Origin of the sequence: Mycolicibacterium brisbanense (assembly GCF_001570425.1) — a bacterium.
GTDB classification, from domain to species: Bacteria; Actinomycetota; Actinomycetes; order Mycobacteriales; family Mycobacteriaceae; genus Mycobacterium; species Mycobacterium brisbanense.
In genome coordinates this window covers 56,498-140,005 of record NZ_BCSX01000003.1, presented here as the reverse complement: position 1 = coordinate 140,005, position 83,508 = coordinate 56,498, and the positions used below count along the sequence as shown (strand labels likewise).

Annotated in this window: 70 protein-coding genes and 1 pseudogene (1 of these 71 running past the window's edge); 26 read left to right on the top strand and 45 right to left on the bottom strand. The window is 67.8% G+C overall.

Annotated features, from left to right (window positions below; genetic code table 11):
• Positions 1–120: 120 nt before the first annotated feature.
• Positions 121–1,506, bottom strand: coding sequence for a glycine--tRNA ligase (locus RMCB_RS01285; protein WP_029373130.1), 1,386 nt, complete (start codon positions 1,504–1,506; stop codon positions 121–123).
• Positions 1,507–1,593: 87 nt separating this feature from the next.
• Here RMCB_RS01285 and RMCB_RS01280 point away from each other — a divergent pair, with 87 nt between their 5' ends.
• Complete coding sequence (locus RMCB_RS01280) at positions 1,594–1,983, top strand: ArsR/SmtB family transcription factor (protein WP_029373131.1); 390 nt, start codon at positions 1,594–1,596, stop codon at positions 1,981–1,983.
• Positions 1,980–2,378, top strand: coding sequence for a Fur family transcriptional regulator (locus tag RMCB_RS01275; RefSeq protein WP_062827306.1), 399 nt, complete (start codon positions 1,980–1,982; stop codon positions 2,376–2,378). Before RMCB_RS01280 ends, RMCB_RS01275 begins: the two co-directional genes overlap by 4 nt.
• Here the strand turns inward: RMCB_RS01275 and RMCB_RS01270 are convergent.
• The 6 genes from RMCB_RS01270 to recO all read right to left on the bottom strand — a co-directional run bounded on the left by RMCB_RS01270 (position 2,375) and on the right by recO (position 6,935).
• Positions 2,375–3,019: a response regulator transcription factor gene (locus tag RMCB_RS01270; protein ID WP_062827313.1), complete on the bottom strand. Its 645-nt coding sequence runs from the start codon at positions 3,017–3,019 to the stop codon at positions 2,375–2,377. The genes RMCB_RS01275 and RMCB_RS01270 overlap by 4 nt on opposite strands.
• Complete coding sequence (locus tag RMCB_RS01265; RefSeq protein ID WP_062827305.1) at positions 3,016–4,317, bottom strand: sensor histidine kinase; 1,302 nt, start codon at positions 4,315–4,317, stop codon at positions 3,016–3,018. The genes RMCB_RS01270 and RMCB_RS01265 overlap by 4 nt, the downstream gene beginning before the upstream one ends.
• Positions 4,318–4,422: 105 nt before the next feature.
• Entirely contained in the window at positions 4,423–4,821 is a 399-nt protein-coding gene (locus tag RMCB_RS01260; protein WP_062827304.1) for an NUDIX hydrolase, read from the bottom strand.
• A complete protein-coding gene (locus RMCB_RS01255; protein ID WP_062827303.1) occupies positions 4,818–5,264 on the bottom strand; it encodes a hypothetical protein in 447 nt (148 codons plus the stop codon). The genes RMCB_RS01260 and RMCB_RS01255 overlap by 4 nt, the downstream gene beginning before the upstream one ends.
• Entirely contained in the window at positions 5,261–6,145 is an 885-nt protein-coding gene (locus tag RMCB_RS01250) for a decaprenyl diphosphate synthase (protein ID WP_062827302.1), read from the bottom strand. The genes RMCB_RS01255 and RMCB_RS01250 overlap by 4 nt, the downstream gene beginning before the upstream one ends.
• A complete protein-coding gene (gene recO / locus RMCB_RS01245) occupies positions 6,093–6,935 on the bottom strand; it encodes a DNA repair protein RecO (RefSeq protein WP_029373138.1) in 843 nt (280 codons plus the stop codon). Before recO ends, RMCB_RS01250 begins: the two co-directional genes overlap by 53 nt.
• A 63-nt stretch (positions 6,936–6,998) precedes the next feature.
• Here recO and RMCB_RS01240 point away from each other — a divergent pair, with 63 nt between their 5' ends.
• Both RMCB_RS01240 and RMCB_RS01235 read left to right on the top strand, forming a co-directional pair.
• A complete protein-coding gene (locus RMCB_RS01240) occupies positions 6,999–8,531 on the top strand; it encodes an amidase (RefSeq protein WP_062827301.1) in 1,533 nt (510 codons plus the stop codon).
• Positions 8,532–8,669: 138 nt separating this feature from the next.
• Entirely contained in the window at positions 8,670–9,332 is a 663-nt protein-coding gene (locus RMCB_RS01235; RefSeq protein WP_029373140.1) for a hypothetical protein, read from the top strand.
• 3 nt (positions 9,333–9,335) lie between these two features.
• On the opposite strand, the gene era is transcribed toward RMCB_RS01235, so the two are convergent.
• The 9 genes from era to hrcA all read right to left on the bottom strand — a co-directional run bounded on the left by era (position 9,336) and on the right by hrcA (position 18,021).
• The gene (gene era, locus RMCB_RS01230) at positions 9,336–10,244 is read right to left on the bottom strand and encodes a GTPase Era (protein WP_062827300.1); all 909 of its coding nucleotides are present in this window, start codon (positions 10,242–10,244) and stop codon (positions 9,336–9,338) included.
• Positions 10,241–10,558 carry a cytidine deaminase-like protein gene (locus RMCB_RS01225; RefSeq protein ID WP_029373142.1) on the bottom strand — a complete coding sequence of 106 codons (318 nt, stop codon included), beginning with the start codon at positions 10,556–10,558 and terminating at the stop codon, positions 10,241–10,243. Before RMCB_RS01225 ends, era begins: the two co-directional genes overlap by 4 nt.
• The gene (locus tag RMCB_RS01220; protein ID WP_062827299.1) at positions 10,545–11,849 is read right to left on the bottom strand and encodes a hemolysin family protein; all 1,305 of its coding nucleotides are present in this window, start codon (positions 11,847–11,849) and stop codon (positions 10,545–10,547) included. Before RMCB_RS01220 ends, RMCB_RS01225 begins: the two co-directional genes overlap by 14 nt.
• Positions 11,846–12,400: an rRNA maturation RNase YbeY gene (gene ybeY / locus RMCB_RS01215; RefSeq protein ID WP_062827298.1), complete on the bottom strand. Its 555-nt coding sequence runs from the start codon at positions 12,398–12,400 to the stop codon at positions 11,846–11,848. Before ybeY ends, RMCB_RS01220 begins: the two co-directional genes overlap by 4 nt.
• Positions 12,397–14,520 carry a PhoH family protein gene (locus RMCB_RS01210; protein WP_062827297.1) on the bottom strand — a complete coding sequence of 708 codons (2,124 nt, stop codon included), beginning with the start codon at positions 14,518–14,520 and terminating at the stop codon, positions 12,397–12,399. The genes ybeY and RMCB_RS01210 overlap by 4 nt, the downstream gene beginning before the upstream one ends.
• A gap of 162 nt (positions 14,521–14,682) precedes the next feature.
• Positions 14,683–14,901: a hypothetical protein gene (locus RMCB_RS01205; RefSeq protein ID WP_062827296.1), complete on the bottom strand. Its 219-nt coding sequence runs from the start codon at positions 14,899–14,901 to the stop codon at positions 14,683–14,685.
• A gap of 142 nt (positions 14,902–15,043) precedes the next feature.
• Positions 15,044–15,790, bottom strand: coding sequence for a 16S rRNA (uracil(1498)-N(3))-methyltransferase (locus RMCB_RS01200; RefSeq protein WP_062827295.1), 747 nt, complete (start codon positions 15,788–15,790; stop codon positions 15,044–15,046).
• A gap of 15 nt (positions 15,791–15,805) precedes the next feature.
• The gene (dnaJ, locus tag RMCB_RS01195) at positions 15,806–16,957 is read right to left on the bottom strand and encodes a molecular chaperone DnaJ (protein ID WP_029373147.1); all 1,152 of its coding nucleotides are present in this window, start codon (positions 16,955–16,957) and stop codon (positions 15,806–15,808) included.
• Positions 16,958–16,989: 32 nt separating this feature from the next.
• The gene (hrcA, locus tag RMCB_RS01190; protein ID WP_062827294.1) at positions 16,990–18,021 is read right to left on the bottom strand and encodes a heat-inducible transcriptional repressor HrcA; all 1,032 of its coding nucleotides are present in this window, start codon (positions 18,019–18,021) and stop codon (positions 16,990–16,992) included.
• Between the two features lie 172 nt (positions 18,022–18,193).
• On the opposite strand from hrcA, the gene RMCB_RS01185 reads away from it, so the two are divergent.
• Positions 18,194–18,505 carry a type II toxin-antitoxin system VapB family antitoxin gene (locus tag RMCB_RS01185; protein WP_029373149.1) on the top strand — a complete coding sequence of 104 codons (312 nt, stop codon included), beginning with the start codon at positions 18,194–18,196 and terminating at the stop codon, positions 18,503–18,505.
• A 13-nt stretch (positions 18,506–18,518) separates the two neighbouring features.
• Here the strand turns inward: RMCB_RS01185 and RMCB_RS01180 are convergent, their stop codons facing one another.
• The 8 genes and pseudogenes from RMCB_RS01180 to RMCB_RS01145 form a co-directional block, all read right to left on the bottom strand.
• Positions 18,519–18,731, bottom strand: a complete 213-nt coding sequence (locus RMCB_RS01180; RefSeq protein WP_062827293.1) for an MbtH family protein — start codon at positions 18,729–18,731, stop codon at positions 18,519–18,521.
• A 115-nt stretch (positions 18,732–18,846) separates the two neighbouring features.
• Positions 18,847–20,118, bottom strand: a pseudogene (locus RMCB_RS01175) (SidA/IucD/PvdA family monooxygenase); the annotation flags it as partial.
• Positions 20,115–24,497 (bottom strand): non-ribosomal peptide synthetase, encoded by a 4,383-nt coding sequence (locus tag RMCB_RS01170; protein WP_062827292.1) that lies wholly within the window; start codon positions 24,495–24,497, stop codon positions 20,115–20,117. The pseudogene RMCB_RS01175 and the gene RMCB_RS01170, both read right to left, overlap by 4 nt.
• Positions 24,494–29,992, bottom strand: coding sequence for a non-ribosomal peptide synthetase (locus RMCB_RS01165; RefSeq protein WP_062827291.1), 5,499 nt, complete (start codon positions 29,990–29,992; stop codon positions 24,494–24,496). Before RMCB_RS01165 ends, RMCB_RS01170 begins: the two co-directional genes overlap by 4 nt.
• Complete coding sequence (gene mbtD, locus RMCB_RS01160) at positions 29,985–32,918, bottom strand: mycobactin polyketide synthase MbtD (protein ID WP_062827290.1); 2,934 nt, start codon at positions 32,916–32,918, stop codon at positions 29,985–29,987. Before mbtD ends, RMCB_RS01165 begins: the two co-directional genes overlap by 8 nt.
• On the bottom strand, positions 32,918–34,219 hold the full coding sequence (locus RMCB_RS01155) for a beta-ketoacyl [acyl carrier protein] synthase domain-containing protein (RefSeq protein ID WP_165606239.1): 1,302 nt from the start codon (positions 34,217–34,219) through the stop codon (positions 32,918–32,920). Before RMCB_RS01155 ends, mbtD begins: the two co-directional genes overlap by 1 nt.
• A 7-nt stretch (positions 34,220–34,226) precedes the next feature.
• Complete coding sequence (locus RMCB_RS01150; RefSeq protein WP_062827288.1) at positions 34,227–34,973, bottom strand: thioesterase II family protein; 747 nt, start codon at positions 34,971–34,973, stop codon at positions 34,227–34,229.
• Positions 34,970–38,449: a non-ribosomal peptide synthetase gene (locus tag RMCB_RS01145; RefSeq protein WP_276063863.1), complete on the bottom strand. Its 3,480-nt coding sequence runs from the start codon at positions 38,447–38,449 to the stop codon at positions 34,970–34,972. Before RMCB_RS01145 ends, RMCB_RS01150 begins: the two co-directional genes overlap by 4 nt.
• Before the next feature lie 103 nt (positions 38,450–38,552).
• Here RMCB_RS01145 and RMCB_RS01140 point away from each other — a divergent pair, with 103 nt between their 5' ends.
• On the top strand, positions 38,553–40,217 hold the full coding sequence (locus RMCB_RS01140) for a (2,3-dihydroxybenzoyl)adenylate synthase (protein ID WP_062827287.1): 1,665 nt from the start codon (positions 38,553–38,555) through the stop codon (positions 40,215–40,217).
• Positions 40,218–40,287: 70 nt separating this feature from the next.
• On the opposite strand, the gene RMCB_RS01135 is transcribed toward RMCB_RS01140, so the two are convergent.
• Both RMCB_RS01135 and hemW read right to left on the bottom strand, forming a co-directional pair.
• Entirely contained in the window at positions 40,288–41,631 is a 1,344-nt protein-coding gene (locus RMCB_RS01135) for a salicylate synthase (protein WP_062827286.1), read from the bottom strand.
• Between the two features lie 69 nt (positions 41,632–41,700).
• Complete coding sequence (hemW, locus tag RMCB_RS01130) at positions 41,701–42,846, bottom strand: radical SAM family heme chaperone HemW (protein ID WP_062827285.1); 1,146 nt, start codon at positions 42,844–42,846, stop codon at positions 41,701–41,703.
• Between the two features lie 104 nt (positions 42,847–42,950).
• Between hemW and RMCB_RS36935 the strand changes: the two genes are divergently transcribed.
• The 9 genes from RMCB_RS36935 to RMCB_RS01090 all read left to right on the top strand — a co-directional run bounded on the left by RMCB_RS36935 (position 42,951) and on the right by RMCB_RS01090 (position 50,970).
• Positions 42,951–43,046, top strand: a complete 96-nt coding sequence (locus RMCB_RS36935; RefSeq protein WP_407662091.1) for an Ms4527A family Cys-rich leader peptide — start codon at positions 42,951–42,953, stop codon at positions 43,044–43,046.
• A 125-nt stretch (positions 43,047–43,171) separates the two neighbouring features.
• Positions 43,172–44,857 (top strand): nitrite/sulfite reductase, encoded by a 1,686-nt coding sequence (locus RMCB_RS01125; RefSeq protein ID WP_062827284.1) that lies wholly within the window; start codon positions 43,172–43,174, stop codon positions 44,855–44,857.
• Positions 44,854–45,555 carry a phosphoadenylyl-sulfate reductase gene (locus RMCB_RS01120; protein WP_062827283.1) on the top strand — a complete coding sequence of 234 codons (702 nt, stop codon included), beginning with the start codon at positions 44,854–44,856 and terminating at the stop codon, positions 45,553–45,555. The genes RMCB_RS01125 and RMCB_RS01120 overlap by 4 nt, the downstream gene beginning before the upstream one ends.
• The gene (locus RMCB_RS01115) at positions 45,534–46,268 is read left to right on the top strand and encodes a sirohydrochlorin chelatase (protein ID WP_062827282.1); all 735 of its coding nucleotides are present in this window, start codon (positions 45,534–45,536) and stop codon (positions 46,266–46,268) included. Before RMCB_RS01120 ends, RMCB_RS01115 begins: the two co-directional genes overlap by 22 nt.
• 298 nt (positions 46,269–46,566) lie before the next feature.
• Positions 46,567–47,943: an MBL fold metallo-hydrolase gene (locus RMCB_RS01110; RefSeq protein WP_062827281.1), complete on the top strand. Its 1,377-nt coding sequence runs from the start codon at positions 46,567–46,569 to the stop codon at positions 47,941–47,943.
• A gap of 17 nt (positions 47,944–47,960) precedes the next feature.
• Positions 47,961–49,169 carry an NAD(P)/FAD-dependent oxidoreductase gene (locus RMCB_RS01105; RefSeq protein ID WP_062827280.1) on the top strand — a complete coding sequence of 403 codons (1,209 nt, stop codon included), beginning with the start codon at positions 47,961–47,963 and terminating at the stop codon, positions 49,167–49,169.
• A 53-nt stretch (positions 49,170–49,222) separates the two neighbouring features.
• Positions 49,223–49,759, top strand: a complete 537-nt coding sequence (locus RMCB_RS01100; protein ID WP_062827279.1) for a rhodanese-like domain-containing protein — start codon at positions 49,223–49,225, stop codon at positions 49,757–49,759.
• Positions 49,760–49,764: 5 nt separating this feature from the next.
• Positions 49,765–50,634: a sulfite exporter TauE/SafE family protein gene (locus tag RMCB_RS01095; protein WP_062827278.1), complete on the top strand. Its 870-nt coding sequence runs from the start codon at positions 49,765–49,767 to the stop codon at positions 50,632–50,634.
• Between the two features lie 66 nt (positions 50,635–50,700).
• Positions 50,701–50,970: a metal-sensitive transcriptional regulator gene (locus RMCB_RS01090; protein ID WP_029367227.1), complete on the top strand. Its 270-nt coding sequence runs from the start codon at positions 50,701–50,703 to the stop codon at positions 50,968–50,970.
• Positions 50,971–50,976: 6 nt separating this feature from the next.
• Here the strand turns inward: RMCB_RS01090 and RMCB_RS01085 are convergent, their stop codons facing one another.
• The 6 genes from RMCB_RS01085 to RMCB_RS01065 form a co-directional block, all read right to left on the bottom strand.
• Positions 50,977–52,026, bottom strand: a complete 1,050-nt coding sequence (locus tag RMCB_RS01085; RefSeq protein ID WP_062827277.1) for a sulfate/molybdate ABC transporter ATP-binding protein — start codon at positions 52,024–52,026, stop codon at positions 50,977–50,979.
• Positions 52,027–52,048: 22 nt separating this feature from the next.
• The gene (gene cysW, locus RMCB_RS01080; RefSeq protein ID WP_062827276.1) at positions 52,049–52,870 is read right to left on the bottom strand and encodes a sulfate ABC transporter permease subunit CysW; all 822 of its coding nucleotides are present in this window, start codon (positions 52,868–52,870) and stop codon (positions 52,049–52,051) included.
• A complete protein-coding gene (gene cysT / locus RMCB_RS01075) occupies positions 52,867–53,733 on the bottom strand; it encodes a sulfate ABC transporter permease subunit CysT (protein WP_062827275.1) in 867 nt (288 codons plus the stop codon). Before cysT ends, cysW begins: the two co-directional genes overlap by 4 nt.
• Positions 53,730–54,770, bottom strand: a complete 1,041-nt coding sequence (locus RMCB_RS01070; RefSeq protein ID WP_062827274.1) for a sulfate ABC transporter substrate-binding protein — start codon at positions 54,768–54,770, stop codon at positions 53,730–53,732. The genes cysT and RMCB_RS01070 overlap by 4 nt, the downstream gene beginning before the upstream one ends.
• Positions 54,771–54,913: 143 nt before the next feature.
• Positions 54,914–55,006: an Ms4533A family Cys-rich leader peptide gene (locus RMCB_RS36930; protein WP_407662090.1), complete on the bottom strand. Its 93-nt coding sequence runs from the start codon at positions 55,004–55,006 to the stop codon at positions 54,914–54,916.
• Positions 55,007–55,139: 133 nt separating this feature from the next.
• A complete protein-coding gene (locus RMCB_RS01065) occupies positions 55,140–55,346 on the bottom strand; it encodes a hypothetical protein (protein WP_029367232.1) in 207 nt (68 codons plus the stop codon).
• Positions 55,347–55,511: 165 nt separating this feature from the next.
• Here RMCB_RS01065 and RMCB_RS01060 point away from each other — a divergent pair, with 165 nt between their 5' ends.
• Positions 55,512–57,479 (top strand): glycoside hydrolase family 15 protein, encoded by a 1,968-nt coding sequence (locus RMCB_RS01060; RefSeq protein ID WP_407662092.1) that lies wholly within the window; start codon positions 55,512–55,514, stop codon positions 57,477–57,479.
• A gap of 7 nt (positions 57,480–57,486) precedes the next feature.
• Here the strand turns inward: RMCB_RS01060 and RMCB_RS01055 are convergent, their stop codons facing one another.
• Positions 57,487–58,728 carry a thioester domain-containing protein gene (locus RMCB_RS01055; protein WP_062827272.1) on the bottom strand — a complete coding sequence of 414 codons (1,242 nt, stop codon included), beginning with the start codon at positions 58,726–58,728 and terminating at the stop codon, positions 57,487–57,489.
• Between the two features lie 309 nt (positions 58,729–59,037).
• On the opposite strand from RMCB_RS01055, the gene RMCB_RS01050 reads away from it, so the two are divergent.
• The 9 genes from RMCB_RS01050 (at position 59,038) to RMCB_RS01015 (ending at position 68,656) form a co-directional block, all read left to right on the top strand.
• The gene (locus tag RMCB_RS01050) at positions 59,038–59,961 is read left to right on the top strand and encodes a family 2A encapsulin nanocompartment shell protein (protein WP_062827271.1); all 924 of its coding nucleotides are present in this window, start codon (positions 59,038–59,040) and stop codon (positions 59,959–59,961) included.
• The gene (locus tag RMCB_RS01045) at positions 59,948–61,828 is read left to right on the top strand and encodes a family 2A encapsulin nanocompartment cargo protein cysteine desulfurase (protein WP_062827270.1); all 1,881 of its coding nucleotides are present in this window, start codon (positions 59,948–59,950) and stop codon (positions 61,826–61,828) included. The genes RMCB_RS01050 and RMCB_RS01045 overlap by 14 nt, the downstream gene beginning before the upstream one ends.
• 152 nt (positions 61,829–61,980) lie before the next feature.
• Positions 61,981–62,256 carry an ANTAR domain-containing protein gene (locus tag RMCB_RS01040; RefSeq protein ID WP_062827311.1) on the top strand — a complete coding sequence of 92 codons (276 nt, stop codon included), beginning with the start codon at positions 61,981–61,983 and terminating at the stop codon, positions 62,254–62,256.
• Between the two features lie 97 nt (positions 62,257–62,353).
• A complete protein-coding gene (locus RMCB_RS35955; RefSeq protein WP_062827269.1) occupies positions 62,354–63,145 on the top strand; it encodes a hypothetical protein in 792 nt (263 codons plus the stop codon).
• Positions 63,142–64,359 carry an adenosylhomocysteinase gene (locus tag RMCB_RS01035; RefSeq protein ID WP_062827268.1) on the top strand — a complete coding sequence of 406 codons (1,218 nt, stop codon included), beginning with the start codon at positions 63,142–63,144 and terminating at the stop codon, positions 64,357–64,359. Before RMCB_RS35955 ends, RMCB_RS01035 begins: the two co-directional genes overlap by 4 nt.
• Positions 64,356–66,008, top strand: a complete 1,653-nt coding sequence (locus RMCB_RS01030; protein ID WP_062827267.1) for an ABC transporter ATP-binding protein — start codon at positions 64,356–64,358, stop codon at positions 66,006–66,008. The genes RMCB_RS01035 and RMCB_RS01030 overlap by 4 nt, the downstream gene beginning before the upstream one ends.
• Before the next feature lie 13 nt (positions 66,009–66,021).
• Positions 66,022–66,579, top strand: a complete 558-nt coding sequence (locus tag RMCB_RS01025; protein WP_062827266.1) for an ECF transporter S component — start codon at positions 66,022–66,024, stop codon at positions 66,577–66,579.
• Positions 66,579–67,394, top strand: coding sequence for an energy-coupling factor transporter transmembrane component T family protein (locus RMCB_RS01020; RefSeq protein WP_062827265.1), 816 nt, complete (start codon positions 66,579–66,581; stop codon positions 67,392–67,394). The genes RMCB_RS01025 and RMCB_RS01020 overlap by 1 nt, the downstream gene beginning before the upstream one ends.
• Positions 67,391–68,656 (top strand): amidohydrolase family protein, encoded by a 1,266-nt coding sequence (locus tag RMCB_RS01015; RefSeq protein ID WP_062827264.1) that lies wholly within the window; start codon positions 67,391–67,393, stop codon positions 68,654–68,656. Before RMCB_RS01020 ends, RMCB_RS01015 begins: the two co-directional genes overlap by 4 nt.
• A gap of 85 nt (positions 68,657–68,741) precedes the next feature.
• Here RMCB_RS01015 and RMCB_RS01010 read toward each other — a convergent pair whose 3' ends face one another.
• Entirely contained in the window at positions 68,742–69,299 is a 558-nt protein-coding gene (locus RMCB_RS01010) for a class I SAM-dependent methyltransferase (protein WP_062827263.1), read from the bottom strand.
• A 66-nt stretch (positions 69,300–69,365) separates the two neighbouring features.
• Here RMCB_RS01010 and RMCB_RS01005 point away from each other — a divergent pair, with 66 nt between their 5' ends.
• The gene (locus RMCB_RS01005; RefSeq protein WP_062827262.1) at positions 69,366–70,283 is read left to right on the top strand and encodes a zinc-binding dehydrogenase; all 918 of its coding nucleotides are present in this window, start codon (positions 69,366–69,368) and stop codon (positions 70,281–70,283) included.
• Between the two features lies 1 nt (position 70,284).
• Here the strand turns inward: RMCB_RS01005 and RMCB_RS01000 are convergent, their stop codons facing one another.
• The 11 genes from RMCB_RS01000 to RMCB_RS00950 all read right to left on the bottom strand — a co-directional run.
• A complete protein-coding gene (locus tag RMCB_RS01000; RefSeq protein WP_062827261.1) occupies positions 70,285–71,520 on the bottom strand; it encodes an acyl-CoA dehydrogenase family protein in 1,236 nt (411 codons plus the stop codon).
• A complete protein-coding gene (locus RMCB_RS00995) occupies positions 71,520–72,506 on the bottom strand; it encodes a GNAT family N-acetyltransferase (RefSeq protein WP_234791951.1) in 987 nt (328 codons plus the stop codon). The genes RMCB_RS01000 and RMCB_RS00995 overlap by 1 nt, the downstream gene beginning before the upstream one ends.
• Entirely contained in the window at positions 72,503–74,041 is a 1,539-nt protein-coding gene (locus tag RMCB_RS00990) for an APC family permease (protein ID WP_062827260.1), read from the bottom strand. The genes RMCB_RS00995 and RMCB_RS00990 overlap by 4 nt, the downstream gene beginning before the upstream one ends.
• Before the next feature lie 80 nt (positions 74,042–74,121).
• Positions 74,122–75,510 (bottom strand): LLM class flavin-dependent oxidoreductase, encoded by a 1,389-nt coding sequence (locus tag RMCB_RS00985; protein WP_062827259.1) that lies wholly within the window; start codon positions 75,508–75,510, stop codon positions 74,122–74,124.
• Entirely contained in the window at positions 75,507–76,796 is a 1,290-nt protein-coding gene (locus RMCB_RS00980; protein WP_062827258.1) for an NtaA/DmoA family FMN-dependent monooxygenase, read from the bottom strand. Before RMCB_RS00980 ends, RMCB_RS00985 begins: the two co-directional genes overlap by 4 nt.
• A 143-nt stretch (positions 76,797–76,939) precedes the next feature.
• Complete coding sequence (locus RMCB_RS00975; RefSeq protein ID WP_062827257.1) at positions 76,940–77,707, bottom strand: sensor domain-containing protein; 768 nt, start codon at positions 77,705–77,707, stop codon at positions 76,940–76,942.
• 100 nt (positions 77,708–77,807) lie between these two features.
• Positions 77,808–78,401 (bottom strand): TetR/AcrR family transcriptional regulator, encoded by a 594-nt coding sequence (locus RMCB_RS00970; RefSeq protein WP_029367248.1) that lies wholly within the window; start codon positions 78,399–78,401, stop codon positions 77,808–77,810.
• 83 nt (positions 78,402–78,484) lie between these two features.
• A complete protein-coding gene (locus tag RMCB_RS00965) occupies positions 78,485–79,645 on the bottom strand; it encodes an acyl-CoA dehydrogenase family protein (protein WP_029367249.1) in 1,161 nt (386 codons plus the stop codon).
• 45 nt (positions 79,646–79,690) lie between these two features.
• Positions 79,691–80,497 carry an SDR family oxidoreductase gene (locus RMCB_RS00960; protein ID WP_062827256.1) on the bottom strand — a complete coding sequence of 269 codons (807 nt, stop codon included), beginning with the start codon at positions 80,495–80,497 and terminating at the stop codon, positions 79,691–79,693.
• A complete protein-coding gene (locus RMCB_RS00955) occupies positions 80,494–82,581 on the bottom strand; it encodes an acetate--CoA ligase family protein (protein ID WP_062827255.1) in 2,088 nt (695 codons plus the stop codon). The genes RMCB_RS00960 and RMCB_RS00955 overlap by 4 nt, the downstream gene beginning before the upstream one ends.
• A 36-nt stretch (positions 82,582–82,617) precedes the next feature.
• A protein-coding gene (locus RMCB_RS00950) for a flavin monoamine oxidase family protein (RefSeq protein ID WP_062827254.1) crosses the window boundary here: on the bottom strand, positions 82,618–83,508 show its 3' portion. It continues 489 nt past the right edge of the window; 891 of the gene's 1,380 nt are visible here — the last part of the coding sequence; its start codon lies off the right edge, out of view; its stop codon occupies positions 82,618–82,620.

The window sequence follows — 83,508 nt, the reverse complement described above, 5'->3', positions numbered from 1 at the left end:
AACACCCCAGCCGAACGACTACGTGATCTACTACAAACCCAATAACCAGCAGCATTGCGACGACCCCTAGAAACCACCCGGCGTGTCGGGAACCGCAGCGTCTGCTCGGCGGAGAAAAAGTCAGCAGCCCTTGAGCCGTACCGCGAGGTAGTCGGACACCTTGTCCAGTGCGACACGCTCCTGGGTCATGGCGTCACGCTCGCGGATGGTCACCGCGCCGTCCTCGAGCGTGTCGAAATCGACGGTCACGCAGTACGGCGTGCCGATCTCGTCCTGGCGGCGGTAGCGGCGGCCGATGGCGCCGGCGTCGTCGAACTCGACGTTCCAGCTCTTGCGCAGCTCGGCGGCGAGGTCCCGGGCCTTCGGCGACAGGTCGGCATGCCGCGACAGCGGCAGCACCGCGGCCTTGACCGGGGCCAGCCGCGGGTCGAGCTTGAGCACCGTGCGCTTGTCCACACCGCCCTTGGCGTTGGGCGCCTCGTCCTCGGTGTAGGAGTCGACGAGGAACGCCATCAGCGAGCGGGTCAGACCGGCTGCCGGCTCGATCACGTACGGCACATACCGGGTGTCGGTGGCCTGATCGTAGAACGACAGGTCGGTGCCGGAATGCTCTGAGTGCGTGGACAAGTCGAAGTTGGTGCGGTTGGCGATGCCTTCCAGCTCACCCCACGGGTTGCCTGCGAAACCGAACTTGTACTCGATGTCGGTGGTGCCTGCGCTGTAGTGCGACAGCTTCTCCAGCGGGTGCTCGTACAGGCGCAGGTTCTCCGGGTCGATGCCCAGGTCGATGTACCACTGCAGCCGGGTGTCGATCCAGTACTTGTGCCATTCGCCTGCGGTCGAGGGCTCGACGAAGAACTCCATCTCCATCTGTTCGAACTCGCGCGTGCGGAAGATGAAGTTGCCGGGCGTGATCTCGTTGCGGAAGCTCTTGCCGATCTGGCCGATGCCGAACGGCGGCTTCTTGCGCGCGGTGGTTACCACGTTGGCGAAGTTGACGAAGATGCCCTGCGCGGTCTCGGGCCGCAGGTAGTGCAGACCCTCCTCGCTCTCGATCGGGCCGAGGTACGTCTTGAGCATCATGTTGAAGTCGCGCGGCTCGGTCCACTGGCCCTTGGTGCCGCAGTCGGGGCAGACGATCTCGTCCATCGGCACCGAGTCGGGATCATCGATGCCCTTCTTCAGGGCATAGGCCTCTTGCATGTGGTCCTGGCGGTGGCGCTTGTGGCAGTTCAGGCACTCCACGAGCGGGTCGTTGAACACGTCGACGTGACCGGAGGCCACCCACACCTGCCGGGGCAGGATGATGGCGCTGTCGAGACCGACGACGTCGTCGCGGCCGGTGACCACAGAACGCCACCACTGCCGCTTGATGTTCTCCTTGAGCTCGACACCAAGTGGCCCGTAATCCCACGCCGACTTCGTGCCGCCGTAGATTTCGCCGGACTGATAGACCAGACCACGGCGTTTGGCCAGGTTCGCAACGGTGTCGATGATGGATGCCACGGTGCAACAGAGTAGCGATACCGCGCGAGCACCGATAATCCGCCGGAACTGTTGACATGCGATTCCGCGCATGTATTCTATCGGTTAATGAAAACCGTTTCCAATTTCGCCGATACTACGCCACCTGATCCCGACGCCGACCACGACGCGGTGCACGATCACGCCGGCGTCCCGGCACTGGAACTTCCGCCGCGCCAGGTGCTCGACACCGCCGGCGAGCTGTTGCGCGCACTGGCCGCGCCGGTACGCATCGCGATCGTGCTGCAGCTACAGCAGTCGGGGCGCTGCGTCCACGAGCTTGTCGATGCCCTGGACGTTCCGCAGCCCCTGGTCAGCCAGCACCTACGAATCCTCAAGCAGGCCGGCGTGGTGTCCAGTGAGCGCGCGGGCCGCGAGGTGCTCTACCGCCTCGTCGATCACCACCTGGCCCACATCGTCGTCGACGCGGTCGCGCACGCCTGCGAGGACCGTCGGTGACGGGCGCGGTCCGGTCCACCCGGCAACGGGCGGCGATCGCCGAGCTGCTCAACGAGACCGAGGGCTTCCGCTCCGCTCAGGAGCTTCATGACGAGTTGCGCCGCCGCGGCGAGGGCATCGGCCTGACCACGGTGTACCGCACGCTGCAGACGATGGCCACCGCAGGCGTCGTCGACACCCTGCGCACCGACACCGGTGAATCGGTGTACCGCCGGTGCTCGGAACACCATCACCATCACCTGGTGTGCCGCACCTGCGGCTCGACGGTCGAGGTCTCCGGTGGTGACGTGGAATCCTGGGCCGCCGAGGTCGCCCGCGAGCACGGTTTCTCCGACATCAGCCACACCATCGAGATCTTCGGGGTGTGCGGCGAGTGCGGCGGGTCAGCCGACTAGCAGCGCAGATACGCCAGCACGGCGAGCACCCGGCGATTCTGCTCGTGGTCGGGCGGCAGCGTCAGCTTGGCGAAGATGGAGCCGATGTGCTTCTCCACCGCGCCGTGACTGATCACGAGTGTGCGGGCAATGCTCGTATTGGATCGGCCCTCGGCCATCAACGCGAGCACCGCTTGCTCGCGCTCGGTCATGTGCCGCAGCGGGTCGTCGCGACGGCGTCGCACCAACAGCTGGGCCACCACATCCGCATCGAACACCGTGCCGCCGGACGCCACCCGTTGCACCGCATCGAGGAATTCGTCGATCGCCGAGACCCGGTCTTTGAGCAGATAGCCGATCGCGCCGGCCCCGTCGGCCAGCAAATCGTCGGCATAGGAAACCTCGACGTACTGAGACAACACGAGCACAGGCGAACGGGGCACTCGCCGACGCGCCTCGACCGCGGCGCGCAGTCCCTCATCGGTATGTGACGGCGGCATCCGGACATCCACCACCGAGACATCCGGCCGGTGCTCTTCGATCGCCCGCACCAGCGACGGCCCGTCACCTACCGCGGCAACGACGTCATGACCGTTCTCGGTCAGCAGCCGGATCAGGCCCTCCCGCAGCAGCACGGCATCGTCGGCGACCACGACCCTCAGCACGGCATCTCCACCCCGATCGTCGTCGGTCCGCCCGCGGGGCTGACCACGCTGAGCGCGCCGCCTACCGCCCGCACCCGGTCGGCCAGGCCAGACAGCCCGTGCCCCTTCGCGACATGTGCACCACCGTCCCCGTCGTCGACGATCTCGACGCCGAGCCGACCAGGCCCATGCGCCACGGTGACCCAGCAATTCGCGGCGCCGCTGTGCTTGGCGACGTTGGTCAGCGCCTCGGCGACAGAAAAGTAGGCAGCGGTCTCCACCGCGGCATCGAGCCGACCGGCAGGGGTGCCCAGGTCGGGGTCGATGACGAGCTCGACCGGGACAGTGCACCGGACTGCCAGCGCGGCCAGCGCGCTGGGAAGGCCACGGTCGGTGAGCACCGGCGGCGCGATGCCGCGCGACAGCGTGCGCAGCTCGTCCAAGGTCTCTTGGGTTTGTCCGAGCGCCTCGTCGAGCGTCTGTCGCAGCGCCGCCGGATCCCTGTCCAGCTGCTGGCGGGCGCGGCTCAGGTCCATCGCGAGACGCACGAGTCGTTGTTGGGGTCCGTCGTGGATATCCCGCTCCAGCCGGCGCAGCGAGGTCGCCTCGGCCGAGGCCGCGGCCGCTTTCTGCTCCGTCAGCACGGTGATCGTCTGCCGCATCTCGGCCACACCGGTCAGCAGCAGACGGCTGAAGCCTGCCGACATGAGCGCGCAGCCCCGCACCACGAATGGCAGGCTGATCAGGCAGACCACGCCGATGGCGGTCTGCAGGCCGACCCGCGCAAAGGTGCTGTCGCCGAGCCCGATCAGCTGAGCCAGCGACCGGTTGTCCGGGCCACGCGGGATGCTCCAATCCCACGCGACGGTCAACGTGCCGCCGATCGCCACAGCCCACCAGCTCACCACGATGCAGAACGTCGTCACCGCGATCGGGAAATACAGGATGCCGTGCGCGAGGTCGAGCCAGAACTGGATCTGGGTGAGCGGGTTGAGGATCCGGTTCCAGGCGCCGGCACCCGGTTCGGGTGTCCGATAGTTCGGCCGGGTGCGCGGCCGACGCAGCACGGCAGGAATGCGCCACCGCTCGACGTCGGCGAAGAAGCGCGCGGCGAACAGCGTGCCGGCGAGAACGGGGAGGCCGACGAGGATGACCAGCGTGCCGAGGCCCGTCGACAGCCCGGTCACGGCGACACTGCAACTCGCGATGGCGAGCGGGAATCCGAGCAACGTGTAGCCGGTGTCTACGCCGAGCTGACGGACGATGCCGACTCGTTCGCGCTGCGCCGCGCGGGCCAGCGCGGGGGCGGTGCTCATGCTCTCGACGCTAGGCACTTCGCGAGCCCACTCCCATCCGGTGCACCCGCGTGTTCGGGGTGGGGCTTGCCCTACCCCCGGACACACCTTCCCGCACCTTCTCCACTAGACCGAATCGCGCGCCAGAGCCAGCACGGTCTGCCGGGTCAGCGGGGCCAGCTCGATGTCCCCGGGATCGTGCGGGTCGATCCAGGTCATCTCCTCGATTTCGGCCGCCGGATGCGGTTCGCGGTCGAGATCGACCAGGTACAGATGTGCGTCGACGGTATGGCCGGGCTCGTTGGCGGCGACGGCGGTGTAGCGCCCGAGCGGACGGGCCGTCGCCGGATCGAACCGGGCGCCGAGCTCTTCGTCGACCTCGCGGCCCAGCGCCGCCAGCGGCTGTTCCCCCGGCTCGATCTTGCCGCCGGGTTGCATGAACGACGAGGTGCCCCGCTTGCGGACCACCAACACCTGCTTGCGCTCATCGAGCACGACGGCGGCCACGATGTGCAGAACCGTCATGACATGAGATCGCGACGCACGTCCGCGCCCGTGGCCAACACCATCAGGATCAGCGTGCGCAGTGCGTCGTCGGTGAGCCCGGCTGCCGGGAAGTTGTAGCGCAGCATCACGTCGGCGACCTTCTTCGCGGGGCTCTTGCGCGTCGATCCCTTCGGGGTGGCCCCGTTGGCGGGCGTGGTGACCAGCTTCTCCACCAGCACCACCGAACCCAGCATGGTCCGGCTGGCGTGGCCGGCGACCCGTTCGCGAATCTTGTTGTTGAGCGGCAGGTCCCACGCCAACGGCTGGGTCAATGACACCATCTCCAGCCCTTCGGCGATGGTGACGACCCGCACCGAGGCGACCGATCCGTCGACCGTGACGGTCAGCGCGTCGTCCTCCTCCTCGACGACCGACATCACCGCACCGAGAGCGGAGGCCAATTGCTGCAACAGACCGGTCATTCGGCCCTGCCGAAGCGGCGGTTGCGGTTGACGTACTCCTCGCAGGCCGCCCACAGATCGCGACGGTCGTAATCCGGCCACAGCTTGTCCTGGAACACGAACTCCGCGTACGCGGCCTGCCACAGCAGGAAGTTGCTGGCCCGCTGCTCCCCCGATGTGCGGATGAACAGGTCGACGTCGGGGATGTCGGGCCGGTGCAGATGCTTGGCGAAAGATGCCTCGCTGATGCGGCCCGGATTGATCTTGCCGTCGGCCGCTTCCTGGGCCAACGCCTGCGCCGCCTCGACGATCTCGGTACGGCCGCCGTAGTTCACGCAGTAGTTGACGGTGATGACGTCGTTGCCGACGGTCATCTGCTCGGCGATGTCGAACTCCTTGATGACGCTGCGCCACATCTTGGGACGTGAGCCGACCCAGCGCATGTTCACGCCCATGGCGTCCAGGTTCTCCCGACGCCGCCGCACCACCTCACGGTTGAAGCCCATCAGGAACCGGACTTCCTCGGTGCTGCGCTTCCAGTTCTCGGTGGAGAACGCGTACACGCTCAGATGCTTGATACCGATTTCGATTGCGCCACAGGTGATGTCGATCAACACCGCCTCACCCATCTTGTGCCCCTCGGTACGGCCGAGGCCTCGCTGGGTGGCCCAGCGGCCGTTGCCGTCCATCACCACGGCGACGTGATTGGGCACCTGGTCGGCCGGGATCTTCGGCGCGGACGCCTTGGACGTGTGCTGCGGCGGGCGCGAGAAACGACCGTTGGTGTTGGGCGGCAATTCCGGGAAGACCACCGGCCACGTCGACGTATCCGGGAAGACCGGGTAGTCGTCAGGCGCCGGGGGCAGCTGCGGGTAGGTCGTCTTGCCCCGTTTGAATGCCATGTGCCATATCCTGCCCGACCAGCGCGGCCCGGCGATCGGCGACCGTCCGATCCACGCGGTAGGCCCGCTCCACCAGAGGCAATGTCCGCAGCTGGCGCTCCAGGTGCCACTGCAGATGCGCGGCGATGAGCCCGCTGGCCTGGCTGCGGTGCCCTGACGTCGTCGTCTCGGCGTATTCCCAGTCGCCGTCGTGCAACGCCGCCATCAGCTCGAGTACCGCCTGCGGCGGCGTGGACGATCCGCTGGGCCGGCAGTGCACGCACACGCTGCCGCCCGCCGCGACGTGGAACGCGCGGTGCGGGCCGGGCGCGGCACAGCGGGCACATTCGGTCAGCGCCGGCGCCCAGCCGGCCACCGCCATCGCCCGCAGCAGATAGGAATCGAGCACCAGCTCCCGAGCCCGCGAGCCGTCGGCGACCGCCCGCAGGGCCGCCACCGTCAAGCGGTGCAGCGCGGGCATGGGCGCCCGCTCTTCGCCGGCCAACCGTTCGGCGGTCTCCAGCATGGCGCACGCGCAGGTGTAGCGACCGTAATCGCTGACGATGTCGGCGGCGAACGCGTCGATGGCCTGGACCTGGGTGACGATGTCGAGATTGCGGCCGGGATGCAGCTGGACATCGATGTGAGCGAAAGGCTCCAGCCGGGCGCCGAACTTGCTGCGGGTACGCCGCACACCCTTGGCCACCGCGCGGACCAAGCCATGGTCGCGGGTGAGCAGGGTGACAATCCGGTCGGCCTCGCCGAGCTTGTGCTGGCGCAGCACCACCGCCCGGTCCCGGTACAGCCGCATCGTGACAGTCTCTCATCGTGGCCCGACAGATTTCGGAACGCACCGCCGATATCCTCAGGAGCGATGGGAAAATCCACGGCCACCGACGCGACCTCTCCGGTCTTCCCTACCCTCGTCAGCCAGCTGTACCAACTCGCCAGTGGCGCCGTCACCTCTGAGCAACTGGTGCAGCGGTCACTGCACGCCATCGCTGCCAGCCAGTCCACCCTCAACGCGTTCCGGGTGGTGCTCGCCGAGCAGGCGATGGCCGACGCCGCCGCCGCCGACCGCATACGCGCAGCCGGTAAACAACTGCCGCTGTTGGGAATTCCCATCGCGGTCAAAGACGACGTCGACATCGCCGGGGTGCCCACCCGGTTCGGCACCGATGCAGAGGTCGCCCCGGCCACGGCCGACGCCGAGGTGGTGCGTCGCCTCAAGCAGGCCGGCGCGGTCATCGTCGGCAAGACCAACACCTGCGAGCTCGGGCAATGGCCGTTCACCGGTGGGCCGGCATTCGGACACACCCGCAATCCCTGGTCGCGCAAGCACAGTGCGGGCGGCTCCTCCGGGGGCAGCGCAGCGGCCGTCGCCGCCGGACTGGTGACCGCGGCCATCGGCTCGGACGGTGCGGGCAGCGTCCGCATCCCCGCCGCGTGGACGCATCTGGTCGGCATCAAACCGCAGCGCGGCCGGATCTCCACCTGGCCGCTACCCGAGGCGTTCAACGGAATCACCGTCAACGGGGTGCTGGCCCGCACGGTCACCGACGCGGCGCTGGTGCTCGACGCGGCGTCGGGCAACGCCCCCGGTGATCTGCACCAGCCACCACCTGTGCAGGCCGCCGATCATGTGGCGCAGGCACCGGGACCGCTGCGGGTGGCGATGTCGACGGCATTCCCGTTCACCGGGGTGCGGGCCAAGCTGGACCCGGAGATCCTCGCTGCGTTGCAGACGGTCGCCGAGCAACTCGACCAGCTCGGACACAGCGTCGTCCGAAAAGATCCCAACTACAGCCTGCGGATGTCGTGGGACTTCCTGTCCCGCTCCACCGCCGGGCTGCTGGACTGGGCTGAGCGGTTGGATGACCGCGAGCTCGGGGTCGACTACGACGAGCGCACGGTGATGAACATGCGCATCGGCCGGCTCCTGTCCCAGGACGTGTTGCGTAAGGCGCGGGCCCACGAGGCCGAAGCTCGGCGCCGCGTCGGCTGGATCTTCAATCTCGTCGACGTCATCATCGCGCCCACCACCGCGCAGCCACCGCCACTGACCCATGAATTCGACCGGCGCGGTTGGGCCGCCACCGAACGCAGCGCCATCCGGTACTGCCCGCTGACGTGGCCATGGAATCTGTTGGGTTGGCCCGCGATCAACGTTCCGGCCGGATTCACCTCCGACGGGTTGCCCATCGGCGTGCAACTGATGGGCCCGGCCCACAGCGAGCCGCTGCTGATCTCGCTGGCCGCCGAGCTGGAGGCCCTCAACGATTGGGCCGCACGACAACCCACGCCGTGGTGGAACACCCCACAGGACCGTCCGGTGAAGGTCATCGAGGACGTCACAGACATCCCGGACGCGTCGCTGGCGGCTGCGGCAGTCAACGCACTCACCTGAGTTCTCAAGCGCCTTCGCCGCGGTGAGCAAAGGATCGAGTAGTCGCCTACTCTATCCGCGTCACACAGGATCTTCCTAGCCTGATGCCAGGCGGCCGACAGCCGCCGGTCCGCGTTCCACAAGCATCCGGAGGCTCCCATGGCAATCAGGAATCTCACCCGATCAGCTGCGGCTGCGGTCATCGGCACGGCCGTCGTCATCCCGGTTCCGGCCGCGGCTGATCCCCTCCCCTACGGACCCGACACCTGTATCCAGGGTTACGTCTGGCGGGAGGCTCGCACCGGCGACACCGTCTGCGTCACCCCGGACGAGCGGTCGACGGTACTTCAGCAGAATTCCAACCCCGGCGCGCACAAGGACCCCAACGGCGCGTACGGCCCGCAGAGTTGCGCCCAGGGTTACGTGTGGCGCGAGGCGTTCGACGGCGACACCATCTGTGTCACACCGGACTTCCGCCAGCAGATGCTCAACGACAATGCCGCCGCGGCGTCTCGCAAGCAGGCTACCCAGCCGGTGCCCACCCCCGGCGCGTCGGCCAACGGGTCAACCGTCCTGTTCGAGGTCACCGGATCCGGCGAGGTGTACAACATCGTCACCGACCCCTCGGGAGCCGACGTCCCTGATCACACCAAGATCCCGTGGCAGCGAACCATGACCATCGGACCCGATGTCCAGATGTTGCAGGTCGTCGCGACCGGCCGCGACACACCCGGCCCGGGCTGCCGCATCACGCTGGACGGCAAGGTCGTGGCCGAACAGCCGATCGGCGGTAGCGCGCACTGCGTCTTCACCCGGTCCTGAGACTCAGAATCCCAGCCGCCCAAGCTGTTTGGGGTCGCGCTGCCAGTTCTTCGCGATCTTCACCCGCAGGTCGAGGTAAACCTTTGTGCCGAGCAGCTTTTCGATCTGGGTGCGGGCCGCGGTGCCGACCTCGCGCAGGCGCGCGCCGCCCTTGCCGATGACGATGCCCTTCTGGCTGTCGCGTTCGACGTAGAGGATGGCGTGCACGTCGATGAGGTCGTCGCGTCCCTCGCGCTCTTCGACGTCCTCGATCACCACGGCGAGCGAATGCGGGAGTTCGTCACGCACACCTTCCAGCGCGGCTTCGCGGATGAGCTCGGCCATCAGGACTTCCTCGGGCTCATCGGTCAGTTCGCCGTCGGGATAGTAGGCAGGGCCGGGCGGCAGCTTGGAGACCAGGACATCGGTGAGCACGTCGAGTTGTTCGTTGGCGGTGGCCGAGACCGGCACGATGTCGGTGTCGGGCCCGACCAATTCACTGACCGAAATCAGCTGCGCGGCAACGCGGTCCTTGGGCACCTTGTCGATCTTGGTGACGATGGCGATCAGCGTCGTCTTCGGCGCCACCGCGCGGATCTGCTGATAGATCCACCGGTCTCCGGGCCCGATGGCCTCGTCGGCGGGGATGCACAAGCCGATCACGTCCACCTCGGAGTAGGTGTCCTTGACCAGATCGTTGAGCCGCTGCCCCAGCAGGGTGCGCGGCCGGTGCAGGCCGGGGGTGTCGACCAGGATGATCTGAAAGTCCTCGCGGTGCACGATCCCGCGGATGGTGTGCCGGGTGGTCTGCGGCCGGTTCGACGTGATCGCGACCTTGCTGCCGACCAGGGCGTTGGTCAGTGTCGACTTGCCGGTGTTGGGCCTGCCGACGAAACAGACGAAGCCTGACCGGAATTCGCGCTCGTCGCTCATAGCGGATTTCCTGCGCGATCGGTGACGATCACCGCGGCGTCGGCGGAAAGCTCCCGCACCGCAGCCACTCCGGCGTCGTCCTCCGAACCGCCGACCAGCACCGCCGCCTCCAGCCCCGCGGCGCCGCTGGACACCGCGGCCGCGACCGCCGACTGCAGCGCCGTCAGCTGCAGCGCCGCCAGCGCTACCGGTGCCCCGGCGTAGGTGCGGCCGTCGAGATCGCGAACCGCGGCGCCCGCCGAGGCCTCGGCCCGGCCCATCGCCCCGCGGGCGAGCACCACGAGTTTTGTGTCCTCGGCATCAAGCTCGGTCATCTGAATCTTGCTCCTCTTCGTCGGTCTCGACCGGACTCACCAGCACGGTGTTGACCCGCACCCGGCCCCGGTGATCGGGGCCGCCCTCCGCGTGCAACCGCAGCCGACCCCAGTTCACCTCGGCACCGGGCAGCGGGACGCGACCCAGTTCCAGGGCCAGCAGACCACCGACCGTGTCCACGTCCATGTCCTCGTCAGGCTCCAGGTCGTACAGTTCGCACAGGTCCTCGATCGGCAAGCGCGCCGACACCCGGAACTGCTTGTCGCCCAGTTCCTCGACGGGAGCCACCTCGTCGGTGTCGTACTCGTCGGCGATCTCCCCGACGATCTCCTCCAGCACATCCTCGATGGTGACCAGCCCGGCGATCGCGCCGTATTCGTCGACCAGCAAGGCCATGTGGTTACGGGCCAGCTGCATCTCGTTGAGCAGTTCGTCGAGCGGTTTGGAATCGGGGACGAACACCGCCGAACGCATCACCTGGGCGACGGTCGTGTCGCGGCCCCCGTTGGTGGAGTAATAGGTCTGCTGCACAAGGTCTTTGAGGTAGACCACGCCCACCACGTCGTCGACGTTCTCCCCGATCACCGGGATGCGCGAATGTCCGCTGCGCACCGCCAATGAGGTGGCCTGCCCGGCCGACTTGTCGCTTTCGATCCACACCATCTCGGTGCGGGGCACCATCACTTCGCGGGCCGGGGTGTCGCCGAGTTCGAACACCGACTGGATCATCCGGCGTTCCTCATCGGCGACCACGCCGCGCTGCTGCGCCAGATCCACGACTTCGCGCAGCTCGATCTCGGACGCGAACGGTCCGTTGCGGAACCCGCGGCCCGGCGTGAGCGCGTTACCGATCAACACCAGCAGCCGGCTGATGGGCGTAAGCAGCACCGAAATCGCTTGCAGCGGAATGGCGGACGCCAGCGCGATCGAGTAGGCGTTCTGCCTGCCGACGGTACGCGGGCCGACGCCGATGGCCACGAAGCTGGTCACCACCATGATCGCCGCCGCGGCCACCAAACCCCAGCTGACCCCGAGATGACCGTCGAGGTAGGCCACCAGCAGCACAGTGGCACACACTTCGCACGTAATACGCAGCAGCACCACGAGATTGATGTAGCGCGGACGCTCCGCGACGACCCGCGCCAGCCGGACCGCGCCGGGGCGCTCGTCGCGTACCAGTTCGTCGATGCGGGCGATGGACACCGTCGACAACGCCGCGTCGATCGCTGCGAACAGGCCGCCGAACCCGACCAGCGCGATGGCGCCGAGCAGTGGGGCGAGACCGCTCACGGTTGGTCGCCGCAGTTGAATTCATCGAAGTATCGGGACTCGTCCAGCAGGCGCTGATCCTTCTGCGTCTGACGGTCGTCGTGATACGCCTGTACCTGGTTGGCCACCCACTCTTCGAGGAGCTGGCGCTGCAAGGCGAACATCTCCTTCTCCTCGTCGGGCTCGGCGTGGTCGTAGCCCAGCAGATGCAGCACGCCGTGCACCGTCAGCAGGGCCAGTTCCTGGCCGAGCGAATGCCCCGCCTTGACCGCTTGCTGCTCGGCGAACTCGGGGCACAGCACGATGTCGCCCAGCATCGCCGGGCCGGGCTCGGGCGAGTCCGGCCTGCCTCCTGGCTCCAGCTCGTCCATCGGGAAGCTCATGACGTCGGTGGGTCCCGGCAGGTCCATCCACCGCATGTGCAGATCGGCCATCGCGGCGCTGTCCACCAACACCATCGAAAGTTCGGCTGCCGGATGCACATCCATCTTCTCGATGACGAACCGTGCGACGCTGATGAGTTCCGATTCCGAGACGTCGATGCCCGACTCGTTGGAGACCTCGATGCTCATCGCCGCGACCGCCCGGTGGACGATCGGCGCTGGGCCCGGTTCAGCAATGCCGGCTCCTCATGTCGTGCGTAAGCGTCGACGATTTCCGACACCAGCCGGTGGCGCACCACGTCGGCACTGGTCAGTTCGGCGAAATGGATGTCTTCGATACCGTCGAGAATGGTCATGGCCGCGCGCAGCCCCGAGGTGGCGCCGCCGGGCAGATCCATCTGGGTGACGTCGCCGGTGACGACGACCTTCGACCCGAACCCCAGCCTGGTCAGGAACATCTTCATCTGCTCGGCGGTGGTGTTCTGTGCCTCGTCGAGGATGATGAACGCGTCGTTGAGGGTGTTGTGGGTGAGTAGAAAATCCTCGGTGACGTAGAGCGAGTCCTCGGCCGCGACGCTGATGCACACGGCTTCCGTGGTGCCCGCCGGTTCGATGCGATCGATGAACCGCATCGGCCGGCCGCCACCCGTCGCGTCGTAATTCGCCGCCTTACGCGACAGCCGGAACGGTACGACACCTGCAGGTAGGCGGATGTCGAGAACGTGGGCTTCGGAACGATGGTGAACTTCGCGTCCCCGCGCCAGTCCGGGTTTGCGCCCGTCGGCATCACGCGTGCGTAGGTAGACAACCCCACCCAGTGACTCGACGAGGAAGATCACGCTGTCGCACAGCTGATCGGAAACTGTCGTGTACTGAATGCGGCAGCTGCGGCCCTGCTGGGTGACGGGACCACCGTCGGTATCGAGCAGGCCTTGTAGCACCGCTAGGCGCACATCAGCCGAGTTGAACAGATAGTCCTCGGGGACGAATTTGGAGTCAGATTTCTTGCCGGACAAGCCGAGGGCGCGCATGGCACCGGTGACCGGGTTCTCGATCGTGATCACGTCGCCAGGGCTCGCGACGCGATTCAGCACGTAATCGATCTCAGTCTTGCGGCGGACCGCGATGCCGGGAACAAGGGCCTCGAGCACCTCCGCCAGCTCCGGGTCCTTCGTCGCGAATGTCGGGGTCGCGCGAGAGGAGAAGCATCCCTCGCCCAACAACAACCCCAGAGCGTACGGATCCATCGGCACCGGCCGAGATTGGAACGTCACGGGTGCACTCAGCAGCGGCAGCTCGTAGCGGTGGGCGTGGGCCGCTCGGAGATTCCCGATCATCTCCTTGGTCTCCAGCACCCGAGCCGGCTTGTTTCGCCGTCGGTCCGATGCCGTGTAGACGGCCCACAGATGGTCGCCGGACGCCATCGTCGACGCGCCGTCCTGGGTGTAGACCCGGTAGATCTCCTTGAAGCCCTGCGGGTAGACACCCGTGACCTCGGTCGGTGAACCATCCGAGCCGATCACGAAGTCGCCGACCTTGATCTCGCCGATCGCGCGGAAGCCGTCAGGCGTGAGCACGTTGGTGAACAAGGGCTGCGCCCGGCCCCGCATATATGCCAGCGGCGCGACCTCGATCACCCCGGCGCTCATCAGCTTCGGGATCAGCTCGGGGTCCATCATGTCGTGCAGAGCGTCGTAGAGCGGCCGCAGGTACGGGTCGATCTTCTCGCTCAGGGTGCCGGGCAGGAAGCCGAGGCGCTCACCGGCTTCGACCGCGGGGCGGGTCAGGATGATGCGGCTGACCTGCTTGGTCTGCAGTGCGCTGACGGCCTTGGCCATGGCCAAGTAGGTCTTGCCGGTGCCGGCCGGCCCGATGCCGAACACGATGGTGTGGGCGTCGATGGCGTCGACATAGCGCTTCTGGTTGAGCGTCTTGGGCCGGATGGTCTTGCCGCGCCGGGACAGGATGTCCAGCGTCAGCACCTCGGCGGGCGACTCGTCCTCGGTTCCGGTGAGGATCGCGACGCTGTGCCGCACCGCGTCCGGCGTCACCGCCTGCCCGCTGGAGACCACGGCCACCAACTCGGCGACGACGCGCTCGGCCAATGCCACATCGGCGGGCTCGCCGGAAAAGGTGATCTCGTTGCCGCGCACGTGGATGTCGGCGGCGAGCATGCGTTCGAGTGCCCTCAGGTTTCCGTCAGCCGAACCCAGCAGACCCACGATGATGTCGGGTTGAACACTGATGCTGCTGCGGACCGATTCCGATGCGGATGCCGAGGAATCGGCTGTTGTCTCGCGGGGCGTCACGTGGGGTTTGGTTCCTACTTCCGGATGTCGAGTTGTGGCAGTTCCAGGACAGTTTGCTCACCCCAGTTTACCGCCGGTCGGTGACAGCGTCCCAATGGATAAGCAGCGCAGACAACGAAGGGGCGTCCCCGTGGGACGCCCCTTCGCGATCAGTGCTGAATGTCAGTGGCTCTGGTGCACGGAGGTGTCGACCTGCGGCACGGTCACATGCGGGCCGATCTGATCGAGCCAGTCATGGTGGCTGACGTCCGCCTGCGCAGCACCGGCCAGCCCCAGAACCGCGGCGGCCATTCCACTTGCGATGATGGTGGCAAATCCAAACTTCTTCATGGTGATCCCCGGACCCTTCGTCTTCTGAGTGCTTGCCGGTGGTGTGCTCATCGCCGGTCTGCTGGTTAGAACGCGCAGGTCAGGCACTTAATTCCGGTGGCAGAAATTGATCGGCGGCTGGCAGGAATTGATCGCTCAACCGCCCGGATTGGCCGATTAGCGGGTCTGCGTGGCTACCAAACTGTGAACGCCGTCACGCCCATCGCGACGTGAGCGCCCCGATTGCGCCGAGCGCGACCGCCGCGGCCGTCGACGTGCGCAGCACGGTCGGCCCCAGCCGGACCGCCCGGGCGCCGGCCGCACTCAGCGCGGCGATCTCCTCGTCGGCGATGCCGCCCTCCGGCCCGACGATCAGCATCAGTGAATCCGCTTGAGCGATAGCCAGTTCGGTGATCGGCGCGGTCGCCGACTCGTGCAGCGCCAGCACGAGCGTGCCTGCGGCCACGGCATCGGCGACGCGCCGGGTCAGCTCAGCGGTCGACACCACACCGTCGACCGCCGGGATGCGGGCCCGGCGCGATTGCCGAGATGCCGCGCGAGCCACCGCGTCCCACCGGCGTAAACCCTTGTCCGCCTTCGGACCGTCCCAGCGGGCCACGCAGCGGGCCGACTGCCAGGCCAGAAAGCCATCCGCGCCGGCCTCGGTGGCCAGTTCCACAGCCAGCTCCGAGCGATCGGACTTCGGCAGCGCCTGCACGATGGTCACCAGCGGGCTGGGGGCGGCGACGACGCGCCGCTGCAGCACCCGGGCCGACAGCCGCCCCTTTGCGGTCTCTTCGACGACGCAATGGGCCAGGGTGCCTGCGCCGTCGGCGAGGTCGATCTCTTCCCCGACGCGGATACGGCGCACATTGGCCGCGTGGAAGCCCTCGTCACCGTCGAGCAGCGCCACCTCACCGGCCGCGGGCAGCGCGTCAAGGTAGAACAGTGCCCTCGTCACAGCGGTGCCACGAAGTCAGCGGCCGGAGAACGTCTCGCGCAACCGGCTGAACAATCCGCCGTTCCCGGTCGCCGAGCCCGACTGGGTCGAGCGCACCTCGGCGGTGTCGCGGGTGCGGTTCTCCTTGAGCTTGCTCAGCAGTTCGATGTCGGTGTGGTCGAGTCGCGACGGCACCACCACGTCGATGTGCGCGTGCAGGTCGCCCCGTACACCCGAGCGCAGATGCGGCATGCCGTGCCCGCGCAGCGTCGTGACCGACCCCGGCTGGGTGCCGGCGGCGATGGCGATCTCGGTGTCGCCGTCGAGGATGTCGGTGACGGTGACGGTCGTGCCCAACGCGGCGTCGACCATCGGCACCGACACCGTGCAGTGCAGGTCGTCGCCGTCGCGGACGAAAATCGGGTGCTGCTTCTCGTGGACCTCGACGTAGAGGTCGCCTGCCGGGCCGCCGCCCGGACCGACCTCGCCCTGCGCGGCCAACCGCACCCGCATGCCGTCGCCGACACCGGCCGGGATCTTGACGCTGATCTCGCGCCGCGACCGCACTCGGCCGTCGCCGCCGCAGCGGGTGCACGGATCCGGGATCACTTCGCCGACACCGCCGCACACGGGACACGGGCGTGCCGTCATCACCTGCCCCAGCAGGGACCGCTGCACGGTCTGGATCTCACCGCGCCCGCCACAGGTATCGCACGTGACCGGGGTGGACTTGCCGTTGGTGCCCTTGCCCTGGCACAGGTCACACAGCACCGCGGTGTCGACGGTGACCTGCTTGGTCACCCCGGTGGCGCACTCCTCCAGGTCCAGACGCATCCGCAGCAACGAATCCGCACCGGGCCGCACCCGGCCGATCGGACCGCGGGACGTGGTGCCGCCGCCGAAGAACGCCTCGAAGACGTCGCCGAGCCCACCGAAGCCGCTGAATCCGCCGTTGGCCGCGCCGCCGACCGACTCCAGGGGATCCCCACCCATGTCGACGATGCGGCGCTTCTCGGGATCACTGAGCACCTCGTAGGCGAGCTGGATCTCGGTGAACCGAGCCTGGGCCTGCTCATCGGGGTTGACGTCGGGATGCAGTTCACGAGCCAGCCGCCGATAGGCGCGCTTGATCTCCGAATCACTCGCACCACTGCTCACTCCGAGCAAGCCGTAATAATCGCGTGCCACGCTGACCTTGCCTGACCTTTCGATTGCCGCGCTCAGCGGCTGCCTAAGACTTCACCTATGTACAGAGCAACCGCAGCGACATTAGCGATAGTTCCCGGATAGTCCATTCGAGTGGGTCCCACCACACCCATGCCGCCGTACACCTTGCCCGAGCTGCCGTACGCGGTACTCACCACTGACGTCCCCACCATCTGCTCGGCTTCGGTCTCGTGACCGATCCGCACGGTCACCTTGCCGGCCTCCTGCTGCGCGGCCAGCAGCCGCAACACCACGACCTGCTCTTCGAGCGCTTCCAGCACCGACCGCAGCGAACCTCCGAAGTCGGCGGTGTTGCGGGTCAGATTGGCCGTACCGCCGAGCAGCAGCCGCTCCTCGACGTGCTCGACCAGCGTCTCGACCAGCACGGTCGCAGAACGCCCCACTGCGTCGGCCAGGCCGCCGCTGCCGTTGAGCTGACTGGCGAGGTCGGACACCGCGACCGACGCCGCGGTCAGCGGTTTGCCCTCGAGTGCCTGGCCGAGCATCTCCCGCAGCTTGGACAGCTCGTGATCGTCGATGGCGTCGCCCAGCTCGACGATCCGCTGGTCCACCCGGCCGGTGTCGGTGATGACCACCAGCAGCAGCCGCGCCGGGGTGAGGGCCACCACCTCGAGGTGGCGCACCGTCGACGTGGACAGAGTCGGGTACTGGACGATGGCCACCTGTCGGGTCAGCTGCGCCAGCAGACGCACGGCCCGGCGCAGCACGTCGTCGAGGTCTACGCCGGACTCCAGGAAGTTCAGGATCGCGCGGCGCTCCGACGACGACAGCGGTTTGACGTTGTCGATGCGGTCGACGAACTCGCGGTAGCCCTTCTCGGTGGGTACCCGGCCCGAGCTGGTGTGCGGTTGGGTGATGTACCCCTCGGCCTCCAACACCGCCATGTCGTTGCGCACCGTCGCGCTGGACACACCGAGATTGTGGCGTTCGACGAGGGTCTTCGAGCCGATGGGCTCCTTGGTGGCAACGAAGTCGGCAACGATTGCGCGCAGCACCTCGAATCGACGGTCGTCGGCACTACCCACTGTTCACCTGCCCTTCGAGTCGTCGTCAAGCTGATATAGCTTGCTCTATTTTACTGACCAGCTGGACCTTTACCGACTCTGTAGTTGGTGCGCACGGGCGGGTGCGGGTACTAGCCTTGGCAACCATGCCGTTGCCAAGACCGCGTACAGATAACCCGGAGGCCGGTCGGCGATGATCTTCAAGGGTGTCATCGAGGGCAAGCCGTACCCCGAACACGGGTTGACCTACCGCGATTGGTCACGCATCCCGCCCCGGCAGCTGCGTCTCGACGAAATCGTCACCACCACGACCGTGCTGGCCCTGGATCGACTCCTGTCGGAGGATTCGACGTTCTACGGCGACCTGTTCCCGCATGCCGTGAGATGGCGCGGCGACATCTATCTGGAGGACGGCCTGCACCGCGCGGTGCGCGCGGCGCTGCGAAATCGCACCATCCTGCATGCCCGGCTGTACGACATGGACTCGCCGCTGCCCCCGATGTGACGAAGGCGGCCGACTATCGGGCCATGGCCTCGCGCAGGCTTCGGGGCCGCAGATCGGTCCAGGTCTGCTCGACGTAGGCCAGGCAGTCCGACCGGCTGCCCTCACCGAAAGCCACCCGCCATCCGGCGGGCCGGTCGGCGAACGCCGGCCACAGGCTGAATTGGTCCTCGTCGTTCACCAGAACGACGAAGGTGCCGCTCTCGTCATCGAACGGGTTGGTGCTCATCGGTGCTGGTCTCCTCTTCGCGCAAGCGCTCATCGGTGCTGGTCTCCTCTTCGCGCAAGCGCTCATCGGTGCTGGTCTCCTCTTCGCGCAAGCGCTCATCGGTACTCCTGATTGATCGGTCGGTGATGGCGCAGCCGGCGCCCAGGTCTGCGGCCAGCACGCGGTCGGACAGCAGCCCGAGGCAGCTGAGGTTGGGGAAGCCGGGTCCCTGGTTCAAACCGGCGAGGCCGGGCAGAAAAAGCTTGGGCGTCACGCCACGCACAGCAAGGTCGTCGCCGATGGATTCCTGCAGACTGTCCCCCGTCAGCGGCCGGCCCAGGCCGAGTTCGAGCATGTCGAGGGCATCCTGGGCCAGCAGCGGGACGAACCACAGGGCGTCCGCGCCGGACCCGTCGATCACCAGGTCGAATCCGTGCACGGTCTCCGAACGTTCCGCGCCCTTGTCGCTGAGCAGCGTCAACCGGATGCGGTCGTCGCGGGCGACGGCGTGTGCGACCCGGCCGCGCAGATGGCGGATGCGGTCGTCGGCCAGCAGCGCCTCCTGAACCCGCGCCGAGAACACGCCGCGGTCGGTGCGGTTCATGGCGTCGCGGCGTTCGGCCAGGGTCAGACCCGACCAGTGCGTGGGGTCCGAATACAAGGTGTTCTCGAAGAAGCCTTCGCCGCGGGTGAACAGGGTGATCTGTGGCGAGATCACGGTGATCGTCGAAACCCGGTGTCGGAACAGCTCGTTGAGCATGGTCGCGGCAGTTTCCCCGCCACCGATGACGGCCACCCGCTCGGCGGCGATCAGCTCGCGCGCAGCGGCGCGGTGCCAGAACTGCGCGATGGACAGCACTCTCGGATTGCCCGGCAGGATGGACTTTTCGGCCTGTCCGGGACCGGTGACCATGACCGCGTCGGCACGCACGGTGTCGTCGTCGGTCGTCAACACCCAGCAGGTCTGGCCGTGGTCGACGCCGATCTCGGTCACCTCACCGGACACCACGGTCATTCCGACGTTGTCGGCCACCCAGTTCAGGTATTGACTCCACCGGCGGTGGGTCGGGGCCGGCCGTCCCCTGTCGACCCACTCCGCGAAATGCCCGATGTCGATCAGGAACGACTGCCAGCTGTGCCGCATCATCCGTTCGTCGAGTTCGACGTTGCGGCGCGGTACCAACGAGGACCGGTACGGGAAGCCGACGTCCTTTTCGGGACTGGTGCCCAGCCGGTGCTGCCCGTCGGTCCAACCGCCGACGGCCTGCCAGTTGGCCGCGACACCGGCGCGTTCGACGACGACGACATCGGGTGCGGGCACACCCATGGTCCGCAGTTCGGCGGCCTTGGCTGCCACGGCGATCGCTTTGGGCCCGGCACCGATCACGGCCAGGGTGGGTGTGCTCACGCGGTCACCTCTTTCAGGGCATCGAGCCAGATCGCTTGCAGGGCAGCGATGTCGGCGTCGGACAGGATGTCGGGAAGGGTGCGCCACTGGGTACCGAGGATGGCGCCCCCGGCACCGTCGATCACCGCGGCCATGATGGTCAACTCGTGGCGCACCGCCACGTGCGGTTCGGGCACCGGTGACACAGCGGCGGTCAGGGACCGGTCCTGCTGCAGGGCGTTGTCGGCCGACTTGAGTTCGATGCGGCCGAGGTAGTTCAGCAGGATCTGCGGATCCGGGTGGGCGCCAAGCCGTTCCGCGGTATCCGCGCGCAGATGTCGCAGCAGGCCGTAGTCGATCGGATCACCCGGGATGGCAGCGACCTCGGCTGCCACACCCAGCGCATCGTCGGCGGTCAGCCGCAGCGGATAGATCATGCTGAGCAGCCCCGCGGTGTCCCCGGTGTCGACGTCGCCGTCTTCGTCACCGAGGCCCGCCGAGAGCACGCCGTCGGAGCGCCCATAGGTTTCCAGTGCGAGCAACGGTGCGGGCGTGGATTGGCCACGGCTCCTGCGCCATTCGGTCAGCGCGCGGGCCGTCGCCGCCGCGAGCACTTCGGTCACCGGCACCGGTCCGGCCAGCAGTCGCGCGGTGACATCGGCTTCGGCGTACGCCATCTCGACCACGACGTCACCCATCCGGTCGTGGGCCGGATCGACGCGTCGCATGCCGAGATCGGGATCGCCCCCGTCGAATTGACGTTCCCAGAAGTCGCAGGTATCGAGCTTGAGCGCACGGTCGGACAACAGCCGCGCCCACTGCCGCAACGAGGTGTGTTCGCGCACCGGGGTCGGCGTGCGCCCGGCGGCCAACGCGTGCCACGCGGTTTCGAGTTCGCCGACCATGATCCGCCACGACGCCGGGTCCAGCGCCAGCACATGGGCGGTCAGGATCAGCACACCCGCGTCGGGATGGCGCAGCCATACCGCATCGAGCATCGAACCCTGTTGTGGGTCAATGCGTTCCACTGACAGCTTGGCGTGTTCGGCCACCGCGGCGGCCAGGTCACCGGACGCGGTCGCCTCGGAGAGCACGGGGCCGGTCTCGTGGGCGACGAGCGTCATGGTGGCGTGGTCCAGACGCGTGCGCAGGACCTCGTGCCCGTCGACCACCGTGCGCAGCACGGTCTCGAGATGGTCACGCGTGGTGCCCGCCGGCAGCCGGAACGCCTCGGTCTGCGCGAGCCGACGCGGATCACCGTACTGGTAGAGCCAGCGACCGTTGGGGAGCAAGGGAATCGGACCCGACTCATCGTCCCCGTCGTCGACGCGGACCTCGTCGTTGTCGATGGCGGCGGCGAGTTCCCGCACCGTCGCGCAGTCCAGCATCAGCCGGGCACGCATCGCGATGCCGCGGCGGCGCACGGCCTGCACCACTGACAGGGCCACGATGCTGTCCAGGCCCAGTTCGAGGAAGTCGGCCGTGACGTCGACATGTCCGGTGTCGAGCATGTCCGCGAGCACCTCGGCGAGCACCTTCTCGGTGTCCGTGGCCGGAGCGTCGGATCCATCGGCCCGGCCCGTCGCGTCGAGCGCAGCCAGCGCCGCGTCGTCGACCTTGCCGTTGGTGGTCAGCGGGATCTCGTCCACCGCGATGATGTGGTGCGGCACCAGGTATCTCGGCAACGTCGCCGACAGCGAGCGGCGCAGCTCGGCGGCGGGTGCGTCACCGCACACATACGCCGTCAGCCGGGGTCCGCTGCGGTGCCGGCGCACCGCGACGTGAGCGTGCCGCACCCCGGGCTGCCTGCGCAGCACCGCGGCGACCTCACCCGGTTCCACCCGGAACCCGCGGATCTTGACCTGATCGTCCACCCGGCCCAGAAACTCGATGGCACGCGAGCCGGGACGGCGACGCGCCACATCACCGGTCCGGTACATGCGCGCGCCGGGAGTGAACGGGTCGGCGACGAAGCGGCTCGCGGTCTCCCCCGGCCTGCCGACATAACCGCGGGTGAGTTGGCCGCCGGCCAGGTACAACTCGCCGGCCACCCCGTCGGGAACCGGTCGCAACCAGCGGTCGAGGAGGTAGGCGGCGGTCGAATCCGTGGCGTCGCCGATGCATGGGGTGTCGTGCCGGGTGATCGTGGCGACGAGCGCCTCAACCGTCGTCTCGGTCGGCCCGTAACAGTTGTACGCCGCCATCGACGTGCGCTCGCACTCGGCCCGGATCCCCTGCCACGCAGCGGGATCGATCGCTTCACCGCCCAGGGCCAGCACCGCGAGCGGAACTCGCGACAGCAACCCGGCCGCGCGCAGCTGGCTGAACATCGACGGCGTGGTGTCGATCATGTCGATCGCGTATCGGCCGATGGTGTCGACGAGAGCCTCTGCATCGCGCTGGATCTCGTCGCCGACGATGTGCACGGTGTGCCCGTCGAGCAGGGCGACCAGCGGTTGCCAGGCCGCATCGAAGGTGAACGACCACGCGTGCGCGATGCGCAGCGGTCGGCCGAGCCGGTCTGCGGCAGGCCGCAGCACACGGCGGACGTGATCGGCGCCATAGGCCAGCAGCGCCCGGTGAGTTCCGATGACGCCCTTGGGTTTACCCGTGGTGCCCGACGTGAAGACGATGTAGGCGCCTTGCCCGGGGTGAACCCGCGCCGGGCGGTGCTCGCCGGCCGGTTCGCGGGCGATGGCGCCGAGCAGGGCTTCGTCGACGACGAGGGTCGCACCGGTTTGGCGGAGAATCTCCGCGACGCGCTCGTCGGGCATGGCGGGATCCAGCGGCACGATGAGCCCGCCGGCCTTGAGTACCGCCAGCATGGCGACGACGTATTCGGCGCTGCGGCGCAACCGGATCGGGACCGGGGTTTCGCTGCGCACGCCGCGACGGTGCAGCCCGGCGGCCACCCGGTCGGCGGCCTCATCGAGCTCGCGGTAGCTGAGTTCGCCGCCATCCCAGCTCAGGGCGATCGACCCGGGGCGCTGCGCGGCGGCGGTCGTCACAGCGGTGTGAAACCCGCCGGATCGTTCGGTGGTCTGCGCCGCGGCGGCGGGTGACTGCTCCTCGACGTGGGTGACGGTCACCTCACGCAGGGGGTGGTCCCACAGTCGCAGGAGCCGCTGTACCACGGCGAGCACGCGTTGCCCGAGTGCCCGCGGGTCGATCAATCCCAGTGCGCCGTCCAGCGTTTCGACCAGCACGGTGAGCCTGCCGTGGGTGGGGTGCGCGGCGATGGTGACCGGGAAATGCGAGAGGCTTTCCAGTGCAGCAGGTTTGAGCACCGCGCCGGCGAGCGCGAAGTCTCCGCTACCGACGAGACCACCGGGCGGGAAGTTCTCGTACACCAGCAGGGTGTCGTAGAGTTCCCCGATCTCGCCGAGCGATCGTAGCTCGGTGTGGCTCAGATAACTGTGGTCGCGCAGGTCGGCGGCCTCACGTTGCAGTGCCAGGCACTGCTCCCCCACCGGCTGCGACGGGTCGAGGCGTACGCGCAGCGGCACGGTGTTGATGAACAGCCCGACCATCGTCTCAACGCCGGACAGCTCGTCGGGACGGCCCGACACCGTCACGCCGAACACCACGTCGGTGCGGTCGGTGAACGCGGAAAGAATCGTGGCCCAGGCCATTTGGAACAGGGTGTTGACGGTGACGCCGCGCATGCGGGCGGCGTCCACGATCTCGGTGGTCTGCTGTTCATCGAGGATGACCTCGGTGCGCTCGGGCAGTCCGGGCCGGGCCTCCCGGCCCGACAGTGCCGCGGACAGCATCGTCGGCGCGTCCAGACCCGCGAGGTGTGCGCGCCAACGGGTTCGGCTGGCATCCTGGTCCAGATTGGCCAGCCAGCCGATGTAGTCACGGTACGGCCGGGGCGATGCGGGCAATGCCGCCTCGTCCCCGTTGGCCGCGTACAGCGAGAGGAACTCGCCGACGAATACCGGCAGCGACCACCCGTCGATCGTGATGTGGTGGGCGACAATGACGAGTCGCCAGCGCAGCTCGGGCTTTTCGATGAGCAGGAACCGGATCAATGGGCCGCGGCCCAGATCGAACGGCCTGGTTCGCTCTTCGGCCTCGACGGTGGCGGCCTGCGCCTCGGTCGCCCTGACATGTCGCCACGGCAGCGTGACCGCCGACGGAACGACGGCCACCGGCCGACTCAGGTTGCCCTGAAAGAAGCTGGCGCGCAGGTTGGGATGCCGGACCAGCATGGCCTCGGCGCAGCTACGCAACAACGCGATGTCCACGTCCCCGTCGATGTCGGCCGCCATCGCGATGATGTACGGGTCGACGCCGTCGTCACCGTGGGTCAATCCGGCCAGCGAGTACAAGCCCTGTTGTAACGGGCTCAGGGCCAGGACGTCGTCGACGCCCCGCGGTGTTTCGGTTGCGGTCATTGTGTTCCGTCCGTGTCGTGTCCCCAGCCCTTGGTCAGCATCGCCAGTTCGTCGGCCGACAAACCGGAGGCGGCCATGGGTGCATGGCGGACGTCTCCGGGCGCCGCGCTGTGACTGCCGGTATCGATCGCCGCGGCCAGCTCGGCCAGCTCGGAATGTTCGAACACCATCCGCGCCGTCATCGCCACGCCGGCGTCCCGGGCCCGCGCCGCCAGCTGTACGGCCAGGATGCTGTCGCCACCGAGGGCGAAGAAATCGTCGTAGCGCCCGACTTCGTCGACGCCGAGCAGTTCGGCCAGTTGGGCGGCGAGAGCTATCTCGGTCGCCGTGGCCGGAGGTTCGCTGCGCACGGTCTCGGTCGCCCGCGGCCGGGGCAACTCGGCGAGGTTGTCGACGACGAGGATGGGTGCGTCCGTGAATTCCTCTGGCAACGCGGCACGTACCTCCTTCAGCACCACGTCGGGATCACCGTGGACAACGATGTACCCGGCCAACAGCGTGCCGCCGTGGCGGCCTTCCCAATTCCTGGTGGCGGCCGCCGCGACGCCGTCGACCGCCTCCAGCGCGGCCTGTAGCCGTGGGTCACCGGAGGTGACCGGTTCGAGCCTGCCGTCGGTGGTCCACCGGGCCCGGTCGCCTGTGCGGTACATCTGGCCCGCACCGAAAGGGTTGGGCACGAACCGTTGTGCTGACACTGCCGTCGCGCCACGCGCCGCCTCGTCGACAGCACCGCCCGCGAAGTACACGTCGCCGATGACACCGACGGCCGCGGGCTCCTGCCACTCGTCGAGAACGTAGACGTGCGTGGCATTCTCGGTCTGCGGCAACCCGGCCGGTGGCACCGCCCGCCGACTCCAGTCCTCGACCAGCCGCGCTCGCTCGGCCGGTTCGATGACGCTGATGTCGCGCAACCTCTGGTCGGCGTCGGTGGCGAACGCCGCGACGATGCGGTGCAGCCACTTCACGAGCCGCTGCGCGGTCGCGGGTTCGTACAGCTCGGTGCGGTATATGACGGTGCCCTTGTACCCGGCGCCGGGCTGTGCGAAGAAGTTCAGCGACAGATCGGCATGTGCCACGTCAAAGGTCGGTTCCAGTGCGGTGAAACGGGTTTCGCCTTCGGGTCCGGAGTCGATGACCTGCTCGGCGGGCAGGTCGTCGCGCACATGGACGACGACGCCGAACAGCGGGTTGCGCGACAGCGACCGCACCGGGCTCACGGCGTCGACGACACGATCGAACGGCAGGTCCTGGTTTCGGTATGCGGCGAGCGCCATATCGCGGGACCGTCGGAGCACATCCCGCAGGGTTGGGTTGCCCGACAGGTCGTTTCGGAGCACGACGATGTTGATGAAGAACCCGATCAGAGCGTCGAGCTCGGGCGCGGTGCGCCCGGCGACGGGCGTTCCCAGCGGGATGTCGGTACCTTGACCCGCCTTGTGCAATGCGATGGCGACAACGGCTTGCAACAACATGAATTCGGTGACGCCGAGTTCACGGGTCAGTTCGACGAGCTTCGTGCGGGTCGCCGCGTCGATGGTGAAGTCGAACGCGCGGCCGTCGCCGCTCGGTACGGGCGGACGCGGGAAGTCCGGCTGCAAACCGTTCTCCTCCGGCAGCCCGGCCAGTTGTGTTGTCCAGTAGTCCCGTTGCGCGTCGACCATGGCATCGTCTGCAGAAGCCTGATTGCTCCTCGCGTGCGCAGAAGCCTGATTGCTCCTCGCGTGCGCAGAAGCCTGATTGCTCCTCGCGTGCGCAGAACCCTGCCAGGCCGCAAAGTCCGCGTACTGCACCGGCAGCGGCGCCAGCTGCACCGGTTGCCCCGCGCGTCGCGCACGGTAGGCCGTCAGCAGGTCGGTGAACAACACGGCACCCGACCAGTGGTCGGCGGCGATGTGATGCACGACGAGCGACAGGATGTGTTCCTCACCGGTCGACAGCACGGCGGCGCGGACGGGCAGGTCGACCTCGAGGTCGAAGCAGTACTTGCGCTCGGCGTCGAGTTCACGCTGAAGCCAGTCCGCCCCGTCACCGCTGGCCCGGCGCACGGTCACCGGGGCCGGCGGATGCACGATCTGGTATGGCACACCGTCGATTTCGCGGTAGGTCGTCCTCAGGATCTCGTGGCGTTCGACGACATCGTTGACCGCTGCGATCAACGCGTCGACGTCGCACGGACCACTCAGCCGCGCCGCAAACGGCACATTGTTCACCGGGTTGGGACCGTCGATGCGGAACTGGAACCACTGCCGCAGCTGCGCGGCCGACATCTGCAGGGGCCCGTCATGCGGCACGGCGACGATGGCAGGCCGCCCCATGCTGGCACCGGAGGTGCGCAGCGCCTCGATGTGCGTGGCCAATCCCGCCACGGTGGCATGCTCGAACACGTCCTGGACTCCGACCTCGACACCGCAGCGGGCCCGCACCGCGGCGACCAGCTTGGTGGCCAGCAGCGAGTGGCCACCGAGATCGAAGAACGAGTCGTCGGCCCCCACCTTCGCGCGGTCGAGCAGTTCGGCGAACAGTGCCGCGACCTCGCGTTCGGTATCCGTCGTCGGTTCCCGAAACTCTCTGGTGGATGCGATTTCTGGGTCGGGAAGCGCCCTGCGGTCGATCTTGCCGTGTGCGGTGATCGGGATTTCGGCCAGCTCGACATAGGCCGCAGGAACCATGTACTCGGGCAGCGCGGCGCTCACCCTCGCACGGATGCGGTCGATCTCGACCCGATCGGCTCCGGCGGCCGCCGTGACGTAGGCGACGAGGCTCTTTCCCAGGCCGGGCAGATCGCTGACCACCACGACGGCTTGCCCGACCGACGGGTCGACGGAGATTGCCGCCGACACTTCGCCGAGTTCGATGCGGAATCCGCGGATCTTGACCTGTTCGTCTGCGCGGCCGACGAATTCGATATCGCCGTCAGCATTGCGCCGCGCCAAGTCCCCCGAGCGGTACATGCGGCCACCGGGGTTGAACGGGTCGGCGACGAAGCGTTCCGCGGTCAGCGCCGGCCGGTGGTGGTAGCCGTGGGCGATATGCGTTCCACCGATGTAGATCTCACCGATCACCCCGGGCGCGACAGGCTGCAGTGCGTCGTCGAGCAGGTGGATGGTGGTGTTGATCTTCGGCGTGCCGATCGGGACGATGCGGGCGCCCTGCTTGCCCTGCACCTTGTACCGCGTGCAGTTGAGCACGGTCTCGGTCGGGCCGTAGAAGTTGTGCAGCAGCGCGTCGAACGTGGCGTGGAACTTGTCGGCGATCTCGCCGGGCAGGGCTTCCCCACCGATCGGCACGCGCTGCAGGGTGCGCCATTCGTTGACACCCGGCAGCGACAGGAACAGGCCGAGCAATGACGGGACGAAGTGCATCGAGGTGATGCCCTCCTCGCGCAGCAGCGTGGTGAGGTAGCCGATATCGGTCAGTCCGCCCGGTTTCGGGATGACGAGCCGAGCCCCGGCGGCCAGCATGCCGAAGATCTCCCCGATCGACACGTCGAAGCTCTGCGAGGCAACCTGCAGTAGGCGATCGTCTTGTGACACCCCGTAGTCGCCGCCGAACCATACGAAGTACTCGGCGATCGGACGGTGCTGCACCGGAACACCTTTGGGCAGTCCGGTGGACCCGGAGGTGTAGATCAGGTACGCGGTGTTATCGGGATGCAGCGCACGCACGCGCTCGGCGTCGGTCGGGTCGGTGCACGGCTGATCGTCCAGGCCGGTGACCGGTTGGCGCAAGACGATTTTCGGGTCGGAGTCGGCGAGGATGTAGTCGATCCGGTCCTGGGGATAAGTCGGATCCACCGGCAGGTACACCGCTCCGGCCTTGACGATGCCCAGGGCGGTGATGACGAGTTCGGGTGATTTGTCCAGCAGGACAGCCACGCGGTCCTCGGTACCGATGCCCTGCCCGATGAGCCAGTGCGCCAGCCGGTTCGCCGACTCGTTGAGCTCCCGGTAGCTGTAGTGCCTGCCCTCATACACCACGGCGGTCGCGTCGGGGGTGCGCGCGGCTTGCTCGGTCACCAGGTCGGCCAACGTGGTTGCGGGCGTGTGGAACTCCTCACCGGTGCTGACGGCGCGGATCCACTCCGTGTCTTCGGGGGTGAACAGCTGCAGCCGCGACAGCGGCCGCTGCGGTTCGGTCAGTGCGTGCTCGAGCAGGACGGCGTAGTGGCGCAGCATCTGGGCGGCAAGCGGTCCGTCGATGACTTCGGTGAGGTACTCGGCCTCGACGACGACACCGCCGGTGGCGTCCCATTCGACCATGAAACCCAGAGGCAGCTGGGTGTGCTGCCCGCGTAGCTCACCGCGCCGGCACGCCACGCCGTCGGGACTGAAGCCGCCTCCGTCGGGTTCGCGGAAACCGAAGCTGAGCCGGGTCATCCGTTCGGCGCCGTGGCGCCGGTCCGGGTTGAGCTCGCGCACGACACGGTCGAGATTGACGCGCTGGTGGGCGAACGCTCCCAGGGCGACGTCGCGGGTTGCGGTGACCAGTTCCCGGAATCCGGCAGCCCGATTGATCCGCATCCGCATGGCCACGGTGTTGCCGTAGTAGCCGATGGTCTCGTCGGACTCGCGGTTGAGTACCGGTGTGGCGACCAGGAAGTCGTGAGTGTGGGTGTAGCGGTTGATCAGGGCCCCGAAGGCCGCCAGCAGCACCATGTACGGCGTGGCACCGGTGTCGCGGGCCAACGTGGACACCTTCTCGACCGTCTCGGGTGCCAGTACCAGCGTGCTCCGCTGCGACCGGAAGCTGATCGGCATGGCCGAACCGGTGGGGCCGGGCAGTTCCAACGGCTCCGGCGGGTCGGCGAGGACGTCGCGCCAGTAGGCCAGATCCTCGTCGGCCTCCATGCGCCCAGGGCTCGGGTTCGTGTACGCCCGTGGTGTTTCCGGGAGTTGAGCTCCGCCGTAGGCGCGGGTGAGATCGGTGAAGAACACCCGCCACGATCCGTCGTCCCAGGCGATGTGGTGGGCGACGAGCAGCATGACGTGGTCGGCGGGGCCGTTCTTGATCAGCGTGATCCTCAGTGGCGATTCGGCGCCCAGATCGAACGGTGTGCCGAATTCCCGTTGCGCGAGCACCTCGAGCCGCAATTGCCGTGCGCGCTCGGACTTGTCGGACAGATCATGCGTCGTCCAGCCGGGGACCACGTCGTCGTGCACCGTCGCACGGGGTTCGCCGTTCGCGTCGGCGGCGAACGTCGTCCGCAGGATCGGATGCCGCCGAGCGACGGCGTTGACCGCGTCGTGCAGCGCCTCGGTATCGATCTCACCGCTCAGCCGGTAGGACAAGCAGACGTTGAGCAGCACCCCACTCGGGTCGAAGCCCTGCACGAACCACATTCGGCGCTGCCCGTCGGTCAGGGCCCCGGGATCCACGGCGGCACGTTCGGCATCGCCATTGCCCGCCGCGGACGCCAGACCGCGTTCGGCGAGCTTGCGTCGCATCAACTCCAGCCGTGCGTCGGACGTACTTGGTGCGTCTGCGATGTCAGTCACGCGCAAGGGTTTCCTTTTCAGATCTGTCGAGGTGCTCGATCAGCTCGGAGGCGCTCGCGCCCCCGAGGATGGTGGCCAGCGGTACGGCACATCCGGTGGCCTTCTTGAGCTTTTTGCGGAGGTCGAGCGCCAGCAGCGAGTCGACGCCGAGGTCGAGCAGTGACGCGTCGAGGTCCAGTCGAGTGGTGTCGCCGAGTTTGAGCACCGCCCCGAGCGCGACCCGCACCGCTGCGGCGGTGCCCGATGGGGTCGGCGACTCGTGAGTCCGGGTGTCGTCGCGGTCCTCTGTCCCGAGGAAGGTCCGCAGCCGGTCGGCGTCGGCCGTGAAGATCAGCGGGTCGCCGGCGTGATCGCGCAGACTGGCCTCGATCGCGCGGGTCGGGTCCATGGGTTGCAGCCCAGACCGTTCCACCCGTTCGATCTCGTCCGGGGAGATGATGCCGCTGCCGGGCCACAGGCCCCACCGCACCGACGTGCAGTGTCTGCCTGCCGCGCGCAGTTCGGCGGCCAGCCCGTCCAACAGCCGGTTGGCGGCCGCGTACGCAGCGTGGCCGTGCCCGCCCCACAGTCCGGACACCGAGGAGCACAACAGGATTCGCGCGTCGGGGCGCAATGGCCACTTCTTGATGAGATTGCCCGCACCGCCGACCTTGGCCGCGAACGTGTCCAGCGCTGCCGTACCGGTGATCTCGCGACGCGGCGCAATGGTCGCGCTCGCCGCGGTGTGGATCACCAGTGACGCACCGCCGCGGGATGATTCGGCCGCCACCGCCGATATCTGTGCGGGGTCGGTGATGTCGCAGCGTGGTGCGACGATCTCGACGTTGTGCGGTGCGGCAAGTGCCGCGAGCCGACCCGTGTCCAGGCCCCGGCGGCTCAGCAGGACGATGCGTCGGGCACCGTGTGCGGCGAGATAGCGTGCGTAGTGCAAGCCGACCGCGCCGGTACCGGTGATCACGACCTCGTCGAACACCCCCGCGTCGGCCGACCACGCGGGCGCCTGCGCGAACTCATCGCGCATCGCGCGCCGCAGCAACACCGGAGCCCGCCCGTGATCGCGCAACGCGAGATGGCCGCCGTCACCGAGCATCGCGGTGACGGCCGATGCCGCCGCCGCGGGGTGAAGATCGGCGGGTAGATCCAGGTGGTGGAAGTTCTGGTCGGGATGCTCGTAGCCGATGCTGCGGTGCATCGCGGCGAGCGCGGCAGATCCGGGCAGCTCGCCGCCGACCGTGACCAGCCAGACGTCGCGCGTGTTGGCGGTGATCGCGTCGGGGTACCCGAGCAGCCCGTCGTCGACGAGACGGCCCAGTTCGCTTGCGGCCTGCGCGGATTGGGTGGGGATTTTTGGTGCTGTCACGATGAGCAGGTCGGCGTCGGCGGCCGCCACCGAGCGGGCCGCGCCGCTGCCGTCGACAGCCGCGCGCAGCAGCGTGCTCACCGGCCCGCCGTCGCCGAGATCCAGCACCGCTACCGGGCGGACGCCGTCCACGGCCCGCACCGCGCCCAGTTCCTGCCACTGCTCTGTGGCCACCGTCAGGCCTGGCAGCGGGGGCAGCGGTTGCGGGCGGGCCCACAGGTGCTCCGCACGCATCGGGGCGAAGGGAAAGTCGTGCAACGGTTTCGCCACATCGGCCAGGTCGGCCCAGCGGAAGCCCGGATCGGCCAGGGCCGCAGTTGCGATGTTGGCCGACAGCTGCTCGGCGAGTGGTTGGTCGCGCCGCCCCGACCCCACCACCACCGCCTGTCCGCCGGCCAGATCGGCGTTGTCGAGCAGGTCTCCCATGGCGAACAGCAGCGCGGGGTGCGCGGAGAGTTCGACGAATATACGGGCGCCGCGGCGGATCGCTGCGCCGATGGCGCGGTCGAATCGCACGGAGCTGCGCAGGTTCGTGTACCAGTAGTCGGCGAAGTCGGTGCCTTCCGGCACCACGTCGGCGGTCGCCGAGCCGATGAACTGCACGGCGGATTCGGCGAATTCACCGACGGGCAGCAGCTCTTCGAGTTCGGGACGCACCGCGTCGAGTGCGGTGGTGTGCGCCGGGAACCACATCTCGATCTCTTTGGCGAACGACCCGTTGCGGGTCACGGTCTGCACCGCCGCCGCAACGGCCCCGGCGTCCCCCGAAACCGCCACCGAGGAGCGGGAATTCACCACCGACAGTTCCAGCCACCCCGGGGTCTCGGCGATCACCTGCTGCGCCGCGTCGGCGGGGATACCGAGCACCGCGACCCGGTACGGGCCGGTGAGCCCGTCGAGCACCGTGGCCCGGGCGATCACGATCGCGACCGCTTCGGGCAGCGCGACCGCGCCGGCGAGGTACGCCGCGCCGATCTCGCCGAGTGAGTGTCCGACCGTGATGTCCGGCAGCACGCCGCATGACTGCCAGACCCGGGCCAGCGCCACACCGTGCACGAACTGGGCGCCTTGGATCTGCACCTGTGAGAAGTCGTTGGTGTCGGCCGCGGCGGGAGCCAGCAGGTAGTCCAGCGGCGACGCCGCGCCTGCCGTCCTGAATGCCGCGGCACACGTGTCGGCCTCGGCCCGGTAGGCCGGCAGCTCGGCATAGGCCTCGACGCCCATCGACGGCCACTGGCTGCCCTGGCCGGGGAACACAAACGCCACCCGATGTTGTGGGTTTCCCTGGTGCAGAGCACTTCCCGTCGACCGGTCGACCAGCGAATGGTCGTGACCCAGCGCCAGGGCGCGTAACCCGTCGAGCAGTTCGCCGCGATCGGCGGCCCGCACCAGGGCACGGTGCCGACGCACCCGGCGGGTGCTCAGCAGGGTGTGTGCGACGTGCGATGGCGTCGCGGCGGGTCGCGAGTCCAGGTAGCGCAGGATGGCGCCGGCATCTTGCTCGACGAGGTTTGCGGCGTGCGCGCTGAGGAGAACGGGGACGCGGCCGTCGGGCAGCCCACTCATCAGGCCACCTCGTCCGGCACGGCGACGATGGCATGGGCGTTGGTGCCGCTCATGCCGAATGCGGACACCGCGGCGATCCGTTGCCCGTTGACCGCCGGCCAGTGTGATTGCTTGGCGGCGAGACGCAACCCTTGTTGCTCCCAATCGATTTCGCGGCTCGCCTCGTCGACGTGCAGCGTGGCCGGGATGGTGGCGCGATGCGCGGCAAGCAGCACCTTGGCCAGACCGAGAGCCCCCGCGGCCGCTTGGGCATGGCCGATGTTGGATTTCACCGAGCCGAGCAGGGCGCCCGCACCGGATGCGGTGGCCCCGTAGGTCTGGGCGAGCGAACGCAGTTCGGTGCGGTCGCCCAATCGTGTGCCGGTGCCGTGGCCCTCGACCATGCCGACGTCCTCGGGCCGGATGCTTGCCTGCCGAATCGCCTTGTCGAACAGGCGTTGTTGCGCGGAGCCGCTCGGCGCGGTGAGCCCCGTGGTGCGGCCGTCCTGGTTGACCGCGGTGGCACGGATCTCGGCCAGGATCCGGCGCCGGTCACGCACGGCTGCCGAGCGGCGTTGCAGCACGAACATCGCTGCGCCCTCGGCCCATATCGTCCCGCTGGCGTGGGCACTGTAGGGCCGGCAGTGCCCGTCGTCGGACAGGGCGTGCTGTTTCGAGAACTCGACGAAGTATCCGGGAGTGCCCATCACGCAGACGGCTCCCGCCAACGCCATGTCGCAGTCACCGGCACGCACCGCGCCGACGCCGGTGTGCAGGGCGGTCAGCGCCGACGAGCACGACGTGTCGACGGTGAGGGCAGGTCCGGCGAGGCCCAGGGTGTAGGCGATGCGGCCGGAGATCACGCCCAGCGAGGTGCCGGTGATGAGATGGCCGCTGTGCTGCGAGAACTCGGAGAGCGCGGGCCCGTATTCGAGGCCGGATGCCCCGATGTAGCAGCCCACGTCGTGCCCCGCCAGATCGTCGGGGTTGATTCCGCTGTTCTCCAGTGCCCGCCAGCTCAGCCGTAGCGCGACGCGCTGCTGCGGATCCATGGCCACGGCCTCGCGCGGTGATATGCCGAAGAACTCGGGGTCGAATGACGCTGCGCTGGTGAGGAATCCGCCGAGATTGTGGATGGGCTTGAAGCCGTCGCGGCGCGATCCGTCGATCAGGTCGCGGATCGCCCAGCCGCGGTCGGCCGGGAATGGGCCAAGGGCTTCGCGTTGGTCGGCCAGCAGCGTCCAGTAGGCCTCGGCGGTGTCGATGCCGCCAGGCGCTTCCAGCGCCATTCCCACGATGACGACCGGGTCGGCGGTGCCGATGTGTTCGTCAGAGCTCATGGACCAGCTCCGCGACGGCGTCGATGTGGTTGTCGAGGTAGAAGTGGCCGCCGTCGAACATCGACACGGTGAAGGCGCCCCGGGTGTGGGTTGCCCAGGCCCGCAACATGTTTTCGCTGACGCGATGGTCGGCCGCGCCGCCAAGGGCGTAGATGTCGGCGGCGATGGTCACATCGGCCTCGCAGCGGTACCGGTTGTAGGCCGCATAGTCCGCGCGCACGGCCATCAGTAAGAGTTCGACGAAGTCTTCGTCGGCCAGCAGCTGGGCGTCGGTCCCCCCGAGATCCACCATCTCGGCCAGGATTTCGGATTCCGCGGTGGGCAGCCGCGGCGACGTGGCCGCTGCCGACGGAGCTTCGCTCGCGGACGCCCACAGCACCGCGACCTCGACACCCGCGCGCTCGGCGATCCGAGCGAACTCGAAGGCGACCACGGCACCCATGCAGTGCCCGAAGAGGCGCAGCGGGCCCATGCCGGCCCAGTCGGCGGCGTCGAACAGGTCGCGCGCCAGGTCGGTGACGGTCTGCGGGGCGGGATGGGTCAACCGGTCCCCCCGCTGGGGATACTGCATGACGTAGGTATCGGATCCAGCCGCGGCCAGGGCCATGCCGAAGCTCCGATAGGCCAGGGCCGCGCCGCCCGCGTGCGGGAACACCACGGTGGTGCCCGTCGGACCGGGATAGCGCTTGATCCAGGGCTTGATGCTCAGCTGCGCTCCGGTCGGGTTGCCGGTCACGACGCGGACGCGGTGTCGAGTGCGGACAGCACGTCGGCGTCGTCCATCGCCGCCACTTCGAGATACAGCTCCGCCACCTGTTCGAGACGGCGGGTGTCAGCCACCCGCGTCGCCAGCCGAACGGCCAGTGCCTCAACCGTTCTGGTGGCGAAGATGTCGGGCACCATCACCGTCGGAGTGTCCAGCCAGTCCCGGATGCGAGCGACGGCCGCGGTGGCCAGCACCGAATCACCTCCCAATTCGAAGAAATCCTCGTCGACGCCGATCTCGCCGGCGCCCAGGAGTTCGGCCACGATGCGGGCCAGCGCCTTCTCGACCACTGTCGACGGTGGGCGAACCTGCGAGCGCCCTTCGCTGGTGATCGCGGCGTCGAGCAGCCTGGCCACCGCGCGCCGGTCGGTCTTGCCGCCGGTGGTGAACGGGATCTGCTCGACGAACTCGAAGTGCCGCGGAACCATGTGTGGTGGAACGAGTTCCGCGAGCCCGGTGCGCAGCTCTGCGCTGGTCACCGTGCCGTCACGGGCCACGACGGCCGCGAGCATGTCACCACCGCTGCCCCGCACCACAGCGGCCACCGCGGCGTGCACGCCGGGCAACCGCTGCAGTGCCGCTTCGATGTCGCCCAGTTCGATGCGATAGCCACTGATCTTGACCCGGTGATCGGCGCGGCCGACGAATTCCAGTGTGCCGTCGGGCCAGTAGCGTGCCAGGTCGCCGCTGCGGTACCAGGTACGCCCGCAATACGTCACGAACCGCTCGGCGGTCAGGTCCGGCCTGTCGCGGTAGCCGCGGGCGATCCCCCGGCCGGCAAACCACAGCTCGCCGGGCACCCAGTCGGGGCAGTCGGCACCGGCGGCGTTGACGACGCGGCAGGCGTTGTTGGCGAACGGCTTTCCGTAGGGTACTGCCGCCCAGCTGTCCGGCAACTCATCGACCTCGAAAAGCGTTGCGTGGATCGCTGTTTCGGTGGCGCCACCCAGGCCCGCCAACCGCACGCCCGGCGCCAGGGCCTGCAGCTTGCGGACCATGGTGGTGCGGACCCAGTCTCCGCCCGTCGGTACCGCGCGCACCGATGGCATCGGGGTGCCAGTCGACGCGGCCGTCTCGACCAGCATCTCCAGCGCTCCGGGCAGGAAGTTGAGGACCGTGATGCCGTGAGTGTTGATCTGCTCGACCCAGTGGTGCGGATTGCGCCGGTCTGCCTCATCGACCACCACGACGGTGGCGCCCGCGGCCAGCGTGCCGAACACGTCGAGCACGGAGAGGTCGGACTCCAGGTGGGTCAGCGCCAGGACACTGTCGTCCGGCCCGACCCCGAAGTGCCCGTTGAGCGCCTCGATCGTGTTCATCGCGGCGTCGTGGGTGACCTCGACACCTTTGGGTTCGCCGGTCGAGCCCGACGTGAACAGGATGTACGCCAGCTCGCTGGGATCGGTTGCGGCGGGCTCGATCTTGTCTGCGCGCGCACCGACGCGCAGTGCTTCTGCGATGGTCAGGGCCGGCAGCCAGGTCGGCGGTCCGTCGCCACAGAACAGCGCCATGCGGACATCACCGCCTTTGAGCATCCGCTCGGCCCGCTCAGCAGGCTGATCGATACCCACCGGCACGTAGACCGCGCCTGCCGCGAGGATCGCCAGCAGAGCGATGATCTGGTCGGGGCCCTTGGGGCCCATCACCGCAACGCTTTCCCCAGTGCGGATACCCGCGACCTTCAATGCGGCGGCCACTGTGAGCACTTGCTCGCGCAACTGCGCGTAGGTGAGCAGGCCGGTCGAGCCGATCACCGCTGTCGCGTCGGGGCGTACGGCCGCCTGGGCGAAGAACCCGTGATGCAGCGCCTGGCCGCTGGGCGCAGCGGTTTTCGCGTTGGCGGCATCACGCACCGCGCGTTGGGTGTCGGTCAGCAGCGGCTGGGCCGGGGCTTCCCAGGCAGTATCGTCGGTGGCCAGCCGCCGCAATTCGGCGATGTGGCGTTCGAACATGGCGTCGACGACACCGGGACGGAACGCGTCTTCCCGCACATCCCAGTTCACCAGGACCCCACCGGCGAATTCGGTGACCTGGGCATCCAAGAGCACTTGCGGCCCTTGGGAATTGATCCAGACCGGGGTGCCGAAGATGGCGGTCACCTGCGCGGCGAACAGCTCGCCAAGCCCGAGGGCGCTGGTGTAGACGACCGGGGCCAGCACCTGGGTACCGCGGTGGCGGCCGAGATCGCGCAGCACCGACAACCCGGGATAGCCCGCGTGCCCGGCGGCGGCGCGGAAGGTGTCCTGAACCGCTCTGGCACGGTCGGTGGCGCTCATGGTGCCGTCGAGGTCGATGGCGAGCAGAAGCGATGAGGTGAAATCGCCGACGAGCTTGTCGACGTCGGGATGCCGCTGCTCACGGCCGAAGAGCGGCACGTTGAGCAAGAACCGCGAGTCGGCGGACCAGCCGGCCAGGACTTCGGCGAACGATGCCGCCAGTGCCATTGCCGGGGTGACGCCCCGGCGCCGGGCAGCCGCGTAGAGCGCGTCGCGGGTGTCGGGGTCCAGCCAATGATGACGCCGGGTGGTGTGGTGCGGGTCGGCCTGCTCGGCCGGCGGCACCAGCGGCAGCCGTGGCGGGTCGGGCAGGTCGGCGATGCGCTCGGCCCACCACTGGCGGTCGGCTTCCCTGTCGAGTTCCGGTGCGGCCAAGCGGTATTCGCGGTAGGTGTACCCCAGAGCCGGCAACTGTTCGCCGACGTAGACGGCGGCCAGGTCAGCCATCAGGGTGCGGTAGCTCATGGCGTCGGCGGCCTGCATGTCGAGGTCGACGTGCAATCGGGTGGCGCCGCCCGGGAGCAGCGTCAGCGTCAGTTCGAACACCTCGCCGTGCAACTGCTGATGAGACTTGGCGCGGCGGATGGTCGCGAGACGCTCGGCGACCTCGTCGGGACCTGCCCCGCGCAGATCTTCGACAGTGACCGGATACCGCGGGGCGGGTTCGGCGATGCGCTGCGTTCCGTCGGGCAGGAACTGCACCCGTAGCATCGGATGCCGTTCGGCCAGCGCGGTGGCGGCGCCTTGCAGCCGGTCGGGATCGACGCCCTCGCCGTCGAACTCGACGTAGAGATGCCCGGCCACGCCGCCGAGTTGCTGGTCGTCTTCGCGGCCCACCCACATGGCGTGCTGCATCGGCGCCAGCGGGAACGGCTCACCGGCGTCATGTGAGGACGGCGGCGAAACAGGCTGCGGGGCGGCGTCGTTGGGCGTCCGGGCGGCAACGAGCTCGGCCCAGGCCGCCACCGTCGGTGCGGCGGCCAGCGCGGCGAAGTCGACGTCGATACCCGCCCGGCGCCAGCGGCCGGCCAGCGACATCATGCGGATGGAGTCCAGACCTTGTCCGATCAGGTCGGCGTGCGGATCGACGGCGTCAGTGTCGACACCGAGGAGCTCTGCCACCGCCTCCCGGATGCTCTGCGAGTCCGCGACGGCGAGATTGCTCATCATGACCTCCGACTGACGACAGATAATTTAGTGCAGGCTGCCCTAACTTTGTGGAGGCTACCCTATATTCGAGTGACCGAACACGCCTACCCCGAGGTGCCTCGACGTGACTCCGACCACTGCTCAGCCATCCGAATCCGCAGCTCAATCGGCATTGCGCCAGGGCTTCACCGCTTTTCCCGCCGACCGCGCGCAGGCATATCGCGCAGCGGGTTATTGGGTTGATCGACGCCTGGATTCACTGTTGCGCGATGCCGCCGAGCAGTGGCCGGACAGAACCGCGATCGCCGATCACACCGACACCCACACCTTCGCCGAGCTCGACGCACTCGCCGATCGCGCCGCAGCCGGGCTCGCGGATCTGGGCATCCGGCCGGGTGATCGGGTGCTGCTGCAACTGCCCAATTCCGCTGAATTCGCGGTCGCGTTGTTCGGGTTGCTGCGGGCCGGCGCAGTGCCGGTGATGTGCCTGCCCGGCCACCGGCTCGCCGAGCTCGCACACTTCGCCGAGGTGAGTGCAGCCGTGGCGCTACTGATCGCAGATACCGCAGGCGGATTCGACTACCGCACGATGGCGGCCGAACTCGTGGCGGCACATCCGCATGTGCGCCACGTGCTGGTGCACGGCGACCTGCCGGAGAAGCGGGAGGGGTTTCTGTCGTGGACGACGGTGTCGCGCACGAGCACCGGCGCCGTCCCGCAGATCGACCAGGACCTCGCCGGCCCGGCGCTGCTGCTCGTGTCCGGTGGGACCACGGGGGCTCCCAAGCTGATTCCCCGCACCCACCAGGACTACGTCTACAACTGCACCGCCAGCGCCGAGCTGTGTCGACTTCGACAGGACGACGTCTATCTGGTGGCATTGCCGGCCGCGCACAATTTCCCGCTCGCGTGCCCCGGGCTGCTGGGTGCGCTCAGCGTCGGCGCCACAACGGTGTTCACCGCCGATCCCAGCCCGGAGGCCGCGTTTGCCGCGATCGACGCCCACGGCGTCACCGTCACCGCGCTGGTGCCCGCACTGGCGAAACTCTGGGCACAGGCCTGCGATTGGGAACCGTTGGCACCGAAGTCGTTGCGGCTGTTGCAAGTCGGCGGCGCCAAGCTGGCCGCCGACGATGCGCGGCTGGTGCGGGACCGCCTGACGCCGGGGCTGCAGCAGGTGTTCGGCATGGCCGAGGGCCTGCTGAACTACACCCGCATCGGCGATCCCGCCGAGATCGTGGAGACCACGCAGGGCAAGCCGCTGTGCCCCGCCGACGAGGTACGCGTCGTCAGCGAGGACGGCCACGAGGTGGCCCCCGGCGAGGAAGGCGAACTGTTGGTGCGCGGGCCGTACACCATCAACGGGTACTTCAACGCCCCGGCCGCCAACGAGCGGTCGTTCACCCCGGATGGTTTCTACCGCAGCGGCGACCGGGTGCGGCGCGACCAGGCCGGGTACCTGGAGGTCACCGGGCGGATCAAGGACGTCATCCTACGCGGCGGGGAGAACGTGTCGGCGCTGGACCTCGAGGAGCATCTGCTCACCCACCCCGCGGTCTGGTCAGCCGCCGCTGTCCCGCTTCCCGACGACTATCTGGGCGAGAAGATCTGCGCTGCCGTGGTTTTCACCGGAGCACCGGTGTCTCTGGCCGAACTGCACAGCCACCTCGAGCGGCGCGGTGTGGCGTCACATGCCCGGCCCGATGTGCTGGTGCCGGTGCCGACGCTGCCCACCACGGCCGTCGGCAAGATCGACAAGAAGGCGATCCTGGCCCAGCTGACGCAGTAACTCACGCGAAACGGACGTCAGGGTTGTTCTCGGCGCGTGAGAGCAACCCTGACGTCCGTTTCGATGAAACTCAGCCGCGCGGCACCAGGTGCGGCGCGACCGTCGTGAGCTTCTCGCAGGTCTCCTCGAACTCACGCTCGGGCGTGGAGTCCGCGATGATGCCCGCACCGGCACGCAGCCACGTACGGCCATCCGATTCGTAGGCCGAACGCAGCGTCAGGGCCGCATCCATGCCACCGTCAGCTGAAAAGGTCACCACCGCACCGGAATACAGGCCGCGTGGGCCCTCGTCGAGACGCAGGATGGCATCCACACTTTCGGCCTTGGGGATGCCGGACGCGGTGACCGCCGGGAACAGCGCTTCGAGCGCGTCCATCCGGTCCATCGAGCGGAGCAACTGCCCGCCGACCGTCGAGCCGAGGTGCTGGACGCTCCCCCGCTCACGCACCGTCATGAAGTCCAGCACCACCGCGGTACCCGGCTCGGCCACCTCGGTGATCTCCTGCACCGAGGTGCGCACCGAAATAGCGTGCTCGACAATCTCTTTCGGGTTGGATTCGAGGTCTTCGCGGGCGGCCCGGTCATGGTCCGGTCCGAGCCCGAAAGCCCGTGTGCCGGCCAGCGGTTCGGTCAGCACGGTGCCGTCGGCCCGCACCGCCGCCACCAGTTCGGGACTGTAGCCCAGCGCCCGGATCCCGCCGAGGTGCAACAGGAACGACCGCGCGGGGGTGTTGTGGTGCCGGCCCACCCGATAGGTGGCCGGAAAGTCCACGGCGAACGGCACATCGAGCCGACGCGACAGGATGACCTTCTGATAGCGCCCGCCGATGATCTCGTCGATCGCGGTGGCGACGCGACCGCGATAACCCGCGGCATCGCGCCGGACGTCGACCGCACTGGCCGCCGGAAGGTCCCCGGGCCCCTCGGCAAGAAGTCGGCGAAGTGTCTCGATCTGCCGGTCGTCCGCGCCCACCAACCGGATTCGATCGGCAGAGATGATGAATTGGGTTCGGGGCCGAAGGACCCGGGCCAGCGGCGTGCCCGGGGGCAGCTTCTGCTGCAGACCGAACCGGTAGGTACCGAACTCGAAGGCCACCCAGCCGAACAGCCGGTCGGTTTCCAAGAGCATCCGGTCGACGGCCTCACCCAGCGCGGACCCGGGCCTGCCGGTCCATGTTTGGCGGCGCACGACGCCGTCCTGGATGACCCGCAACTCGTCGGAGTCGAGTTCGATGACGGCGTGCACACCGAAGGCCAGCGTCCACTCGCCGTCGCGTTCATAGGCGACGTAGTCCTCGCCGTCGCGTTCGGGAAGCGCCCGGGCCAGCTCGGCCACCAGATCGATGGGGTTCACGCCCGGCGGTAGGGCGATGGATTCGACTGATTCGGACGCCGCGCTGCTCACCTTCGACACGGAAAGTAAATGTAGCCTAACCTTGCTTACCCCGGCGGGCTACGCTCGCTGTCGGCACTGTGATGCGCGTTATGCCAGCAGCGTGCGCACCACACCGTCTGCCAGCAACCGGCCGCGGTCGGTCAGCACCAGCCGTTCGTCGGCGCTGACGACTAGCCCCTCGTCGACCAGCCCCGGCACCCGCGATCGCTCGTCGCCATCGAGCAGGCCGACCGCCAGGCCGTCGCGCAGCCGCAGCCGCAGCATCACGTCCTCGGTGTGGCGGGCGTCGGCGTCGAGATCCTCGAAATCGGCGACCGGCAGCTCACCGCGGCCGAGGGCTTCGGCATAGGCGTTGGGATGCTTGATGTTCCACCAGCGCCGTGCCCCGAGGAAGCCGTGCGCTCCCGGGCCGGCACCCCACCATTCCCCGCCCTGCCAGTAGCCGAGGTTGTGCCGGCACTCGCCCCCCGGCCTGCTCCAGTTGGACACCTCGTACCACTGGAATCCGGCGGCGGAGAGGTGCGCGTCGAGCAGCTCGTAACGCTGCGCGAGCACATCGTCGTCGGGTGCGGCGATCTCTCCCTTGCGCACGCGCCGCGCCAATGCCGTGCCGTCCTCCACCACCAGCGCGTACGCCGAGACGTGGTCGACCCCGGCGTGCACGGCGGCGTCGATGGAGCGCCGCAGATCGTCGTCCGACTCGCCCGGGGTGCCGTAGATCAGGTCGAGGTTGACGTGGTCGAACCCGGCCGCACGAGCCTCTGCGGCGGCGGCCAGCGCCCGGCCTGGCGAGTGCGTGCGGTCCAGGACCGCGAGAACGTGTGGGACCACCGACTGCATGCCGAGGGAAACCCGCGTGTAACCCGCCTCGCGCAGACCCTGGAAAAACTCCGGCGACGTCGATTCGGGGTTGGACTCGGTGGTCACCTCGGCGCCGGGCGCGAGCGTGAAGTTGTCCCGCACGGCGTCGAGCACCGCGGCCAGCCCGTCGCTGCCGAGCATCGACGGCGTGCCGCCGCCGACGAACACGGTCTGCACCGGCACGGCACCGACCTGGCCGGCGGCCAGTGCCAGTTCGATGCGCAGCGCGGCCAGCCAGCCGTCGGGGTTGGCGCCACCCAACTCACCCGGCGTGTAGGTGTTGAAGTCGCAGTATCCGCACCGGGTCGCGCAGAACGGCACGTGGATGTAGATGCCGAACAGCCGGCCTGCGGACGCGGAACGGGTACTCATGCGAACAATTTTCCCAGACTTGTGCAGCGACGACTTTTGCTCACCGCGAGCGCAAATATGGCCCGGTTAGGGCAGGTGGCGACAATCGTGGCACAATAGCGGGCGTGACCCCCGCCCGTAACAGCACCACCCGCGTTCTGCTGGTGGCACGGCGGCATGTCGACTTCAAGCGCGTATGTAGCTGTTGCTGTCTGCCTTGATCTTGCGTTGATTTCGGACCCCGCCCGCCTCATACATTCAGCTGGCCGCCGGATCTGCGCCGCCGGACAGCCCACCGGTGATCCCGCGCGATCCAGTAGCCGGCTCCAGCCTAGGAGCCACCCTCATGACCGAAGTCCAGACTGAGGCCAAATCCCGCCCCGCGAAGAAGCCCCGCGACGAAGGCCAGTGGGCGCTGGGTAGCCGCGACCCGCTGAACGCCAACGAGGTGTTCAAACAGGAGGACGACGCGCTCAACGTGCGGGCCCGCATCCTCGACGTCTACTCCAAGCAGGGCTTCGACAGCATCGACAAGACCGACCTGCGTGGCCGGATGCGCTGGATGGGCCTCTACACCCAGCGCGAGGAGGGCTACGACGGCACCTTCACCGGCGACGACAACGCCGACCTGCTGGAAGCCAAGTACTTCATGATGCGGGTGCGCTGCGACGGCGGCGCACTGTCGGCTGCCGCGCTGCGCACCATCGGTGAAATCTCCACCGAGTTCGCCAGGGACACCGCCGACATCACCGACCGGGAGAACATCCAGTACCACTGGATCCGGGTCGAGGACGTCCCGGAGATCTGGCGCCGCCTCGAAGCCGTGGGCCTGCAGACCACCGAGGCCTGCGGTGACTGCCCGCGCGTGGTGCTCGGCTCCCCGTTGGCCGGGGAATCCCTCGACGAGGTGCTCGACACGAGCTGGGCGGTCGACGAGATCGTGCGACGCTTCATCGGCAACCCCGAGTTCTCCAACCTTCCGCGCAAGTTCAAGTCGGCCATCTCGGGCCTGCAGGACGTCGCACATGAGATCAACGACATCGCATTCATCGGCGTCAACCACCCCGAGCACGGGCCGGGCCTGGACGTGTGGGTCGGCGGCGGGCTGTCGACCAACCCGATGCTCGCCCAGCGGCTCGGTGCGTGGGTACCGCTGGAGGAAGTGCCCGATGTCTGGGAAGGCATCACGTCGATCTTCCGCGACTACGGCTACCGCCGACTGCGGTCCAAGGCCCGGCTGAAGTTCCTGGTCAAGGACTGGGGCGTAGAGAAATTCAGGGAAGTTCTCGAGACCGAGTACCTCAAGCGCCCCCTCATCGACGGTCCGGCGCCCGAGCAGGTGCCGCACACCATCGACCACGTCGGCGTGCAGAAGTTGAAGAACGGCCTCAACGCGGTCGGCGTCGCCGCGATCGCGGGTCGGGTGTCGGGCACCATCCTGACCAAGGTCGCCGACCTCGCCGAGGCTGCCGGCTCTGACCGGGTCCGCCTGACCCCGTATCAGAAGCTGATCATCCTCGACGTGCCCGATGAGAAGCTTGACGAGCTGACCTCCGGCCTGGAAGCCCTTGGCCTGCAGGTCCGGCCGTCGCACTGGCGCCGCAACCTGATGGCCTGCACGGGCATCGAGTACTGCAAGCTGAGCTTCGCCGAAACCCGGGTACGCGCGCAGTCGCTGGTGCCCGAGCTGGAGGCCCGGCTCAGCGATCTCAACGCCGAGCTGGACGTGCCGGTCACCGTGAATCTCAACGGCTGCCCCAACTCATGTGCCCGCATCCAGATTGCCGACATCGGGTTCAAGGGCCAGATGATCGACGATGGAAACGGCCCCGAGGAAGGCTTCCAGGTCCACCTGGGCGGCAGCCTCGGCCTGGACAGCGGTTTCGGACGCAAGCTGCGACAGCACAAGGTGCTGGCTACCGAGCTCGGCGACTACATCGAGCGGGTTGTCCGCAACTTCGTGAAACAACGGGAAGCCGGCGAGCGTTTCGCCCAGTGGGCCCTACGGGCCGACGAGGCGGACTTGAGGTGAGTGGGTTGACTGAGACCGAGCTGAAGGAACTTGCCGAGCGCGGTGCGGCCGAACTGGCCGACGCCAGGGCCGAGGAGCTCTTGCGCTGGACCGACAAGCACTTCGCGGGCAACTATGTGGTCGCGTCCAACATGCAGGACGCGGTGCTGGTCGAGATGGCCGCGAAGGTGCGTCCCGGCGTCGACGTGTTGTTCCTCGACACCGGCTACCACTTCGCCGAGACGATCGGCACCCGCGATGCCGTCGAGCAGGTATACGGCGTGAACGTGGTCAATGTGCGCCCCGAGCACACCGTCGCCCAGCAAGATGAGCTGCTCGGTAAGGACCTCTTCGCGCGCGACGCCGGCGAATGCTGCCGGTTGCGCAAGGTCGAGCCGCTGAGCAAGGCGCTCGCCGGCTACTCGGCTTGGGTGACCGGCATCCGCCGGGTGGAGGCGCCGACGCGGGCCAACGCGCCACTGATCAGCTGGGACGCCGCCTTCGGCCTGGTGAAGATCAATCCGATCGCGGCGTGGACCGACGAGCAGATGCAGGCCTACATCGAGGCCAACGACATCCTCGTCAATCCCCTTGTCTACGAAGGCTATCCGTCCATCGGATGCGCCCCGTGCACCAGCAAGCCGGCCGCGGGTGCCGATCCGCGCAGCGGCCGCTGGGCCGGGCAGGCCAAGACAGAATGCGGGCTGCACGCGTCGTGACATCGCTGGTGCTGACCGCCCACGGCAGCAAAGATCCCCGATCGGCGGCCAATGCCCATGCCATCGCGGGACATCTGCGGCGCCTGCTGCCGGATACCTCGGTGCAGGTGGCGTTCTGCGAGCAGAACGCGCCGATCCTGACCGATGTGCTGCCCGACGCCGCGGCCGGTTCGGTCGTGGTGCCGCTGCTGCTGGCCAGTGCCTATCACGCTCGTACCGACATTCCCGCGCTGATCGCCGAGTCGGGGGCCGACGTCATCCAGGCCGACGTCCTCGGTGAAGACCCCCGGCTGCTGCAGGTGATGCGGGAGCGACTCGCGGCGCTGGGGGTGTCCCGCTTCGACAGCGAGCTCGGCGTGCTGCTGACCAGCGTGGGCTCGTCACATCCGGCGGCCAATGCCCGCACCGCCGCGCTGGCCGACACGCTGGCCGAAGGCACCCGCTGGGCCGGCGTTCAGGTCGCCTTCGCGACCGGCCAAACCCCCTCCCTGCCCGAGGCCGTCGAGCGCCTGCGCGCCCGCGGCGCGCAGCGCCTGGTGATCGCGCCGTGGTTCCTGGCGCACGGCAGGATCACCGATCGGGTCGCCGAGTTCGCTTGCGCCGCAGGGATTCCGATGGCAGAGCCGCTCGGCCCGCACCGCCTCGTCGCGGCCACCGTGCTGGACCGCTACGAGGAAGCCCTGGCTGCCGGCAGCGCCGACTTCGCCGCCTGATCTGACCGCGTCGCGCCCCAGCTCCACCCCTCCCCGTGTCGAGATATGCCTCCACGGGCGTCGCCTGCTGCACATCTGCATGATTTGACCCATAGGCGTCTGGCGCAAACACACCTTTCGCCCGATCCGCCGCCCGTACCGGGTCCCATACCTTGATATTCAGCCGGTTGAACCGGGCAAATCACAAGGACAGGGCCGATCCGGCGACATTGACAGAAATACCATCGGGGGTATAGTCGTTGGCAGATGTATACCCCCATGGGTATAGGAACCCAGGGTCGAAGCAAAGGAACGAAGAATGAAGTTCATCCAGTACTACCTGGACTGCCTGTCGCACGCGTCGTACCTGATCGGCGACGAGACCACCGGGCGCGCCGTCGTCGTCGACCCGCAACGCGACATCGCGGAGTACCTCGCCGACGCAGCGGAACTCGGCCTGCGGATCGAACTGGTCATCGAAACCCACTTCCATGCCGACTTCGTGTCCGGACACCTCGAGCTGGCCGACGCCGCAGGCGCGACCATCGTGTACTCGTCGGTCGCCGCACCCGAGTTCGATTTCATGGGAGTCGAAGACGGCCAACGCATTTCACTCGGAGAGGTGTCGCTGGAGTTTCGTCACACACCCGGCCACACCCCGGAATCGATGAGCATCGTGGTGTACGAACACCCCGGCGCAGCGCCCTACGGCGTGCTCACGGGTGACACCCTGTTCATCGGCGATGTCGGCAGGCCCGATCTGCTCGCCTCGATCGGCTTCACCGCCACGGAGCTGGCCGAGAGTCTCTACACGTCGCTGCACGAACAACTCATGCCGCTGCCCGACGCCACCCGCGTCTACCCCGCACACGGCGCCGGATCGGCGTGCGGCAAGAACCTGTCCGCCGACCTGTCTTCGACCATCGGCGACCAGAAGCGCACCAACTACGCGCTGCGCGCCCCCGACAAGCAAACCTTCATCGATCTGGTGACCGAGGGCCAGCCGCCGGCACCGGGGTACTTCGTCTACGACGCGATCCTGAACCGCAAAGACCGCGCCCTGCTCCACGAAGCCGAGCTACCGCCCGCCATGGATTACCGGCAGGCCACGGCTGCCCTGGCCCGCGGCGCAATGCTGATCGACGGACGCAGCCCCGAGGAGTTCGCGCAGGGCCATCTGCGTGGCGCCATCAACATCGGATTGGCCGGCCGCTACGCGGAATTCGCGGGTTCGGTGGTCCGCCCCGACACCGACATCGTCCTGGTCACCGCGCCCGGACAGGAGCTGGAGGGCAAGAACCGCCTCGCCCGCATCGGATTCGACCGCGTGATCGGCTATCTCGCCGATCCGGAACGGACCATCTTCGAGCATCGCGACGACGTGCGCGTCGCATCCCGGCTGACCGCGGCGGACTTCGGGCAGCGGGCCGCCCAGATCGACGGCCTGCAGATCGTCGATGTCCGCAACAGGGGTGAGGCCGCTGCCGGCATGATCCCCGGCGCCGTTAACATCCCGGTGCGCCAGCTGCCCGACCGGGTCGGCGAACTCGACCCGAACGCACCGACCGTCGTGTATTGCGCAGGCGGCTACCGCTCGTCGGTGGCCGCGAGCCTCCTACGCCAACGCGGCTTCGCCGATGTCAGCGACATCGTCGGAGGCTACACCGCGTGGACCGACGCAACCCAGAACGCCTGAACAGAAAGAGCTTTGACATGACCACCAAGCACGAGATCCTCATCATCGGTGGCGGAACCGCCGGCATCACCGTCGCGGCCCGCCTGCTCCGCAAGGGCCACCGCGACGTCGCGATCGTCGAACCGTCGGACACGCACTACTACCAGCCGCTGTGGACTCTCGTCGGCGGTGGGCAGGCACAGGCGCAGCAGACGGCTCGCCCGATGGCCTCCGTGCTGCCGAAGGGTGCGGTGTGGATCCACTCGGCGGCGCAGACCTTCGATCCCGAACGCAACACCGTCACCTGCGCCGACGGCGTCTCGTACTCCTACGACGTGCTGGTGGTCTGCCCGGGCATCCAGCTGGATTGGGACCGCACCGAGGGACTCGCCGAAACGCTTGGCAAGAACGGGGTTTCGTCGAACTACCGGTTCGACCTCGCCCCCCGCACGTGGGAGCTCATCCGCAACACGACCTCGGGCACAGCGGTGTTCAGCATGCCGACCGGCCCGATCAAATGTGGTGGCGCCCCGCAGAAGATCGCCTATCTCGCGGCCGACTACTGGCGCAGGACCGGCGTGCTCGACGACATCGACATCCACCTGGTGGTACCCACGCCGCGAATCTTCGCCATCGATGCCATCGCGGACAGCTTGGAAAAGGTCATCGCCGACTACGGCATCCACCTGCACACCGGTACCGAACTCCGCTCGATCGACGCCGCGGGCCGCAAGGTCACCCTTGCACCTGTCGGCACGGCAGGCACCGAGACCATCCTCTCCTACGACATGCTGCACGCCGTACCGCACCAGTCGGCGCCGGACTGGATCAAGAAGAGCCCGCTGTCGACCGCGTACACCGGCGGTGACCCGAACGGCTACGTCGACATTGACAAGCACACCATGCAGCACGTCCGGTACTCCAACGTCTTCGCCCTGGGCGACGCCGGTTCGTCGCCGAACTCGAAAACCGGTGCGGCCATTCGCAAGCAGGCACCGGTGGTGGTCGACAACATCGAGGCGGTACTGGCCGGACGGCCGTTGACCGCCGCGTACAACGGGTATGCCTCGTGCCCGATCGTCACCTCGGCGCACGACATGCTGCTGGCCGAATTCGACTACTCGATGCAGCTCACCCCGTCCATCCCGGGCCTCGATCCGGCCGTTCCGCACCGCAGCTACTGGTACCTCAAGAAGTACGGGCTGCCCGCCCTGTACTGGAACTTGATGCTCAAGGGCCTGGCCTGATCGCCGCCCAAACACGTTACCGCTCCAGCCAACACCTACAGGAGAACACCCAGATGTCCACCCGGTCGACAGTCACCTCACCGGAACTCAACGAACTCTTGAAACACGGCCGCGCGCCCAGGATGATCGACGTCCGCACCCCCGCCGAGTTCGAAACCGTCCACATCCCAGGCGCTTACAACGTGCCGCTGGATCTGTTGCGTGAACATCGCGACGAGATCGCCGGCTACGTCGCCGACGACATCGTGCTGGTGTGCCGGTCAGGTCAGCGTGCGAGCACCGCCGAGGAGGCACTGCGCGACGCTGGACTGACCAACGTACGCGTCCTCGACGGCGGGATGACCGCCTGGCAGAACATGGGTTTCGACACCCGCCGGGGCACCCAGCGTTGGGACCTGGAGCGTCAGGTCCGGCTGGTGGCCGGCTCCCTGGTGCTGGGCAGCATCCTCGGCAGCCTCGCCGCACCGAAACTGAAGTGGGTGGCCGCAGGTATCGGCGCCGGGTTGGCCACCGCTGCGGTGACCAACACCTGCACTATGGGCATGTTGCTGGCGAAGTTGCCGTACAACCAATCCTGTAAGGCCTGTTGAGCATCATGATCGCGTTGACCGTGGTGCTCGCCGCGCTGGTCGGGATATCTCTGGGCCTGTTGGGCGGTGGCGGATCCATCCTGATGGTGCCGCTGCTGACCTACGTCGCAGGCATGGACGCCAAACAGGCGATTGCCACATCGCTTTTGGTGGTGGGTGTCACCAGCACGGTCAGCACCGTCAGCCACGCCCGCGCCGGCCGCGTCCAGTGGCGCAGCGGTCTGTTGTTCGGGGCGGCAGGCATGGCAGGCGCCTACGCCGGTGGCCGACTCGGCCATCTGCTGCCCGGCTCGCTGCTGCTGATCGCGTTCGCCGTGATGATGATCGCATCGGCTGTTGCGATGCTTCGGCGCCGCCGCACGCCCGTCACGCCTGCGCCCGCGCCGCACCGCACGCCGATCGGCAAGGCCTTGACGCTCGGGGCGGCGGTCGGGCTGTTGACCGGAATCATCGGCGCCGGAGGCGGTTTCATCGTTGTGCCCACGCTGGCGCTGCTGGCCGGGCTGACCATGCCCGTCGCGGTCGGCACCTCACTGTTGGTCATCGCGATGAACGCACTGGCCGGCCTGGCCGGGCAGGTGACCACGCTCAGTGTCGACTGGAAGATGGCCGCGATCGTGACCGCCGCCGCGGTGGTGGGCAGCCTGGTCGGTGCCCGGCTGACCGCTCGGGTCGACGCCGACGTGTTGCGCGCGGCGTTCGGCTGGTTCGTGCTGGTGATGGCATCGGTGATCCTCGCCGAGCAGGTCCACCCTGTGGTCGGCATCGCCGTCGCGGGCCTGACCGTGGCCGCAGGCGGCTACCGGTACGCCTGCAGCCGATTCACGTGGTGCCCACTCAACCGGCTGTGGAGCCGGGCGGCGGCCGCGACATGACCCACACAGATACCCCTACGGGTACCATGAAAACCAGGACCTTATCGACTTCGAAAGAGGCACACCATGGTTGGTGATCAGGAAGCCATTGCAGCCGTGCTCAACCGCTTACGCCGGGCCCAGGGCCAGCTCGCCGGCGTGATATCGATGATCGAACAGGGCCGCGACTGCAAGGACGTCGTGACCCAGCTCGCCGCGGTGTCCCGCGCATTGGATCGCGCCGGGTTCAAGATCGTTGCCACCGGCCTGCGCGAGTGCGTCACGACCGAACATCCCGACGGGTCCGAGACTTTGGACGTGGCACAGCTCGAAAAGCTCTTCCTGGCTCTGGCCTGAGGCCCGTCAGGTGGCGGTGAGCGCTTCGACCTCGGCGCCACTCACGGTCTGTACGTCCCCGGCGATCTGCGGTACCCGCGTGGCCCTGACGTAGACCGTGTCACCCTCCCGCAGCCCGAGCGCCTCGGCGTCACCACGCGTGATCTGCGCGGTGAACGGCACATTGTTGGCCGCGCTGGTGAGTTCGACGCGCACCTCGAAGCCGAGCATGACGATGCGGTCGATGGTCGCCCTCAGCACGCCGGTGGCCTCGGCCGTGCCGTCCCCCGCCGCGATCGCCAGCTCGGGATTGCGCCCGACCCGGATGTCGTGCGGGCGCACCATGATTCCGTTGAGCTCCGACACCGCCCCGAGGAACGACATCACGAACGCGTTGGCCGGTTCGTCGTAAACCTCGGTGGGCGACCCGATCTGCTCGATACGGCCCTTGTTGAGCACCGCGATGCGGTCGGCCACATCCAGCGCCTCGGCCTGATCGTGGGTGACCAGCACTGTGGTCACATGCACTTCGTCGTGCAGGCGCCGCAGCCAGGCCCGCAGATCGTCACGCACCTTGGCGTCGAGAGCGCCGAACGGCTCGTCGAGCAGCAGCACCTGCGGATCGACCGCCAGTGCCCGGGCCAGCGCCATGCGCTGACGCTGGCCACCGGAGAGCTGGTTGGGGTAGCGCGTCTGGAAACCGCTCAGCCCCACCACTTCCAGCAGATTGTCGACCTTCTCTTTGATCTCGGCCTTGGGCCGCTTGCGGATCTTGAGGCCGAAGGCCACGTTGTCGCGCACCGTCAGGTGCTTGAACGCGGCGTAGTGCTGGAACACGAAACCGATCCCGCGCCGCTGCGGCGGCACACCGGTGACGTCCTTGCCGTTGATGGTGATGGTGCCCGTGTCGGGCTGGTCGAGGCCGGCGATGGCCCGCAGCAGCGTCGACTTGCCTGAGCCACTCGGCCCCAGCAGGGCGGTCAGCGAGCCGCGCGGCACCTCGAAATCGATGTTGTCCAGTGCCGCGAAATCCCCATAGTGCTTGTTGGCGCCCCGAACGACGATCGCGTCGGTCATAGCTCTTAGCTCCTTCTCGGGCCTACTGCTCGGTCCCGGTCCGCCGGCGGTCGAGGAGCACCTGGACCACCAGCACGATGACGGCCACGGCCATCAACAACGTCGAAACTGCATACGCGCCGTACACCGAGTCGGCGGTGCCTCGCGTGTAGCGGTCGGCCACCAGCAGGGTCAGCGTCTGCGATGTTCCCGGCAGGTTGGACGACACCATGATCACCGCGCCGAACTCGCCGAGCGTGCGGGCCACGGTGAGCACGACACCGTAGGTCAGTCCCCAGCGGATGGACGGCAGGGTGACGCGCCAGAACGTCTGCCACCAACTGGACCCCAGTGTGGCGGCCGCCTCCTCCTGGTCGGTGCCGATCTCGTGCAGCACCGGTTCGACCTCACGGATGACGAACGGAACGGTGACGAAAATGCTCGCCAGCACAATGCCCGTGAAGCCGAAGATGATCTTGACGCCGAGGTCCCGCTCGACGAATCCGAACAACCCGGCCGAACCCCACAGCAGGATCAACGCCACACCGACCACCACCGGCGACACCGCGAACGGCAGATCGATCACGGCCTGCAGGGCACTTTTGCCCCGGAACCTGTTGCGGGCCAACACCAGTGCGGTCGGCACACCGAACAACACGTTGAGCGGCACCACGATCGCCACCACCAGCAACGACAACTGCAGCGCCGATATGGCTGCCGGAGTGCCGACGGAGGCGAAGAACGTGCCGATACCCGGTGAGAACGTACGCCACAGGATCAGCCCGACCGGCACGATGACCAGAACGCCGACGTAGGCCAGCGCCAGGTACCGCACCAGAAGACGGAACCACGGTGACAACGTCATGCCGACAGCTCCTCACGACGGGCGGCGCGCGACCCGACGGTCCGCAACACCAGCAGGATGAAGAACGAGATGACCAGCAGCACAATCGAGATCGCGGCCGCGCCGGTACGGTCGTCGTTCTCGATGAGGGTGCGGATCCACTGTGAGGACACCTCGGTCTCGCCCGGCACGGCGCCACCGATGAGCACGACCGACCCGAATTCGCCGATCGCGCGGGAGAACGCCAGCCCGGCGCCGGACAACAGCGACGGCAACAGTGACGGCAGGATCACCGTGGTGAAGATGACGCGGTTGCCCGCACCCAAGGACGCGGCCGCCTCCTCGGTCTCGCGGTCCAATTCGAGCAGCACCGGCTGCACCGAGCGGACCACGAACGGCAGTGTGACGAACAGCAGCGCGACCCCCACACCCCATTTGGTGTGCTGCAGGTGCAGCCCGACCGGGCTCGCCGGCCCATACAGGGCCAGCATCACCAGGCTGGCGACGATGGTCGGCAGCGCGAACGGCAGGTCGATCACCGAGTCGACGATGCGCTTACCCGGGAAGTCGTCGCGCGTGAGCACCCACGCCACCATGAGCCCGAACACCAGGTTGATCACCGTGACCCCGGCGGAGATGGACAGCGTCACCCGGAACGAATCCAGGGCGGCGTTGGAGGTGACGGCCTGCCAGAACGCCGTCCACCCGCCGCCCACGGACTGCCACACGATGGCGGCCAGGGGCAGCAGCACGATGACGCTCAGCCAGATCGATGCCGCGCCGACCCGCAAGGAGGTCGTGCCGTAGCGGCCGCGGAACACGCCGGGAGCGGAATCCCCCGGCGTGTTCACGGACGCCGAATCGGTCTCGGCTGAAGCGGTCATCCAGTCGCCTGCTTGTAGATCTTGGTGATCGACCCATTGTCCTTGTCGAACAGGGCCGGGTCGACTGTCTTCCAACCGCCCAGGTCAGCGATGGTCCACAGCTTCTCCGGCGTCGGGAAGTCCTTGGCGAAGTCCGCGGCGACCGCCGGATCCACGGGCCGGAAGCCGGCCTCGGCCCACAGCTTCTGCCCTTCCGGCGTGTACAGGAAGTTCTTCAGCGCGTTGGCCTGCTCGGCGTGGGCGCTGGTCTTCACCACCGCGACCGGGTTCTCGATCTTGAACGTGGTGGGCGGGTTGATGTGCTCGACATCCTTACCCTGCCGCTCGACGTTGATGGCCTCGTTCTCGTAGCTGATCAGCACGTCACCGGTGCCCTGCAAGAACACGTCGGTGGCCTCCCGGCCCGAGCCCGGGCGCGTCTTGACATGCTCGGTGACCAGCTTGCTGACGAAGTCGATGCCCGCTGCGGTGTCCTTGCCGCCGTTGCTCTTGGCGGCGTACGGCGCGAGCAGGTTCCACTTGGCCGAGCCAGAGCTCAGCGGGCTGGGGGTGACCACCTCGATACCGGGCTTGAGCAAGTCGTCCCAGTCCTTGATGCCCTTGGGGTTGCCCTTGCGCACGACCAGCGACACCACCGAGCCGAACGGGATGCCCTTGGTGTTGCCCGCGTTCCAGTCGTCGGCGACCTTGCCCGCCTTGACCAGACGGGTGACGTCCGGTTCGACCGAGAAGTTGACGATGTCGGCCGGCTTTCCGTCGACCACGGCCCGCGACTGGTCGCCCGAGGCGCCGTAGGACGGCGTCACACCGACGCCCTTGCCCTCGTCGGTCGCGGCGAACGCGGGGATGATCTTGCTCCAGCCGGGTTCGGGCACCGCGTACGCGACCAGCGTCAGCGTGGTCTTGGTGCCTGCGGTCTTGTCACCGCCCGCGACGTCGCTGGCACCGCCACCACAGCCAACGACCAGCGCTCCGGTGGTTGCCAATACGGCGGCGCTGCGCCAGACATTTTTGATGTTGAACCCGGTATCGAGCACTGCGGACGGGAGGAGCGATTTAAGCACTGAGAACCTTCCTTGCAACTGGCGGACAGTACGAGTCCGTCACAACGGCAAGGCGCAGGATCAGTATCCGGACAGAGAACAGCCGTTACCGACACCAAACCGCGGACGGGTTGGGGTCAGCGACAACAGTCGACGTCAGCAACAGCGCAAGAACCCACGGCGATGAGCGCCACGATGTGGCCCTCTGTCGCACCGGTCGCTGTCTGCATGGGCGAAGAATAACAGAATCCGCCGGACGCGCTCGCCGAGCGCTCCGACGTCAGCGCGCCAGCAACCAGGCGACGATGACGAGCACGACGAGCAAAACCAGCGCAAGCGTCACCCGCGACCGGGGCATCCCATTCATACAACGTCCAATTCATCGTCCTCTTTGGTACGGCGCAGCCGGTGCAGACCGTTGATGCCCTGCCCCAATGCACCGTCCAGCAACACCGCGATGCCGTAGGCCAGCGCCAGCACCACCGGCATCACCACAGCCGTCTGAGCCACGAAACCCAATCCGGTCAACCACAGCTCGACGCCGTCCCACCAACTCAGGAGTGCGCCCATGCGGCCAGAGTACGAGATGGCGCCAAATCATCCGTGTTGAGCAGTTACCTTCGACACGCGCCACTCGGGTAGACGACGCAGGTACCGGCGGTCGATGATGTGCGGATGGTTCTGCAACAGACCGAGCCCGGCGAGGGCGTGTCGCCCAAGGATGTCCAGCAAGCCATCCAAGAAGCCGACGCGCCCTTCACCGTCACGGCACCCGTTCCGTACACCGGAAGTAATGCGCTGCGGAACCCGTTCCCACCGATCGCCGACTACGCGTTCCTGTCGGACTGCGAGAACACCTGCCTGATCTCGTCGGCCGGGTCGGTCGAGTGGCTGTGCGTGCCACGCCCCGACTCCCCCAGCGTGTTCGGTGCAATCCTCGACCGCGGCGCCGGCCATTTCCGGCTCGGACCGTACGGCGTGACGGTGCCTGCGGCACGGCGCTATCTGCCCGGCAGCCTGATCCTCGAGACCACCTGGCAGACCCACACCGGCTGGGTGATCGTCCGCGACGCCCTGGTGATGGGCCCGTGGCACGACATCGACACCCGCTCGCGGACTCACCGGCGCACGCCCATGGACTGGGACGCCGAGCACATCCTGCTGCGCACGGTGCGCTGCGTGAGCGGAACGGTCGAGATGGTGATGAGCTGCGAGCCGTCGTTCGACTATCACCGCGTCAGTGCGGCGTGGGAGTATTCCGGCCCCGCCTACGGCGAGGCCATCGCGCGGGCGAGCCGCAATCCCGATTCGCATCCCACGCTGCGGCTCACCACCAACCTGCGTATCGGTCTGGAGGGCCGAGAGGCCCGCGCCCGCACCCGGCTCACCGAGGGTGACAACGTGTTCGTCGCGCTGTCGTGGTCCAAGCATCCGGCGCCGCAGACGTACGACGAGGCCGCCGACAAGATGTGGAAGACCAGCGAGTCGTGGCGGCAGTGGATCAATGTCGGCGACTTCCCCGACCATCCGTGGCGGTCCTACCTGCAGCGCAGCGCACTGACGCTCAAAGGCCTGACCTACTCGCCCACCGGTGCCCTGCTCGCTGCGCCCACCACGTCACTGCCGGAAACCCCGCAGGGCGAACGCAACTGGGATTACCGCTACTCCTGGATCCGCGATTCGACGTTCGCGTTGTGGGGCCTCTACACGCTGGGCCTCGACCGGGAGGCCGACGACTTCTTCTCCTTCATCGCCGATGTGTCGGGAGCGAACAACGGCGAACGGCATCCCCTGCAGGTGATGTACGCCGTCGGCGGGGAACGCAGCCTCGTCGAGGAGGAACTGCACCACCTGTCCGGCTATGACAACGCCCGGCCGGTCCGCATCGGCAACGGCGCATACAACCAGCGCCAGCACGACATCTGGGGCACCATGCTGGATTCGGTGTACCTGCACGCCAAGTCGCGCGAGCAGATACCCGAGGCGCTGTGGCCGGTTCTGAAGAATCAGGTCGAAGAGGCCATCAAGCACTGGCGCGAACCCGACCGCGGGATCTGGGAGGTACGCGGCGAGCCACAGCACTTCACCTCCAGCAAGATCATGTGTTGGGTCGCTCTGGACCGCGGTTCGAAGCTCGCCGAGTTGCAGGGCGAGAAGAGCTACGCCCAGCAATGGCGGGCGATCGCCGAGGAGATCAAGGCCGATGTGCTGGCCAACGGCGTGGACAAGCGTGGCGTCTTGACCCAGCGCTACGGGGACGACGCGCTGGACGCGTCACTGCTGCTGACGGTGCTGACCCGGTTCCTGCCGCCCGACGACCCCCGGGTGCGCGCGACGGTGCTGGCCATCGCCGACGAGCTCACCGAGGAGGGGCTGGTCCTGCGCTACCGCACCGACGAGACCGACGACGGACTCTCCGGCGAGGAGGGCACGTTCACCATCTGCTCGTTCTGGTTGGTCTCTGCACTGGTCGAGATCGGCGAGGTGAGCCGGGCCAAGCACCTGTGCGAGCGGTTGTTGTCGTTCGCCAGTCCGCTGCATCTCTACGCCGAGGAGATCGAACCGCGCACCGGTCGCCACCTCGGCAACTTCCCGCAGGCGTTCACCCACCTGGCACTGATCAACGCGGTCGTGCACGTCATCCGCGCGGAAGAGGAGTCGGACAGCTCGGGTGTCTTCCAGCCCGCGAACGCACCTATGTAAGTCCGGCTCAGAAGCTGATCTCGAACTCGATGACGGTCGGCGCCGGCACGGCCAGCGCGACCGGCGTGAATCGGCTGTCGTCGTAGGCGACGCCGGTGATCACCCGGCCACCGAAACCGTCGGTGGCGGCAGGCACGCTCGCGGTCAGGGTCACCCGCCCCGCGGCGTGGCCCGGGCGCAGGTAGAAGTCGGTTCCCGGGGTGACGGCTCCGTCGATCACGGCGCCGTCGGCGTCGACGACGGTTCCGGCCGAAACCGACAGTGCCGCGCGGTCGGTCGCGTCGAGGCGGAAAGGCCCGAGCACTCCGGCGTCGAGGACCGCCCGCTCGGAATCCAGTACGGGCACCACGGTCGCCCGGCGCGCGGCGGCAGCCCCGGCGAGCAGGTATTGATAGAGGGCGACCACGCGTTGGGCGTTGCGGTAGTGCCCGGAACCGTTGAGCCAGAACGTGACCGACGCGACCTCGACGGTCGCCGCGGCGACGATGTGCAGCCGATAAAAGCGGTAGCCCTGATGACGACGACCCGGGCGCGTCGCGGCCGTGGTGCTGCCGATGCCGAGGGCCTTGCGGTAACTGCCTTGTCCCGCATCGATATTGAGCCCGGATGCGGCGACGTCGCGCCACTCGATCCCGTCAGCCGATTTCTGCAGCAGCAGCGAGACGGGCGAATCGGCGGCCAATTCGACGGTGTATCCGCCCAATTGCGGATCGCCGTCGAATTCGAACACGATGGCGCCGGGCTCGCGGCGTTGCGCCACAGGCACATTCAACGGACGGGTGTCCAAATCCAGTCCGTTGGTGAAGTGCCAGATGGCGGCCTGGGTGGCGGCGATCGCCTCGTGCTCGGCCAGATGCGCGCCGAGCCGCCGCCCGGCCGCGCGCAGCCGACGACTCAATTCGGCCGTGCCCAGGGTCGGATACGAATTGCGGATGATCCAGTCGACCTCGGCCTCATGGGTCCGCGCCGCCAGGTTCGGCACCGCCGACCAGTTCGCCGGCCGGTAGCGCGACGGTGTCGTCGGCGCCACCCCGGTGAAGTCCACCGAGTAGGCATCGATGTTCGGGTTGAGCCTGATCAGATCGGTACGTGCGGTGGAGCCGTCGGCGAACACGATGGTGTCGACCGTCGGCGAATACGTACCGCCGCGGTATCGCGTCATCCGGGCGATCTCGACGTCGCGGGCACGCACGCGGCGTCGCACGGCAACAGGGGTCGAGATGGGAGCAAGTACAGGCAGAACAGGCATTGCGGGTTGGCTTTCTGGTGGCTGAGAAAAGCGCGAATCGACGCACCGCCAGATAGGGGCGGGCCTGAAACGCGGGGGCCGGCGTCAGAAAATCAACAACAACAACAGAGCACGACGAAGGCGCGCGCCATACCAGAGCGCATCGATCCGTCGTGAGCCATGCCCACACCATACGGCACACACGGCTTAATGCCCAGTTCACATCGGCGTGACAGGTTTGAATCGGTTTGCGCGCTAACCCTGTCGAAAGCGGTGACAGGCCGTATCGTTGCCGCCGCACCCGCACTTCAGACCAGTCGGAGGGGCCACATGACGTCGGCACAGAACGAATCCCAGGCGCTTGGCGATCTCGCCGCACGGCAGCTTGCCAACGCGACCAAGACAGTTCCGCAGCTATCGACAATCACGCCGCGGTTCCTGCTGCATCTGCTCAGCTGGGTGCCTGTGGAGGCCGGCGTCTACCGGGTGAACCGGGTGGTCAATCCCGAGCAGGTGGCGATCCACGCCGAAGAGGGCACCGGCACCGAGGAGCCCCTGCCCGAGACCTATGTCGACTACGAGACCAGCCCGCGGGAGTACACGCTGCGCTCGATCTCGACGCTGCTCGACGTGCACACCCGGGTGTCGGACCTCTACTCCAGCCCGCACGATCAGGTGGCCCAGCAGCTGCGCCTGACCATCGAGACCATCAAGGAACGCCAGGAGCACGAGCTGGTCAACAACCCCGAATACGGGTTGCTGTCCCAGGTGACTCCTGAGCAGACCATCCAGACCCTGCGTGGCACCCCGACGCCCGACGACCTGGACTCGCTGATCACCAAGGTGTGGAAGACCCCGGCGTTCTTCCTGACCAATCCGCTGGGTGTGGCCGCGTTCGGCCGGGAGGCCACCCGCCGGGGTGTGCCGCCGCCAGTGGTCAGCCTGTTCGGCGCCCAGTTCATCACGTGGCGCGGCATCCCGATCGTGCCGTCGGACAAGGTCCCGGTCGAAGACGGCAAGACCAAGTTCATCCTGGTGCGCACCGGTGAGGAGCGCCAAGGCGTGGTGGGCCTGTTCCAGCCCGGGCTGGTCGGCGAGCAGGCCCCGGGCCTGTCGGTGCGTTTCACCGGCATCAACCGGTCGGCGATCGCGTCCTATCTGGTGACGCTGTATTCGTCACTGGCGGTGCTCACCGACGACGCGCTGGCGGTCCTCGAGGACGTCGGAGTGGACCATTTCCATGAGTACGAGTGAATATCGGGGCGAGCGAAGCGACGGGAAAGAGTATCGGTCGATAGACGCGGAAAGCGACCTGCCGATCAGCGCGGCCGAGTTGGCCGTGCTGGCGACGCAGCTCTACGCCACGACCATCCGGCCCGGTCCGGACAGCCCGCCGGCGACCACCCAGGTGGCGCCGCGCGGGGTGGCCCCGGATGCTACGGCGGCGTCGTCGGCAGGCAGCACCGCGGCCGGTCTGGCGCATCCGGCCACTCCCCCGGCTTTCGTCTCGGTGCCTGACGTTCTTCTACAGGCGCCGACTTCACCTGAACCCGAAGGCATTCCGGGTGTCGTCCCGGTCGCGCCTCGCGGGAGTGCGGCCAGCCCGGTCGCCCCCATCGGCGGACTGGAGGCCTTCGCAGTACCGACGGGCCTGGTCTCGACGGTGCCTGGGGTGCTGGCCGGTGGCCCGCCATCGGCGCCACCGTCGCCCACACATTCCCCGTCGCTGCGCTCGCCCCAGGGACGTGGATCCGCTCCCGTCTGGCCGGGCGCCGTGCCCACGGTGCCGGATCTGCGCTGGGCGGGTTCGCCCGCGCCGTCCGACGACGCCGCGGGCTATTACTTCCTGCAGACGCCGACGGCACCCGCGGAGCCGACCCCGGCATTACCCGACAATCACGAGATCTTCGACGTCAACGCGATCCGTGCCGACTTCCCGATCCTGCGGGAGACAGTCAACGGCAAGCCGTTGATCTGGTTCGACAACGCGGCGACCACCCAGAAGCCACAGTCGGTGATCGATCGGCTGGCGTACTTCTACGCCCACGAGAACTCCAACATCCACCGGGCCGCGCATGAATTGGCGGCCCGGGCAACCGACGCCTACGAGGATGCCCGCGAGGCGGTGCGGCGGTTCATCGGCGCGTCGAAGGCCGAGGAGATCATCTTCGTCCGCGGCACCACCGAGGCCATCAACCTGGTGGCCTACGCCTGGGGCGGCAAACACCTGGGGCCGGGCGACGAGATCGTCATCACCCACCTGGAGCATCACGCCAATATCGTTCCGTGGCAGCTCATTTCGCAACAGACCGGCGCGGTCCTGAAGGTGGCGCCGGTGGACGATGCGGGCAATCTACTGTTGAGCGAATTCGAGGATCTGCTCGGTCCACGAACGAAACTGGTTGCTGCGACCCAGGTTTCGAATGCGCTGGGCACCGTCACTCCGGTCAAGACGATCGTCGAACTCGGTCACCGGTACGGCGCGCGTGTGCTCATCGACGGTGCGCAGTCGATCCCGCACATCGCGATCGACGTGGCGGAGACCGGGGCCGATTTCTTTGTGTTCTCCGGTCACAAGATCTACGGGCCGACCGGTATCGGGGCGCTCTACGGACGTGAGGACGCGCTGGCCGAAACCCCGCCGTGGCAGGGTGGCGGGAACATGATCGCCGACGTCACCCTGGAACGCTCGCTGTATCAGGGGCCGCCGAACAAGTTCGAGGCCGGCACCGGCAACATCGCCGACGCGGTCGGGCTCGGTGAAGCGCTGCGCTACGTCGAGCGGGTCGGTATCGACCGCATCGCCGCCTACGAACACGCGCTGCTGGAGTACGCCACCCCGCGCCTGGCGGCCATCCCGGGGGTGCGTCTGGTGGGCACGGCCGACGAGAAGGCCAGCGTGCTGTCCTTCGTGCTGGCCGGGCATGAGCCGCTCGAGGTCGGCAAGGCGCTCAATGCCGAGGGTATCGCCGTGCGCGCCGGGCATCACTGCGCCCAACCGATCCTGCGCAGGCTCGGGCTGGAGGCCACGGTGCGCCCATCGTTCGCGTTCTACAACACCTTCGAGGAGATCGACGTGTTCATCGACGCGGTCCGCCGGATCGCCGAGGGCTCACCCTAGCCTCGCAAGCAGTCCCCGCAAGCGGGAACGGCCCCAGCAAACTTGCCCCAAATCCCTTGATTTGGGGCAAGTTTGCGTCTGCTCGGCCAAAGTAGTAATCACGCTGCGCCGATATGTGGGATCGATGGGCGCCCCAGACCATGATTCCGGGTATGCGATACACCGGATATCCGACGGCCGACCCGTCCCGGAAGGTCATCGACACCGCGATCGGCATTCTGGTCGGTCTGCGTGGGTGCTCGCCGGACGACGCGTTCGTCGAGCTGTCGCGGGTGGTGCGGCAGACAGGCATCGGCTTGGGCAGTATCGCGGCAGGTCTGGTGGCGGTCGCGACCGCCTCCACCTGCGCCGAGAATGCCGAAGCGTTCGCAATCTGGGGTGAGCTGATCGCGCGTAGCCGGTTCGCCACACTCGCATGCTCGTCGTAGCACGAGATCCAAAGCGGCTGCAGTGCAAGCGATCCGCTTGCGGTCACCGTGAACGTAAGCATTCTCACGCGGTCGAGTACCCGCTAGAACAGTGATGATGTCCGATCTTCTGCTCCGCGCGCCGAGCGCATCCAATGTCGCCGCGCGGGTGCGCCTCCGCGCCGCGACCACGGCACATCGCGTCTCCCTGGACGTCGATTCGTCGATCGACGCCGTCACCGCAGCAGCAATCCAAAGCCTATGGCGCACCGTGGGCCAACCGGGAACTGGGGCCCGCGTGTCAGTGGGGCGTTCCGACATTGCGAACTCGTCGGTAGTCGCGGCATTCGAGGCGCGCGCCTGGGCAGATCTGGTGCTGAGTTCATTTGCCCGCGAGACGAACCTGCTGATTCCGAGTACCAGATTTCTGATCGCCGGCACCGGCCATGTCGCAGATGCCCTGGCCGCCGCGATCATCCGGTTCGGCGGCCGCATCCAACTGACCGCAGACGAACCGGTCGGGCTGTTGGACATTGCCATCAGGCACGCCGCGCCATCGCACCGGATTACCGAATCGCCTTTCATACCAGCTGATGTCGACGTCGTGGTAGCGACCGGAGTCGGCCATCCCGAGTTGACGCCGGATGCGGTGGCTGCAGGAGTGCGCCCGCTGCTGGTGGTGGATGCGGGGACTCACGCCACTTTTCACCCCGATAGCGTCACTGCCGCCTGGGCTGTGCGCGGATTGGGCCACTTCGAGGGACCGCGGCCGATCGTCGTGGTGCCACGTGTGGAAACGGACGCCCTGCACCACACCACAGCAGAAATCCGCGCGGCATACGCCGTACTGCTGGCCACGGTGGGAGCGCAGCATGCCGATATCGCGCTGGCCGAAGTACTGCAACCGTGACGGCCTCGGTGCACGAACCTGCGGTGTGGACGTCGGGACAGGAGAAGATCGACTGGGCGCGGCGATTCATGCCGGTCACAGCCGCGCTGAGTGCACAACTGCGTGCCAGTGGAGTCGTCGCAGGGCGTCGGATCGGCTTGTCACTCGTGCTGGAGCCCAAGACCGCCAACCTGGCGCTGAGCCTCGCAGCCGCGGGCGCGGACGTGTCGGTGGTCTGCGACGGCGCATGCACCCGTGACGACGTCGCCGCCGCCCTGCGCCAGGCCGGCATCGCGGTCTTCGCGCAGGCCGACGCTGACCGGGACATCGACCGACGGCTGGCGCTGGAGTTTCTGGACCGAGGTCTCGACATCCTGGTCGACGATGGTTCGAGCGTGATCCGGCTCGCTCACGCCGAACGCGCCGACCTTCTCGGCACCCTCATCGGTGCGTCAGAGGAGACCACCAGCGGACTCTGGCCCCTGCAGGCCATGTCACAGCAGGGCCGGCTACGGATCCCGGTCATCGCAGCGAATGACGCACGCTGCAAGACACTGTTCGACAACGGATACGGCACCGGCCAGTCGACCGTCCTGACCATCGTCGATCTGCTGGGCACCGCGTTGACCGCCAAGCCGGTCGCGGTGGCCGGATACGGTTACGTGGGTCGGGGCGTCGCGCGCGCGGTGAGCGCTCTGGGCGCGAGGGTCACGGTCGCCGAGCATGACCCGGTCAAGGCCTTGGAGGCGTTGCACGCCGGTTTCGCCGTGGCACCCCTGACTGAGGCCGCCGCGGCGGCCGACCTGCTGATTTCGGCGACCGGGGTGGCCCACACCGTCGATCTCGAGCACCTGCTGTCGCTTCCCGACGGCGCGGCCGTGGCCGTAGCCGGTGGCGTCGATCAGGAGATCGCCATCGACGCCGTCGTCGCCGCGGGCGCCCGACGGCGCACCGTCGGTCGTCGTGTCGAGGCGTTCGATCTGCCCAACGGGCGTTCGATTCTCATCCTCGATGACGGCAATTGCATCAACTGCACTGCCGGAGAAGGCAATCCGATCGAAATCATGGACCTCTCGTTCGGGGTGCAGCTGCTGGCAATCGAACTCCTGGCCACGTCCGGGACAGAACTGCCGCCCGGTGTCCATCCGCTGCCCGAGTCGGCGGACACCCGAGTGGCACAGGCCAAGCTCGACAGCCTCGGGGTACGCATCGACGGGCCAGGTGAGCACCGGTGACCGCGCTCGCGACCATGCAGGACGTCACCGTCACCTACCGCGCGGCCAAGCGGCCGGCGATCAGCGGTGTGAACCTGGCGGTGCATCCCGGTGATCTGATCCTGCTCGCCGGACCCTCGGGATGCGGAAAGAGCACGGTGATGCGCGCGCTCAACGGTCTTGTCCCCCATTCCTACCGCGTCGATATCACCGGATCGATCCTGGTGGACGGGGTGGACACCGTCACCTCGTCCATCCGCGATATCGCCGAGTCGGTAGGGACGCTGCTGCAGAACCCCGCCAAGCAGGTGGTCGGGCATTCAGTGCTCGCCGACATCGCCTTTGGGCTGGAGAATCGCGGACTACCGGCCACGCAGATCCTGGACCGCGTGCACGCGGTGGCCGACACTCTGCAGATAGACGACGACCTGCTCGGAGTCTCCACCCACGAATTGTCCGGAGGCCAGCTGCAATTGGTGGCATTCGCCGGCATCCTGGTGCTACGGCCGCGGTTGATCATCGCAGACGAACCATTGGCCAATCTCGATCCGGACGCCGCAGTGCGGGTACTGCGCGCACTACGCCGGCATGTCGACGACGGTGGTGCAGCGATGGTCATAGAGCACCGGGTCGGTGATGTGGTCCCGATGGCACCGAACCGAGTGCTGCATCTGGACCACGGACGCGTCACATACTCGGGCGATCTGGAGGGTTTTCTCCGGGTCGCCGACCCCGACGCCGTCAACTTGCCGTTCGACGCCCTGGTCACGCGTGCGGCCGAGCTGTCGACACAGCGGACGGCGGCCCCGGCCGCACCGGGTCCCTCGCTGCTGCGGTACGAGGATGCGTCCATCGGTTATGCCGGGACGCCGGTACTGGGCGCGGTCAACGCCGATCTGCTTGCGCGGCAACACATTGCGGTGCTGGGCCGCAATGGTGCGGGCAAATCGACATTGCTGCGTGCCGCAGTCGGCCTGGTAGAAGTGCTCGACGGCCGCGTCAGCATTGCCGGCCGCGAGGTCGCCGACTACCGCGCCGCCGGGCTGACGGCATTGTGCGGCTATCTGTTCCAGAATCCGGCTCAGGCGCTCTTCGCCGGGACCGTCGCCGACGAGCTGGCGTTCGGCCCCCGCAACCTCGGCTTCGACGAATCGGAAATCGAGGCGGTGTCTGCCGAGGCTCTCGCGACAGTCGGCCTCTCCGACATCCCCGATATCTGGGACCGCTCTCCGCGAACGCTGTCGTTCGGCGAGCAACGGCGCCTGGCACTGGCATTGGCACTGACGCTGCGGCCGCGGTCGTTGATCTTGGACGAACCGACCGCGGGCCAGGACGAGCGGTCCGCCAACCATTTCCTCGACGCCATCTGGGCGCTGCCGGACATTCAGAGCATTTACTTCATCACCCATGACGTCGACCTGGCGCTGTGGCGCTCCGACCGGATCATCGTCGTCGACGACGGCAGGCTGATTGCCGACGGACCCCCGCGCCAGATCGTCGAGGACATCGGTCTGTGGCATGACGACACCGCGCCGGCCACTGGGCGCGCGGTATTGCGGGAGACCGACTACGTTCGCGCCGCACGGTCGATATCCATTGGTGCAGAGGTCATTCCACCTCCGCACGAACTAGCCCGCCAACTCAGCCGCACGGTAGCGGCGCCCAGATAACAGAGGAACCAAGATGACCGCAACCCGTGCCGCGCAGAAACCTTGGGCCGTCACATCACGCACCGTGGTGTTCGGCGCAGTCGGAGCCGCGCTCTACGGCGTGCTCGGCGTGTTCAGCTTCATCATCCCCGGCACCGCAAACGTGTCGCTGCGCCCCGCGCTTGCGATCATCCCGTTCGTCGGCATCCGCTTCGGCCCCATCGCCGGATTCTTCACCGGTGTCGTCGGCAACGCCATCGTCGACCAAATCCAGGGATTCGGCTTCCTCACATACTGGAACTGGAGCCTGGCCAACGGTCTGGTGGGCTTGATCGCGGGCCTCATCGCCAACTACTACCCGCAACCGGATTCGCAGTCGCGACAGGTTGTCCGGGCCGCCATCATCTCGGTGATCGCCATCGTCGTCGGCCTCGCGTTCACCGTGACCGACATCTTCCTCGGCAATACGTTCGGGTACTGGCTGACCGCGGCCTATCTGCCGGCGATCCTGAACACAGCACTGGTTTCGGTGATCCTGGTCCCAGTACTCGACCGGGCCTGGCAGCCTCTGGCCAATCGCGCCGGCCGATAGTGGAAACCATTCGATATCTCGCGGCAAATTCGTTCCTGGGGCGCCGCGATCCACGGGTGCTGATCCTGGTCAGCGCACTGACCATCGTGGTCGTCGCACAAATCCAGGACGTCCGGCTGATGGCCATCGCGGCCCTGCTGGCTCTGGCCTACTACCTCTCGGCCGGCATTCCGTTCGGCGAGGTGCGCACCAACTGGTTGTTCGTCGGTGTGTTCGTGCTGCTGCTGGCCGGAGTGAACGGGGTGATCGCCGGTGCAGGGCAATACGCCGGTGTCGCAGCCGAACTCTTCACGATCCCCGGTATCGGTGTCGTGGTCTCGACCGCGACCGTGTCATACACGGTGACGATGCTGCTTCGATTCCTGGCGATCGCGGCGACGGGTTTCCCGCTGTCCTTCGCGGTCCGGCCTGGCGACCTTTCGGTGGCCTTCGCTCGCCTGGGAATGCCGTCGAGATTCGCCTACGGTATCGACCTGACATTCCGGTTCATCCCGACACTGGCGGCCAATCTCCGGGAAACCATTGCGGCACAACGGCTACGGGGTTACGAGACAGGACATACCCGCAATCCGGCACGCCGGATCAGCCGACTGCGGCCGCTCGTCGTTCCCGTCACGGTCAGCGCCTTCGTCGACGCCGAGGATGTCGCGGATGCACTGGACCTGCGAGGGTTTGGATCTCAGCGCCGCACGTGGTTGCGCACGCTACGGTTGAACGGCACCGACATGGCACTCATCGGGTTCTGCACAGCGGCGACCGTCACCGCGACGGTCGCCTCGGTGACCGGCCACATGCCCGGATTGTGGGTCGGATGACCGGTACTCGGGTCCACACCGCGCCGTGGGTCCTCACCGGTGCGCGCGCCATCCGTCACGGCGCAGTGGCCGTCACCGGTTCGCGGATCGTCGCAGTTGGCAGCGTGGATGAATTGCACCGTGCCGGCGAGGTTGTCGAATGGTCAGGCACCTTGATCCCCGGCCTGGTCAACGCCCACACCCATCTGCAGTACACCCACATGGCTGAGCTCGGGCAGGGCAGCTACGACAGTTTCGAAGCATGGTCGACGGCCTTCGAAGCGGAGTATTCGCGCCGTGGCGACTGGCGTGCGTCAGCAGAACTGGGACTGGAAACCGCGATCCGCAGCGGCACCACCGCGATCGGCGATGTCGTGACGCATGCCGAAGCACTCAATGTGCTGTCTGCCGGCCGGATGCACGGGATCGCTTACTGGGAGGTGATGGCGTGGCATGACACCGACTGGTCGGAGCGCGGCCGGCAAGAGACGCTCGCGGTGTTGGCGCAGGCCACCGGAGCGGTCGGGTTGTCGCCGCACGCACCGTATTCCCTCGACACCGGAGTACTCGACGATCTGGGCAAGCTGGCCCGAGAGCTCGGATTGCGCAGCCACGTCCACGTCGCCGAATCGTCTGCCGAGCACGACTACATCGCCGGCGGTGCGGGACCGCTCGCCGAGCAATGGCGGGCCTGGGGACACGGTGAGTTCGCCTTGTTACGTGGCGGCGGCGCCGCGGTCCGTCCGGTGATCTACGCCGACACCCTCGGGGTGCTGGGCACGCACACCCACATCGCCCACGGTATCTACGTCGACGCCGACGACCGCGCCAGATTGCGGGACACATGCACCGTGGTGGCTCTGTGCCCACGTTCCAACGCGGTCCTCGGCTTGGACGCCGCACCTGTTGCGGCCTACCTGCGGGAAGGCAATCCAATTGCGGTCGGCACCGATTCGCTGTCGTCGAGCCCGTCGCTAGATGTGCTGGCCGATGCCGCGGCGCTGCACCGCATCGCCCGGGACCAGGGTTACACCGCGCCCGATCTGCATGCGCGGCTCTTCACCGCAGCGACGGCCGGGGGCGCGGCCGCGATGGGGCTGGGTGACCAGATCGGCACCCTGACCGCCGGGAAGCTCGCGGATATCACCGTTCTCGGCATCGAGGAGTCCACCGCGGCCGATACCCTGGCTGCCATCGTCGAGGCGGGCGCAGGCTCGGCCGTCGCCACGATCATCGACGGCGAGATTCGCTTTGAGCGCGCGGCGGTGTCGGCACAGCGATGAACCGGGGACTGTTATGAGCCCCGAGGTACGGCTCTTGCAGTCCGATCCCGATCTGCACGGCTAGCGCAGCCGCCGATCCCGACGGTCAAGAGGCCTGTCGGTTCGCGACCGTTGCGACCAGCCAGGCCTCGCCGTCGCCCTCGCCCGCCGCGATCACCTCGAGATCGGCGAACGCGGCGGTCAGTTCTCCGGGCCTGGCGCGGAACGGGCCCGGTGCGCCGCCGACCTCGCTGAGCACGCTGATGGCGAGCAGTCCGCCCGGTGCCAAGCGGTCGACGAGAGCGCGGTCGAGTCTGGCGTCGCGGAACCGATGACAGAAGATGACGTCGACAGGCGGACCTGCGGGCAGGCCGTCATCCAGGTCGACCACGTCGAATCGACATCGGTCGGCGACCCCGAGCCGCCGCGCCTCGTTGCGGGCAGTCGCGATGGCCACTGGTGACACGTCGACACCGAGAACGTGCAGACCGTGTTGCGCAAGCCAGATGGACACTGCGCCCTGTCCGCAAGCGATGTCGAGCGCGCTGCCCGTCACCGGGAATTCGGCGACATGGGCGGCGAAGACCGGCGGAAGACCGCTCTCGGGGTCCGCCGCCGACATGGCGTGCCGAGCGTCCCAGCGCACCCGGTCCTGCTCGCTCACCCGCGATACCTTACGAAGTGCACCGGGCCGGGAATAGTGGTGCCACCCGCGGAGGTTTGCCTTCTCATGCGAGCCATCGTTTACGATCCGCAGGCGCCGGCAAAGCTTCGATTCGATGACGTGACCGAGCCGGCGGTCGCCGACTCGCAGGCACTGATCGACGTGCACGCCATCGCCTTGAACTTCGGGGAACTGCACTTCATCGAACAGATGCGCCGGCCCGGTGAAGTACCCGGTTGGGACACCGCGGGCGTCGTGACCCGGGCGGCCCCCGACGGGTCGGGTCCGCCGGAAGGCACCCGCGTGGTCGGGTTCAGCGGTGAGGCCGGTTGGGCCGAACGCCGGGCCGTCGCGACGGACAACCTCGCCGAGCTTCCGGAGTTCGTGGAGTTCGATGAGGCGGCGGCGCTGCCCGTCGCCGGGGTGACGGCGCTGCAGGCGCTGCGCGCCCTGGGCCCCGTGGTGGGCCGGCGCGTACTCATCACCGGCGCTTCCGGTGGTGTCGGGCGCTATGCGGTGCAGTTGGCGGCGCGGGCGGGTGCGCACGTGATCGCAGCGGTGGGCAGCCCGGCTCGCGGTGACGGCCTCACCGAACTGGGTGCCGACGAGGTGGTCGTCGGCTTGGACTCGGTGACCGAGCCGGTGTTCGGAGTGCTGGACAACGTCGGTGGCAAGTTACTCGCGCAGGCGTTCAGCCTGGTCGACGACGGTGGTTCGGTGCAGTCCATCGGCATGGCCTCCAACGAACCCACCACCATCGACTTCGAGCAGGAGCGCCGCCGCGGCAAGCGGAAACGCTTGGAGCCGTTCACTGTTCGCGCACCGTTTCAAGCCGACCTGCAGTACCTGCTGACCTTGCTGGCCGACGGCGAACTCGACCCACAGATCGGCCTGCGTGATTCGTGGGACAACATCTCGGCCGCGGCCGAGGCCCTTTTGGGTCGCAAGGTCGCCGGTAAAGCGGTACTGCGAGTGCAGTTCTGACTCAGTTGCCCTGTCCGCCGCGGCCGAGCGAGGACAGGTCGGCTACCGGATCGGTGCCGTTGACGAACCAGTCCCCGAGGATCCGTGCCTTGTAGACCACCGGATTGTGGGATGCGAGAGTGCGCGCGTTGCGCCAGTGCCGATCCAGGCCGAGTTGTTCGGAAACGCCTGACGCACCGAGTGCGTCGAAGACGTGCGTGGTGGCCCGCTGCGCCGCGCCGACGATGACCAGTTGAGCCTGGGTGACTGCGACTTCGGCGTCGATCAACAATTCTCGGGCGTGGTCGTCACTGCCGGCCAACCGGCCGGCGACGATACGGTCCAGCGAACGCGCGCTCTGGCCCAGCGCGGCCTCGGCGGCGAATGCCTCCGCCGACAGTTCCCCGATCACCTGCAACAGCTGCGGATCGGCGGCGGGCACCTCGGCGAGGCCCTGCGGGTAATTTCGGCTGCGCTGCTTGAGCGCGGCTGTGCCGTCGCGCTGCACGGCCCGGGTGATCCCGGTGAGCACCGCAAGCATCGCGATTTGATAGAAGTGCGCCTGATACGTGAACCGCTCGGTGGCGGGAAACACGTTGCCCCGCTCGGCGCGCGCCCCGTCATAGCGCGCCGAACCGCTGGCGGTGGTGCGCTGGCCGAACCCGCGCCAGTCGTCGACGAGCGTGACGCCCGGATCGTCGGCGCGGACCAGCGCAGTCCACAGTTGCCCGTCGTCACCGCGGCCCAGGACGTCGAGCCAGTCTGCGTACAAGCTGCCCGTGGCATAGTATTTCGCACCGTTGACCACCCAGTGCCCGTTCTCCGGGGTGACCGTGGTGAGCAGGTTCGCCAGGGTGACGTTGTTGGCCTCGGTCCAGCCGCCGCCGACGAACTCACCGGCGAGGAAGCGTTTGATCCACGTGCCGTTGTCCTCGGACACCGGCGCGTTGAGCCGGTCCTCGACGAACGCGAGGTGGTTGCGCCAGATGTGCGCGATGTTGGCGTCGGCCTCCCCCAGTTCGGCGAGCAGCAGGAATGTCTGCTCCAGTGACGCGCCGAAGCCGCCCTGCTCGGCCGGGATTCGCAGCGTGCCGAACCCGGCCTCGCCGAGCCAGCGCACCTGCTCATGCGGGAATTCGCGGTTGGCCTCGCGCTGTGCGTTGCCTTCGGCGATCCGGTCGAAGATCGGCCGGAACACCGATCTGAGCTCGGCGTCGTACCCGGTCGGTCGTTTGAGATACGTTGTGGCTCTTGTCATCATGCCCTCCCCGTGGCATCGATTCGATAGGCGTAGGAATCTTGCACCGCCACGTAACCCAACCTGCGATACAGCAGGTGAGCCTTGCTGGCGTTGTTGATGTCGGTGCCCAGCGACGCCGCGGTCAACCCGCGCCGCAGTGCCGCCAGCCAGATCTTGCGCAGCAGCAGTTCAGCGGTGCCACGCTGGCGCCGCTCCCGCCGCACCCCGATGTAATCGGTATGGGCACTGCGTTTCTCGTCGGCCCCGACACCGACGGTGTAGGTCGAGCCGAGCACATAACCGACCACTTCCCCGTCATCGTCGACCGCCGCGATGCTGAAATCAGGTGTGAATGACCGGCTTTCGAGATGATGGTGCCAGCGTTGCGGCGTCTTCGACATGTTGCCGAAATGCTCGCTGAAGGTGTCGTACTGCAACTGCCTGACCTGCTCGCCGAAACCGCCATCGATGACCTCGGGCCACGACAGTACGGTCAGGCCATCGATACGCGCCGCACCGAGTTCCTCGGGGTCCTCGCCGAGCAGTGACTTGCGGGTGCTGATGAACTGCCGCTCCACCCGCGCGCCGTGGTCGGCCAGTGCGGCAATCGCCGCGGGCTGGTCGGCGCCGATGTAGGTGCGTAGGTACGCGTCCGGCACGGCGACGCGGCGGAAGCGGTCGACGATGGCAGCGACCACCCCGTCGACCGCTTCTCGCGCCACGTCCGGATGAAAGACGAAGTCTGCGAGCACTTCCAGTTCCACCCCGTCGGGCCGGTGCAGCACTGCGTAGCCCAGCACCGTGCCGGCCCCGCTACGCAGGACGAGCGCGGCGCCCGGGTATGCGCCATCGAGTTGCTCGGCCACGTCGCGGGAATCAGCGGCGAACTTGCGTCCGCCCAATCCGGGTGTGGTGGCGAGGAAGTCGGCGATCAGCGGCAGGTCCGGCGAGGTGATCTCCGCAGTCGTCACGCTCCGCAACGGGCCGTGGTCGATGATCGTCACGGTGCCACCGGGTCCTGCTGCCGGTCGGAGTCGTCGTCACCGCGCTGCTCCTGCAGCACACCGAGGATGCCTTCGTCGGTGAGCCGCTGCTGCTCGGCCTCCGACAGCGTCTGGATGGTGCCGACCCGCTGAGCCACCTCGGGCCTGGTCCGCTTGAGGTACCAGTACCACGCCAGGCCGGCCAGCAGGATCGCGCCGAAGACGAAAGGCAGGATGTTGAAAGGGAATTCGGGCACAGGGTAGAAGTTGCTGAAGATCACGTAACCGATGCCGACGGTCGCGGCCACCGAAACGCCGAGCCGCAGCGGCGTGAGGGCGTTGATCTTGCGCAGCCAGATCGGGGTGGCGATCACGACCAGCAGGTAGCTGGTCAGGAATCCCCAGTTGGAGACGTAGCCGCCGTAGACGTCGAACACCAGCCGGCCCGCCGAACTGAAAGTCGCGACCGCCGAGAAGATCAGCGCCAGGATGCCGACGAACACCACCCCGGTCCACGGTGTCTTGTGCGACGGGTGCACCTTCGCGAACACCTTGGGCAGCGCGCCTTCGTGGGCGAACGTGAACAGTGAGCGTGCCGCGGCGGTCGTGACGGCCGTGACGAACACGATGAAGGCCACCGAAACCGTGGCGCTCACAACCTGATTCACCCATGACACGCCGACCGCGCCTGCGAGCTGCGGCAGTACTGCCTTGTCACCGTCGATCTCGCCGAAATGCAGGATCTGTGGGTAGGTCGCGAAGATGTAGAGCACGCCGAGCAGCAGCACGACCCGCAGCAGCGAGCGCGCGATGCTGCGATGGGCGTCCTTGGCCTCCGCGCCCAGCGATGCGACACTCTCGAACCCGGCGTAGGAGCCCACCGCGGTGACCGCAGCGATAAACGTTGTGCTGGAGCCGAGGTGAGACGGGTTGAGCTGATCCCAGTCCACGTGGAAGCCGTAGCCGATGTAGGAGGCGACGATGATCACCAGGATGGACGCGATGGCGAGAAGTTCAAATGCCAGTTCGTACTTCGCGGTCAGTGACACACCCCGGTAGGGCAGGTACACCGCCACGGCTACCACCACGAGCACCAGCAAGAGCCGGAACCACGCGGCCTGCGACCCGAGCCCGATGGACTCGAGGAACGCGTCGAGGTACAGCACGCCGCCGAGCGTGCCCGTGGTGGCGAAGCCGATGTATCCGAACAGCAGGCTGAATCCGGCGGCGTAAGCGAAGCCCGGGCCCAGACCGTTACCGGTATAGGTGCCAAGCGATCCCGACGAGACAGTTCGCTTGGCCTGGAAGCTGATCGTCGTGGCGACCAGGATGACGATCACCAGACCGACGACCGCCGCCCAGGCGGCGCCCTTGCCCGCCGCGACGAACAGGGAGAACGGCACGGTGGCGAGTGCGACGCTGGGAGCCGCCGCGGCCAGGCCCTGCGCGAATACGCCCCAGGCACCGAGCGCGTCGGATTCCAGGCCGGTCGATTCGGCGGCCGTCAGACTCCGGCCCCCGACGGTGACGGATGGCTCTTCTTCGACTGTGGTCATGATGCATACCTTTCTGTCGTAACTGACAGGGGCACAATGAATTAGGTGGTCATGACGATGCCGCAACATCGGCGTCGGCGTCAGTTATCGAATCGACGGGATTCTTTTGCCAACCGGAAACCGGCGCCGGGATGGTCCGGCGGCAGCACGGCCGAATCGCCGCCGAACAGACGCTGCCGCAAGGTGGTCGGGGCGTCCGGTGTCCTGGCCCGGCCACGCCGCCGCAGCTCCGGTATCAGATGCTCGGCGACGTCGGCGAAACTGCCCGGGGTGACGTGGTATGCGATGTTGAACCCGTCGACCCCGGTGCGCTCGGCGTAGGCCTCCAGTTCGTCGGCGACCGTCGCGGCCGACCCGACGAACAGTTGCCCGCCGAAACCTCCGAGCCCCCCGACGTAGTCGCGCAGCGTGATTCGGCTGTCCCCGACCGCGGCGAGAATCGAGCGGCTGGCGTCGGTGTCGAACTGCTCGATGGGCCGGTCCACCCCGTAGGTGGACCAGTCGACACCACTGAGCGCCGAGAGCAGCACCAGTCCGGCGTCCAGGTCGTGGTAGCGGGTCAGTTCATCAGCCTTGGCCCTGGCCGCTGAATCCGTGGTGTCGGTGACGATTTCGATTGAGGTCAAGAACTTGATCGCGTCGGGGTTGCGGCCGTGGGCCGCCGCACGACGGCGAACATCGTCGATGTTGGCGCGCAACACCTCGGGACGCGGATCGCTGGCGAACACCAACTCGGCGTTGCGCGCCGCGAATTCCCGTCCGGCCGGCGATGTTCCGGCCTGGAACAACACCGGCGTGCGTTGCGGCGACGGCTCAACCAGATGCGCACCCGGAACCGAAAAATAGGTGCCCTCGTGCGCGATACCGTGCACTTTGGTGGCATCGGTGTAGATACCGGCCTCCCGGTCCCGTACGACCGCGCCATCCTCCCAGGAGCCTTCCCACAGCTTGTAGGTCACCTCCAGGAATTCCTGGGCCATGGCGTAGCGCTCGTCGTGCGCGATCTGCCGGTCGCGGCCGATGATGTTGCGCGCGGCACTGTCCAGGAGCGACGTGACGACGTTCCAGCCGATACGGCCGCCGGTCAGATGATCGAGCGTGCTGAACTTGCGCGCCAGCAGATACGGACTCTCGTAGGTGGTGGACACGGTGATGCCGAATCCGAGATGCGTTGTCGCGGCTGCCATCGCCGAAACCGCCAGCAGCGGATCGGTCACCGGCGTCTGTACGGCACGCGTCAGCGCTGCCGCCGCGTCACCGCCGTACACGTCGAGCTGGCCGACCGCGTCGGCGACGAACAGGGCGTCGAATCCGCCGGTGTCGAGGAGTTTTGCCAGTTCCACCCAGTACCGGATGTCGGTGTAGCGGGCGGTCTGATCGAGTGGGTGACGCCACAACCCGAAGTTGCCGTGCGACACCGTCGACATCGTGAACGCCGCCAGTACGAAGGGATCTCGTGTTGTGGTCATCGGAGGGGTACCTCCAGGCCCAGGTGCGAGCGCAACGTCGTCCCGGCGTATTCGTGGCGGAACAGACCACGTTTGCGCAGCACCGGCACCACCTGTTCGACGAACAGCTCGGTCTGCCCGGGCAATCCGGTGTCACGCAGGACGAAGCCGTCGGCGGCCGCCGTACTGAACCACTCCTCGATCTCGTCGGCGATGCGCTCAGGGGTGCCGACCACCGATGCACCCCAACCGTTCACGGTGCGGTACAGGAACTCTCGCACGGTGGGGTTGCCGTCGGCGGCCAGCGCCCGGTAGCCGGCCAGCGCGGTCTGATGGGTCTGGGTGTGCTCGGGGAACGCCGATGCCGGAACCGGACCGTCGAGGTCCGCGTCGGTGACGTCGACGTCGACCTCCAGTAGCCACCCGGCCTGATACTCCGGGCTGAAGTATTGGTATTCCTCATGTTCGGCGCGCTTGGCCTCGTCCTCGGTGGACCCGACCACGTAGCGCAGCGACGGAGTGATCAACGGCGGCCGCGCCCGGCCCTGGCTCGCGGTATGGATCTGGCGGTAGAACTCCTGCGCACGCGCCCGGTTGCCGTGGCTGGTGAAGATGACCTCGGCATGGCGGGCCGCAAACGCCCGCCCGGTCTCCGACGAGCCGGCCTGGAACAGCACGGGCCGGCCCTGCGCCGACCGCGAAGCCCCCAGCGGACCGGTGACGTCGAAGTACCGGCCGTGGTGGTCGGCGCGACGAATCTTGGTGACGTCGTGGAAGATTCCTGCTTCGCGGTCTTCGACGATGGTGTCCTCGCCCCAGCCGTCCCACAGTTTGCGCACCACGTCGAGGGCCTCCTCGGCGATGCGGTACCGCTCGTCGTGGTCGACGACGCCGTTGGCGCTGAAATTGTCGGCCGCGGCCTGCGCGAAGCTGGTGACCAGGTTCCAGCCGGCCCGCCCACCGCTGAGGTGATCGAGTGAGAGCAGTTGCCGGGCAAGGTGATAGGGATGCTGCAGGGTTGCCGATCCGGTGACGACCAGGCCGATGCGCTCGGTCACCGAGGACAGTGCCGCTGTCGCGGTCAGCGGTTCGAAGTCCTCCGGGGTTTTGTACGCCCACGTTGCGGGCGGTCCGTAGTTGAGCCCGTCGGCGAAGAACAGCGCGTCGAAGGTCCCCGCCTCGGCAGTTCGGGCGTGTTCGATCAGGCGGCGTCGCACACCGGCGGTGCTGTTGTCGACGCCGGGATGACGCCAAGGGCCGGCCGAGCGGGTGTTGCCGAAAGCGAGCAGATGCAGTTCTCTGGGCACTGCGCCGACGCTACGGCCGCCGCCGCCGCGGTTGCAGGGTTGCGCTCAGCCAGAAGCCAACTCACGTTTCTCCCGCGAGCAGTCACGCAGGTCCACGAAAACCGGCGTGTCGCGGACTTGCGTGTCTGCTCGCGGGGGAACGGTCAGGTGAGTTCCTCGACGCGGTCCATCATCGCGCGCGCGACGTCGATGGCGACGGTGTCGACATTGGACGGCCTGCCCGATGTCACCGCGTCGCTGTAGAACGCGATCTCGGTCTCGACCAGGCAGTTGGCCCGCACGCCGATGGCACGGGCCACCGGGCTGGTCGACTGGTCTGTGGTGTGGCCGAATTCGACGGTGGCGGCGATCACCGAACCGGTCTCCCGCACGTCGGTGATCGCGTCGGTGTAGTAGCCACCGCGAACCGACTCCCGCACGAGCGTCACCGTCTGGCCCTGACAGTCCTTCCACTGCTTGGCGAACCCGGCGAACAGTGCGTTGGCGTCTGCCACGCTGCCGAGGGCGACGATACCGACGTCGACGGCGAGCACCGCGCCGTCGGACTGGTCGCCCTTCCACTGTGTGCTGGCGGCGCCGGTGACGTCAGCTGATTCGTAGGTGCTGCGCTGCATGGGACTCGACACCGTGACACATTCGTGCGGGGTCGCATCCTGTTCGGTGGCCAGACCATTGGGCAGGTCATCGAGACCACCCGAGATCGGCGGCACATAGTTGTCCTCGGCAAGGGTTTCACCGACGATCTTCTCCACCTGCCCGATGTCGGGCAGCGCCTTTTCGACGGATTGACCGCTCAGCGGGCGCGGAGCCAAGCCGTTGGCGGCCGCCACACGGCCGTCGACGACCTTGGTACACCCCGCCGTCAGCATGACGGCGCACACCAGCAACCCGAGCGCGCCAACCGTTCTCATCGCCTACTCCCGCCGACAGCTATCGTCTCGACCCTACTACGGCAGCGGGGTCAGCAAAGCCTACACAAGGGACTCAAAGACTTTCGGCGGCTCGGACGGATCAGCGGGCGATGACGTCGCCGATGAACGCCTTGCAGGTCTCCTGCATCGCGTCCAGCGACATGCTCTGCGAGCCGAGCAGCACCTGCACCGCCAGCCCGTCGAGCATGCCGATGAGCATGTTGGCCAGCACGACGGGATCGCCGGATCGGGCCAGTTCCTGGTGCTGCGCCGACCGGATCACCCCGGCCACCACGTCGCGCCACTGGCCGTAGAGCCGGTCGTTGATCTCCTGCAGCACCGGGTCGCGGCTGCCTTCGGCCCACAGTGCCAACCACACCTTCCAGGCTCGCCGCGATCGTTCGTCGGTGGGCAGGTAGGACTGCACGAGATCGTGCAGGATGGCCAGACTGTCCTTGTCCGAGCTCAGCAATTCCTGCCGACGCGCCAGCGAATCGGCGAGGTTGAACTCGAACGCCGCGGTGATGACGTCGCGCTTGGTCTCGAAGTAGTAGTGGACGGTGCCGGAGCTGACCCCGGCCACCTTCGCCACATCGGAGAGCCGCAGGGCCGGGATGCCGATCTGCGCGATCACCTCGCATGCCGCAGACAGAATCTGCGGCCGCCGCTCGGCCTCAACGCTGGGACGTGGCATCGGCTCTCCGGATCAGCTCGGCATTGCTGGGCCGATCGTACAAGTCCGATAACTGTACGTTCAATCAACAATGCCCCGCCGGGTCAGTCGAGGTTGCGGGAGATCACCAGCTTCATGATGTCCGAGGTGCCCTCCTCGATCTCCTCCAGTTTGACGTCGCGCATCCACTGCTCGACCGGATATTCACGCGAATACCCCCAGCCGCCAAGGGTTTGGACCGCCGCGTGGGTGACGAACATCGCCGTCTCGGAGGCGGTGAGCTTCGCCATCGCCGCCAGCCCGCGCGCCGGTGCTCCGCTGTCGATCACCCGGGCCGCGTGCAGCACCAGCAGACGGGCCGATTCGATGCGGGTCGCCATCTCGGCGAGCCGGAACGCCACCGCCTGGTGTTCGATGATGGGCACCCCGAACTGCTTTCGCGTCTTGGCGTAGTCCAGCGCGTACTCGTAGGCAGCCCGCGCCGCACCCACAGCGGCCGCACCGAGCACCACCCGCGAGATGTCGAACGTTCCCATCAGACCGTAGAAGCCCTGTCCCTCTTCGCCGAGCCGGTCCTGCTCGGGGACGAACACGTCGTCGAGGAAGATCTCGCGGCACACGATGGCGCGCTGCCCCATCTTCTTCATGGGCTCCCCGAAGGTCATTCCGGGGGCGTCCCGGTGGACCAGGAATGCCGTGACGCCGCCCGACCGCTTGCTGGGGTCGGTCTTGGCGAAGATGACGTAGAACTCGGCCGCGCCGGCGTTGGAGATCCACGCCTTCTGCCCGTTGATGCGGTACCCGCCCTCGACACGGGTCGCGGTGGTGACGATCGACGCGGCGTCCGAGCCGGATTCCGGTTCGGTGGTGGCCAGCGAGGTCATCGGGGATTTCGGCCCGGTCAGCGGGGTCAGCCAGCGCTTCTTCTGATCCTCGGTGCCCAGCACCATGATCGGATCGGAGAAGAACCCGTTCGAGCACACGAGGTTGCCGATACCGGGATCGCCCCAGCACAGTTCCTCCTGCACCAGGCACTGCGTGAAGACATCGGTGAAGCCTCCGCCGCCGAACTCCTCGGGAATCATGAAATCGGTGATGCCGACCTCGGCCGCCTTCTGGAAGATGTCGACGGGCGTAACGGTGTCGGCCTCGTCGACCTCGCGCCCGCGGGGCCGGATCTCCTTGGCGGCGAAGTCGCGGCACAGCTCGACGATCTGACGCTGCTCATCGCTGAGCGGCCAGGCCGGGATGTTGGTGGTCTGCATGTCGTGTCTCCTCTTCGATCGTGAAAGTTGTTGGGGCGTGCGGTTTCAGGTACGCGCCAGCGGGTCGGTGTAGATGGCCTTGCCGAGCCATTGGGCGCCGTCGGCGACCAGCACATCGCCGGTGACGAACGCGGCGCGGTCGCTGAGCAGGAACGCCGCGGATTCGGCGATCTCCTCGGGGCTGGCGAACCTGCCCGCGGGAACGCTGGCCAGCACGTCGGCGCGGGCCTGCGCGGTGGGCCACAACGCGGCACCTGCGCCCTGGGTTTCGGTGGGGCCCGGGGCGATGCAGTTCACCCGGACGTTGCGCGCACCCCACTCCACCGCCAGCGTGCGGGTCATCGCGACCACGCCGCCCTTGGCGGCAGCGCTGTGCACCGTGCCGGGGTGACCGTGCCAGGCATAGCTTGCGATGACGTTGAGGATGCTCCCGCCGCCCTGGGCCAGCATGTGCCGCCCGGCCGCGTGCGTGCAGTAGAAGGTGCCGTTGAGCACGATGTCGGTGACGGCTTTCCAGCCGTTGGGCGAGAGGTCCTCCGACGGCACGACGAAGTTGCCCGCCGCGTTGTTGACCAACGCATCGATGCGGCCGTGCCGGGCCACCACGTCGTCGACGGCGTCCGCGACGGCGACGTGATCACGCACGTCGCACACGACCGCCTCGGCGCTCACCCCATGGGTCTCGGCCAGGCGCACAGTCTCCTCGAGGGCTTCCTTGCGGCGCCCCAGCACCGCGACGGTGCCGCCTGCCGCGGCCCACCGCACCGCGATGGCCTGACCGATCCCGCTGCCGCCGCCGGTCACCAGTGCGACCCGCCCGGCGAATTCGCTCGAAGTATCCGGTGTTGTCACGTGTCGTCTCCCAATTCCGTTGATTCGCAATGTTCTTGTCCAGCCACGGGAATCACCAACGCGTCGACGGCAACGGCTCCCTGCGGGGTGGCCCGGACCGGGTTGAGCTCGATCTCGGCGATGTCGCTGCGCTGGGCGATCAACTCCGAGACCGCCACCACCAGGTCGGCCAGGCCGTCGATGTCGACCGCGGGCCGTCCGCGCCAGCCACGCAGCAGCGGAGCCATCCGCAAGTCGTCGAGCATGTGCCGTGCCGTCTCATGTGAGACCGGGGCGCGTTCGACGCGGACGTCCTGATGCACTTCGGTTTCCGTGCCGCCCGCGCCGACGACCACGAAGGCACCGAGCTGCGGGTCGCGCCGCGCACTGACGAGAACTTCCACGGCGCCTTGCCGCATGTCCTGCTCTTCGACGACGTAATCGCCGTCACCGAGCCGGCCGTGCATGTCCTCCAATGCCGCGCGCAGTTCGGTGGTGTCGCCGAGACCGATTCGGACCCCGCCGACTTCGCTCTTGTGCTCCAGCCATCCGGCCTTGAGCACGTACGGGGCCCGCAACGCGTGCAGCTCCGCCAGTTCGGCACCGGTGGTGACCAGCGCACCGGCGGGGAAGGCAACGCCCTTCTGCGCCAGCAGTTCCCGCGCCGCCCAGTAGCCGGGCAGCACCGGGGTGTCGAGGCCCGCGCACGAGGGGGTGTCGACCACCGGCCGCGAGCTCAGCGCGGCGGCGTGGGCCAGCGCGCCCGTCACGGCCTCGATCGAGCCGAACGCGGGCACACCACAGCTCCAGAGTGCTTGTGCGGCGGGTGATTCCGGTCCCATGGTGTGCACGACCACGGGGATGCCGGTGGCTTCGACGAGCGCACCCAGCCGCTGCGCGACCGCAATCTCGGCGTCCGTCATCGCCGGGATGTCCTGCGCGTAGCACCCGAAGTACCCGGTCATCACCACGGCGTCGATACCGGCCGCCACCACCTGTTCGACAACCGTTGCGTAGCTTTCGATGTCCTTCTCGCCCGCCCCGGCCAGGTCGACCGGGTTGGAGCACGCCGCGCCCGCGGGCAGCACGCCGGCGAGGGATTCGCTGAGCGAGACCGGGAACGGTGCGACCGTCAGCCCCCGCTCGGAGGCCACGTCCGCGGCGATCGCGCTCTGCCCACCGCTGTCGCCGACGATGGCGATGCGCCGCCCCTTCGGCACGGGTGCGGCCAGCACTGTGCGCGCGACGTCGATGACCTCTGCGGGCGTGTTGACCCGCACCACACCCGCGGCGCGGCAGGCCGCGTCGACCAGGTCCAGCGACGACGTCAGCGAGCCGGTGTGCGAACGCGCCATCCGCGAACTCGCGGCGCTGGAGCCCACGGTCAGCAGCACCGTCAGCTTGCCCGTCGTGCGCAACGCCGCGAGGGTGGCGAAGAGGGCCTCCCCGTCGGTGAAGCTCTCCAGGTAGACGACGACCACCCGGGTGGCGTCGTGCCCTGCCAAGTCGGCGAGCAATTCGACTGCGGTGACATCTGATTGGTTGCCGATCGACACGAACCGGGACACCCCCAGGCCGTGTCGCCGCCCCATCGCGGCGAGTTCGGAACCGAGCTGCCCGCTCTGCGAGACGATGGCAAGCGGCCCCGGGGTGAGGCTGCCCCACATCAGCTGTAGATCGCTGCTGGCGTCGTAGATGCCGAGGCTGTTGGTGCCGATCAACCGGGCGCCGTGGGCGGCGATCCGCGCCGCGAGTGCCCGCTCGTCGGCGACGCCCGCGGTGATCCCGAGAAAACCCCGTGCGCCGCGCTGCAGTCCTTCGTCGACCACGGTGTCGATGTGGGCCGCCGGTACGCACAGGGCAACCAGATCGGGAGTGTCGGGCAGATCGAGCAGGCTGGCCGCGCACGGTTGGCCGAGCACCTGCCGGGCACGGCTGTTGACCAGGTGCACCGCGCGGCGCCGGGCACCCGTGAGGGCACCGGAGGCCAGCCAGTAGCCCCACTTCGCGGGGTCCTCGGAGGCACCGACGACAGCGACAGAGCGCGGGTCGCTGAACACGCTGAGGTCTGCGCCGGCGCGGCCGAGCACAGAAGTTTGCGCCACGTGACTTGTTCCTATCTGTGGTGACGGTGATGAGGATTACGGGGTTGCGGCAGCGATGATCTCGTCAGCGGCGCGCTGACCGGAGGCGATCGCGCCGTCGATATAGCCGTTCCAGACACTCGACGTTTCCGAACCCGCCCAATGGATCCGTCCGCACGGGGTCCGCCATCCGGTGGCGCCGTGTTCGACCCAGACCCCGGGTGCCGGGTTGGCGGCATACCCGCCGTGCGCCCAGGGGTCTTCGGGCCAGCTTTTCTCGGTGTACCGCACCGGGTGTGCCGCCTCATCGCCGAAAATGGCGCCGAGCGTGGCGAGGATGTCGGCGCGGCGCTCGGCCGCCGGCAAGGCCGCCCAGCGGCGCTGGCGGTCGCCGTAGGCGAACGACACCAGCACGCCGGCCTCGCCACCCTCGGGCGAATTGTCGAAGACGACGCCGACGTTGTGGTCGCCGTACACCGTGGCCTGCCCGGACAGCCCGCGCTCGCGCCAGAAGGGGCGGTCGTAGACCGTGTGGATCTTGGAGACCTCGCCCATCGGGCTGCGTTCCATCCAGCGATTGCGGGACGGCGGCAGCGCCGGGGTGAACCGGATCCGGACCGCCGCGCCCGGGGATGCGGCCACCACCACGTGCGAGGCGTACACCGGGCCACGGTCAGTGTCGACACGCACCCCGTCGGCACCGTGCTCGACGCAGGTGACCGGCGTGTTGAGCCGGATCTTCTCGCCGAGGTGCTCGGCCATGGCCAGTGCCACCGACTGCGCGCCGCCCACGAACCGCCGCTCCTGGGCGCATCCGGCGGTCTCCATGAGCTGGTCGAAGCCGCCGGCGGACGCGACATAGAAGAGCAAGTGGAACAGGGAGATGTCCCTGGGCTCCACGGTCCAGACGCCCTGCACCGCGAGCGCGAGACGCCGGCGCGCATCGGC

What these genes read in the sequence shown, in the direction of transcription:
- cysT (WP_062827275.1), bottom strand. Translation starts at nt 53,733, where the DNA reads ATGACCGCTTCAGCCGAGACCGATTCGGCGTCCGTGAACACGCCGGGG.
- RMCB_RS00965 (WP_029367249.1), bottom strand. Translation starts at nt 79,645, where the DNA reads ATGCAGACCACCAACATCCCGGCCTGGCCGCTCAGCGATGAGCAGCGT.
- RMCB_RS01000 (WP_062827261.1), bottom strand. Translation starts at nt 71,520, where the DNA reads ATGACAAGAGCCACAACGTATCTCAAACGACCGACCGGGTACGACGCC.
- mbtD (WP_062827290.1), bottom strand. Translation starts at nt 32,918, where the DNA reads ATGAGTGGGCTGCCCGACGGCCGCGTCCCCGTTCTCCTCAGCGCGCAC.
- RMCB_RS01090 (WP_029367227.1), top strand. Translation starts at nt 50,701, where the DNA reads ATGGTTGGTGATCAGGAAGCCATTGCAGCCGTGCTCAACCGCTTACGC.
- recO (WP_029373138.1), bottom strand. Translation starts at nt 6,935, where the DNA reads ATGCGGCTGTACCGGGACCGGGCGGTGGTGCTGCGCCAGCACAAGCTC.
- RMCB_RS00970 (WP_029367248.1), bottom strand. Translation starts at nt 78,401, where the DNA reads ATGCCACGTCCCAGCGTTGAGGCCGAGCGGCGGCCGCAGATTCTGTCT.
- RMCB_RS01100 (WP_062827279.1), top strand. Translation starts at nt 49,223, where the DNA reads ATGTCCACCCGGTCGACAGTCACCTCACCGGAACTCAACGAACTCTTG.
- RMCB_RS01125 (WP_062827284.1), top strand. Translation starts at nt 43,172, where the DNA reads ATGACCGAAGTCCAGACTGAGGCCAAATCCCGCCCCGCGAAGAAGCCC.
- RMCB_RS01145 (WP_276063863.1), bottom strand. Translation starts at nt 38,449, where the DNA reads ATGATGAGCAATCTCGCCGTCGCGGACTCGCAGAGCATCCGGGAGGCG.
- hemW (WP_062827285.1), bottom strand. Translation starts at nt 42,846, where the DNA reads ATGAGTACCCGTTCCGCGTCCGCAGGCCGGCTGTTCGGCATCTACATC.
- RMCB_RS01055 (WP_062827272.1), bottom strand. Translation starts at nt 58,728, where the DNA reads ATGCCTGTTCTGCCTGTACTTGCTCCCATCTCGACCCCTGTTGCCGTG.
- RMCB_RS01180 (WP_062827293.1), bottom strand. Translation starts at nt 18,731, where the DNA reads ATGAGCACCAACCCGTTCGATGACGAGAGCGGCACCTTCGTCGTTCTG.
- RMCB_RS01095 (WP_062827278.1), top strand. Translation starts at nt 49,765, where the DNA reads ATGATCGCGTTGACCGTGGTGCTCGCCGCGCTGGTCGGGATATCTCTG.
- era (WP_062827300.1), bottom strand. Translation starts at nt 10,244, where the DNA reads ATGAGCGACGAGCGCGAATTCCGGTCAGGCTTCGTCTGTTTCGTCGGC.
- RMCB_RS01005 (WP_062827262.1), top strand. Translation starts at nt 69,366, where the DNA reads ATGCGAGCCATCGTTTACGATCCGCAGGCGCCGGCAAAGCTTCGATTC.
- ybeY (WP_062827298.1), bottom strand. Translation starts at nt 12,400, where the DNA reads ATGAGCATCGAGGTCTCCAACGAGTCGGGCATCGACGTCTCGGAATCG.
- RMCB_RS01085 (WP_062827277.1), bottom strand. Translation starts at nt 52,026, where the DNA reads ATGACCGACGCGATCGTCGTTCGGGGCGCCAACAAGCACTATGGGGAT.
- RMCB_RS01235 (WP_029373140.1), top strand. Translation starts at nt 8,670, where the DNA reads ATGGCAATCAGGAATCTCACCCGATCAGCTGCGGCTGCGGTCATCGGC.
- RMCB_RS35955 (WP_062827269.1), top strand. Translation starts at nt 62,354, where the DNA reads ATGTCCGATCTTCTGCTCCGCGCGCCGAGCGCATCCAATGTCGCCGCG.
- RMCB_RS01040 (WP_062827311.1), top strand. Translation starts at nt 61,981, where the DNA reads ATGCGATACACCGGATATCCGACGGCCGACCCGTCCCGGAAGGTCATC.
- RMCB_RS00990 (WP_062827260.1), bottom strand. Translation starts at nt 74,041, where the DNA reads ATGACCACAGTCGAAGAAGAGCCATCCGTCACCGTCGGGGGCCGGAGT.
- RMCB_RS01255 (WP_062827303.1), bottom strand. Translation starts at nt 5,264, where the DNA reads ATGACCGGTCTGTTGCAGCAATTGGCCTCCGCTCTCGGTGCGGTGATG.
- RMCB_RS01110 (WP_062827281.1), top strand. Translation starts at nt 46,567, where the DNA reads ATGAAGTTCATCCAGTACTACCTGGACTGCCTGTCGCACGCGTCGTAC.
- RMCB_RS01205 (WP_062827296.1), bottom strand. Translation starts at nt 14,901, where the DNA reads ATGAGCACACCACCGGCAAGCACTCAGAAGACGAAGGGTCCGGGGATC.
- RMCB_RS36930 (WP_407662090.1), bottom strand. Translation starts at nt 55,006, where the DNA reads ATGCAGACAGCGACCGGTGCGACAGAGGGCCACATCGTGGCGCTCATC.
- RMCB_RS01065 (WP_029367232.1), bottom strand. Translation starts at nt 55,346, where the DNA reads ATGGGCGCACTCCTGAGTTGGTGGGACGGCGTCGAGCTGTGGTTGACC.
- cysW (WP_062827276.1), bottom strand. Translation starts at nt 52,870, where the DNA reads ATGACGTTGTCACCGTGGTTCCGTCTTCTGGTGCGGTACCTGGCGCTG.
- RMCB_RS01280 (WP_029373131.1), top strand. Translation starts at nt 1,594, where the DNA reads ATGAAAACCGTTTCCAATTTCGCCGATACTACGCCACCTGATCCCGAC.
- RMCB_RS01260 (WP_062827304.1), bottom strand. Translation starts at nt 4,821, where the DNA reads ATGACGGTTCTGCACATCGTGGCCGCCGTCGTGCTCGATGAGCGCAAG.
- RMCB_RS01050 (WP_062827271.1), top strand. Translation starts at nt 59,038, where the DNA reads ATGACGTCGGCACAGAACGAATCCCAGGCGCTTGGCGATCTCGCCGCA.
- RMCB_RS01025 (WP_062827266.1), top strand. Translation starts at nt 66,022, where the DNA reads ATGACCGCAACCCGTGCCGCGCAGAAACCTTGGGCCGTCACATCACGC.
- RMCB_RS01185 (WP_029373149.1), top strand. Translation starts at nt 18,194, where the DNA reads ATGATCTTCAAGGGTGTCATCGAGGGCAAGCCGTACCCCGAACACGGG.
- RMCB_RS01115 (WP_062827282.1), top strand. Translation starts at nt 45,534, where the DNA reads ATGCGGGCTGCACGCGTCGTGACATCGCTGGTGCTGACCGCCCACGGC.
- RMCB_RS00975 (WP_062827257.1), bottom strand. Translation starts at nt 77,707, where the DNA reads ATGAGAACGGTTGGCGCGCTCGGGTTGCTGGTGTGCGCCGTCATGCTG.
- RMCB_RS00985 (WP_062827259.1), bottom strand. Translation starts at nt 75,510, where the DNA reads ATGACCACAACACGAGATCCCTTCGTACTGGCGGCGTTCACGATGTCG.
- RMCB_RS01240 (WP_062827301.1), top strand. Translation starts at nt 6,999, where the DNA reads ATGGGAAAATCCACGGCCACCGACGCGACCTCTCCGGTCTTCCCTACC.
- RMCB_RS01045 (WP_062827270.1), top strand. Translation starts at nt 59,948, where the DNA reads ATGAGTACGAGTGAATATCGGGGCGAGCGAAGCGACGGGAAAGAGTAT.
- RMCB_RS01170 (WP_062827292.1), bottom strand. Translation starts at nt 24,497, where the DNA reads ATGACCGCAACCGAAACACCGCGGGGCGTCGACGACGTCCTGGCCCTG.
- RMCB_RS01265 (WP_062827305.1), bottom strand. Translation starts at nt 4,317, where the DNA reads ATGAGCACCGCCCCCGCGCTGGCCCGCGCGGCGCAGCGCGAACGAGTC.
- RMCB_RS01015 (WP_062827264.1), top strand. Translation starts at nt 67,391, where the DNA reads ATGACCGGTACTCGGGTCCACACCGCGCCGTGGGTCCTCACCGGTGCG.
- RMCB_RS01225 (WP_029373142.1), bottom strand. Translation starts at nt 10,558, where the DNA reads ATGACCGAGCTTGATGCCGAGGACACAAAACTCGTGGTGCTCGCCCGC.
- RMCB_RS01250 (WP_062827302.1), bottom strand. Translation starts at nt 6,145, where the DNA reads ATGGCATTCAAACGGGGCAAGACGACCTACCCGCAGCTGCCCCCGGCG.
- RMCB_RS01105 (WP_062827280.1), top strand. Translation starts at nt 47,961, where the DNA reads ATGACCACCAAGCACGAGATCCTCATCATCGGTGGCGGAACCGCCGGC.